Origin of the sequence: Streptomyces sp. NPDC056987 (assembly GCF_042673865.1) — a bacterium.
GTDB lineage: Bacteria > Actinomycetota > Actinomycetes > Streptomycetales > Streptomycetaceae > Streptomyces.
In genome coordinates this window covers 56178-152923 of record NZ_JBHURV010000006.1, presented here as the reverse complement: position 1 = coordinate 152923, position 96746 = coordinate 56178, and the positions used below count along the sequence as shown (strand labels likewise).

At 72.2% G+C, this 96746-nt stretch carries 80 protein-coding genes and 2 pseudogenes (1 of these 82 only partly in view); 37 read left to right on the top strand and 45 right to left on the bottom strand.

The genetic code is table 11. The features are described from left to right. Positions 1-114: 114 nt before the first annotated feature. The 3 genes from ACFTZC_RS09705 to ACFTZC_RS09695 all read right to left on the bottom strand — a co-directional run bounded on the left by ACFTZC_RS09705 (position 115) and on the right by ACFTZC_RS09695 (position 2571). Positions 115-1227: an acyltransferase family protein gene (locus ACFTZC_RS09705; RefSeq protein ID WP_382888233.1), complete on the bottom strand. Its 1113-nt coding sequence runs from the start codon at positions 1225-1227 to the stop codon at positions 115-117. Between the two features lie 151 nt (positions 1228-1378). After that, complete coding sequence (locus ACFTZC_RS09700; protein WP_382888232.1) at positions 1379-2257, bottom strand: SRPBCC family protein; 879 nt, start codon at positions 2255-2257, stop codon at positions 1379-1381. After that, the gene (locus ACFTZC_RS09695; RefSeq protein WP_365820583.1) at positions 2254-2571 is read right to left on the bottom strand and encodes a metalloregulator ArsR/SmtB family transcription factor; all 318 of its coding nucleotides are present in this window, start codon (positions 2569-2571) and stop codon (positions 2254-2256) included. Before ACFTZC_RS09695 ends, ACFTZC_RS09700 begins: the two co-directional genes overlap by 4 nt. Positions 2572-2935: 364 nt before the next feature. On the opposite strand from ACFTZC_RS09695, the pseudogene ACFTZC_RS09690 reads away from it, so the two are divergent. Beyond that, a pseudogene (locus ACFTZC_RS09690) lies at positions 2936-3328 on the top strand (hypothetical protein); the annotation flags it as partial. 170 nt (positions 3329-3498) lie between these two features. Here the strand turns inward: ACFTZC_RS09690 and ACFTZC_RS09685 are convergent. Beyond that, positions 3499-4440 (bottom strand): M48 family metalloprotease, encoded by a 942-nt coding sequence (locus ACFTZC_RS09685; RefSeq protein WP_382888231.1) that lies wholly within the window; start codon positions 4438-4440, stop codon positions 3499-3501. Beyond that, the gene (locus ACFTZC_RS09680; RefSeq protein WP_382888230.1) at positions 4437-4808 is read right to left on the bottom strand and encodes a BlaI/MecI/CopY family transcriptional regulator; all 372 of its coding nucleotides are present in this window, start codon (positions 4806-4808) and stop codon (positions 4437-4439) included. The genes ACFTZC_RS09685 and ACFTZC_RS09680 overlap by 4 nt, the downstream gene beginning before the upstream one ends. Before the next feature lie 131 nt (positions 4809-4939). Here ACFTZC_RS09680 and ACFTZC_RS09675 point away from each other — a divergent pair, with 131 nt between their 5' ends. From ACFTZC_RS09675 to ACFTZC_RS09660, 4 genes are all read left to right on the top strand, one after another. After that, entirely contained in the window at positions 4940-5632 is a 693-nt protein-coding gene (locus ACFTZC_RS09675; RefSeq protein ID WP_382888229.1) for a DedA family protein, read from the top strand. After that, positions 5629-6252, top strand: coding sequence for a phosphatase PAP2 family protein (locus ACFTZC_RS09670; RefSeq protein ID WP_382888228.1), 624 nt, complete (start codon positions 5629-5631; stop codon positions 6250-6252). The genes ACFTZC_RS09675 and ACFTZC_RS09670 overlap by 4 nt, the downstream gene beginning before the upstream one ends. Next, positions 6249-6965, top strand: a complete 717-nt coding sequence (locus ACFTZC_RS09665; RefSeq protein WP_382888227.1) for a phosphatase PAP2 family protein — start codon at positions 6249-6251, stop codon at positions 6963-6965. Before ACFTZC_RS09670 ends, ACFTZC_RS09665 begins: the two co-directional genes overlap by 4 nt. 101 nt (positions 6966-7066) lie before the next feature. Further along, positions 7067-7438, top strand: a complete 372-nt coding sequence (locus ACFTZC_RS09660; RefSeq protein ID WP_382888226.1) for a VOC family protein — start codon at positions 7067-7069, stop codon at positions 7436-7438. A gap of 64 nt (positions 7439-7502) precedes the next feature. Here ACFTZC_RS09660 and ACFTZC_RS09655 read toward each other — a convergent pair whose 3' ends face one another. Then, complete coding sequence (locus ACFTZC_RS09655; protein ID WP_382888225.1) at positions 7503-7991, bottom strand: GNAT family N-acetyltransferase; 489 nt, start codon at positions 7989-7991, stop codon at positions 7503-7505. Between the two features lie 185 nt (positions 7992-8176). Between ACFTZC_RS09655 and ACFTZC_RS09650 the strand changes: the two genes are divergently transcribed. Beyond that, positions 8177-8533, top strand: coding sequence for a PRC-barrel domain-containing protein (locus ACFTZC_RS09650; protein ID WP_382888224.1), 357 nt, complete (start codon positions 8177-8179; stop codon positions 8531-8533). Between the two features lie 130 nt (positions 8534-8663). Next, on the top strand, positions 8664-9491 hold the full coding sequence (locus ACFTZC_RS09645) for a YhjD/YihY/BrkB family envelope integrity protein (RefSeq protein ID WP_382888371.1): 828 nt from the start codon (positions 8664-8666) through the stop codon (positions 9489-9491). Positions 9492-9575: 84 nt separating this feature from the next. Here the strand turns inward: ACFTZC_RS09645 and ACFTZC_RS09640 are convergent, their stop codons facing one another. The 3 genes from ACFTZC_RS09640 to ACFTZC_RS09630 form a co-directional block, all read right to left on the bottom strand. Continuing rightward, the gene (locus tag ACFTZC_RS09640; RefSeq protein WP_382888223.1) at positions 9576-10031 is read right to left on the bottom strand and encodes a tellurite resistance TerB family protein; all 456 of its coding nucleotides are present in this window, start codon (positions 10029-10031) and stop codon (positions 9576-9578) included. Positions 10032-10135: 104 nt separating this feature from the next. Further along, positions 10136-10714, bottom strand: a complete 579-nt coding sequence (locus ACFTZC_RS09635; protein ID WP_365817565.1) for a TerD family protein — start codon at positions 10712-10714, stop codon at positions 10136-10138. Between the two features lie 115 nt (positions 10715-10829). Further along, positions 10830-11405, bottom strand: coding sequence for a TerD family protein (locus ACFTZC_RS09630; protein ID WP_382888222.1), 576 nt, complete (start codon positions 11403-11405; stop codon positions 10830-10832). Between the two features lie 338 nt (positions 11406-11743). Here ACFTZC_RS09630 and ACFTZC_RS09625 point away from each other — a divergent pair, with 338 nt between their 5' ends. From ACFTZC_RS09625 to ACFTZC_RS09595, 7 genes are all read left to right on the top strand, one after another. Continuing rightward, positions 11744-12133, top strand: coding sequence for a BlaI/MecI/CopY family transcriptional regulator (locus tag ACFTZC_RS09625; RefSeq protein WP_382888370.1), 390 nt, complete (start codon positions 11744-11746; stop codon positions 12131-12133). A 3-nt stretch (positions 12134-12136) separates the two neighbouring features. Then, on the top strand, positions 12137-13099 hold the full coding sequence (locus ACFTZC_RS09620; protein WP_382888221.1) for a M56 family metallopeptidase: 963 nt from the start codon (positions 12137-12139) through the stop codon (positions 13097-13099). 208 nt (positions 13100-13307) lie between these two features. Further along, positions 13308-14633, top strand: a complete 1326-nt coding sequence (locus tag ACFTZC_RS09615) for an LCP family protein (protein ID WP_382888369.1) — start codon at positions 13308-13310, stop codon at positions 14631-14633. Between the two features lie 270 nt (positions 14634-14903). Next, positions 14904-16238, top strand: a complete 1335-nt coding sequence (locus ACFTZC_RS09610; protein WP_382888220.1) for a hemolysin family protein — start codon at positions 14904-14906, stop codon at positions 16236-16238. Next, positions 16235-17266, top strand: coding sequence for a hemolysin family protein (locus tag ACFTZC_RS09605; protein WP_382888219.1), 1032 nt, complete (start codon positions 16235-16237; stop codon positions 17264-17266). Before ACFTZC_RS09610 ends, ACFTZC_RS09605 begins: the two co-directional genes overlap by 4 nt. 181 nt (positions 17267-17447) lie before the next feature. After that, complete coding sequence (locus ACFTZC_RS09600; protein WP_382888218.1) at positions 17448-18377, top strand: ion transporter; 930 nt, start codon at positions 17448-17450, stop codon at positions 18375-18377. A gap of 45 nt (positions 18378-18422) precedes the next feature. Beyond that, the gene (locus tag ACFTZC_RS09595; RefSeq protein ID WP_382888217.1) at positions 18423-19718 is read left to right on the top strand and encodes an MFS transporter; all 1296 of its coding nucleotides are present in this window, start codon (positions 18423-18425) and stop codon (positions 19716-19718) included. A gap of 19 nt (positions 19719-19737) precedes the next feature. On the opposite strand, the gene ACFTZC_RS09590 is transcribed toward ACFTZC_RS09595, so the two are convergent. From ACFTZC_RS09590 to ACFTZC_RS09575, 4 genes are all read right to left on the bottom strand, one after another. Then, positions 19738-20763, bottom strand: coding sequence for a glutathione S-transferase family protein (locus tag ACFTZC_RS09590; protein ID WP_382888216.1), 1026 nt, complete (start codon positions 20761-20763; stop codon positions 19738-19740). Positions 20764-20932: 169 nt separating this feature from the next. Further along, positions 20933-22423 (bottom strand): MFS transporter, encoded by a 1491-nt coding sequence (locus tag ACFTZC_RS09585; RefSeq protein ID WP_382888215.1) that lies wholly within the window; start codon positions 22421-22423, stop codon positions 20933-20935. Between the two features lie 108 nt (positions 22424-22531). Then, on the bottom strand, positions 22532-24088 hold the full coding sequence (locus ACFTZC_RS09580) for a M4 family metallopeptidase (RefSeq protein WP_382888368.1): 1557 nt from the start codon (positions 24086-24088) through the stop codon (positions 22532-22534). A 456-nt stretch (positions 24089-24544) separates the two neighbouring features. Next, positions 24545-27502 carry a glycoside hydrolase family 48 protein gene (locus ACFTZC_RS09575; RefSeq protein ID WP_382888367.1) on the bottom strand — a complete coding sequence of 986 codons (2958 nt, stop codon included), beginning with the start codon at positions 27500-27502 and terminating at the stop codon, positions 24545-24547. 270 nt (positions 27503-27772) lie between these two features. On the opposite strand from ACFTZC_RS09575, the gene ACFTZC_RS09570 reads away from it, so the two are divergent. The 4 genes from ACFTZC_RS09570 (at position 27773) to ACFTZC_RS09555 (ending at position 32781) form a co-directional block, all read left to right on the top strand. Further along, on the top strand, positions 27773-29272 hold the full coding sequence (locus ACFTZC_RS09570) for a cellulose binding domain-containing protein (protein WP_382888214.1): 1500 nt from the start codon (positions 27773-27775) through the stop codon (positions 29270-29272). Beyond that, positions 29269-31038 carry a glycoside hydrolase family 6 protein gene (locus tag ACFTZC_RS09565; RefSeq protein WP_382888213.1) on the top strand — a complete coding sequence of 590 codons (1770 nt, stop codon included), beginning with the start codon at positions 29269-29271 and terminating at the stop codon, positions 31036-31038. Before ACFTZC_RS09570 ends, ACFTZC_RS09565 begins: the two co-directional genes overlap by 4 nt. 176 nt (positions 31039-31214) lie before the next feature. Further along, complete coding sequence (gene htpX / locus ACFTZC_RS09560) at positions 31215-32120, top strand: zinc metalloprotease HtpX (protein WP_382888212.1); 906 nt, start codon at positions 31215-31217, stop codon at positions 32118-32120. Positions 32121-32190: 70 nt separating this feature from the next. Beyond that, a complete protein-coding gene (locus ACFTZC_RS09555; protein WP_382888211.1) occupies positions 32191-32781 on the top strand; it encodes a hypothetical protein in 591 nt (196 codons plus the stop codon). A 62-nt stretch (positions 32782-32843) separates the two neighbouring features. Here the strand turns inward: ACFTZC_RS09555 and ACFTZC_RS09550 are convergent, their stop codons facing one another. Both ACFTZC_RS09550 and ACFTZC_RS09545 read right to left on the bottom strand, forming a co-directional pair. Beyond that, positions 32844-33701: an SMP-30/gluconolactonase/LRE family protein gene (locus ACFTZC_RS09550; protein WP_382888210.1), complete on the bottom strand. Its 858-nt coding sequence runs from the start codon at positions 33699-33701 to the stop codon at positions 32844-32846. An 81-nt stretch (positions 33702-33782) separates the two neighbouring features. After that, on the bottom strand, positions 33783-34607 hold the full coding sequence (locus tag ACFTZC_RS09545; protein WP_382888209.1) for a helix-turn-helix transcriptional regulator: 825 nt from the start codon (positions 34605-34607) through the stop codon (positions 33783-33785). A 236-nt stretch (positions 34608-34843) separates the two neighbouring features. On the opposite strand from ACFTZC_RS09545, the gene ACFTZC_RS09540 reads away from it, so the two are divergent. Then, positions 34844-35698 carry a hypothetical protein gene (locus tag ACFTZC_RS09540; protein WP_382888208.1) on the top strand — a complete coding sequence of 285 codons (855 nt, stop codon included), beginning with the start codon at positions 34844-34846 and terminating at the stop codon, positions 35696-35698. A 95-nt stretch (positions 35699-35793) separates the two neighbouring features. On the opposite strand, the gene ACFTZC_RS09535 is transcribed toward ACFTZC_RS09540, so the two are convergent. After that, positions 35794-36789, bottom strand: a complete 996-nt coding sequence (locus tag ACFTZC_RS09535; RefSeq protein WP_382888366.1) for a LacI family DNA-binding transcriptional regulator — start codon at positions 36787-36789, stop codon at positions 35794-35796. A 319-nt stretch (positions 36790-37108) separates the two neighbouring features. Between ACFTZC_RS09535 and ACFTZC_RS09530 the strand changes: the two genes are divergently transcribed. The 5 genes from ACFTZC_RS09530 (at position 37109) to ACFTZC_RS09510 (ending at position 44746) form a co-directional block, all read left to right on the top strand. Beyond that, entirely contained in the window at positions 37109-38032 is a 924-nt protein-coding gene (locus tag ACFTZC_RS09530; RefSeq protein WP_382888207.1) for a carbohydrate ABC transporter permease, read from the top strand. A 2-nt stretch (positions 38033-38034) separates the two neighbouring features. After that, positions 38035-38982 carry a carbohydrate ABC transporter permease gene (locus tag ACFTZC_RS09525; protein ID WP_382888206.1) on the top strand — a complete coding sequence of 316 codons (948 nt, stop codon included), beginning with the start codon at positions 38035-38037 and terminating at the stop codon, positions 38980-38982. A 68-nt stretch (positions 38983-39050) separates the two neighbouring features. After that, positions 39051-40394 (top strand): ABC transporter substrate-binding protein, encoded by a 1344-nt coding sequence (locus ACFTZC_RS09520; protein WP_382888205.1) that lies wholly within the window; start codon positions 39051-39053, stop codon positions 40392-40394. A gap of 106 nt (positions 40395-40500) precedes the next feature. Further along, positions 40501-42552 carry a beta-galactosidase gene (locus ACFTZC_RS09515; protein ID WP_382888204.1) on the top strand — a complete coding sequence of 684 codons (2052 nt, stop codon included), beginning with the start codon at positions 40501-40503 and terminating at the stop codon, positions 42550-42552. Positions 42553-42706: 154 nt separating this feature from the next. Next, positions 42707-44746 (top strand): RICIN domain-containing protein, encoded by a 2040-nt coding sequence (locus ACFTZC_RS09510; RefSeq protein ID WP_382888203.1) that lies wholly within the window; start codon positions 42707-42709, stop codon positions 44744-44746. A gap of 114 nt (positions 44747-44860) precedes the next feature. Here ACFTZC_RS09510 and ACFTZC_RS09505 read toward each other — a convergent pair whose 3' ends face one another. The 5 genes from ACFTZC_RS09505 to ACFTZC_RS09485 form a co-directional block, all read right to left on the bottom strand. Further along, positions 44861-47227: a CBM35 domain-containing protein gene (locus ACFTZC_RS09505; RefSeq protein ID WP_382888365.1), complete on the bottom strand. Its 2367-nt coding sequence runs from the start codon at positions 47225-47227 to the stop codon at positions 44861-44863. A gap of 216 nt (positions 47228-47443) precedes the next feature. Continuing rightward, entirely contained in the window at positions 47444-48322 is an 879-nt protein-coding gene (locus ACFTZC_RS09500) for a carbohydrate ABC transporter permease (protein WP_382888202.1), read from the bottom strand. Beyond that, positions 48319-49245 carry a carbohydrate ABC transporter permease gene (locus tag ACFTZC_RS09495; RefSeq protein ID WP_382888201.1) on the bottom strand — a complete coding sequence of 309 codons (927 nt, stop codon included), beginning with the start codon at positions 49243-49245 and terminating at the stop codon, positions 48319-48321. Before ACFTZC_RS09495 ends, ACFTZC_RS09500 begins: the two co-directional genes overlap by 4 nt. Before the next feature lie 105 nt (positions 49246-49350). After that, complete coding sequence (locus ACFTZC_RS09490; protein WP_382888200.1) at positions 49351-50673, bottom strand: ABC transporter substrate-binding protein; 1323 nt, start codon at positions 50671-50673, stop codon at positions 49351-49353. Between the two features lie 75 nt (positions 50674-50748). Next, positions 50749-51819 carry a LacI family DNA-binding transcriptional regulator gene (locus ACFTZC_RS09485; protein WP_382888199.1) on the bottom strand — a complete coding sequence of 357 codons (1071 nt, stop codon included), beginning with the start codon at positions 51817-51819 and terminating at the stop codon, positions 50749-50751. 103 nt (positions 51820-51922) lie between these two features. Between ACFTZC_RS09485 and ACFTZC_RS09480 the strand changes: the two genes are divergently transcribed. Both ACFTZC_RS09480 and ACFTZC_RS09475 read left to right on the top strand, forming a co-directional pair. After that, positions 51923-54112, top strand: a complete 2190-nt coding sequence (locus tag ACFTZC_RS09480) for an alpha-galactosidase (protein ID WP_382888198.1) — start codon at positions 51923-51925, stop codon at positions 54110-54112. 233 nt (positions 54113-54345) lie between these two features. After that, positions 54346-55590, top strand: a pseudogene (locus ACFTZC_RS09475) (immunoglobulin-like domain-containing protein); the annotation flags it as partial. A 111-nt stretch (positions 55591-55701) separates the two neighbouring features. Here ACFTZC_RS09475 and ACFTZC_RS09470 read toward each other — a convergent pair. From ACFTZC_RS09470 to ACFTZC_RS09455, 4 genes are all read right to left on the bottom strand, one after another. Next, positions 55702-56595, bottom strand: a complete 894-nt coding sequence (locus ACFTZC_RS09470; protein ID WP_382888197.1) for a serine protease — start codon at positions 56593-56595, stop codon at positions 55702-55704. Positions 56596-56774: 179 nt separating this feature from the next. Further along, the gene (locus ACFTZC_RS09465) at positions 56775-57032 is read right to left on the bottom strand and encodes a hypothetical protein (RefSeq protein WP_365817509.1); all 258 of its coding nucleotides are present in this window, start codon (positions 57030-57032) and stop codon (positions 56775-56777) included. A 73-nt stretch (positions 57033-57105) separates the two neighbouring features. After that, positions 57106-57762 (bottom strand): histidine phosphatase family protein, encoded by a 657-nt coding sequence (locus tag ACFTZC_RS09460; RefSeq protein WP_382888196.1) that lies wholly within the window; start codon positions 57760-57762, stop codon positions 57106-57108. Beyond that, positions 57759-59288 carry an FGGY-family carbohydrate kinase gene (locus tag ACFTZC_RS09455; protein ID WP_382888195.1) on the bottom strand — a complete coding sequence of 510 codons (1530 nt, stop codon included), beginning with the start codon at positions 59286-59288 and terminating at the stop codon, positions 57759-57761. The genes ACFTZC_RS09460 and ACFTZC_RS09455 overlap by 4 nt, the downstream gene beginning before the upstream one ends. Before the next feature lie 288 nt (positions 59289-59576). On the opposite strand from ACFTZC_RS09455, the gene ACFTZC_RS09450 reads away from it, so the two are divergent. From ACFTZC_RS09450 to ACFTZC_RS09440, 3 genes are read left to right on the top strand one after another with little or no spacing between them, the layout of a single operon-like run. After that, a complete protein-coding gene (locus tag ACFTZC_RS09450) occupies positions 59577-60371 on the top strand; it encodes a DeoR/GlpR family DNA-binding transcription regulator (protein ID WP_382888194.1) in 795 nt (264 codons plus the stop codon). 39 nt (positions 60372-60410) lie between these two features. Continuing rightward, positions 60411-61427: a 2-hydroxyacid dehydrogenase gene (locus tag ACFTZC_RS09445; RefSeq protein WP_382888193.1), complete on the top strand. Its 1017-nt coding sequence runs from the start codon at positions 60411-60413 to the stop codon at positions 61425-61427. A gap of 56 nt (positions 61428-61483) precedes the next feature. Further along, positions 61484-62938 (top strand): FGGY family carbohydrate kinase, encoded by a 1455-nt coding sequence (locus ACFTZC_RS09440; RefSeq protein ID WP_382888192.1) that lies wholly within the window; start codon positions 61484-61486, stop codon positions 62936-62938. 99 nt (positions 62939-63037) lie between these two features. Here the strand turns inward: ACFTZC_RS09440 and ACFTZC_RS09435 are convergent, their stop codons facing one another. Genes ACFTZC_RS09435 through ACFTZC_RS09420 form a run of 4 tightly spaced genes read right to left on the bottom strand, consistent with a single transcriptional unit; the run spans position 63038 to position 69133 of the window. Continuing rightward, on the bottom strand, positions 63038-63925 hold the full coding sequence (locus tag ACFTZC_RS09435) for a carbohydrate ABC transporter permease (RefSeq protein WP_382888191.1): 888 nt from the start codon (positions 63923-63925) through the stop codon (positions 63038-63040). Next, positions 63922-64908 carry a carbohydrate ABC transporter permease gene (locus ACFTZC_RS09430; protein WP_382888190.1) on the bottom strand — a complete coding sequence of 329 codons (987 nt, stop codon included), beginning with the start codon at positions 64906-64908 and terminating at the stop codon, positions 63922-63924. The genes ACFTZC_RS09435 and ACFTZC_RS09430 overlap by 4 nt, the downstream gene beginning before the upstream one ends. Continuing rightward, a complete protein-coding gene (locus ACFTZC_RS09425; protein ID WP_382888189.1) occupies positions 64905-66215 on the bottom strand; it encodes an extracellular solute-binding protein in 1311 nt (436 codons plus the stop codon). Before ACFTZC_RS09425 ends, ACFTZC_RS09430 begins: the two co-directional genes overlap by 4 nt. Then, positions 66212-69133, bottom strand: a complete 2922-nt coding sequence (locus tag ACFTZC_RS09420) for a family 78 glycoside hydrolase catalytic domain (protein WP_382888188.1) — start codon at positions 69131-69133, stop codon at positions 66212-66214. Before ACFTZC_RS09420 ends, ACFTZC_RS09425 begins: the two co-directional genes overlap by 4 nt. 392 nt (positions 69134-69525) lie before the next feature. On the opposite strand from ACFTZC_RS09420, the gene ACFTZC_RS09415 reads away from it, so the two are divergent. Beyond that, the gene (locus ACFTZC_RS09415) at positions 69526-71139 is read left to right on the top strand and encodes an alkaline phosphatase D family protein (RefSeq protein ID WP_382888187.1); all 1614 of its coding nucleotides are present in this window, start codon (positions 69526-69528) and stop codon (positions 71137-71139) included. Positions 71140-71232: 93 nt separating this feature from the next. On the opposite strand, the gene aspA is transcribed toward ACFTZC_RS09415, so the two are convergent. The 7 genes from aspA to ACFTZC_RS09380 form a co-directional block, all read right to left on the bottom strand. Continuing rightward, positions 71233-72651, bottom strand: a complete 1419-nt coding sequence (gene aspA / locus ACFTZC_RS09410; protein WP_382888186.1) for an aspartate ammonia-lyase — start codon at positions 72649-72651, stop codon at positions 71233-71235. Between the two features lie 107 nt (positions 72652-72758). Further along, positions 72759-73814 (bottom strand): asparaginase, encoded by a 1056-nt coding sequence (locus tag ACFTZC_RS09405; protein ID WP_382888185.1) that lies wholly within the window; start codon positions 73812-73814, stop codon positions 72759-72761. A gap of 2 nt (positions 73815-73816) precedes the next feature. Further along, positions 73817-75325, bottom strand: coding sequence for an amino acid permease (locus ACFTZC_RS09400; protein WP_382888184.1), 1509 nt, complete (start codon positions 75323-75325; stop codon positions 73817-73819). After that, a complete protein-coding gene (locus ACFTZC_RS09395) occupies positions 75322-76059 on the bottom strand; it encodes a FadR/GntR family transcriptional regulator (RefSeq protein ID WP_382888183.1) in 738 nt (245 codons plus the stop codon). Before ACFTZC_RS09395 ends, ACFTZC_RS09400 begins: the two co-directional genes overlap by 4 nt. 159 nt (positions 76060-76218) lie before the next feature. Then, on the bottom strand, positions 76219-77175 hold the full coding sequence (locus tag ACFTZC_RS09390) for a TauD/TfdA dioxygenase family protein (protein ID WP_382888182.1): 957 nt from the start codon (positions 77173-77175) through the stop codon (positions 76219-76221). Positions 77176-77521: 346 nt separating this feature from the next. Beyond that, on the bottom strand, positions 77522-78145 hold the full coding sequence (locus ACFTZC_RS09385; protein WP_382888181.1) for a peptide deformylase: 624 nt from the start codon (positions 78143-78145) through the stop codon (positions 77522-77524). 127 nt (positions 78146-78272) lie between these two features. After that, positions 78273-78713 carry an SPW repeat protein gene (locus ACFTZC_RS09380; RefSeq protein ID WP_382888180.1) on the bottom strand — a complete coding sequence of 147 codons (441 nt, stop codon included), beginning with the start codon at positions 78711-78713 and terminating at the stop codon, positions 78273-78275. 225 nt (positions 78714-78938) lie between these two features. Between ACFTZC_RS09380 and ACFTZC_RS09375 the strand changes: the two genes are divergently transcribed. The 5 genes from ACFTZC_RS09375 (at position 78939) to ACFTZC_RS09355 (ending at position 84093) form a co-directional block, all read left to right on the top strand. After that, complete coding sequence (locus ACFTZC_RS09375) at positions 78939-79628, top strand: GntR family transcriptional regulator (protein WP_382888179.1); 690 nt, start codon at positions 78939-78941, stop codon at positions 79626-79628. Positions 79629-79727: 99 nt separating this feature from the next. Further along, positions 79728-80735 (top strand): 1-aminocyclopropane-1-carboxylate deaminase, encoded by a 1008-nt coding sequence (locus ACFTZC_RS09370; protein WP_382888178.1) that lies wholly within the window; start codon positions 79728-79730, stop codon positions 80733-80735. 195 nt (positions 80736-80930) lie between these two features. Next, entirely contained in the window at positions 80931-81794 is an 864-nt protein-coding gene (locus tag ACFTZC_RS09365; RefSeq protein ID WP_382888177.1) for a hypothetical protein, read from the top strand. A gap of 116 nt (positions 81795-81910) precedes the next feature. Continuing rightward, positions 81911-82621, top strand: a complete 711-nt coding sequence (locus ACFTZC_RS09360; RefSeq protein WP_382888364.1) for a response regulator transcription factor — start codon at positions 81911-81913, stop codon at positions 82619-82621. Continuing rightward, positions 82618-84093 (top strand): ATP-binding protein, encoded by a 1476-nt coding sequence (locus tag ACFTZC_RS09355; RefSeq protein ID WP_382888176.1) that lies wholly within the window; start codon positions 82618-82620, stop codon positions 84091-84093. The genes ACFTZC_RS09360 and ACFTZC_RS09355 overlap by 4 nt, the downstream gene beginning before the upstream one ends. On the opposite strand, the gene ACFTZC_RS09350 is transcribed toward ACFTZC_RS09355, so the two are convergent. Further along, positions 84068-84922 (bottom strand): hypothetical protein, encoded by an 855-nt coding sequence (locus ACFTZC_RS09350; RefSeq protein ID WP_382888175.1) that lies wholly within the window; start codon positions 84920-84922, stop codon positions 84068-84070. The genes ACFTZC_RS09355 and ACFTZC_RS09350 overlap by 26 nt on opposite strands. Positions 84923-85064: 142 nt before the next feature. Here ACFTZC_RS09350 and ACFTZC_RS09345 point away from each other — a divergent pair, with 142 nt between their 5' ends. Continuing rightward, positions 85065-86102: a bile acid:sodium symporter family protein gene (locus ACFTZC_RS09345; protein ID WP_382888174.1), complete on the top strand. Its 1038-nt coding sequence runs from the start codon at positions 85065-85067 to the stop codon at positions 86100-86102. A 9-nt stretch (positions 86103-86111) separates the two neighbouring features. Here ACFTZC_RS09345 and ACFTZC_RS09340 read toward each other — a convergent pair whose 3' ends face one another. The 7 genes from ACFTZC_RS09340 to ACFTZC_RS09310 all read right to left on the bottom strand — a co-directional run bounded on the left by ACFTZC_RS09340 (position 86112) and on the right by ACFTZC_RS09310 (position 95497). Continuing rightward, positions 86112-86744 (bottom strand): TetR/AcrR family transcriptional regulator, encoded by a 633-nt coding sequence (locus ACFTZC_RS09340; RefSeq protein WP_382888173.1) that lies wholly within the window; start codon positions 86742-86744, stop codon positions 86112-86114. Continuing rightward, positions 86741-88762, bottom strand: a complete 2022-nt coding sequence (locus ACFTZC_RS09335) for a CocE/NonD family hydrolase (protein ID WP_382888172.1) — start codon at positions 88760-88762, stop codon at positions 86741-86743. The genes ACFTZC_RS09340 and ACFTZC_RS09335 overlap by 4 nt, the downstream gene beginning before the upstream one ends. Positions 88763-88962: 200 nt before the next feature. After that, complete coding sequence (locus tag ACFTZC_RS09330; protein WP_382888171.1) at positions 88963-90777, bottom strand: dipeptide ABC transporter ATP-binding protein; 1815 nt, start codon at positions 90775-90777, stop codon at positions 88963-88965. Next, positions 90777-91697, bottom strand: coding sequence for an ABC transporter permease (locus ACFTZC_RS09325; protein WP_382888170.1), 921 nt, complete (start codon positions 91695-91697; stop codon positions 90777-90779). The genes ACFTZC_RS09330 and ACFTZC_RS09325 overlap by 1 nt, the downstream gene beginning before the upstream one ends. After that, on the bottom strand, positions 91697-92653 hold the full coding sequence (locus ACFTZC_RS09320; protein ID WP_382888169.1) for an ABC transporter permease: 957 nt from the start codon (positions 92651-92653) through the stop codon (positions 91697-91699). The genes ACFTZC_RS09325 and ACFTZC_RS09320 overlap by 1 nt, the downstream gene beginning before the upstream one ends. Positions 92654-92660: 7 nt before the next feature. Next, the gene (locus tag ACFTZC_RS09315; protein WP_382888168.1) at positions 92661-94310 is read right to left on the bottom strand and encodes an ABC transporter substrate-binding protein; all 1650 of its coding nucleotides are present in this window, start codon (positions 94308-94310) and stop codon (positions 92661-92663) included. A 170-nt stretch (positions 94311-94480) separates the two neighbouring features. Then, the gene (locus ACFTZC_RS09310) at positions 94481-95497 is read right to left on the bottom strand and encodes a helix-turn-helix transcriptional regulator (RefSeq protein WP_382888166.1); all 1017 of its coding nucleotides are present in this window, start codon (positions 95495-95497) and stop codon (positions 94481-94483) included. Positions 95498-95591: 94 nt separating this feature from the next. Here ACFTZC_RS09310 and ACFTZC_RS09305 point away from each other — a divergent pair, with 94 nt between their 5' ends. After that, positions 95592-96536: a D-2-hydroxyacid dehydrogenase family protein gene (locus ACFTZC_RS09305; protein ID WP_382888165.1), complete on the top strand. Its 945-nt coding sequence runs from the start codon at positions 95592-95594 to the stop codon at positions 96534-96536. 58 nt (positions 96537-96594) lie between these two features. Here the strand turns inward: ACFTZC_RS09305 and ACFTZC_RS09300 are convergent, their stop codons facing one another. Then, positions 96595-96746, bottom strand: the 3' portion of a protein-coding gene (locus ACFTZC_RS09300; RefSeq protein ID WP_382888164.1) for a hypothetical protein. The gene runs 514 nt beyond the window's last position; 152 of the gene's 666 nt are visible here — the last part of the coding sequence; its start codon lies beyond the right edge, outside the window; its stop codon occupies positions 96595-96597.

Genomic DNA, 96746 nt, shown 5'->3' with positions numbered 1-96746 from the left:
CTCGGCGGGGGCCCGGCCGCCCCCCGAGTTCGACCTCTGTGTTCGACCTCGGAGCCCGGCCGCGGGGCGGTGGCCGGCCGGCCCCCGCCCCGCGCCTGCTCGGAGTGGCTGGTGCTACTTTCCGTGCCGCTCCACGGGATCCTTCTGGAACGCCCACTCCATCCGGGGCTCCAGGGCGAAGCGGAAGAGCCGCTGGACGGGTCGTGTACAGAGCAGGGTGACGACGGCTCCGGCGAACACCGTCACGAAGACCGCGCCCTGCGGGGTGTGCAGCCAGGCCGGGTCGTACCAGCCCCAGGTGCCCGCGCCCTGGGTGAGGAACCCGTGGAGCAGATAGCCGCAGAGCGTGCCCGCGCCCAGTGCCGTGAACCACATGCGGCGGCCCGGTACCCAGGCGAGGAAGCAGGCGGTCATCACCAGCGAGCAGCCGAACAGGGCGAACGTCATCAGGACGCCGCTCCACCACGGGGCACCCAGTTCCTCGGCACTGTCGCGGTGGTAGAACCAGGCCATGTTCATCCGGGTGACGGCCCAGTACGCGAAGACCACGGTCAGCGCGGCGACCGGGATGGCCAGCAGCCGCGCCTCGCGTCGCCGTACGAGCTGGAAGTGCTCGGGCTTGAGCCGCAGGCCGAGCACGAAGAACGGCAGGAACTGAAGGACCCGCTGGAGGTCGAGGTCGTCACCGATGTCGGGTGACGTGGTCGCCAGCGCCGCGATGCAGAGCGCGACGGGAACGGGCCAGCGGACGACCCGCCAGATCGGGGCCGTGATCCGCCAGACGAACAGGGCGATCAGGAACCAGGTCAGATACCACGGGTCGAGCAGGCTGACCGGCATGGAGGGGTCGTCCGCGGTGTACCGGTGGAAGAGGCTGTAGGCGACCTCGAACACGATGTACGGCACGGCGATGCCGGTGATCAGACGGCGCACCCGGTCGGGGCGGTAGTCGAAACTGCGGGAGAAATAGCCGGAGATGAGGATGAACGCCGGCATGTGGAAGCTGTAGACGACGATGTAGAGGGCCGAGACCGCGCGGCTGCCGTCCCGCAGCGGCTCCCACGCGTGCCCGACGGCGACCAGCAGGATCGCCAGGTACTTCGCGTTGTCGAAGAAAGCGTCCCGTTTCTTGGCGGGGGCCGGAGGCGGCGCCGGCGCCGCCTCGGCGTCCGGACGGGACCGTACGGCCCCTGTCCGGTCGGCGAGTTGTCCGGTGGTCTGGGTCACCTTGCCTCCCGGAGGGAACCCGGGGCGGCGCGGACGCCTCTTGGCAAGTTCGTGGGGGGAAACTGCGAAGCAAACATTGAAGGCACCATAACGAGGCGCCCGACCCGTCTTCCCACCGGGTGGTGATCGGCCGGAGAACGGCCGGTACACGTCAGGAGTTCACGAGTGCGACCGCGAGCTGTTCGATACGGGTCCGCCATGCGGCGAGCGCGGCATCCGTGTCCCATCTCGCGGGGCCGGTCTGGGTGAGGACGAGGCGGGCGCCGTGCCCCGTGCCCTCGCGCAGCTCCCACGTCACCGCGGAGTGCGGCGCCACGGTGTACGTCAGCGACCGGGGCGCCCGTACCTCCGTGACCGGGCCCTCCGGGGCCGTCCCGGCGGTGAAGCCCACGGGGACGGGGAGCCCGGCCACCGGTTCGATCCCGGCGGAGAGCACCGCCCAGACGGTCTCGGCGGGCCGGACGAGCTGCCGCTCGAAGCGGACCAGCCGGTCCGCACCGCCGGGCTCGGCCGGCTCGGCGGACTCGACCGTCCCCCGGTCCAGCCCGAACCGGCCGAGGTACGACTCGTGGAGCGCGCCGCGCTCCCGGGCGGGGGCGGCGGGGACGCCGCCGAGGAGCCGGGCGAGCGCGTCGACGCAGAGGTGCCAGCCGGAGGCGAAGCTCGCGGCGCCCGGCCGGTCGCCGAAGGTGTGGACAAGTGTGAGGAGCGAGCCCTCGCCGTCCGGGGTGACGGTCCAGCTCAGATGGTCCGTGCCCCAGGTGAAGGCGAAGAGGCGGGGCTCCTCGACATCCGTGACCGTGCCGGTCAGACCGGGGTCGTCGGCCCCCGCGCCGGGGAACCGGAAGGTCATCGCGCCGCCGGGGACGAGCTCCACCGTGACCTCGGCGGGGAACCACGCACGGAGGGCGGCGGGGTCGGTGAGCGCGGCCCAGACCTTCTCCGGCGGGTGCGGGAGCCGGCGCTCCATCCGCAGGGCGCTGCGGCCGTCGGCCGTGGTCAGCGTGGCGTCGTGCGGTGTCGTGTTCATGTGGGGTCGTCCTCCATGGCGTCGAGATGCCGTTCGAGCGCGTCGAACGCGCCGGACCACAGGTGGCGGTAGTGGGCGAGCCAGGCGTCGAGCTCCGCGAGGGGCTCGGGCCGCAGCTCGTACCAGCGGCGCTGGGCCTCCTGCCGGACCCGGACGAGTCCGGCCTCGCGGAGCACCCGCAGATGCTTCGAGGTGCCCGGCTGGCTCAGCCCGAGGGATTCGGTGAGCTGGCCCACCGTGTACGGGCGCTCCAGGAGGAGGTCGAGGATCTTCCGCCGGTTGGGCTCCGCGAGAACGTCGAACGGTATGGGCATGACTTCAATATACCCCACCGGACATATAGCCGGTCGGGCATACAGGGGCAGGGTGCGAGCGCCGGCGTTCCGTACCGGCGGCGCACCCGCGCGGCCCCGCGTTCCGTACGGCCCGAATTCTGTCCGGAATCTCATGGTGACAGCGCGTCAGCGCACCACTCATAGTTGGAAGTTCGGGCAATCGAGCCGCAGAAGGGGCATCTCCCTCAGCACGGGAGAACGGCTTCGCGGGTCCGCCCGGCGCTCCACCGCGCACGTCCCCCCACCGCACCGCCCCGGCACCATCCCCGGCACCGCCCGAGCACCTCCCCAGCACTGCGGCCCAGGCCACCCGGCCTCACAGAACGGCGCAAGGAGAGCGGCCGTGCATGACGAATTCCTGTGCCATGTCACCGCGTACGGAATCTGCGGCGGACAGCGCATCGGCGTCCCCCTGGGCACCTATCGCGCCCCCACTCTGGCACTTGCACTGTGGTGGTTGCGGGATCGCGCGACCTGGATCGCGGAGCGACTCGATCCCAGCCCCGACAGCCATCACTTTCCGGCCGAGGCGCTCGCGCCGGTGGCCCGGGGGGTGCCGGACGTGCCGACGACGCTCCGCGCCTGGCGCGACGACGTCGCGCACCAGGACATGATCGCGGAGCATCTCGCCGCGGGCCGGCTGATCCGCGTGGCCACCCGTGACGACACGACGGAGTACGAACTGCTCGCCGAGTCGGTCGACGCGCTGCGGATGGACCGGGCGCTGCCGTCGCTCGGCGCGCACGAGCCGGTGCCGGAGAGACCGGCGCGTCTGGAGCCGGCGCTCTGGTCCCCGCACCCGGCGGCGCTGCACGAGTACCGCGCGCCCGGCGGCTCCCCGGGCGACACCCTGCAACTGGGCCGGCTGTTCGGCTGAGCCGGGGCGGGTGGGATCCGCCACACCGGTCAGCGCGCGGGGATCTCGCCCTGGGCGATCTCGATGTGCGTGTGCAGGTCGTCCGCCGCTCCCAGTGCCGTGGCGCCGGACACCGCGAGGCAGAGCAGCAGCGCGCCCGCGACGAGGCGGCCCGCCGTCGGCCGGACCGGCGCGCCGCCCCCTCCGACGCCCAGCAGCGCGGCGACACGCCGGGGTACCGGGCCCGCGGCGGCGGCCAGGACGGCGCGCGGCCTGGCCGGGGCCGGCGCGCCGCGGGTGGCGAGGGCGGCGCGGCCGATGGCGCGGGCCGCGAGACGCCGGTCGCCGACGGCCGCCGCGGCGGCCTCGTCCGCGGTGCGCTCCAGCGCGTAACCGAGGGGCTCGCACAGGGACCGCAGGGCCGGATGGCAGAGCGCGGCCAGCTGCGCGGCCTGGAGGAGGAGGTGGTGGCGGCCGCGCAGGTGCGCGCGTTCATGGGCGAACAGCGCCTCACGCTCGGCCGGTTCGAGGGCGCGCAGCATGCCGGTGGTCACGACGATCCGGCCGGGGCGGCCGGGCAGCGCGTACGCGTCGGGCCGCGCGTCCCGCAGGACCGCCAGCTCGGCGCTCCCGCCACCGGCCGCCGCCCTGGCCCGGCGCAGCTCGGCACGGTTGTGGCGGACCGCGGTGACCAGGACGCCCGTACGCCACAGCAGCAGGCAGCCGGCGGCCGAGGCGAGCGCGACGGTCACCGCGGGCGGCCCCGCCGCCAGCGGCCGGACCAGTTCGCCGAGCAGGGCCACGACGGGGACGTACGACGCGCCCGGGACGACGAGCAGCGCCAGCGCTGCCGTGCTGCTCACGGCCAGGACGAGCGCGGTGGCGGTGAGCAGCCACGCGGCGTGCCGGGGGGCGAGGGGCGCGGCGGCCCGGCGCGCCGCGGGCACGGCCAGGAAGGGCATCAGCAGGGGCACCCAGACGACGGAGGTCACGCGGTACCGCCGTCCAGGAGGGAGCGGAGCAGCTGTTCGTCCTCGTCGTTGAGCTGGGAGACGAACCGGGCCAGGACCGCGCCGCGGTCCTCGTCCTTGGCCAGCTCGGAGTGCATCCGGCGGGCGGTGAGTCCGGGGGCGTCCTCGGTCGGGGTGTACGCGTAGCCGCGCCCGGCCCTGACGCGGGTGACGCTGCCCTTCTCGTACAGCCGCGACAGGATCGTGGTGACGGTGGTGCGGGCGAGCGACCCGCCGAGCTCCTCCTGGACCCTGCCCGGCGTGAGCGGCCCGTCCGCGGCCCACAGCGCCGCCAGCACACCGGCTTCCAGCTCGCCCGCCGGACGCCGTTCCGGGCTCTCCTCGCCCATGGGAACGCTCCTCCCACTTCTTTCGTCTACAGTGAAGTAGACCGTCTACAGATCTGTAGTCAATCGGATCCGCAGTCCATCAGATCGTCATGCAGGACATCCCTGTCCACCATTATGGGAGCAGCTCTTCTATGGCCGTATCCGCGTTCGCGACGATGCCGCAGGCCGTGAACCTCCTCGACGCGGGGTCCCTGCTCGCCGCGTTCGGTGCCCTCGGCATCGCCGTCGTCCTCTTCGCCGAGACCGGGCTCCTGGTCGGCTTCTTCCTCCCCGGCGACTCGCTCCTGTTCACCGCCGGTCTGCTCAGTGTCCCCGGCGGCCACGGCTCCGCGCCGCTCGCGCTGGGGCAGGTGCTCGTCGCCTCGGTCGCCGGGGCGCTGATCGGCGCCCAGACCGGCTACTGGATCGGCCGGCGCGGCGGCCGGGCCCTGCTCGCCCGCAGCCGGGCCCGCAAGCTGCACGAGGCGGCGGCCCGCGCCGAGGAGCTGCTCGACCGGTACGGCCACGCGAAGGCGATCGTGCTGGCCCGTTTCGTGCCGCTCGTACGGACCGTGCTCAACCCGCTCGCCGGCGCGCTGAACGTGCCCGCCCGGGTCTTCACGCTCTGGCAGGTCGCGGGCGGCGTGCTCTGGACCGTCGGTCTCGTCCTCGCCGGGTACGCGCTCGGCTCCTCCGTGCCCGATGTGGAGCGCTATCTGCTGCCCCTCGTGGCGCTCGTGGTGCTCGTCTCCCTGGTCCCGGTGGCCCTGGAGGTACGGCGCTCCCGCCGGACGGCCGGGGACGGCGCGCCCGTCGCCCCCTCGGCGGAAGAGGGGTCGCGGTGACGGCGTCCGTTGCCGCCGCGCTCCCCCACGGCGACCGGTGGTTCGACGACGGGCTGTACACCTCCGTCACCGACGTGGCCCACCGCTCCCCCGGCTGGCTGGACACCGCGGTCTCCGTCTGGTCGACGTACGGCCTCTTCCTCTTCGGCGCCCTGCTGCTGGCCGCGTGGTGGCGGGCCCGTCCGAGCGGCTCGGCCCGGGCGGCGCTGGCGCTGGCCGCGCCCCTGGCCGTCCTGGCGGGTTTCGTCGTCAGTACGGGGCTCAAGGCGCTGCTGCGGGAACAGCGGCCCTGCCAGACCCTGCACACGGTCACGGTCGAGGTCTGTCCCGCCCTGGGCGACTGGTCGCTGCCCAGCAACCACGCCGTGCTCGCGGCGGCGGTCGCCGCCACCCTGCTCTTCACGGACCGCGGGCTCGCCGCGCTCGCCGTCCCGGCCGCGGTGGCGATGGGGGCCTCGCGGGTCTGGGTCGGGGCGCACTATCCGCATGACGTGGTGCTCGGGCTGGCCGTGGGGGCGGGCGTGGCCTGGGCCCTGATGGCGGGGGCGCGCCGGGCCACCGCTCCGGTGGCCGAGCGGCTGGGCACCACCCGGTTCGCGCCGTTGGTGGCCAAACGGTGAGCGCGCGGGGGATCCTCCCCCGGCCGGTCCGGCTGCCGCCGCCGGCGGCCGTCGCCGTCGCGCTCTGCGCCCTGGCCTTCGCCGCGCTGGCCGTGGCCGTGGCCGGCCGGCACGGCGCCCCGTTCCCGGTGGACCGGAGCGCGCTCGACTGGTCGGTGGCCCACCGCCCGCCGGTCGCCACGGCGCTGGCCAGGGCGGTGACCGCCACCGGCACCGGGGTTTTCCCCTATCTGGGTGCCGTGGTGGCCGGGGTGCTCGCCGGGAGCGGCGTCCGGCGACGGCTGTACGGGGCGGTCGCGGCGCTGCTGTTCCTGCTCACGGGACAGGCCGTGCGGTACGGCCTCGTAGAGACGATCGCCCGGCCGCGGCCCCCGGTGGACGACTGGGCCACGCACGCGTCCGGCTACGCCTTCCCGTCCGGGCACACCACGACCTCGGCCCTGGTGGCGGGGGCGCTGATCTGGGGCGTGGCCCGGGCGAGCCGGCGCCGGGCCCGCGCCCGCCCCCGGTCCGCCGGGTGGCCGTTCGCCGCGTATCCGCTCATGGTGGTTCTGGGCTGCTGGGCCGTGGCCGTGGGGCTGAGCAGGATCTTTCTCGGGGTGCACTGGGCGACCGATGTGCTCGGGGGATGGCTGTTCGCCGGCTTCTGGCTCGGCCTGGGGGCGGCCCTGGTCACGAGGGGGCGTCTCGGGGCGGTACCGGACGGCCGATGAGTCCGGGGTGCCGGAGGCGTCTACCCCTACGCCCCCTACGACCACTACGCCCCCTACAACCCATACGACGCGAACGAAACACGCGAGGGAAGGACAGAGCCATGTTCGGCAGGAGCGAGGCGTTCAGCGGATTCGCCGTCGACGACATCGACAAGGCCCGGCGGTTCTACGGCGAGACGCTCGGACTGGAGGTCACCGAGGAGTACGGCCTGCTCCGCCTGCGGCTGGCCGGCGGCACCACGGTGCTCATCTACCCCAAGCCCGACCACACCCCGGCGACGTTCACGATCCTCAACTTCCCGGTGACCGACATCGACGCGGCGGTCGAGGAACTCACCGCCCGGGGCGTGCGCCTCCAGCGCTATCCGGGGATGGACGCGGACGAGAAGGGCGTCTTCCGGGACGGCGGCCCGTACATCGCGTGGTTCACGGACCCGGCGGGGAACATCCTCTCCGTCCTTCAGGAGCGCTGACCTCCCGGCGCCCCGGCCTCCGGAAACGCTCCCCGCGCCGCCGGACCGGGGGCCCGGGGCCGGATCAGAGCTTGAGGTGCATGATGTGCAGGCCGACATAGCCCTCCGTGGGATGCCGGAATCCCTCGGGGAGCGTGCCGAGGATCTCGAATCCGAGCGACCGGTACAGCTTCACGGCATAGGTGTTGGTCTCGACGACGGCGTTGAACTGCATCGCGCGGAAGCCTGCGGCGCGGGCCCAGTCGACGGAGTACGTACAGAGCGCCCGGCCCACGCCGCGCCCGGCGTGCGCCGGGTCGACCATGTAGCTGGCACCGGCGATGTGCGAACCGTTGCCCATGTGGTTGACGTTCATCTTCGCCGTGCCCAGGACCGTACCGGCACCGTCCACGGCCACGACGGATCGGTTCGGGGCCGTCAGCAGCCACCAGTCACGGCCGTCGGTCTCACTGAGCCCGGTCGGATAGGTGAAGGTCTCGCCGGCCGCGACGATCTTGTGGAAGAAAGGCCAGACGGCGGGCCAGTCCTCGGGGGTGGCTTCCCTGATCAACATGGGGACATGATGCCGGTCGGCCCCCGCGCGACGACAGCGGTTTTCGCGCGGCCACCGGCTTTCGGCACGGGCTTCGGCGGTTCGCGACGGCGATCCGGCGCCGCCCTGGAAATCTGGGGTACACGTGAGCGGAGCGGCCGATGCCGCACCACCCGGCGGCCGGCGGACGAGAAAGCGGGACGGACATGTTCGAAGCGGATGACATCCGGGAGTGGCGGGGCCACGACGTGGTCGACGCCGAGAAGCGGAAGATCGGCTCGCTGGAAGCCGTCTATGTCGACACGGCGACGGACGCCCCGTCGTTCGCCACGGTCACGGTCGGGCTGCCGACCAAGCGGCGGCTGGTCTTCGTACCGCTGGCCGAGGCCACGGTCGGTCCCGGGTACCTGAAGGTCCCGTGGGACAGGAGGCTGGCCAAGGAAGCCCCCTCGATCGACACGGACGGCGAACTGCTCGCGGAGATGGAGCCCGGGATCTTCGCCCACTACGGGCTTCCGTACAGCACCGGCGCGGGCGGCGAGCGCAGGCTCGGCCGGCGCTGAGGAGCCATCCGGGGGCCGTCGGCGCAGCGCGGCGCGGGAGCGCCCGGTACCGGGGTAGGGACGGGACATGACCCGGCAACGTTTCGGTGGGCGGCGGGAGAGGCACCGGTTCACCGCCCTGCCCCGCAGGATGGCGTCGCTCGCCGTGCTCACCTGGAACCGCGGGCGCGAGACGGAGCTGATGCACCGGGCCATGAGCTTCGCCGCGCTGGGTTTTCTGACCCTGGTGCCGCTGCTGATCCTGGTCGCCGCGGCGGACCCGGCGAGTGGGCAGGGCTTCGCCCGCTGGCTGGGGCAGGGGCTCGGGGTCTCCGCCTCGTCGCAGCAGGAGATCCAGCAGTTGTTCGGCCGGCCGGGGCAGGCGCTGCAGCGGACGACGGCCTTCGGGCTCGCCGCGCTCGCCGTGTTCGGACTGACCTTCGGCGGCGCCGTGCAGACGGGGTACGAGCGGATCTGGGAGCTGTCGACGGCCCGCTGGCACACGATGTGGCGCCATGTGGTGTGGCTGGCGGCGCTCGTCGCCTTCCTGGTGGTGTTCGTCAACACACCGGTGACGTCCAGTTCCGTCGTCGTGCTGACGCTCGGCACGGCCGGTGATCTGGTCCTGACGTTTCTCTTCTTCTGGTGGTCCCAGCGGGTGCTGCTCGCGGGCCGGGTGCGCTGGCGGGCGCTGATACCGGGCGCCGTCGCGACCGCCCTGGGCCTGCTCGGGCTCCGGATCTTCTCCCGGGTCGTCTTCTCACCGCTGATCGCCTCGAACGCCGTCACGTACGGCCCGTTCGGTACGGTGCTGGTGCTCCAGTCCTGGCTCGTCGGCGTCGGGTTCGTCGTGTACGGCGGCTCGCTGGTGGGCCGTCTCTTCCACGAGAACCGCACCCATCAGCGGCTGCGCCGCGCGCTCGCCGCGGCGGGACCGGCCCCCGGCGCGGACCCGACGCGGGAGACGAACGACGGCTGACGGCCGCTGACCGCCGACGCGAAGGGGCGTGCCGTTGCATCGCGCGGCACGCCCCCGCTCATCGGGCTTCGGGGAGAACGGCCGTCAGAGGTCGAACTCGCTCGGCGCGATGCCCACGGCGAAGCACGCCTCGCGGACCACGGCCTGCTCCGTCTTGTCGAAGTCGCCGTCGGCGCCGCCGATGACGATGCCGATCTGGATGACCGCGCGGGCCTCGGTGGGCTTCTTGGCGACCTTGCCGATGGTCTGGAGGATGCCGACCTTGCCGAAGTCGAAGTCGGTGGTGAGCTTCTGGCAGTAGTCGTTGAACCGTGCCTGGAGGTCTTCCGCGGGGAAGTTCTGGAGCACGTCGTTGCTCATGATCAGCGCGGCGACGCGCTGGCGCTCCGAGGCGTCGATGGAGCCGTCCGCGGCGGCGACCAGGGCGCACATGGCCATGCTGGCGTCCCGGAAGGCGCCGCTCTTGAGGTCGTTCTTCTTCGCGTTGAGCTGCGTCTGCATCGATGACGCGGAATCCTTGATGCGGTCCCACAGGGCCACGTGACTACTCCTGGTCGGGTAGGTCGGTCGGATGGATCGGACAGGTGGATCGGACAGGTGTTCTGCCTGCGGTCCGGCCGGTCGGCCGGCCGGACCGGCCAGGGTCAGAGGTGCGGCGCGACGGCGGGCATCAGGTCCTGGAAGGTGCGCCCCTCGGCGGGGCTGCCGATGGCGGACATCTCCCAGCCGCCGCCGGAGCGGAACACCTTGGCCATGATCTGGGCGGTGTGGCCGCCGCCGCCGGTGAGCGTGTAGCGGGCCAGCTCCTGGCCGTTGGTCTCGTCGACGAGCCGGCAGAAGGCGTTCTCGACCTCTTCGAAGGTCTGGCCGGTGAAGGAGTTCACCGTGAAAACGATCTGGTCGACGTGGACGGGGACCCGCTGGAGGTCCACGACGATCGACTCGTCGTCGCCTCCCTGGCCGGCGCCGCCGACCCGGTTGTCACCGGTGTGCCGCACGGAGCCGTCGTCACTGGTCAGGTGCTGGAAGAAGACGACGTCGACGGCTTCCTTGCCGGCGAAGAGCAGCGCCGAGGCGTCGAGGTCGATCTCGCTGGCGGTCAGCCGGGCGAAGAAGCCCTTCTTGGCGGCCTGCCAGCCGAGTCCCATGCGGACGGTCGTGAGTTCACCGCCACCGGACTTGGTCAGGCTGATCTGCTGGCCCTTGGAGAGGTTGACGCTCATCGTTCACTCCTGGTGGTTGGTGCCGGCGCGGCCCCGGCTCGGGTCCTGACGCGGTCGTCGGGGACCGGGGCCGGGTGCGGGTGCGGGGTCGCGGGATCGGGCCCGGACGCGCGGGTCAGACGTTGACGCCGTAGTCGGCGGCGATCCCGGCGAGGCCGGACGCGTATCCCTGGCCGATCGCGCGGAACTTCCACTCCGCCCCGTTGCGGTACAGCTCGCCGAAGACCATCGCGGTCTCGGTGGAGGCGTCCTCGCTCAGGTCGTAGCGGGCCAGCTCGGCGCCGCCCGCCTGGTTGACGACCCGGATGTACGCGTTGCGCACCTGACCGAAGCTCTGGCCGCGGGACTCGGCGTCGTGGATCGACACCGGGAAGACGATCTTCGACACGCCGGCGGGCACGGCGGAGAGGTCGACCTTGACGGTCTCGTCGTCGCCGTCGCCCTCGCCGGTCAGGTTGTCACCGGTGTGCTCGACGGAGCCGTCCGGGCTCTTGAGGTTGTTGTAGAAGACGAAGTGCTGGTCGGAGACGACCTTGCCGGAACCGTCACACAGCAGGGCGCTGGCGTCCAGATCGTGGTCGGCCCCGGTGGTGGTCCGTACGTCCCAGCCGAGAGCGACCAGAACGGCGGTCAGACCGGGAGCCTCCTTGCTCAGTGAGACGTTGCCGCCCTTGGCGAGGCTCACACCCATGTTGCTTCCTTTCGTCCGTGCGGAACCGGCAGATGTCCGGAACCGGGCACACAGGACGTACGGGACGTACCGGCGGCCACGGCGCCGTGTGACACCATCGTAAATCTACAGCACTGTAGAAATGAGCTGGTGGTTAGGATGCCCCGGCGCCAGGGCGGCTGGGGCGGCAGCGTGGAGAGGAGGCCACTTCCGTGGTCGGAAACGCCGGGAACACCAGAAACACCGGGCCCGTCGGGCAGACCGGGCACGCCGGGTACGCCGGCGAGCACCACGGCCTCGGCGAGCGCCGGGACCTCGACGACCGGGGCTCCCGTACGCGCAGGCGCGGCCAGGGGCAGCTGGAGGCGCAGGTGCTGGCCGTCCTGGGCTCGGCGACCACCCCGGTGGCGGCGACCTGGGTGCAGGAGCGGCTCGACGGCGAGCTGGCCTACACCACCGTGATCACGATCCTCACGCGCCTCCTCGGCAAGCAGGCCGTCACCCGCACCCGCTCCGGCCGCTCGTTCCTGTGGACACCGGTGGCGGACGAGGCGGGGCTCACGGCGCTGCGCATGCGCCGGCTGCTCGACGAGCGGGACGACCGCGACGCGGTGCTCTCCAGCTTCGTGTCGGCCCTCTCGCCGCACGACGAGCGGGTGCTCCGCTCGCTGCTCAGCGCGGCCGACGCCACCGACCGCACCACCGCCCCCGGGACGGACCGGTCGGCCGCGGACGAAGCGGAGAGTTGACCGATGGGTGTCTTCGTCTTCCTCCCCCTGGTCCTGCCGCTGACCGCGCTGCCGATCGCCCGCCTGGCCGAGCAGCATCTGCACCCGCGCAGCGCCGCGTGGCTGCTGACCTCCGTCGGGGTGGTCCTCGCCGCGTGCAGCACGTTCTGTCTCGGGCTGCTCGTGGTCGTCGGGACCGCGCAGCTGCCCGGGAACCCGCTGCCGGACAGCTGGTCGGATCCGGAGGTGCGCGAGGCCGTGCCGTACGACGAGGTGGCCGGCAAGACCGCGATCGTGGCGCTGCTCCTGGTCGTGGTGGCGTGCGCGCAGACCGTACGGCGCCATCTGCGGTTCCGCGCGCGGGCCCACCGCGCACTGGCCGGGCTGCGGGAGCTGCCCGGGTACGCGTCGGCGTACGCCGCGGCGCCCGGGCTCGCCGTCCTGGACGACGAGCTGCCGTACGCGTACGCCCTGCCCGGCTCCCCCGGCCGGATCGTCGTCTCCACGGGACTGCTGTCCTGCCTGGACCAGGGGGAACGGGCCGCTTTACTCGCCCATGAGCACGCTCATCTCGCCGGGCGCCACCACCGGCTGCTGCTGGCCGTACGGCTGGCGGGGTGCGCCAACCCGTTCCTGCGGCCGCTGGCGGAGGCGGTGACGTACAGCACCGAGCGCTGGGCGGACGAGGAGGCGGCGTACACGACGGGCGACCGGCGCACGACGGCGCGCGCGGTGGGCAAGGCCGCGCTCGTCTCCCGCCAGATGTCACCCCCCGGGCTCGCGGCGTTCGCCTCGGCGGGTCCGGTGCCGCGCCGGGTGGCGGCGCTGCTCGGCCCCGTGCCGCCGCGCAGGAGCTGGCCGCCCGCGCTCACCCGGGCGGGGATGGCCGCGTATGTCGCCGCCGCGGGAACGGCGGCGTCGACCGTCTCCGCGCTGAACGCGGCGTCGGCGCTCTTCCTGGTCCTCGAAGCCGCGACACCCCTGTGACGACCTGGCGTCTTCTACACCCCTGTAGAAGCAGTAGAGTGCACGCGTCGCACAGGGCGGCGAACCGGCCCGTCCGAAGCTGGACGGAGCGGGGTACGGGGCACGGAGGACCAGCGTGGGCAGTCAATCCAGGGGGCGGCGCGGCCGCCCGGCGGGCAACGGGCGGCGTGCCGCCCGGGGACCGGACCGCGCGGCGGGCCGCTCCAGACTGACCCGGCGGGGGCGAATAGCCGTCTGGACCGGCGGGGTGCTCGCCGTGGCGCTGATCGGCGTGGCCGGCGCCGGGACCTGGATCTACCAGAACCTCGACGGGAACATCCACTCCGCGGACATCGACGGGAAGATCGGCGGCGACCGCCCGGTCAACTCCAGCCCGGGCTCGAAGAACATCCTGGTCGTGGGCTCCGACTCGCGCGACGGGGACAACGGCAAGTACGGCAAGGGCCTGACCACCATGCAGTCGGACACCCTGATGGTGATGCACCTCGCCGCCAACCGGGAGTGGGCCACGGTGGTCTCCCTCCCGCGCGACTCCTGGGTGAACATCCCGTCCTGCGACAAGGGCGACGGGACCACCTCGGAGCCTCACCACTTCAAGATCAACGAATCGTTCGCCATCGGGGGATCGAGCGGCGAGGTCGCCGACGCCGCCGCCTGCACCATCAAGACCGTGGAGCAGAACACCGGGCTGCGCATCGACCACTTCATGTCGGTGGACTTCCAGGGCTTCAAGGGCATGGTCAACGCGCTGGACGGCATCGAGGTCTGCCCGGAGACGGCGATCAACGACAAGAAGGCCCATCTGGAGATGGAGGCGGGCTGCCAGACGGTCAGGGACGAGAAGGCCCTGGGGTACGTCCGTACCCGCTACAGCGTCGGCGACGGCTCCGACCTCGGGCGCATCGGGCGGCAGCAGGAGTTCATGGAGGCCGTGGCGGCCAAGGCGCAGGAGAAGCTGACCAGCCCGAACGCGCTCTACGGTTTCCTCGACTCCGCGACCAAGTCGCTCACCACGGACGAGGCGCTGGCGGGCATCAAGCCGCTCACCGCCCTCGCCAACGAGATCAAGGCCGTCCCGAGCGACCGGCTGACGTTCCTGACCGTGCCGAACTATCCCCGCGAGGCCGATGTCCCCTCGGACAAGGCCAATGTCGTCTGGCAGTATCCGCACGCCGGGAATCTGTTCACCGCCATGGCGCAGGACAAGGAGACCGACAAGGAGAAGCTGGAGGCGTCGACCGAGAACCCGGTCTACGCGACCACGGTGCGGGTGCAGGTGCTCAACGGCACCGGCACCCAGGGACGGGCCGCCGAGGTCGCCGACACGCTCCGTACGGCCGGCTTCACGGTCTCGTCGGTCGGGAACGCGCCGGAGTCCGCGAAGAAGACCACGGTCGGCTACCCGCAGGACCAGAAGGCGGGGGCCGAGATGCTGGCCTCCCGGCTGCCGGGCAGCGCCGTACGGCAGGACACGGAGGCCACGCCGGGCGTGGTGACCCTGACCGTGGGCCAGGACTTCAAGGCCCTCAGATGAGCGCGGCGGCCCGGCGGACGAGCCTCCGGCCATGACGGACGCCGTGACGGGTGGAGTGACGGGGACCGTGACGGGTGGCGTACGCCACATTGCGTCGCTTTGCTATTCCTTTACCATTGAGCGACGGGCCACTTCCCCGTCGTCTCACCGCAAGAACATACGAGTCGAACCAACTGATCCGAGAAGGAGCTGCGGTCCCGCAATGGGTGAGCCTCCCAGTACGAACCGTGCCATTCCCGTCCCGCCGAGCCAGGGGACGGAGGTGGCACGGTGACCGAAGTGCTCCTGCTGCTGCTCGCCCTCGCGCTCACCCTCGCCTGTGCGGTGTTCGTGGCGGCCGAGTTCTCCCTGACCACGATCGAGCGGAGCGAGCTGGAGCGCGCCGCCGCCGCCGGTGAGCGCGGGGCCGCGAGCGCCCTGGAGGCGGCCAAGCGGCTCACCTTCCAGCTCTCCGGGGCCCAGCTCGGCATCACGGTGACCTCCCTGGTCATCGGCATGCTCGCCGAGCCGTCCTTCGCCGCCCTGCTGCGCGGTCCGCTGGAGGCCGTCGGTCTGCCCGGCGGCGCGGTGTCCACGGTCGCCACCCTGCTCGGTGTCTCGCTCTCCACCGTCGTGCTGATGGTCGTCGGTGAGCTCGTCCCGAAGAACTGGGCGATCTCCAGCCCGCTCACGGTCGCCAAGGTCGTGGCGAGTCCGCAGCGCGGCTTCACCGCCGCGTTCGCCCCGCTGATCCGGCACCTGAACAACACCGCGAACAAGCTGGTACGGCGCTTCGGCCTGGAGCCCGCCGAGGAGCTGGCGTCCGCCCGTACCCCCGAGGAACTGGTCGCGCTGGCCCGGCACTCCGCGCGGGAGGGCGCCATAGAGGCGGACTCCGCGGAGCTGTTCGTACGGACCCTGCACCTCGCCGATCTGACCGCGGAGAACGTGATGACCCCGCGGGTGGACGTCCGGGCCCTGGAGGCACACGCCACCGCCACGGACGCCGCCCATCTCACCCTGGCCACCGGCCTGTCGCGCTTCCCCGTCTACCGGGACAGCCTCGACGAGGTCATCGGCACGATCCACATCCGCGACGTGCTGGCCCTGGACGAGGACCGGCGGGACCACACCCCCGTCACCGAACTGGCGACCAGCCCGATGCTGGTGCCCGATTCCCTCCCGGTGGACCGGCTGCTGCGGCGGCTGCGCGAGTCGCGGACCATGGCCGTCGTCATCGACGAGTACGGCGGGACCGCGGGGGTCGCCACGGTGGAGGACATCGTGGAGGAGGTCGTCGGCGAGGTACGCGACGAACACGACCCGGACGAGACCCCGGACCTGCTCCCCGGCAAGCCGGACGCCGAGGGCCGCGACGTGTGGGAGGCCGACGGCTCCGTCCGGCTCGACCAGCTCGAAACGATCGGCTTCACCGCGCCGGAGGGCCCGTACGAGACGCTCGCCGGGCTGCTCGCGACCCGCCTGGAACGGCTGCCCGTGCCCGACGACACCCTGGAGATCGACGGCTGGCAGTTCACCGTGCAGCGCGTCGAGCACCACCGCGCGGACCGGGTCGGCGTCACCGCCCCCGCCCGGGCCGCACAGATCACGGAGGACGCCCGATGACCGGCCTGCAGCTCGCCATCGGCGTGCTCACCCTGTTCACCAACGCGTTCTTCGTCGGGGCCGAGTTCGCGCTCATCTCCGTACGGCGCAGCCAGATCGAGCCGCTGGCCGTCAAGGGCAGCAGGCGCGCCAAGAACACCCTGTGGGGTCTGGAGCACCTCTCGGCGGCCATGGCCACCGCGCAGCTCGGGATCACCATCTCCTCGCTGGTGCTGGGCGCCGTCGCGGAGCCGGCCATAGCGCACCTGCTGGAGCCGCCGTTCGAGGCGATCGGGGTGCCCGAGGCGCTGATCCACCCGATCGCGTTCGTGATCGCGCTGACCCTGGCGACGTATCTGCACATGCTCGTCGGCGAGATGGTGCCGAAGAACATCGCGCTGGCCGCCCCGGCGCCCACCGCGCTCGCGCTCGGGCCCGCGCTGGTCTGGCTGACCCGCGCGCTGCGCCCGGTGATCTTCGGGATCAACGCGTTCGCCAACTCCATCCTGCGGCTGCTGAAGGTCGAGCCGAAGGACGAGGTCGCCTCCGTCTTCACCGACGACGAACTCGCCCGGCTGGTCACCGACTCCAGCGAGGCGGGGCTGCTCGACCCGGCGGACGGGGAGCGGCTGCGTGACGCGCTGGAGCTGGGCACCCGGCCGGTGGGCGAGGTGATGGTCCCGCTGAGCCGTACGGTCACCGTCGACCACCGGATCACCCCGCGGGAACTGGAGCGCGCCGCCGCGTCCTCCGGCTTCTCCCGGCTGCCGGTGACCGGGCCCGACGCCACGATCCTCGGCTATCTGCACATCAAGGACGCCCTCGGCGTCGACGAGCGCACCGAGCCGTTCCCGCGGAGCGCGCTGCACACGGTGGTCCGGGTCGAGATCGACACCCCGCTCGACGACACGATGACGGCCATGCGCACCGCCGGCACGCACCTTGCCGCCGTCACCGGGGACAAGGGGACCGTCATCGGCTTCGTCACCATGGAGGACGTCCTGGAGGAACTGGTCGGCCCCGCCACCGGCCCGCCGACCGCCGCGTAACCGCCGCGCGGACCATCCGTCCGGCCACCCCGCCCGCGCCGTCCCCTTCCGAACGGCAGGACGGCGCGACAAGCGGCCGGTGCCCCGCCCCGGGCACCGGCCGCTCCCTCCTATCCTTGTCATCTGATCTTTCAACCTGCCCTTTTGGCCTGCGCACGCGCAAGAAAACGAGTGTCCTCTGATGTACGACGGGACGAGTCGATTAGAGCCGGTGGCTCTCGCCGCGCGCAGCCGGCGCCTCGTGGAATCCACCGCCTTCAGCAGCGCGGTGTTCTGCCTGATCGTCGGTAACGCGTGCCTGCTCGGCATCGAGACGTACAGCGGCGCCGTACACCAGTGGCGCGCCGAACTGAAGCTCGCCGAGCATCTTTTCCTCGCCGCTTTCACCGCGGAGATCCTGCTGCGCGCCGCCTCCTACGCGGACCGCCCCAAGGAGTTCTTCCGCGATCCGTGGAACGTCTTCGACCTGGCGGTCGTCTCGCTGGCCCTCACCCCGTTCGCCCGGGAGAACACGACGCTCCTGCGGCTGCTCCGGCTCGCCCGGGTGCTGCGCGCGGCGCGCTTCCTGCCGCAGCTGCGCATCGTGATCGTCGCCGTGGGCAAGAGCCTGCCGGGGACCGCGAGCTTCGTGCTGGTGGGCGCGCTGCTGCTGTACGTGTACGCCATGCTCGGCTGGGTCTTCTTCGCGCGCTCCGACCCCGAGCACTACGGCTCGCTCGGCCGCGCGGCGCTCACGCTCTTCCTGCTGATCACCCTCGACGGGCTGGGCGACGCGGTACGCGGCGGTCTGGAGGTCTCCCGCTGGGCCATCGTCTACTTCGCGTCGTTCGTTCTGCTGGGGTCGTTCCTCCTGGTCAACCTGTTGATCGGCGTGGTCATCAACTCCCTGGAGGAGGCGCGCGAACTGGAGGAGGAGCACGAGCAGGCGCACGAGACCGCCGTCCCGGCGGGCGGCCCCGAGCAGGCGCAGGCCGTGCTGCTCGCCCGGATCGCCGCCGCGCGCCGCGCCCTGGACGAGGTCGAGGCCCAGCTCGCGACCGCGGGCGCGCACGATCGCCCCCTCCTACGGCCGTCCCCGCCTGGCGCGTCCGTCCCGCGTGGCCCTTCATAGGGGGAAGGGGAAAGCGTCCGACCGGGCGTTCGGGCGGAGGGTCGTATGGCGGTTCGCGGACACCGGCGCCTCGGATTTCCGGTGGCGGCCGGGGTGTTCGCCGTCGGGATGGCGGGCACCACGCTGCCCACGCCGCTGTACGGGCTCTACCGGGAGCAACTCGGCTTCTCCGAGCTGATGGTGACGGTGGTGTTCGCCGTCTACGCCCTCGGGGTGATCGCCGTACTGCTGCTGGCCGGGGACCTCTCCGACCAGGTGGGGCGGCGGCCCGTACTCCTCCTCGCGCTGGGGCTCTCGGCGGCCAGTGCCCTGTGTTTCCTCTTCGAGGGCGGGCTGCCGCTGCTCTTCACGGGACGGCTGCTCTCCGGCTTCGCCGCCGGCCTGCTGAGCGGTACGGCCACCGCCTGTGTGCTGGAGCTGGCGCCGCCCGGGCGGGAGGCGCGGGCCGGGCTGGCCGCCACGGCGGCGAACATGGGCGGCCTCGGCTGCGGTCCACTGCTGTCCGGGATCCTCGCTCAGTACGCGCCGTGGCCGCTCGCCCTGCCGTTCGTGACCCATCTGGCGCTGGTGGCGGTCGCGTCCGTACTGACCTGGTTCCTCCCGGAGACGGTCGCCTCCCCGCACCGGCCGCGGCTCCGCCCGCGGGGGCTCTCGCTGCCGCCGGGGATCCGCGGGGTGTTCGTGCCCTCGGCGCTCGCCGCGTTCGCCGGGTTCGCGCTGCTGGGGCTGTTCACGGCGGTCGCGCCGAGCTTCGTGGCCCAGACCCTGTCGGTGCACAACCTGGCGGTGACGGGCGCGGTCGTCTTCTCCGTCTTCCTCGCCTCGACGGCTGGACAGGCGCTGATGGGGCGGCTGGGGGTGCGCGCGGCACTGCCCGGGGGCTGTCTGGTCCTGGTGGCCGGGCTGCTGCTGGTGGCCGGCTCGCTGGCGGCGCGGTCGCTGCCGCTGCTGGTCGCGGGCGCGCTCTGCGGCGGACTCGGCCAGGGGCTGGCGTTCCGCGCCGGGATGAGCGCGGTCAGCGCCGTGGCGCCGCCCGAGCACCGGGGCGCCACGCTCTCCTCCTTCTTCGTCGTCGCCTACACGGGGATCTCCCTGCCCGTCGTCGGGGTGGGCGCGCTGACCCTGTGGCTCGGGCTCACGGGGGCGGGGCTGACGTTCTCGGCGTGCGTGATGGTGCTCGCGGCCTGCGTCGGCCTGTACGTGCTGCGCCATCCGCCCGGGGTTGCCGGCGTCTCGGGCGTTCCCGGCGCCTCGGACGCCTCGGACGTGCCCGACGTGCGCGATGTCGGCGACGTCCCCGGCGTCTCCGGCGGCGAGGGAACGGGGGACGCCGGGAGGTGATGCCGGGGCCGGGCGCGCGTCAGGGGCGTCCCGCCGGCGGGACCTCCTCGCCCGGCGCCACCGGGCCCGGCGGGGTGCCGTCGCCGAACGGCCGACCGCCCAGCTCCGCGCGGTGGTGCGGTGTGAGCCAGCCGGAGAGATCGGGGCCGAGGGGCACGATCCCGGTCGGGTTGATACCGGTGTGCACCTGGTAGTAGTGGCGCTTGATGTGGTCGAAGTCGACGGTGTCGCCGAACCCGGGGGTCTGGTAGAGGTCCCTGACGTACGCCCACAGCACCGGGTCCTCGGCCAGCTTCGAGCGGTTGCACTTGAAGTGCCCGTGGTAGACGGCGTCGAAGCGCACGAGCGTGGTGAAGAGCCGGATGTCCGCCTCGGTGAGGGTGTCCCCCACCAGGTAGCGGCGGTCGGCGAGCCGTTCGGAGAGCAGCCCTAGCCGGTGGAACACGGCGCGGTAGGCGTCCTCGTACTCGCTCTGCCCGGACGCGAACCCGGCGCGGTACACGCCGTTGTTGACGTCGCGGTAGACGCCCTCCATGACCTCGTCGATCTCGTCGCGCAGCGGCTCGGGGTAGAGGTCGGGCGCGCCGCTCCGGTGCAGCGCCGTCCACTCGGTGGCCAGGTCCAGGGTGATCCGCTGGAAGTCGTTGGTGACGAGCCGGCCGCTGGGCACGTCCACGACCGCGGGGACGCTGACCCCGCCCGGATAGCCGCGCTCGCGGGCGTCGTACGCCTCGGCGAGGTAGCGGATGCCCAGTACGGGGTCCCGGCCGTCCGGGTCGAGGGTGAAGCGCCAGCTCCGGTCGTCCTGGATGGGGTCGGCGACGGCGAGGGAGAGGGCGTCCTCCAGCCCGAGGAGGCGGCGCGAGACGAGGGCGCGGCTCGCCCACGGGCAGGCGCGGCTGACGACCAGGCGGTAGCGGCCGGCCTCGACGGGCCAGCCGTCGGCGCCGTCGGCGGTGATCCGGTCCGCGAAGTGGCTCCTGGACCGCTTGAAGGGCTTCTTCCCGTACGCGGCGTTGCCCTCGGCCTCCGCGGGTGCGTTCATCGCTGGTTCCTTCCTGCTCGGTGGCGGTCTGCCAGCTCTGTGGCGGACTTCTGCCCGGTGGCGGGTCTTCCTGCTCGGTGACGGGTTCTCCTGCCCGGTGGCGGTTTTCGTACGCGGTGGCGGTCCTCGTACCCGGCGGCTCGTCGCCCGCCCGTGGTGTGGCGGACCGTCAGCGCGCCGGGGCGTCGCGCTGTCTCTCCGTGCGCCGGGCCACGGCGATGTCGGCGAGGGCGACCAGCAGCGCCGCCACCACGAACCCGACCGAGACGACCAGTCCGTGGTCGAACGCCGTGGCCCAGCCGTCGGGCGTCACCTCGGCGAAGAAGACGGAACCCACGGCGGCGATCCCGACCGCCGATCCCACCCGCTGGGCCGTCTGCAGGGTGCCCCCGGCGCTGCCCGCCATGGGCACCGGCACCTCGGCGAGGGTGAGGGTCTGGTTGGGCGAGATGACCAGTCCGCTGCCCACCCCGGCCAGGAGCAGCGGCGCCGCCATCGCCCACCCGACGTTGTGCCCCGGCACCAGGTGTACGGCGAGGGCGGTGGCCGCGAGGCCGGCGGTCACCATGATCAGCCCGACGGCGACGAGCGGCCGGCCGAACCGGCCGACGAGCCGCCCGCCGAGAGCTGCCGCCGCCCCCGAGCCCAGTGCGAAGGGGGTGATGGCCAGACCCGCCTGGAGCGCGGTGTAGTGCAGTCCGCTCTGGAGGTAGAGCGTGCTGATGAAGAAGACGGTGGTGAACCCCGCGAAGTACAGCAGGATCAGCAGGCAGCCCAGCCGGAAGGAGCGGACGCGGAAGAGGGAGAGGTCCAGGACCGGCTGGGTGGCGCGTGTGCCGCACCGGGACTCCCACTTCACGAAGCCGGCCAGCAGCGCGGCGGCCACCAGCAGCAGAAGCCACTTCCCGTCGCCGTGCCACTGCTGCGACTGGACGAGCGGCAGCAGCAGCGCCAGGATCCCGCCGCCGAGGAGGAGCACGCCGACGGGGTCGAGCTGACGCGGGGTGACCCGGCCGGCCGACGGGGTGTCCGGCAGCAGCCGGTGGGCCAGCACCAGACAGACGGCGCCGAGCGGCAGGTTGACGTAGAAGACCCACCTCCAGCCCTCCTCCGCGCCGGCCGCCTGGATGATGAGGCCGCCCAGCAGCGGGCCGACGGCGGTCGAGATGCCCACCACCGTGCCGAACATGCCGAAGGCCCGGCCCCGTTCCCGGCCGGCGAAGAGCTGCTGGATCAGGGCGGAGATCTGCGGGGAGACCAGGCCGCCCGCGAGTCCCTGCACCAGCCGGGCGAGCACCAGCCAGAGGCTGGACTGGGCGGCTCCGCAGGCGGCGGAGGCGAGGACGAAGAGGGTCAGCCCCCACATGAAGACCGGCCGCCGCCCCCGGGCGTCCCCGAGCCGGCCCGCGGGGATCAGGAAGAGGCCGAAGGCGAGGGCGTATCCGGAGACCACCCACTGGAGGTCGGACACCGGGGTGCTGAGCCCCTCACGGATGGAGGGCAGGGCGACGTTGACGATGGAGACGTCCAGCAACGTCATGAACCCCGCCACCAGGCAGACCGCCAGCGCCTTCCACCGTCGCGGGTCCGGCGCGGCGGGGCGGGGCGGCCCCGGGGGGTGGGCGGGAGGTTCCGTGTCCTGCCCTTTATGTCCGGCCATGGACCGCACCCTACGGCGAAGGGGCACGGTCCGCGCGCAAGGAACGCGCGGGCCGTGCCCCGTGGTGGCGCGCCCCGGGTGGCGCCGGAGCGCCGAGGGGGCGGACCGTCAGGCGACGTTGATGGCGGTCCAGGCGGCGCCGACCGCCTTGTACTCGGCGCTGGTCGTGCCGTAGAGGGCGCCCGCCGCGCTCAGGGTCGCGGTGCGCGCCCGTGCGTAGTTGGTGGTGGACGTCATGTACGTGGTGAGCGCCTTGTACCAGATCTGGATGGCCTTGTCGCGGCCGATGCCGGTGACGGCGGCGCCGTTGTACGTGGGACTGTTGTAGCTCACGCCGTTGATCGTCTTCGCGCCGCTGCCCTCGGACAGCAGGTAGAAGAAGTGGTTGGCCGGGCCCGACGAGTAGTGGACGTCGAGGTTGCCCAGGGTGGACGACCAGTAGTCCTTGGAGGCGCCGTCCTTGCTGGGCTTGTCCTGGTAGCGCAGCGGGGTGCCGTCGCCGTTGATGTTGATCTTCTCGCCGATGAGGTAGTCACCCGGGTCGGTCGCGGTGTTGGAGTAGAACTCGACCGCGGTGGCGAAGATGTCGGAGGTGGCCTCGTTGAGACCGCCGGACTCGCCGCTGTAGTTCAGGTTGGCTGTCGCGGCGGTGACGCCGTGGGTCATCTCGTGGGCGGCCACGTCGAGCGAGGTGAGCGCGTTGGCGTTGCCCGAGCCGTCCCCGTACGTCATGCAGAAGCAGGAGTCGCTCCAGAACGCGTTGACGTAGTTGTTGCCGTAGTGGACGCGCGAGTAGGAGCCGACGCCGTTGTTCTTGATGCCGTTGCGGCCGACGACGTTCTTGTAGAAGTCCCAGGTCTCCGCGGCGCCGTAGTGCGCGTCGACGCCCGCGGTCTGCCGGCCGCCGGCCCAGACGTCGTCGGCGTCGGTGAAGAGGGTGCCGGTGCCCGAGGTGCCCTGGTTCAGGTCGTACGTCTTGTGGCTGCCGCGCCCGCCGTCGGTGAGGTTGTACGTGGTGCCGCTCTTGGTGGTGCCGAGCGTGACGCTGCCGTTGTACTTGCCGGTTCCCGTGCCGGTCCGGATGGCCTCGTTCCTGAACAGCTCGGCGCCGGTGGCCGCGTCGGTGACGACGTGCAGTTCGCTCGGCGTGCCGTCGGACTGGACGCCCTTGACGACGGTCTCCCAGGCCAGCACGGGTGTGCCGGAGGCCGCCCAGATCACCTTGCGGGGCGCGTTCTCGGCCGCCGCGTCCGTGGTCTTCTCCGCCGACGCGGCCTTCAGGGCCTTCGACTTCGCGGTGGAGGCGGCCACCGCGGCGTCGGTGGAGGCCACGGCTATGCGGGCCGTGGTCGCCTTGGTGACGCTCCGCCCGTCGGCCGGGCTCTCGTGGACGACGAGGTCACCGCCGAGCACGGGCAGGCCCTGGTAGGTCCGCTCGTAGCGGGTGTGGACCGTGCCGTCGGCGTCCTTGACGACGTCCCTGACCACCAGCTTCTCGGCGGCGCCGAGGCCCAGGGTCCTCGCCTCGCCGGCGGTGTCCGCCTGCGCGGACCTGATGGCCTCGACGCGCTGCGCGGGGGTCAGCTCCAGGGCGGTGGCGCCGCTCTCCCTGGTGGGGTCGGGCTGGGCGCTGGCCGTGCCCGACTGGACCGCGACCACGACCATGGCGGCGGAGGCGACGAGCGCCGCCAGCCGCACGGCCTTGCGGGGGGTGGTGGCGCGGGGGGTGGAAGCTTCGAGTCTCACTCAGTCTCCAAGAGTGTCGGACCGCCGGTGAGCGGTCCCCTGTGGGGAAGCGACGGCCTGGGGTGAGTCCGTCGCCCGAAGGTGCTGAGAGGTGTGCGAGTGCTGCGGAGCCGGCCCGCCGCGATGATCTACGCGCGGTGAGCCGTCCAGAGAGTGCCATCCACGGGACGCGTTGCGACAGATCAGAAACCAGGATTTGACCTCGTGTTGTCAATTCTGTACGCCAAAAATACATCAACCGGTCGTAAAGGAACGGGAGTTGAGGGCCTCCCCTGGTGAGCACGCCACCGCGCATGGCGCGGAGAGCCCCGGCGGGCGACAGCCGGGACCCTCCGCCGTCATGCGGTGGCGCTGTTCCTCGCACCCTCCGTGGCGCTATTCGAAGAGGTCGGAGTACGAACCGAGGGCGAGCGCGATGTCCGCCTGCGCCCAGAAGCGGTGGTAGGTGAAGGTGGGCGCCGCACCGCCCTTCAGGTACGCCTCGACCTTCGACCAGGCCGGGTCGCTCTCGTAGAAGGAGCGGATCGACAGGAAGGTGGAGTTCGCGTCGATCCGGTCGCCGTTCGGCATGGTGCCGGTCCAGCCGCTCGGGATGTGGACCGGGTCGTCGAACCGGCTGTAGTCCGCGCGGGTCTCGGGGACCGCGATGCCCAGCGCGTCCCGGTGGTGGTCCCACATGCCGTCCAGCAGCGCCTTGGCGGTGGTCTTCGCCGCCGCGTGGCCGGACTTCGCCGCGTAGTACGAGAGGGTCTTGGCGTACGCGGCGGCCACGCCCACGTCGTTGGTGTAGTCCGCGACGGTGACATGCAGCCCGGTGTTGGCGCCGGGGCTGGCGGCGTTCCAGGTGTCGGGCTTGCCGGACCACTGGAGGGTCGAGGGGATCAGGTACGTACCGTCCGGGTTGACGGTGGTCTTGGACAGGGCCCAGGTGACCCACTTGTCCAGCACCGCCTTGGCCGCGGCATCACCCGTACGGTTGTAGTACTCGGCCACGCGCTCCATGGACCACGCCTGGAAGCCGAACCACTGGTTGGACGGCGGGTCGTGGTAGACCGGGGCCTCGTCGTAGTACATGCCGTAGAACGTCGGGGTCCCGGCCGGGGGTGTCGCGTACCGGCCCTGCCAGCTGTTGGTGGCGCCGCCCGCGATCCCGCCCTCGGAGGACTGGAGCCAGCGGTAGAACTCCACCTGGCGCTTGAGGCTGGTGGACCAGTCCTGCTGGCCGGTGGCCGACTTCGGCTTGAGATCGGCGTACGAGCTGAGCGCCCAGGCCGCCATCGGGTTCTGGTAGCCGCTGTGGCTGAAACTGGAGCCGATGCGCCAGGCCCAGCCGGCCGAGGCGTCGGTGGCCCCGCCCCAGGCGTAGTACCAGGAGAGCAGGTAGTGCGAGCTGTTCTTGCCGCTGCCCGCGGGGCAGGCGCTCTCGCCCACGCAGTCGCCGACCTTCTTGAAGTACTTGTCGTACATGGCGTAGCGGAGGTAGTCGCCCATCTTCGCGGCCTTGGCGACATTGGCCGAGACGGCGCTTCCCTTGCCCTGCTCCTTGGCCCATTCCGAGGCCCAGTAGGCGGCCTGGACGACGCGGGCGTCGGCGTCGGGGGCGTTGGTGAACTTCCACTGCTTGGCGTACGAGGCGTCCTTGGTGAAGAGGTCCAGATAGCCGTTGGTGCCGCCGTACTTGAACGCGTCGCAGGTGGGCTGGGTGACGGTCTCCCAGACCGACTCCTGCGGCCCGCGCTGGAAGGTGTTGATGTAGGAGGGGCCCTGATCGGCGGGGCCCGCCTCGCACTTGCCGGGGGCGTTGCCGTATCCGTAGACGTTGTCGACGTCCTGGATCCAGTGCATGCCGTAGATGTCGTCGGTGCCGTACGCGCTCTTCAGCTCGGCCGCGATGGGGTCGTTGCCCACCGGGATGTTGCTGTTGAGCTGTGAGGGGTACTGCGAGGGCAGATCCTGCTCGGGCGCGTAGGTGGCGGGCTTCGAGGCGTTGTAGAAGCTGTTGGTCGGCTGGTCGGCGTGGGTGGGGATCATGTACTTCTCCATGATGTCCCACGCGCCGTTGAACCGGGCCCAGTCGCCGGTGACCTTGCCGTACATCGCCTGGAGCCAGATCAGGTAGCTGTACGCCTCCGAGGTCGTCTCATGGCCCTGGTCGGGTGCCTCGACGATCAGTGTCTCGACGGAGTGGTACGGGATCCCCTCGGGCGAGAAGTAGCCGGCGGCCGGGTCGGTGATCTTGCCGTACAGCTCCAGGAACCGGGCGTCGTACGTGGTCGACGCGGCTAGCTGGGTGACGGTCACCTCCGCCTTGGCCTGTCCGGTGGCGCTCGCGGTGAAGGTGGCCGCGCCGGTGCCGGTGGCCGCGGCGGTGACGGTCACCTGCTGGGCGGTGCTCCAGTTGGCGGGAGTGAAGGTGAGGGCGGAGCCCGAGGTGACCGTCAGCCCGGTGTTGCCCGCGGTGCGGGCCACGGTGACGTTGACGTTCGCGCTCGGCTGGGTGGAGAGCCTGACGGCGAAGGTGCCCGTCTTCCCCTGCTGCACGCCGAGCTGGCCGGGCGTCGCGACGATCGAGGGGCCCGCGGTGACCCGTACCCCGACGGGGGTGGACTCGGCGGCGGCGCCCTGCCCGTCGTACGCCTTGGCGTAGAGGGAGAGGTCGCCCGCCGGGACATTGGTGTAGTCGAAGGTGTACGGCGAGGTGGTGTCGGTGCCGAGCAGTGTGGTGTCGCTGTAGAACTCGACCTTGGTGACGCCCGCGCCGTCGGCCGCCGCGGCGGTGGCGGCCATCGGGATGGTGCCGCCCGCGGTGAACAGCGCGCCGGGGGCCGGGCTGGTCAGTACGGCGATGGGCGGCTGGTGCGCACCGGTGCAGGTCACGCCGTTGACGGCGAAGACGGTGGGCGCGGCGTTGGCGCCGCTGTACGTGAAGTTGGCGCCGGCGGAGGCCGAGGCGCCGGGCGCGATGGTGCCGTTGTGCGCGGCGTTCCTGACGGTGACGTTCTTGCCGGACTGCGACCAGGTGCCGTTCCAGCCGCTGGTGAGCGTCTGGTTGCCGGCGTACCCGTAGGTGAGGGTCCAGCCGGAGACGGCCTCCGTGCCCCGGTTGGTGATCGTCAGATCGGCGGTGAAACCGGAACCCCAGTCTTTCGTCTTGTAGTCGACTCCGCACTGGACCGCGGCGGCCTGTGCGGGCGTGCCGGTGACCGCGGTCAGACCGAGCGGCAGGGAGAGGGCGGCCGCGAGGGCGATGAGCACCCGACGGGGTCCGCGCGGCCCGCGGACCCTTCCGGGCGGGGTTGACGCGCCTGGTGGCGAGCCTCGTGAGCCGAGCATGCCGAGCATGGAGGGGTCCTCCTCGCGGTCCGGTGCGGGTGGGGGGAAGGGGACTCGAACCAGTGGGAGCGCTCCCAAGCGTCGAGCGGGACCGTGCACCTGTCAAGTCTTTGAACAAGACGCACGTCCGGGCGAGTTGACAGATAAAAGAATTCAACTGGGCTGTTGACTCACGCCACTTCGGCGCTAACGTCGAAGCCAACCAGTGGGAGCGCTTCCATCAGTCGTACGCCGTGTCAGGCGGCGTGCGGGCCATCGAGGAGTCGCTCCATGCGAGCACCACCGCGCCTCTGTGCACTGCTGGCCGCGACGGCCCTGGCCGTCGCGGGAACAGTCGCCACGCAGGCGGCCGCGTCGGGAACCGCGGCCGGCTGCACCGTCGAGTACCGCACCACCGGTCAGTGGGACGCCGGCTTCCAGGGCGACGTCACACTGACCAACCACGGGTCCCCGGTCGAGAGCTGGTCCCTCACCTTCGACTTCCCGGGTACGCAGAAGGTGACCCAGGGCTGGAACGGGAAGTGGTCGCAGTCGGGCAGGACCGTGACCGCGGTCAACGAGAGCTGGAACGGCAGGATCCCCACCGGCGGCTCGGTGAGCGCGGGGTTCACCGCGTCCTGGTCGGGGTCCAACCCCGCGCCCACCGCCTTCAAGGTCAACGGCGTGGCGTGCGGGGGCGACACGGGTCCCGGCGACCCGACCGATCCGACGGAACCGCCCACCGAGCCACCGACCGACCCGCCCGCCCCGGGCGGCGCACCGCCCCAGCTCCGGGTCTCGGGGAACAAGCTGGTCGACCAGAACGGCGCGACCCGCCGCATGCTCGGCGTCAACCGCTCCGGCGGTGAGTTCATGTGCGTCCAGGGCTACGGCTTCTTCGACGGACCGGTGGACGACGCGTCGGTCCGGGCCATCGCGGACTGGAAGGTGAACACCGTACGCGTCCCGCTCAACGAGGAGTGCTGGCTCGGGCTCCCGAACGTGAACCCGGCCTACTCCGGGGCGAACTACATCGCGGCGGTCAAGGCGTACGTGGCCAGGCTGGAGGCGCACGGCATCACACCGGTGGTCGAACTCCACTGGTCCCACGGGAAGTACACCGGCGGTGACAGCCACTGTCCGGACACCGAGTACGCGACCTGCCAGAAGCCGATGCCGAACGCGCAGTACACACCGGCGTTCTGGTCCTCGGTCGCCCAGACCTTCAAGGACGACCGGGCGGTGGTCTTCGACCTCTTCAACGAGCCCTTCCCGGACCGCGCCACCAGCAGCCTGGACGCCGCGTGGACCTGCTGGCGCGACGGCGGGAGCTGCCCCGGCATCGACTTCCGGGTCGCCGGGATGCAGTCCCTGCTCGACGCGGTGCGGGCGACCGGAGCCCGGAACCTGGTGCTGATCCCCGGCATCGCCTACTCGAACGACATGCGTCAGTGGCTGAAGTACCGGCCGGCCGATCCGGCGGGCAACACGGCCGCCGCCTGGCACACGTACAACTTCAACACCTGCTCGAACGAGAGCTGCTGGAACGAACAGCTCGCTCCAGTACTCGCCCAAGTGCCCCTCGTGGCAGGCGAGATCGGCGAGAACACCTGCTCGCACGGGTACATCGACCGGGTCATGGCCTGGCTGGACGGCCGGGGCGCGTCCTACCTCGGCTGGACCTGGAACACCTGGGACTGTTCCTCGGGCCCCGCTCTGATCAGCGACTACAACGGCACGCCGACCTCCTTCGGCGCCGGACTCCGTGACCATCTGAAGGGACTCTCATGAGCCGCACCATCACCCCTCCGCGCCGAGCACGGACGGCGGTGCTCGCCGCGCTGGCGCTGGTCGCCGCCGCGACCGGCACGGCGACCGTGCTGGAAGGGCCGGCCGCCGCGGCGGCGGCCGGCTGCACGGTCGACTACAAGGTCCAGAGCTCCTGGAACGGCGGCTTCTCCGGCGCCGTCGCCGTCACCAACACCGGTGACGCGGTCAGCTCCTGGAAGCTGGAGTGGAGCTTCGCGGGCAACCAGAAGGTGACCCAGGGCTGGAGCTCCACCATCACCCAGAGCGGGACGGCGGTCTCCGCCACCAACGCCTCCTGGAACGGCACACTCTCCACCGGCGCCTCGGCCTCCTTCGGCTTCAACGCCGATGTCACCGGCACGAACGCGGTCCCCACCACGTTCAAGCTCAACGGCGTCACCTGCAACGTGCCGGGCGGCGGCACCCCCTCCGACCCGCCGACGACCCCGCCGACCACTCCGCCGACCGGGCCGACCACTCCGCCGACCGGGCCGAGCGCCAGGGTCGACAACCCGTACGCGGGCGCCGGGGTGTACGTGAACCCGGAGTGGTCGCGCAAGGCGGCCGCCGAGCCGGGCGGCAGCAGGGTCTCCAACCAGCCGACCGGGGTCTGGCTGGACCGGATCGCGGCCATCAACGGCGTGAACGGCGGGATGGGGCTGCGCGCCCACCTCGACGCGGCCCTGACCCAGGCGGCCGGCAGGGCGTTCGTCGTGCAGCTCGTGATCTACAACCTGCCGGGCCGTGACTGCGCCGCGCTCGCCTCCAACGGCGAGCTGGGCCCGACGGAGATCACCCGGTACCAGCGGGAGTACATCGACCCGATCGCCGCGATCCTCGCCGACACCAAGTACGCGAACCTGCGGATCGTGACCACCGTCGAGATCGACTCCCTGCCCAACCTCGTCACCAACGTCTCGCCGCGGCCCACCGTCACCCCCCAGTGCGACGTGATGAAGGCGAACGGCAACTACATCAAGGGCGTCGGCTACGCCCTGAACAAGCTGGGCGCCGTCGGCAACGTCTACAACTACGTGGACGCCGGACACCACGGCTGGATCGGCTGGGACGACAACTTCAACGCCTCGGCGCAGATCTTCAAGCAGGCCGCGACCGCCGAGGGCAGCACGGTCGACAAGGTCGCCGGGTTCATCGTCAACACCGCCAACTACGGTGCGACGAAGGAGAACAACTTCACCATCAACGACAGCGTGGCCGGCAAGTCGGTCCGTGAGTCGAAGTGGGTGGACTGGAACCGCTACGTCGACGAGCAGTCGTTCGCCCAGGCGTTCCGCCAGGAGCTGGTGGGTGTCGGCTTCCAGTCCGGCATCGGCATGCTGATCGACACCTCGCGCAACGGCTGGGGCGGCACCGCCCGGCCCGCCGGACCCGGCGCGCAGAGCACCGTGGACACGTATGTGGACGGCGGGCGCTACGACCGCAGGATCCACCTGGGCAACTGGTGCAACCAGTCCGGAGCCGGGCTCGGCGAACGGCCGAAGGCCGCTCCCGCCGCCGGGATCGACGCGTACGTCTGGATGAAGCCCCCGGGCGAGTCCGACGGCGCGAGCAAGGTCATCCCGAACGACCAGGGCAAGGGCTTCGACCGGATGTGCGACCCGACGTACGAGGGCAACCCGCGCAACAACAACCACATGTCGGGCGCCCTGCCCAACGCGCCGCTCTCGGGTGACTGGTTCTCCGCGCAGTTCCAGGAGCTGCTGAAGAACGCCTACCCGGCGCTGTAACACCCCCCGCGCGACAACCGCTCGATTCCCCCCACACGGACTCGATTCCCCCACGCGAAAGAGGACCGGCGGGCCCCAGCCAGGGGCTCGCCGGTTCCGTCATCCATATGTGGCTCTTATTCCGTTTGCCTGGGAAAGGAGGAAAATAGCAGGAGAGAGAGTGAGTGGAGGCGACGATGACACGGAACCGCTACACCCCGGACCGCGGTCTGACCACACGCATGGTGACCACCATGTTCCTGATCGGCCTGCTGTACGTGGTCCTGGTCGGTGTGCTGCTGGCGGTGCTGAACCACGCCTGGCCGATCATCCTGATCTTCGCCGGCGGTCTGTTCGTCGCGCAGTTCTGGTTCAGCGACAGGATCGCGGCGTTCAGCATGGGCGCCCGCGAGGTGACGCCCGAGGAGGCACCCGCCCTGCACGGCGCCGTCGACCGGATCTGCGCGCTGGCCGACATGCCCAAGCCGCGCGTCGCCATCGCGCAGAGTGACATGCCCAACGCCTTCGCCACCGGGCGCAACGAACGCAGCGCGCTGATCTGCGCCACGACCGGGCTGCTGCGCCGGCTGGAGCCGGAGGAGCTGGAAGGCGTCCTCGCCCATGAGATGTCGCACGTGGCACACCGCGATGTCGCCGTGATGACCATCGCCTCGTTCCTCGGTGTGCTCGCGGGCCTGATCACCCGGATCACCCTGTGGGGCGGACTGGCCAGGAACGCCCGCAACGCGGGCCCCGCCGGGATCGCGATCATGCTGATTCCGCTGGTCAGCGCGGTGGTGTACGCGGTCGGCTTTCTGCTGACCCGGCTGCTCTCCCGTTACCGTGAGCTGTCGGCGGACCGGACCGCCGCGCTGCTCACCGGCCGGCCCTCCGCGCTGGCGTCCGCGCTGACCAAGGTCAGCGGCCAGATGGCGCGGATCCCTACGGAGGACCTGCGGAAGGCGGAGCCGTACAACGCGTTCTACTTCGTCCCGGCGTTCTCCTCCAAGGAGAGCCTCGGCCGGCTGCTCTCCTCGCACCCGACGCTCGAACAGCGGCTGGAGCAGCTCGCCCGCATCTCCGCCGAACTCGCCCGCCCGTGACCGGTCCCGGTCTCGGTCCCGGTCCCGTCCTGGTCCGCACGGGCCGCCCACCCGCGAAGGAGCTGGTCCCGTGGGCCTTCTCGACACCATTCTCGGCCGCAGCAAGCCCGTCCGCCCCCAGCTCGACCAGCTCTTCTCCCTCCCTTCCGCCGCGCTCACCCTGGAGGCGGGAGCGGGCTACGTGCCCACCGGGCTCGGCTCGGTGTGCTTCGCGGGCGTCGAGGGCGGCGGATTCGCGCGGATCCGGCAGGACGTACAGGAGTTGCTGGACGCGGACACCGCGCGGGAGCGGGCCGGGGCGCCGGTCACCTTCAGCCAGGACCCGTACGGCTACACCTGGCTGCTCTCACAGCGGCCCCCCGATGACACGGCCGCCCTGGTCAACGATCTGCACGCGGTGAACACACTGCTCCAGGACGGCGGCTTCGGGCCGCAGCTGCTCTGCTCCCTGATCGGCTTCCGGGACGCGGAGCGGCGGGCACTGGCGCTGGTCTATCTCTACAAGCGCGGCACGTTCTATCCGTTCGCCCCGCTGCCCGGCGGCGCCGAGAAGCGGGACAATCAGCGGGAACTGCAGGTCAGAGCGGTGCTCGGGGACGATCTGCGGATCGAGCCCGACCTCGCGCGCTGGTTCCCCGTCTGGGGCGCGCCGGGGCTGTGAGCCGCGTTCTCCGGGCTTCTCGCGGCTCCGCCCGGCTCCTCCCGTCCGCTTATCTCGTCCGCTTATCCGGCGTACGGCAGCGGCGCGCGCCCGGCGATCCCCGGTTCGACCACGAACACGGCGCCCGCCGCCGGGTCCTCGTCGTCCGGCACGTTCTCGCGCGAGGTGGTGATGAAGAGCCGCCGGTAGTCGTCACCACCGAAGGCGCAGGCGCTGACCTGGCGGGCGTTCACCTCCACCACGGTGTCGAGCACACCCTCGGGGGTGTAGCGGCGGACCGCGGAACCGCCCCAGAGCGCGACCCACACGCCGCCCTCGGCGTCCACCGTGATCCCGTCGGGCGCGCCGTCGGCCGGGTCGACGCTCACCCAGGGCTCGGGGGTGGCGAACAGGCCGGTCGCGGGGTCGACCGTCACCCGGGCGACGCTCTGGGTGGGGGTGTCGACGTAGTAGGCGAAGTCGCCCGCCGGGGACCAGGCCAGACCGTTGGAGATGGTCACGCCGGTGTGAACGACGGAGGTCTCGCCGCCGGGCGTGAGCCGGAAGACCCGGCCGGCGCCGGGGCGGGTGTCGTACGCCATCGACCCGCAGTAGAAGTTGCCGGCCGGGTCGCAGCCGCCCTCGTTCATCCGGATGGTGGGATCGCTCCACAGCTCCTCGCCGCGGGTCACCGTGCCGTCCGCCGCGATCAGCGCGAAGCCGCGCTCGACGGCCGCGACAACGCCGCCGGAGCTGCGGGGCCGCCAGGCCGCGGCGACCTCGCCGAGGTGGTGGCGTTCGGGGGCCTCGCCGCCGTCGGCGCCGAAGGTCAGCAGGTCCCCGGCGAGCATGTCGACCACCCTCAGCCGGGCGGTCCCGGGGTCCCATCCGGGCCCTTCCCCGTGGTAGGTGACGACTCCGGTCCACTGCTCCGCGCGCATGCCCGCCCCTCTCGCCAGGTCACCGTGGTGATCACCGCATGCTAACGGGTCGTGGCGCGGCCCTCCGTGGGATCCGGCCCCTCAGCGCGCGGCCAGTTTCCGCAGGACGCGCTCCTCGCGCGTGCCGGGGGCCGCGGTGTAGACGAGCAGGCTCAGTTCCGTGTCCTGCGGGAAGTGGGTGATCTCGTACGAGAGGGTCAGCGGGCCGGCCTCCGGGTGGTCGATGCGCTTGAGCCCGAACGCCTTGGTCCGTACGGTGTGCCGCGCCCAGTGGTGCCGGAACTCCGGGCTCCTGGCCTTGAGTTCGTCGACGAGTTCCCACAGTTCGGGGTCGTCGGGGAAGACCCCCGCCGCGATCCGGAGATGGCCGACGGCCTCGCGGGCGATCATGTCACGGTCGGGATAGCGGCCGCCGATCTCCGCGTCCAGGAGATGCAGCCGGCACAGATTGCGCTCGCGCGGCGGCAGTCGGCCGAAGTCGGTGATGAGGCCGCACACCGGGCGGTTCCAGGCGAGGACGTCCATCCGGCGGCCGAGGACCAGAGCGGGTGCGCTGATCCAGTCGAGCAGCCGCCGCGTCTCCGGGCGCACCCCGCCGTCCCCGGACGGTTCCCCGGTGGCCGCCTTCCGGGGGCGGGCGAGCCGGAAGAGGTGGTCGCGCTCGTCCCGGTCCATCCGCAGCGCGTCCGCGACGGCCCCGAGGACCGCGTCGGAGACACTGCGGTTGCGGCCCTGCTCCAGCCGTACGTAGTAGTCGACGCTCACGCCCGCCAGATGCGCCAGCTCCTCCCTGCGCAGCCCGGGCACCCGGCGGAGTCCGGACCCGGAGGCGAATCCGACGTCCTCCGGCCGGATCCGGGCCCGGCGCGAGCGCAGGAACTCTCCCAACTCTCCTTGTTTCCCCATGGTGTTCATTGTCCTTCCTGGTTCCACCGGTACCTGGGTACGCCCATACCCAGGTACGGCAGGGCACCGGGAGCGACCGCCTCGCCGGGCGAGCATGAGGGGGCAGGGAACCGGTCCACGGACGGAGGCCAGTGGTGCGCGCACGGGACGGCAGGGGCAGTGGGGGCGGGAGCGGTGCCGGCGGGTGCGTCGGGGGCGGCGCCGACCGGGGTGGCGGGGCCCGGTACAGCGGGGGCGTGCGGCGGGGCGTGTGCGTGGCCGGGGCGCTCGCGGCGCTGCTGGCCGGGGCGGTGGCACCCGCCACCGGGGCAGCGCTGCCCGCCGGCGGGGCCGTGGCACCCGCCACCGGGGCCGCGGCGGGCAGTGTCCCGCCGCCCGACCCGGCGCCGGGCGGCCCGCAGCGCCCGTACGAGCCCGATGTCCCGGGCCCCGAGAACCTCGACTCCCTGACCGCGCGGGTCTCTTCGGACGGTGCGACCCCGCGCGGCGTACGGGTCGCCTTCGACCGGGTCAGCCGTACGGAGTCCGGTGGGCCGCCCGCCGCCGCGCGCCGTTTCGTCTTCCTCTTCGACGCGTCGCTCGGCTTCCGGCCCGACGCGTTCCCGCGCTGCGCGCGCCCGGTGATCGAGGAACGGGGCCCGGCGGCCTGCCCCGAGGGCTCGCTGGTGGGGCGGGGCACCTCGCACGCCTACCCGGCGGGCACCGCGGAGGTCCTCGCCTTCAACACCCGGCACCCCGGCGGGGCGCGCGGCGCCCTGGTCGTGATCCCCGCGACCGGCGCGATCCTGGAACTCACCTGGGAGCGGGTCACCGGCCCCTACCGGCAGCAGGGCTACGGGTGGGCCCTCGACGAGATCCTGCCGCCGACCGCGGTCCCGCCGGGCGAGCGGGTCGGGACCAGCCGCTTCGAGCTGGAGTGGGGCGCCGTCCGGCGGACCGGCGGCCGTACGGTCAGTTTCGCCGAGACCTCGGCGCGCCCCGGCGGGACGCTGCGGATCGGGCTGTGGAGCTCGTTCGTCACCGGGCAGGTGGCGCTGCCGTGGACCACCGCGAGGTGGCAGGCCGCATCGGGGGAGCGGCCTGCCGCCTGACACGGGGGCGGGCGGCACGGGTGAGCGGGGGAACCGGCCCGCCCCGTGCCGCCCGCCGCCGTCACCGCCGTACCGCCCGCCCCCGTACCGCCGGCTCAGGCCCCGGGCCGGGGCGGCGGCGCGGTGGACCGGCGGACCACCATCCGGGTGGGGACGAGGGTGGTGCCGCGCTCCTCCTCGTGGGTGTTGATCTGGCGCAGCGCGCCCTCCACGCAGCGCCGTCCCACCTCGGCGAAGTCCTGGTGGACGGTGGTGAGCGGCGGTATGTACGAACCGGCGTCCGGGATGTCGTCGAAGCCGACCACGCTCACCTCCTCGGGCACCGCGCGGCCGGACTCGTGCAGCGCGCGCAGCAGGCCGAGCGCCATCTGGTCGTTGGCCGCGAAGACCGCCGTGCACTCCGGCTCCGCGGCCAGCCGCAGCCCCGCCCGGTACCCCGACTCCGCCGACCAGTCGCCGCGCAGCGGCGGGGGCACCGGGCGTCCCGCCTCGCCCAGCGTGGCCCGCCAGGCGTCGGCCCGCCGCTGCGCGGCGAAGGACTCCTCGGGCCCGGCGAGGTGCCAGACGGTCGCATGGCCCAGCCCGAGCAGATGGCGCACCGCCTCGCGGGCGCCGCCCGCCTGATCTGTGTCGACGACGCTGTAGCGGTCCCCGGCGTTCGAGTCGGCGACCACCACACCGACGTTGGGGGGCAGCGTGACCGTGGCGGCGTCCAGCAGATGGACCTCCATGATCACGATGATGGCGTCCACGGCGAGCTCGCCCAGCCGCGTGAAGGCGCCCCGTACCTGGTCCTGGGTGGGCACGGCGACCGGGAGCAGCGTCGTGGCGTACCCCTGCTGCGCCGCCGAGGTGGCGATGGCGTCGAGGGTGCGGACATTGCCGGTGGTGGAGAGCGTGAACAGGATGATGCCGATGGTGCGGAACTCACCGCTCTTCAGGGCGCGGGCCGCGCTGTTGGGGCGGTAGCCCAGCTCCTTCATCGCGGCGAGCACCTCCTGGCGCGTCGCGTCGACCACGCCCGGGTGGCCGTTGGAGACCCGGGAGACGGTCTGCGAGGAGACGCCGGCCCGCCGGGCCACGTCCGCCATGGACACCCGGCGCCGCCGGCCCCGCGGCCCCGGGCCCGCCGCGTCCTGCGGCGGCCGTCCGTCCGCTTCCACCGGCCGCCGGGCGCCGTCCACCGTCTCCTCCACTCCCACTCCCGCGCTTCCCGTCGCCGTTACCGCCGCGACCTGCTTGATTCAACTGAGACCAGCCGAAATCTTGACGCCCCACCGGGGCCGATGCAAGCATCCCACCCATCGATGTTTACGTAAACATCAGCGCCGGCGCCCGCTTCGGGCCACGGCTCGATACGGACGTTTCCACCCGGCGGCGGGTGCCGAGGACGACCAGCGAGGAACAGCCATGACGACGTTGTCACCGCCCTCCACAGCGGGGCGCCCCGCCCTCCCACGGGGCCCGCGACGCAGGCGGGCCCTGATCGGCTGGGGCTTCATCGGCCCGTTCATGGCGGTCTTCGCCCTCGTCTTCATCGCGCCGATCTGCTACTCGATCTATCTGAGCGTCTTCCGGACCCAACTCGTCGGCGGGACCTCGTTCGTCGGCTTCGACAACTACCAACGCGCCCTGGAGGACCCGAACTTCTGGTCCGCACTGGGCCGGGTGACCCTCTTCCTCGCCGTCCAGGTGCCGGTGATGCTCGGGATCGCCCTGCTGGTCGCGCTGGCCATCGACAGCGGCAGGCTCTACGGGAAGAACTTCTTCCGGATCGCGATCTTCCTGCCGTACGCCGTGCCCGCCGTGGTGGCCGCGCTGATGTGGGGCTTCATGTACGGCACCCGCTTCGGCCTGGTCGGCAACATCAACGACGCCTTCGGGGTCTCGCTGCCCAACCCGCTCTCCTCCGGCCTGGTGCTCGCCTCCATCGGCAACATCGTGACCTGGGAGTTCGTCGGCTACAACATGCTGATCTTCTACTCGGCGCTGCGGGTGATCCCGCACTCGCTGTACGAGGCGGCGGAGATCGACGGCGCGGGGCAGCTCCGGATCATCGGCGCGATCAAGCTGCCCGCGATCCGGGGCGCGCTGGTCATCGCCACGATCTTCTCGATCATCGGCAGCTTCCAGCTCTTCAACGAGCCGAACATCCTGCGGAATCTGGCGCCCAACACGATCACGACGGACTTCACGCCGAACTTCTACACCTACTCGCTGGCCTTCTCGGGCCAGCAGCACAACTACGCGGCCACGGTGGCGATCATCATGGGCATCTTCACCATGATCATCGCGTATGCCGTACAGCTCCGCGGCATGCGAAAGGAAGCGTGACGATGGGAGCCACCGTCCCCGCCACCGTTGCCCCCGACGAGAGGCGCGCGCCCCGTCCCGTCACCGGGCTGCGCACCCCGCGCCCCGGACAGCGGCACAGCGTCAACCGTCCGCGCCGCAGTGTGCTGCTCACCGTGCTGACCGGTCTGGTCCTGGTCTACGCGCTGGTGCCGCTCGTCTGGCTGGTCATCAACTCGACGAAGACCCAGACCGGCCTGCTCAGCTCCTCCGGACTCTGGTTCGACAGCGACTTCGCGTTCTTCCGGAACATCGCCGACACCCTCACCTACAACGACGGTGTGTTCGTCCGCTGGCTGCTGAACACACTGCTCTACGTCGTGGTGGGGGCCGGCGGCGCGACCTTCCTCGCAGTGCTCGGCGGCTACGCCCTCGCCAAGTTCGAGTTCCCCGGCAAGCGCGGTGTCTTCGCCGTGGTGATCGGCGCCGTCGCCGTCCCCGGTACGGCGCTGGCGGTCCCGACCTTCCTGATGTTCAGCAAGATGGGGCTGACCGACACCCCGTGGGCGGTGATCATCCCCTCGCTGATCTCGCCGTTCGGGCTCTACCTGATGTGGGTGTTCGCCGCCGAGGCGATCCCCACCGAGCTGCTGGAGGCCGCCCGGATCGACGGCGCGAGTGAGATCCGTACGTTCTTCACGGTCAGCCTGCCGCTGCTCGCCCCCGGCATCGTGACGGTGCTGCTGTTCACCGTGGTCGCGACGTGGAACAACTACTTCCTGCCGCTGATCATGCTCAAGGACCCGGACTGGTACCCGCTCACGCTCGGGCTCAACTCCTGGAACGAACAGGCGGAGACCAACGGGGGCGAGGCCATCTTCAACCTGGTGATCACCGGTTCCCTGCTCACCATCGTGCCCCTGATCACCGCGTTCTTGCTGCTCCAGCGGTACTGGCAGTCGGGGCTCGCCGCCGGAAGCGTCAAGGAGTGACCCCGCTTACAGCTTTCCAGATTCCCCAGCTTTCGGCAGTTCTCTGACAACGAAGTGAGATGACTCTGATGTTCAACACAGCGCGCCGGACCGTGCGCGGCGCAGGTCTGGCCTCCGTACTCGCCCTCTCCCTCACCCTGACGGCCTGCGGCGGCTCCTCCGACGACGGCGGCGGCGCCGACTCGGGGAACGCCGACGACGTGAAGGCGGCCCTCGAAAAGGGCGGCGACCTCACGGTCTGGACCTGGGACAGCACCATGCCCAAGGTGGCGAAGGAGTTCGAGGCCGCGCACCCCAAGGTGAAGGTGAAGGTCGTCAACGCGGGCACCTCGAAGGACGAGTACACCGCCCTCCAGAACGCGATCGCGGCGGGCAAGGGCGTCCCCGACGTGGCGCAGATCGAGTACTTCGCGCTGAGCCAGTTCTCCCTCGCCAAGTCCGTCGCCGACCTCGCCCCGTACGGTGCGGACAAGCTCGACAGCGCCTACTCCCCCGGCCCGTGGAACGCGGTCACGTCCGGCGACAGCGTCTTCGGACTGCCGGTGGACTCCGGCCCGATGGCGCTGTACTACAACAAGAAGGTCTTCGACAAGCACAAGATCGCCGTTCCGACCACGTGGGACGAGTACGTGACGGCGGCCGAGAAGCTGCAGAAGGCCGACCCGAAGGTCTTCATCACCGCCGACACCGGCGAGTCGGGCTTCGCCACCAGCCTCATCTGGCAGGCCGGCGGCAAGCCGTACAAGGTGGACGGCACCGATGTCACCATCGACTTCACCGACGCGGGCAGCGCCACGTACGCGAAGACCTGGCAGAAGCTCATCGACGGCAAGCTGCTGGCGCCCGTCACCTCGTGGACCGACGAGTGGTTCAAGGGGCTGGGCGACGGCACCATCGCCACGCTGGCCACCGGGGCCTGGATGCCCACCAACCTCAAGACGGGCGCGCCCGGCGCGTCCGGTGACTGGCGGGTGGCCCCGCTGCCGCAGTGGAAGGCGGGCGCGAAGGCCAGCGCGGAGAGCGGCGGCAGCTCCCTGGCCGTCCCCTCGGTGGGCAAGAACAAGGCGCTCGCCTACGCGTTCACCGAGTACGCCGCCGCCGGCGCGGGGGTGAAGTCCCGTATCAAGGACGGCGCGTTCCCCGCCACCACCGCCGATCTGACGTCCAAGGAGTTCCTGGACACGAAGTTCGACTACTTCGGCGGCCAGGAGATCAACAAGGTCTTCTCCCAGTCGGCCACCGAGGTCGTGCCCGGCTGGACGTACCTGCCCTTCCAGGTCTACGCGAACTCGATCTTCAACGACACCGTCGGCAAGGCGTACGTCTCCGGCACACCGCTGTCCGACGGCCTCGCCGCCTGGCAGAAGCAGTCCCGTGCCTACGGCACTGAGCAGGGCTTCACCGTCAAGTAACGCCGGACATCCAGGTGGTGGCGGGGCAGCGGCGACTTCGCCGTCCCGCCACCACCCGGTGCCCGCCGGTCCACCCGGACCCGGCACGATCTTCCCGAGGAGCAAGATGACCCGCGCCCCGTCGCCCCGCTGGCTGCGCCGGCCGCACGACGCCACCGCACCGGGGTTCGCCTACGGCGCCGACTACAACCCGGAGCAGTGGCCGCGCGAGGTGTGGCCCGAAGACATCCGGCTGATGCGCGAGGCCGGTGTGAACATCGTGTCCCTCGCCATCTTCTCCTGGGCCCGTATCCAACCCGGCCCCGACGTCTGGGACTTCGGCTGGCTGGACGAGATCATGGATCTCCTGCACGCCGGCGGGATCTCCGTCGACCTGGCCACGGCGACCGCGTCCCCGCCCCCGTGGCTCACCACACTGCACCCCGAGATCCTCCCCGTGGGGCCGAACGGTGAGACGGTGTGGCCGGGCGCCCGCCAGCACTGGCGGCCCACCTCCCCGGTGTTCCGTACGTACGCGCTGAAGCTCGCCACCGCCATGGCCGAGCGGTACGGCGACCACCCGGCGCTCGTCGCCTGGCACATCTCCAACGAGCTGGGCTGCCACAATGTCTACGACTTCTCCGACGACGCGGCCCGCGCGTTCCGGAGCTGGCTGGCCGCCCGCTACGGCACGGTCGAGGCGCTCAACCACGCCTGGGGCACGGACTTCTGGTCCCAGCGCTACACGGAGTGGGAGCAGATCCTGCCGCCCCGGCTGGCCGCCTCGCACCCCAACCCGAGCCAGCAGCTCGACTTCAAGCGGTTCTCCTCGGACGCCCTCAAGGAGCATCTGCGCGCCGAGCGCGAGGTGCTGTACCGGCTGACCCCCGAGGTACCGGTCACCACCAACTTCATGGTGATGGGCGAGACCAAGGGCATGCACTACGCCGACTGGGCGCACGAGGTGGACTTCGTCTCCAACGACCACTACGTCCACCCGGGGCCCCAGGCCCTCGACGAGCTGTCGTTCTCCGCGAACCTCACCGGCTCGCTCGCGGGCGGGCATCCGTGGTTCCTGATGGAGCACTCCACCAGCGCGGTCAACTGGCAGCCGGTCAACCTGGCCAAGCGTGCCGGGGAGCTGGCCCGCGACTCGCTGCTCCATGTCGCGCACGGCGCCGACGCCGTCTGCTACTTCCAGTGGCGGCAGTCCGCGGCGGGCGCCGAGAAGTACCACTCGGCGATGGTGCCGCACGCCGGTGCCGACAGCGAGGTGTTCCGCTCGGTGACCCGGCTCGGCGCGCTGCTGGGCGACCTGTCCGAGGTCGCCGGGTCCGCCCGGCGCCCCGCGCGGGCGGCGATCCTCTTCGACTGGGAGTCGTGGTGGGCCAGCGAACAGGACTCCCACCCGTCCTCCCTGCTCCGTTACCGGCAGGAGGCGCTCGACTGGTACTCGGCGTTCCTGGCCCTCGGGGTACGGGCCGACGTCGTCCACCGCGGGGCCGCACTGGACGGCTACGACCTGGTGGTGGCGCCGATCCTGCATGTGGTGCCGCGCGCCCTCGCCAAGGAGCTGAACAGCTTCGTGGAGAACGGCGGCCACCTCGTCACCACCTACTTCTCCGGTGTGGTGGACGAGAACGACCACGCGTGGCTGGGCGGTTACCCGGGTGCGCTGCGCGATCTGCTGGGCATCAGGATCGAGGAGTTCGCGCCGCTGCCCGAGGGCCGGAGCGTCACCCTGGACGACGGTTCCACCGGCACGCTGTGGACGGATCCGATCACGCTCACCGACGACGCGGTGGAGGTGCTCGCCTCGTACACCTCCGGTGACCAGGCGGGCCGCCCCGCGATCACCCGGCGCCCGGTGGGCCGGGGGTCCGCCGCGTACGTCTCCACCCGGCTCGGCGCCGACGGGGTACGGGGCGTGCTCGCCCGGCTGCTCGACGGCGCCGGGGTGAGCGGCGAGCTGCCCGCGGCGGCCCGTGGCCGGGTCGAGCTGGTGGTGCGCGGCCACGGCGACACCGCCTACTGGTTCCTCGTCAACCGCACCGACGAGTCCGTCGAACTCCCTGGTGTGGACGGGACCCTGCTCGCGCTGACCGCCGGGGCGGACGAGCGCTCCGGCGGACAGCCCCTCGTCCTCGGCCCGCGCGGCGTCGCGGTGGTGCGCCGCTGAGGCCGCCGCGCCGCTGAGAGCCTTCCCCCGCAGATCCGCAAATCCGCAGAGCCGCCTATCCGCAGAGAAGGGACGTACGCCCCACCCATCCCTCCGCAAGGCACGTGCGCAGTTCTCCCCCGATGACGCGACGAGGACAAGGGAAGACCCCACGATGAAGCGACCCCGTACCATCCGGTATCTGCCGGCGGCCCTGGCCGTCGTCCTGGCCACCGGCGGTGTACTGGCCGGCGGACCGCTGCCGGACGCCGCCGCGGCCGAGCCGGGCTCCGCCGTCACCGTACGGCCGGACCCCTCGTACCAGGGACAGGAGTTCGAGGGCTGGGGCACCAGCCTGGTCTGGTTCGCCAACGCCACCGGCGGCTATCCCCCGGCGATCCGCGAGAAGCTCGCCCAGCTGGTCTTCGGCGACGACGGGCTCGCGCTGAACATCGCCCGCTACAACATCGGCGGCGGCAACGCCCCCGACGTACGGGACTACCTGCGCGCGGGCGGCGCGGTGCAGGGCTGGTGGAAGGCGCCGGAGGGCACCACGCGCGAGGACACCACCTGGTGGTCGGCGGACGACCCGGCCGACTGGAACCCGAACGCCGACGCCACACAGCGCTGGTGGGTGAACCGGATCGCCAAGGACATCACCCACTGGGAGGCGTTCTCCAACTCGCCGCCGTGGTTCATGACCGAGAGCGGGTACGTCTCCGGCAACTTCCAGGCCGGTCAGGACCAGCTCAAGCCCGGCTCGGTGGACGACTTCGCGGCGTATCTGACGGGCGCCGTGGAGCGGCTGGAGAAGTCGAGCCGGATCAAGGTCGACACCATCGACCCGTTCAACGAGCCCAACACCTCCTACTGGGGCACCACCCTGGGCCCGGACGGCGAGCCGGTCGGCGGCCGGCAGGAGGGCGCCCACGTCGGCCCCGAGCGTCAGCAGCAGGTCATCAGGGCGCTCGCGGCGAAGCTGGGCACGTCGAAGACCGACGCGGTGATCTCGGCGATGGACGAGACCAACCCCACCACGTTCGCCCGCAACTGGGAGTCCTACCCGCAGGACGTACGGGACCTGGTCGCGCAGCTCAACGTCCACACCTACGGCACCGGGGGCAGGACCACCGCGCGGGACATCGCCAAGGCGGCCGACAAGCCGCTGTGGATGAGCGAGGTCGACGGCGACTGGGGCGACGGCCAGGACTTCACCAGCATGCGTCCGGGGCTCGGGCTCGCGCAGCACATGGTGGACGATCTGCGCGATCTGGAGCCCACCGCCTGGCTGTTCTGGCAGCCGGTGGAGGACTACGACAACATGAAGCCGGGCGGCGAGTCCGCGAAGGGCGGCAACTGGGGCTCCATCCAGGTGCCGTTCAGCTGCACCGCGCGGGACACCCTGGAGACCTGCCCGATCCGGACCAACACCAAGTTCAACACGGCCCGGAACTTCACCCGCTTCATCAAGCCCGGCGACCGGCTGGTGAAGACGGACGACACCACGAGCGTGGCGGCCGTCTCCGCGTCGGGGCGGGACGCCACCGTCGTCCATGTCAACGACACCACGGCGGCGCGCGCCGTGACCGTGGACCTCTCCGGATTCGGCCGGATCGCCCGGGACGCGACGGTCACCCCCGTGGTCACCGACGCGGGCGGCGCCCTCGTCAAGGGGGCTCCGGTGGCCGTGAAGAACGGCGGCGCGACCGTCATCGTACCCGCCCAGTCGGTGACCAGTCTGCTGGTCAAAGGGGTCTCGGGGGTCGCGAAAGACGCCGCGGAGCTCCAGCGGGGGCACAGCTACATGCTGACCGGCGTGGGCAGCGGCAAGTCGCTCGACGTGTCCGACGACGCCACCGGCACCGTCATCCGCACCCCCGACACGGCCGACACGGGCCAGCGGTGGCGGATCGAGAAGGTGTCGAACGGCACCGGCAACCGGGACCGCTACGTCGTACGCAACGCGGAGCGGAAGCTGCGGCTGGCGGTGCGGGACGGGGCCGCCGTGCTGGAGCCGGACCGGGGCAGGGCCGATGGGGCCGCCCAGTGGATCCTGTCCACCACCGGTGACTCCACCTACACCCTGGTCGGCGCGGAGAGCGGCACACTGCTCGAAGTCCCGGGCCAGGCGACGGCGGACGGCTCACGGGTCTCCGTGTGGACGCCCAACTCCGGTACCAACCAGCGCTGGAGGATCACCGACGTGACGTCGTAGCCGGCATCGCGTGACGCAGCCGAGGACCGGCCCGGGAGGGCCGGTCCTCGGTCGTTGTGCGGGGGTGATGCGCCGGTACCGGCCGCCGGTGTACGCGGCTGCCCGACCGGTGGGTCAGCCCCGGACCGGGGCGAGCTCGATCCTGTCGATGTTCGGCGCCCAGGCGGACGCGTTCCCGATCGTGAGGGTGTTGGCACCCGGCTTCAGGGTGACCGGGACACCGAGGGTCCAGAAGTCGTCCCAGCTCCAGGTGTTCTTGAAGGTCACCCGCCGGGTGTCGCCGCCGACGGTGATGTCGGCGGTACGGGACATGATGTCGGTGTTGTAGGCATGTCCGTTGTCACGGCGGTCGTTGTGGCTGTACGAGAGCACCAGGACGTACTGTCCCGCGCGGGGCGCGTCGACCGTGAAGGTGGCGGTGCTCGCCGCGCCGTTGCCCAGCCAGCCGATGTAGGTACCGGCCGAGGCGCCGGCGCTCGCCACGAGCCGGGCGCCGCCCGCCAGCGCGGCCCGCTCGCCCTCGTAGGCCACGGAGCCGGCCGAGGTGCCCGTGCCCGCCACGTCGAGGGAGCGCAGCGCCGCCCGGCCCGAGGCGGTGATCCGGTTGTTGCCCGCCACGAGGTACAGCTTGAGTGCCTGGTCCGGGGCGGCGGTGACGGTCTCGCCGTGCAGCGAGAGCCGTACGGCGGCGGAGGCGCGTGAGGTCACCGTGTAGTACCCGTCACGCGGGGCGTACACATCGAGCACCGCCGTGCCGCCGGAGCCCAGGACGAGCGCGCCCGTGCCGGTGCCGGTCGCGTCCCGGTAGTCGTAGGACACACTGCCGGAGATGTCGGCGAACGTGGCCTCGTACGCGGTCGCCGGTGTGGTGCGGGCCGTCAGGTCGATCCGGTCGAGGGTGACCTCGCCGGTGCCCTTGGCCAGGGTGAGGGTGTGACGGCCCGCGGTGAGCTCGACCGCCACATCCTGCTTCGCCCGGTAGAGCCAGTTCTGGGTGGACGGGTAGCCGACCGTGCGCGCCGTGCCGCCGTCGACCGAGAGCCGCTGGGTGGCCGGGGCGCCGGACTGGTTGCCGTACAGGACCGACAGGTCGTACGGGCCGGTGGCCGGCACGTCGACGGTGAAGTCGACCTTGCTGGCCTCGGTGTTGAGCGAGCCGACGTCCTTGGTGCCGGAGGCCGCGTACCCGTTGGCGTCGGAGACGGTGCCCTGGGTGTAGACCTGACCGCCGGTGATCCGCGCGTCCTCCGCCTCGTACGACGCGGACCACGGCACGGCGGGTGTGGCGGGCGCCCCGGAGCCCGCCGGGGTGAGCAGGATCCGGTAGGCGGACATCTTGTCCAGGCCCGTGAGCGGTACGGTCACGGTGCCGTCCGCGGCGACACGCAGTTTCGTACGGGACAGCACCCGCGGGGCGGCGTGCTGTCCCTCGTAACCGGACCAGGCGGCCTCGGCGACGGTCGCGGTGACCGAGGTCCCGAAGACCGCCGGGTCGACCCGGCGCACGGAGACCTCCGCGTCGCCGGACGAGCCGCCCAGCAGGACCTGCGCCTGCCGGCGCGCGGGGTCGGACGAGGCCAGCCCCTGGAGCGTGTCGACGGTGTCGGCGGACGGCGGGGTGACCTTCACGGTCTGTCCGGTCAGGCCCGCGTACCAGCGGAAGAACCACCAGCCGCCGTTGGGGATATTGGTGTGGACGACATTGCCGCTGAGGTTGCCGGCGGCGTCCCAGTACGCCTGGTTCGCGGAGACCTTGTTCCGCTCGAACATCGAGACCCACTGGACGAGTTGGCCCGGGACCGACAGGTCACGGCGGTTGGCGTACTCGTCGATGTTGACGGGCAGCGGGCCGATGCCGAGGCTCTTCTCGATGGCACGGTAGTTGTCGTGGTGGGCCTGGAAGTCCCGCAGCGAGGAGGGGCCGAGTTCGTGCCAGGTGGTGACGTCCGGCAGGACGTTCTCCTTCTTGGCGAAGGTGAGGAAGTCCGTCAGCAGCCGTGTGTGGTAGCCGGATTCGTTGGGCCCCGCGATCCGGGCGTCCGGGTCGATCGCGCGGATCCGCTGGAAGACCGTCTTCCAGTCCTTGAGGAAGCGGTCCCGGTTGACCTCGTACGTCCCCTGGTCGGCGACGCCCAGGTTGTACCAGATCTGGTCGGGCTCGTTGAACGGCACATAGACGAAGTGCTCGCTGTCCGGAGCGGCGGCGATGTCCGCGGTGATCCGGTCCACCTTGGTGAGGTAGTCGTCGATACCGAGGTTCTCGTACGGCCACTTGGCGTACATGTCCTGCATCAGCACGAGGATGTCGCCGCCGCCGTTGCGGAGGAACGACTTCGAGACCGATATCGCGTCCCCGTTGGGGTGTTGCGCCCCGCCCTCCGGTTTCTGCGAGACGCTGGTGAGCTTCAGCGGCGCCAGGGCGGCGTCGCTCGGCACGCCGTCGTCGCCCAGCCCGTAGAGCGCGCCGTTCGCGCCGAGCATGACCTTGCCCTCGGGGGCGGCGAGGTCGACGGTGAGGCGCTGGGCCGCGGCCGGGGCGGGCTCCCCGGCCTGGGCGGCGGGCAGGAATCCTGTGGTCAACACTGCTCCCAGCAAGGTCGCGCCGATGGCGGTGGACGCTCGGTGCCTGGTCCTGCCCGGTGTGCGCGGGGTACGGGACGTGCGGGTCGTACTCACTGAACCTCCGGTTGCTCGACGTTACTTGACGGCTCCGCTGGTGATTCCGGACACGATCCTGCGCTGGGCCACCAGGAAGACGGCGACCATCGGCAGGCTCATCACCACCACGTACGCGAAGATGAGATGCCAGTTGTTGAGGTAGAGCTGTGCTCCGGCGACCTGGTACAGGTTGATGGGCAGGGTCGCCGCGTCCGAGCCGCCGAGAACGAAGAAGGCGTAGAAGATGTCGCTCCAGGCGTAGAGCATCACCATGATCGTCGCGGTGGCGATCACCGGCCGCAGCAGTGGCAGGATGACGCGCAGGAAGATCCGCACCGGCCCCGCGCCGTCGATCCGCGCCGCTTCCTCCAGTTCGGTGGGGATGGTGCGGATGAACCCGGTCATGAAGAAGACCGAGGTGGACAGATACATGCCGGTGTAGACGGCGATCATGCCGGGGCGGGTGCCGGCGAGTCCGAGCTGGCGCAGCTCCATCACGATGGTGATCACGGCGGGCGGCAGCAGGAGGCCGCTGATGGTCAGCGCGTACGCCGCCGAGACCAGCCGGGACGAGCGGCGCGCGAAGACCCAGGCCGCGCCCGCGCCGAGGATCAGCACCAGCGCCACCGAAGGCACCACCACCAGCAGGGAGTTGGCGAAGCCCCGGAGCATCTCGCCCTGGCCGACGGCGTCCGCGTAGTTGTCGGCGGGCTGCCACTGCCGGGGCGGAGCGAGGTTGGGTCGGACCGCCTCGCCCTGCGGCTTGGCCGAGGTGACGAGGACCAGCCACAGGGGTACGCCGACGGCGACGGCCGCGAGCAGCATCACCAGGACGGGGCGCCCGTGGCGCCAGGCGCGCGACTCCCGGCCGGAGACCGGTGTGCGGCGGGCCGCCGCCGGGGCGTGAGCGGTGGTCACAGCATCTGCTCCCTTCGGCGCAGCCCGATGACGAGGGGGATCGCGATGGCGACCACGATCAGGAAGAGGACGAGGCTCATCGCGGAGGCCTGGGCGTACAGGCCCTGTCCGAAGACCCGGAACATGTAGATGTTGAAGACCTCGGTGGAGGCGGCGGGGCCGCCGCCCGTGGTGGCCTGGACGATGTCGAAGGTGTTCATCGAGCCGACGAGGGCGGTGGTCACGTTGAAGGTGAGGGCGGGCGCGAGCATCGGCCAGCGCACCGAGCGGAAGGTGCGCCAGGGCCCGGCCCCGTCGACCTTCGCGGCCTCCAGCATGTCGCCGGGGATGCCCTTGAGCCCGGCGAGGTAGATCAGCATGGACAGGCCCATCCACTTCCAGCCGTGGATGACGGAGACCAGGACGAGGGTCCAGGTGGTGGAGCCGAGCCAGGGGATGTCCGTGCCGAGCGCGGAGTTGACCGCGCCGTCCTGGTCGAGCAGGGCCTGGAAGACGTAGCCGACGGCGAGTGCGGAGATCAGCACGGGCAGGAAGAACACAGCGCGGAAGAAGCGGTTGAAGCGGGAGTCCTGTTCCAGGAGCAGGGCCAGGCCGAGCCCGAAGCCGTTCTGGAAGAGGGCCGCCAGGGCCGCGTAGACAAGGGTGGTCCTGATGGCCCGGACCAGGGAGCCGTCCTCGGCGATGGTGGCGAAGTTGTCGAGCCCGGTGAAGGCGATGTCGGGGTGGTACGAGGACCAGTTGGTGAACGGGTAGTAGAAGTTGAGCAGGTTCGGCACCAGGAAGAAGGCGGCGAAGAGCACGACCGCCGGCAGCGCGAACCACCAGGGGTGGTGGACGGCCGCGCGGGGCAGCCGTCCCACCGGTTTGCTCTTCCCACGGGCGGGCGGCGCCGCCTTGCGTGGGCGTATGGCTGTCTCCGCCACGGCTGACATCCCTCGTTCCGAAGTGTTCCGTTACCGAGTGTTCAGTGATGGGGCAGTGATGGGGCACCGGCCGGGGACCGGTTGGGCAAGGTCCATGACGGTCCGTCAGAATCCCGGTGCGCCCTGCGCCTTGGCCACCTGGGCGAACTGGTCCTGGATGGCCTGGGCCACCTGCGCCGGGGTCTTCTTGCCGTAGATCATGTCGGCGAGGTAGAGATGGGTGTCCGGGGCGACGACGGCCTTGGCCTGGAACACACCGTTGGCGGTGGGCAGCGCCTTGAGCTGGGCCAGCGAGGTCCCGGGAAGCCCCTCGGGGCTGGGTACGCCGGGCTGGACGGACGGGATCTTCATCGCCTTGATGTACTGCGCGTAGTCCGTGCCGAGCCAGAAGGCCAGGAACTGGCGGGCGGCGTTCTGCCGCTTCTCGTCGCCGGTCCTGAAGGCGACGACCCCGTTCGTCTGGTCGGGCGAGTACATGCCGGTGGCGTCCGAGCGGGAGACCGGGAACCAGCCGATCTTCCGGTCGATCTCCGCGGTGCTGTGCTTCGCCTGCAACTGTGTCTGGAAGGACGTGACGTTGAGGACCATGCCCGCCTCGCCGTTCCACAGCGCGTCGGCGGAGCCGGTGAAGGTGCCGGTGCGGTAGTTCTTCTGCGCGAGTCCGGCACCGAGGAGTTGGTCCTTGTAGGTCGTGATGGCGTTGACGACGACCGGGTCGGTCCACTTCTCCTTGTTGGTGTTGAGCCCGTCCCACCACTGCTGGTCGAGGTCGGTGAGCTGTACCTGCATCTGCCACTGCAGGGGCCACTTGTCGCCGCCGGACTCGTAGAACGCGGCGGCGTCGGTCCGGTCCTTGACCGTGTGGCCGAGCTTCAGCAGCTCCGCGTAGTTCCGGGGGAACCGGTCCTCGGTGATGCCCGCCTTCCGGAAGACATCCTTGTTGTAGTAGACGCCGAGCATGGCGGGGCTGGTGACGATCGCGGCGTACCGCTTGCCCTCGACGACGCCGAGGGACCGCTCCGTGTCGCCGAGCCTGCCGACCCAGGGTTCGCCGTCGAGGGTGAGGAGGTTCTGCCGGGGCTGGACGAAGGGCAGTGTGGAGACGGACGGCTGCCAGAACATCAGGTCCGGCTTGTCGCCCGAGGCGAGCTTGGTCGGTACGTTCTGCTCGTACAGGTCGGGGATGGCCTGGGTGTCGACGGTGGCGCCGGTGGCCCGCTCGAAGGCTTCGATGACCTGCCGGGGCGCGTTGACGGTGTTCTGTGCCGTCCACATCGTCAGTTTCACACCGTCGAGCCGGGCCGTGGGGTCGACCGGGGCTCCGGAGTCCGCGCCGCTCCCGCCGTCCCCCGCCGTGGGGTCGCTGCACGCGGTGGCGGTGAGGGCGGTCACGCATATCAGGACGAGGGCTGGGAGAACTCTCTTCATCGGGGGCTCTGCCTCACTGCGTAGAGGGACATGGGGAGGGCGCTCTGGCGGTGGGTCCTGGCGTGGTGTGCGGTGTCACGGCTCCCGGGTGGCGGCGGGCGGCGGTCCTGAGCTCTCCCGCACCACCAGCTCCGGTACGGACAGGGGGCGCGGCGCCACCGGCGCCGACTCCTCCACGACGCCGTGCAGCAGCCCGAAGGCGGCCCGCCCCAGGCCGGTGAAGTCCAGTCGTACGGAGGTGAGCGACGGGGTGAGATAGGCGGAGCCGGGCGCGTCGTCGAAGCCGGCCACGCTCACCTCGCCGGGGACCGCCCGGCCCGCCTCGTGCAGTGCCCGGATCACGCCGAGGGCGAGATCGTCGTTGCCGCAGAGGATCGCGGTGACATCCGGGTCGGCGGCCAGCTTCCGCCCTGCGGCGTACCCGTCGGCAGGTCCCCAGCCGCCCTGGATGCGGCGCGGCTCGGGCGCCCCCGCCTCGCGCAGCGCGGCCCGCCACCCCGCCGTCCGGGGCGCGGTGCGGCGGGTGCTGGAGGGGATCGCGACGTAGTGCACGGTCCGGTGGCCGAGCGCCAGCAGATGGCGGGTGGCCTCGTGGGCCGCCCGCCGGTCGTCGGTCCAGACCCAGGGCAGTTCGTCGCCGGGCGGGCTCGCGGGGGTCTCGACCACCCCGACGACCGGGAGCCCGGCGGGGACGGCGTTCAGCGCCGCGACCCCGGCCGGATCGTACGCGATCACGATCAGACCGCCGCCGGTGTCGGCGGCGCGCTGGACGTCGGCCCGTACGGCGCTCTCCTCGGCCGATTCCAGCACGCCGATCCCCATGGCGTAGGAGGCGCCGCGGGCCGCCTCCTCGATGCCCTGGAGGATCGCCGCGTAGCCGTGGTGCGTGGTGTTCGCGGTGAGCACGGTGACGGACCGGGAGCGGCCGCTGGCCAGCGCGAGCGCGGTGGCGCTGCGCCGGAACCCGAGTTCGTCGATGGTGGCGAGGACCCGTTCGCGGGTGGACCGCTTGACGCTCGGGTGGCCGTTGATCACACGGGAGACGGTCTGGTACGAGACGTCGGCCGCGGCGGCGACGTCCCGGATGCTCGGGCCTGCCTTCGCGCCCGGCTTGGCCGTCTTCCTTGTGTGACCGGTCACATTCATGCCAGGATTGTGACCGGTCACACAGGACTCGTCAAGAGACCGTAACGAAGGATTCACGCACCGGACGCACACCGCCGGCACCGGCGGTTCGGGAGGGGACACGTTGACCGGTCAGTCGGCGAACAGCACGCGGGAGACGTTCACTTGGGGGCATGCGGCGCTCCGGGCGGAGTTCGCCACCGCCCCCGACGGCACGCTGAGGATGACCGGACTCTCCCGCCCGGACGGGACCGGCGGCGCCGTCACGGGCGACCGCCGGGCCCCCTCCGCGACGGCTCCCGCGGGCGGGCTGCGCGTCACCTCGGCGCCGCTGCCGCTCGTCGAGGTGACGGCGCTGGGCCACGGGAGCGGTTGGTCGGGGCAGCGCTTCCTCGACGGGGCGCTCGGCTCCCGGCTGCGGCACCGCGCGCACCGATCCGTACGCGAGGGCGGGTGGCACCGGCTCACGGTCGAACTGCACGATCCGCTCAGCGGGTTGACCGCCGAGGTGCGGTACTCGTCGCCCGACGGGGTGGCCGTGCTGCGGAGCGAGGTCCGGCTCGTCAACGAGGGGGTGGAGCCGCTCGTCGTGCAGTCGGTCAGCAGCCTGCTCGTGGGCGGGCTGCCCTCCCCCGACGTCCTCGACGTGCACCGCGCGCGCAACGACTGGCTCGCGGAGTGCCGTTGGTACCGCGCCCCGCTGCGCGAGACGGTCGCCGGGCTCAACCACGAGGCCCACGAGCACGACAGCCGTGCCGCGCTCACCCTCGCGGGACGCGGAAGCTGGCCCAGCGACGGCCACCTCCCGATGGGCGGGCTGACCGACCGCGCCACGGGACGCGGGCTGCTCTGGCAGATCGAGTCGGCCGCGGGGTGGCGATGGGACACCGGCGAGCGGGCGGGCGCCGCCTATCTCGCGCTGAACGGGCCCACCGACGCCGAGCACCAGTGGCGTGAACGGCTGGCGCCCGGCGGGGAGTTCACCACGGTCGCCGCCGCGGTCGCGGTGGGCGCGGACTTCGAGGACGCGCTCGGCCACCTCACCGCGTACCGCCGGGCCGTCCGCCGCCCGCACCCGGACCACACCACCCTGCCGGTGGTCTTCAACGACTACATGAACACCCTGATGGGCGATCCGACGACCGAGCGTCTGCTGCCGCTCGTCGACGCCGCCGCGGCGGCGGGCGCGGAGTACTTCTGCATCGACTCCGGCTGGTACGACGACCAGGCGAAGGGCTGGTGGGACAGTGTCGGCGAGTGGCTGCCCTCGGAGCGGCGCTTCCCGGACGGCGGTATCCAGGCGGTGCTGGACCACATCCGCTCGCGCGGGATGGTCCCGGGGCTGTGGCTGGAGCCGGAGGTGGTGGGGGTCCGCAGCCCGGTCGCCAAGAGCCTGCCGCCCGAGGCGTTCTTCCGGCGCGACGGTGTCCGGATCACCGAACACGGCCGTCACCAGCTCGATCTGCGCCATCCGGCGGCCCGTGCCCATCTCGACGCGACGATCGACCGGATCGTCGGCGACTGGGGTGTCGGCTATCTCAAGCTGGACTACAACATCAGTGTGGCGCCCGGCACCCAGGGCGAGGGGGACACCTCGCCGGGCGGCGGGCTGCTCGGCCACACCCGCGCCTACCTGGAGTGGCTCGGCGCGGCGCTGGACCGCCATCCGGGCCTGGTCGTCGAGAACTGCGCGTCCGGCGGAATGCGCATGGACGGCGCCTCGCTGGCCGTCACCCAGCTCCAGTCCACCAGCGACCAGCAGGACCCCCTGTACTACCCGCCGATCGCGGCTTCGGCGCCCACGGCCGTGCCGCCGGAGCAGGGCGCGGTCTGGGCCTATCCGCAGCCGGGGTTCACCCCGGAGGAGATCTCGTTCACCCTCGGGAGCGCGCTGCTGGGCCGGATCCATCTCTCCGGGCATCTGGACCATATGACGGAGCCCCAACTCGCCCTGGTGCGCGAGGCCGTGGCCACGTACAAGTCGCTGCGGGGCGAGCTGGCCACCGCGGTGCCCTTCTGGCCGCTGGGGCTGCCGGGGTGGACCGATGCCTGGGTCGCGCTGGGGCTGCGTCCCGGCGGGGCGCCGGCCGCGTCCCCGGGGACGACCTATCTGTCGCTCTGGCGCCGGGACGAGGAGGCCACGCGCACCCTGTCCGTACCGCATCTCGCGGGTGTCGAGGCGCGTGTGGAGATCCTGCACCCCCTGGCCTCCTCCGGCCGGGCGCGCTGGCGGGCGGAGCGCGCGGAGCTGACCGTCGAACTCCCGGCCGCCCCGGCCTGCCTGCTCGTCGCCCTCACCCCGGCGCCCCACTGACACCGGCGAGAGTTTCGGTGCGACCCATCCGTGCACGACCATTGACGCTGTGTCGCACACGTGACAACACTTCGGGACGGCCGTTCCAACAGGAACGCGCAATACCTCACAGATCATTCTGTCCGGGGAGGACCTCCATGCGCCCCCGCACCGCACGCAGAGGCTTCGTTCCGCTCTTCGCCCTGCTGCTCGGACTGCTCGCCGTCCCCGGAGGACCCGCGCAAGCGGAGTCCCCGGACGACGGCGACAGGGCCGCCACCCGACTCGCCGCCGCGCAGCTCACCGTGGCCGGTCTGGACGACGTACGCGGCCATCTCACCCTGCCGGACACCGGCACCGGAGCCACCTCCGTGAGCTGGAGGTCCGACAGGCCGGCGGTGATCGACGCGACCGGTCTGGTCCACCGCCCCCGGCACGGCTCCGGCGCGCGGTCCGTACGGCTCACCGCGACCGTCACCCGCGGCAAGGCCCGCGCCACCCGGGCGTTCCCCGCCACCATCCGCGAACTGCCCGCGAAGCAGAAGTACACGGGGTACGCGTTCAGTTACTTCACCGGCGAGGGCACCGCGGACGGCGAGCAGATCCGCACGGCGCTCAGCCGGGGCAACGACCCGCTCCACTGGCGGGAGTTGAACGGCGGCAGGCCGGTGCTCTCCTCCGAGCTGGGCACGAAGGGGCTGCGCGACCCGTTCGTCATCCGCTCCCCCGAGGGCGACACCTTCTACCAGATCGCCACCGACCTCAGGATGTACGGCAACGGGAACTGGGACCAGGTCCAGCGCACCGGCAGCAGGTCCATCATGGTGTGGGAATCCACCGACCTGGTGAACTGGACCGACCAGCGGCTGGTGGAGGTCGCCCCGGACACCGCGGGCAACACCTGGGCGCCCGAGGCGTACTACGACGACACACTCCACGCGTACGTCGTCTTCTGGGCCTCGAAGATCTACGCGGACGACGACCCGCAGCACACCGGCTCGACGTACAACAAGATGATGTACGCGACCACCCGTGACTTCCGTACCTTCAGCGAGGCGAAGGTGTGGAACGACCCCGGCTACTCGGTCATCGACTCGACCGTGATCCGCCACGACGGCAGCTACTACCGCTTCACGAAGGACGAGCGGGACGGCTCCTCGTCCACCCCGTGCGCCAAGTTCATCACCGCCGAGAAGTCCGACGACCTGCGCTCCACCTCCTACGACTTCGTCGCCGACTGCATCGGCCGGGGTTCCGTCTCCCGGGGCGAGGGGCCGACGGTCTTCAAGTCCAACACCGAGGAGAAGTGGTACCTGTTCATCGACGAGTTCGGGGACCGCGGCTACATCCCCTTCGAGACCACCGACCTCGACTCCGGCACCTGGACCATGTCGGAGAACTACGGACTCCCGGCCAGCCCGCGCCACGGCACCGTCCTGCCGGTGACCCAGGAGGAGTACGACCGGCTGCTCGGCGCATACACCCCCGAGGCATCGGTCGCCGACGCGACGGCGGAGGTCACCCGGCCGTAGCCCCGGCGCCCGGAAGGGGGCGGCTGCCGTCCGGAGTTCCGGACGGCAGCCGTCGTACGTCGCGGGTGCCGGACCGGTCTACGGCTTGGGCAGGGTGCACCCGGGGGCGCTCAGGTCGATCTTGCTGCCGGTCGTGACGCAGGGCACGATCCCGTACGTCTCCTGTGCGTAGTTGATGCCCTGGCGAACGGTGACGGTGCCGTTCGCGTCGACCTCGCACGGGTTGTTGAGCGTGCAGCGCGCGCCGTCCTCGTTGCCGGTGTTGTTGACGGCGACGACCTTTCCGGTGGCGTCGTCGATCACGGGCGAGCCCGAGGTGCCGCCGATGGTGTTGCAGGCGGAGGTGTAGCGGACCGAGTCCTTCCAGGTCCAGCTCCCCTCCTTGAGGAGATAGGCGAAGCCGTCGATGGAGCAGCTGTAGATGCGCTTCCAGTAGCCGGAAACCACCTTGATCGCGGTGCCCTGGACGGGGCGGGCGGCGTTGAGTTCCAGCGCCGTGATGCCGTACGCGCTCTGGATCTGGGCGTAGGTGCTGGTGAGCTGGTACAGCGAGATGTCGGTGTCGGTCATCGTCCCGTACGCGATCTTGTTGGCCCGCAGGGTGGCCACACCGGTGCCGGCCGAGTTGAGCAGGGTGAACGTGCGGGTGGACGCCCGGTCGACGATGACCTGTCCGGCGGCAGGGAAGCCGGTCTCCAGGCAGTGCCCGTTGGAGAGGACGAGTGCGGGGTCGGTCGGCTGCGACTGGGGCGTGCGGACGACGGATCCGGAACAGTTGCTGAGCGCGACCGTTCCGGCGAAGTCGACCGCCGCGAGCCGGGCCTGGGGTGCCGGGTCGGCGACATCCGTCGCCGCGCCGGTCCGTACCGCCTTCGTGGGCGCGCCCGCGTCATGGCTTGTGGCCATCGCGGGTGCCGTGCCGGCTCCGAGGAGCAGGACGGCGAGCAGCGCGCCGAGGAGAGGCTTTCTCATGTGGGATCCCCTCTGTGACCGAAGTTCCTTCGGTGTTTTTTGACATGGGCATTGTTGACGCAAGAGGGCCAACAGGCAACCACGCCTGGGGAGTTCGGGATCCCTGGAGCCGGACACACAGCGCGGGGCGGGACCGTGCCTGCCGGCACCGCCCCGCCCCGCGCACTCGCTGGTCGGAATCAGTTGATCAGTTCATTGCCCGCCTGGACGGCGTCCGTTCCGGCCTGGACGGCCTTCTTCACGGCGCCGACCTTCTTGCCCAGCTTGTTTCCGGTGACACCCTCGACGACCGGCTTGGCCTCCTGGCCGACGGCGACGGCGGTCTTCGCCGTACTGGTCAGCGTGGATCCCAGGTCGAGGGCCTGGGCGGAGGGGGCGACGGCCGCGAGAAGCGCGGAACCGGCGGCGGCTGCGGTGAGAATCCGTTGCACGTTCATGATCGATACAACGAGCGCGGGCTCCGGAGGGCACGTACCCGGACCCGATGGGATGACAAGCCGCGACCCGCCGTCACCCTGCCTTGCCTGTGGGCACGTTGTACGACATGAGCGCGGGCGCGCCCGCGCTCACCCGTACTTCGGTGATCGCGCAGTTGCGCAGCCCCGGCAGGACCCTGCGGTACTCGCTCTCCGGGATCCCGAGCAACCGGCACAGCACCAGCCGGAAGAGCGTGTTGTGCGCGACGACCAGCACCCGCCCGCCGGGCCGCGCGTCCGCGAGGCGCAGCAGCGCGGCGGCGCCCCGGCCCGCGGCGGCCTTCGGGTCCTCGCCGCCCGGCAGCGGATGGGCGGCCGGATCACCGAGGAAGGCGGCGGTCTCGCGCGGGTGGGAGGCGTGGAGTTCGGCGATCGTGCGCCCCTCGGCGACCCCGAAGTCGATCTCGGTCAGCTCCGGTTCGACGACGGGCGTCAGACCGGTCGCCCGGGCGGCCGGCTCCGCGGTGCGCCGGGCGCGGGTGAGGGGGGAGGTGACGATCGCGTCGAGCCGGGCGCCGCCCGCCCACGCGCCGAGTTCCCCGGCCTGCTCGACACCGCGCGGGGTCAGTTCGATGTCGCTGACCCCGGTGTAGCGGTTCTCCGCGTGCCAGACGGTCTCGCCGTGGCGCGCGAGGAAGAGGGTCGTGGGAGTAGGAGTAGGAGTAGGAGTAGGAGGGGCCGCGGGGTTCATCCGTGCTCCCGTGCGTAGGCGGCGGTCGGTGCGGGCAGCCAGCCGCGCTGTTCCAGCGCGTCGACGAGGGCGGTGAAGGGCTCCTGGAAGCGGGCGCCTACCCGGGGGCGCGGTTCCAGCACCGTACGGACGCGGACCATCCCGCGCAGGTCGGAGAGGGGGGCGTCGGGGCCCGCCCGGCCGGAGTCGGTGGCGGCGCGCCGTACGCCGTGGGCGGCGAGAACGGCCATGCCGAGGGCCGAGTCGGTGTGGGCGGGGACGGTGGCCCTGCGGCCGAGGACATCCGCGCGGAGCTGGTTCCAGTAGGCGCTGCGGGTGGCGCCGCCCGTGAAGGTGACCGCCCGGTCGACGGGGGCGCCGAGCAGGCCGAGGTAGGCCAGGCAGAGCCGTTCGGTGAGGGCGACGCCCTGGAGCAGCGCGGCGTAGTGGTCGGCGTCGTCGCGGGGTGTGCCGAGCACGAAGGGCTCGGCGTCGGCGGCCAGGAAGGGGAAGCGCTCGCCGCGCGAGACCAGGGGGTACGCGACGGCGCCCGCCGGTTCGCGGTGCGCGGCGAGGCGGTCGAGGTGGGCGAGGTCGGCACCGGGGAACGCCCGGGTCAGGGCGCCCGCGCCGACGCTGGAGGCGCCGCCGGGGAGCCAGTGGCCGTCCGGGGAGAGGTGGCTGTAGAGCACCCCCGCGGGGTCGTGGAGCGGGGCCGCGGTGACGCCCTTGAGGACGAGGGTCGTGCCGAGGACGGTGTTCCACTGCCCGATGTCCCAGGCGCCGGAGCCGAGTTGGGCGGCGCACCCGTCGGTCATGCCGGCGACGACCGGGGTGGAGACGGCGAGCCCCGTCGCGTCCGCCGCCTCGGCGCACACCGTGCCGAGCGGGGTGCCGGGGAGCACCACGGGCGGGAAGTCCAGCTCCGCGAGGCCGAGTCGGTCGTGGACGGCGACGGGCCAGGACCGGGTGGTCAGGTCGTAGCCGGTCTTCAGCGCGTGGCTGGTGTCGGTCGGTACGGGGTGTCCGACGAGCCGGGCGGTGACGAAGTCGGTCTGGTGGCAGACGCGGGCGCCCCGGAGCGCGCCCGCGTCCGCGGCCCCCTCGGCCCCCGGGCCGGTGAGCCAGAGGAGTTTGGCGAGGGCCCAGCTCGGCTGGATGCGGTGCCCCATGGAGCGCCAGACGTCGGCGCCGGCCTCCTGGGCGCGGGCGGCCTCGGCCCCGGCGCGCCCGTCGTCGTACATGAGCGCGGGGGTGAGCGGCGCCCCGTCGGGGCCGGTCAGCAGGACCGTACCGGATGTGCCGCAGACGGAGAGGCCCCGCACCCGCGAGGCGGCGACGGTACGGAGTGTGCCGCGCAGCGCGGTGCGGACGCCCGACCACCAGTCGGCCGGGAGCTGTTCGTGTCGGTTCCCGTCGCGGTGGCCGGTGAGGGGCGCGGAGCCGCGGCCGAGCACCTGGCCGTCGTCGGTGACGGCGAGGGCGCGCACGCTCTGGGTGCCGAGGTCGACTCCGATCCACACGTCCTGGTGGCGTGGGTCCGTCACAAGCTCCCGCCTTCCCGTCGTTCCCGGTTCCTGCCGTCGTACCGTCCGGCGACGCGTGACCCCACGACGCTTTTCACACCCGTCGTCCCCGGCCGCGGTCCCTCGTCCCGGCGGCCGCGAACGGGCCGGGTCCGTCGCGTCCTGCCTGGTGAGGAACGCGTCGCGCCGTCGGTCGACGGGTTGACCGGGTCGCTGTCCGTGGTGAACACTGCCGACGGTACATCAACAAACAATGTTATATCCTCAGAGCTTGATGTTACTGAGGTGTCGCTGGAACAGGACCGAGGAATGTCACAGGACAAGAGCCGGCGGGGCCCCCTCCAGCGCCGCCGCGAGATTTCCGACCATGTGCTGACCGAGGGTTCGGTGTCGGCGTCGGATCTGGCGGAGCGGTTCGGCGTGAGCGTGATGACGATCTACCGCGACATCGACGAGCTGGAACGCGAGGGCGTGCTGCGCAAGTTCCGCGGTGGGGTCACCGTCCAGCCCTCCGGGGTGTTCGAGAGCAATGTGGCGTTCCGCAAGAAGACCATGCGGCTGGAGAAGGAGGCGATCGCGGCCCGGGCCGCGACCCTGATCGAGCCCGGCATGTCGGTGCTGCTGGACGACTCGACGACCGCGCTGGAGCTGGCCCGGCTGCTCCCCCGCATCGAGCCGCTGACCGTCGTGACCAACTTCCTGGAGGTCCTGAACCTCCTCGCCGACGAGCGCGGCCTCCATCTCATGGCGCTGGGCGGCGATTACGACCCGCTGCACGACTCGTTCCTCGGAGTCCCCTGTGTGGAGGCCGTGGAGGCGCTCCGCGTCGACCTGTGTTTCGTCTCCACCTCGTCGGTCTACGGCGACTACGCCTTCCACCAGGAACAGCGCATCGTCGCCGTCAAGCGCGCGATGCTCAAGGCCGCCGGGCGCAGCGTCCTGATGATCGACCACTCGAAACTCGACCGGACCGCACTGCACCGGCTGACCCCGCTCAGCACCTTCGATCTGATACTGATCGACGACCGCACCCCGCCCGAGGTGCTGCGCTCGCTCGACGAGCGCGGTGTCCCCTACGAGATCGCCGAGACCGCCGCCGCCTGACCTGCCGTCAGCCGAGTCCACGCCAAGGAGACCGCGCCGATGAGAATCCTCGCCGCGGGCGACCACTTCGTCGCCCCCGACCTCTTCACCCGGGAACTGGAAGCCGAGATCGGTCGCGGTCATACGATCGGGGAACTGCTGCTGGAGTGGCCGCTGACGCCGTTCGGCCCGGTCGGTGAGGTCGAGGAGGCGTCGGGGGACGAGGAGACCGTTCTCGCCGCGCTGGAGGGGGCGCGGGTCTGCGTGACGCAGATGGCCCCGGTGACGCGCAAGGTCCTCGAAGGCTCCCCCGAACTGCGGCTGGTGGTGGTCGGCCGGGGCGGTCCCGTCAACGTCAATCTGGAGGCGGCGAAGGAGCGGGGCGTCCAGGTCTGCAACACCCCGGGGCGCAACGCCGCCGCCACCGCCGAGTACACGGTGGGGCTGCTCCTTGCCGCGATGCGCCGGATCCCGGAGACGTCCACCGCGCTCGCCCGGGGCCGCTGGGCGGGCGAGTTCTACACGTACGGCAACTGCGGCCCCGGTCTGGACGGCGCGACGGTCGGGCTGATCGGCTGCGGCGCCGTCGGCAGCCGGGTGGCGCGGGCGCTGACCGCGTTCGGCGCGCGGGTCCTGCTGTACGACCCGTACGCGGACCAGGACGCGCTGCGCGCGGCGGGCACGCCGGTCGCGGACCTGGACGAGCTGCTGCGCCGCTCCGACGTGGTGTCGCTGCACGCGCGGCTGACGCCGGAGACCCGCGGTCTGCTCGGCGCCCGGGAACTCGCGCTGCTCCCGGAGGGCGCGGTCGTGGTCAACTGCGCGCGCGGCGCGCTGCTGGACGAGGCGGCGCTGTGCGACGCGCTGGAGTCGGGGCGGCTCGGGGCGGCGGGCCTCGACGTGTTCGCCGTGGAGCCGCCCCCCGCGGACTCGCGGCTGCGGACCGCTCCCCGGCTCGTCATGACGCCTCATCTGGCGGGCGCGAACACCGCCGTCGCGCACAACGCGGCGCGTATCGCGGCGGCCGAGGTGGGCCGGTTCCTGCGGGGTGAGCCGCTCGCCCACCGCGTCGCCTGACGATCCACGGGTTCCGCAACACAGCACATCGAATCGAATCGACAAGAGGAGACACGGTGTTCGTCGGAGTGGACATGGGTACCTCGGTCGCCAAGGCCGTCGCCTTCGCGGACGACGGCGCGGCCCTGGGAGTGGAGTCGGTCCCGATCTCGCTGGGCGGGCGGGGCGACAAGGTGGAACAGGACGTCGAGGAAGTGGTGTGCGCCGCCACCGAGGTCGTCGGCGCGGTGACGGCGGGCCGTACGCCGCCCGCCCTCGTCGCCCTCACCGGCCAGGGCGACGGCCTGTGGCTGGCCGACCACCGGGGCCGCGCGGTGCGCCCCGCGCTCTCGTGGATGGACGGCCGCGCGGGCTCCCTCGTCAAGGAGTGGATGGACGACGGTACGGCGGGGCGAATGTACCGGCGGACGGGGAACGTCCTGTTCCCGGGCTCCCCCGGGCCGCTGCTGGCCTGGCTGGACCGGCACGAGCCGCACTCCCTGGACTCCGCGACGACCGCCGCGAGCTGCAAGGACATCATCCATCTGCGGCTGACGGGCGAGCGTTCCACCGATCTCTCCGACGCTTCCGTCCCCTTCCTCGACCCGCGCACCCGCGCCTACTCCCCCGAGGCGCTCGCGGCCCTCGGCGTCGGCCACCGCGCGGGGCTGCTGCCGCCCATCGCGGCGACCCTGCCGTACGGGGAGGCCCGCGGCGGCGTCCCGGGGCTGCCGGACGGGACGCCGGTCACCTCGGGACCGTACGACCTACCCGCGTGCGCGATCGGCGCGGGTGTGACCGAGCCGGGCGACGGGCTGCTCATCGTGGGGACGACGCTGGCGTGCCAGGTCGTCGTCGAGCGGGTCGCGTTCGACGAGGAGCCGGTGGGCTTCCATCTGGCGCTGGCCAGACCCGACCGCCATATGCGGGCGCTGCCGGCGATGACCGGCACAGTCGCGCTCGACTGGGTGCTGGGGGTCACCGGCACGGCGCACGAACAGGTCTCCGGTCTGCTGGACTCGACCCCGCGTGGCGCCCGGGGGGTGACCGCGCTGCCGTACCTCTCCCCCTCGGGCGAGCGCGCGCCGTTCGTGGACCACACCGCCCGCGCGGAGTTCACCGGCCTCGATCTGCGGGCCTCGCGCGCCGACCTGGTGCGGGGCATGTGCGAGGCGATCGCCTTCGCGGCGCGGCACTGCCTGGAGGCGGCCGGCCTCACCGGCGAACTGGCCGTGTGCGGCGGCGGTACGCGCAGCCAGGCCTGGCTGCGGCTGTTCGCCGATGTCATCGGACGGCCGCTGCGGGTGGCGCGCGGCCCGGAGCCGGGCGCGCGCGGCGCCGTGCTGGCCGCCGTCGCCGCCCGGGGCGAGCAGCTGGGCCGGGAGCTGGACGTCGCCGCCTGGACGGCCCCGGAGACGGTGGTGGACCCGGATCCGGCGGGTGTGGCGTTCTACGAGGAGGCGTACGCGGACTACCTGTTCCGGGTGGAGAGCGCGCGGGCGCGCTGGCGGGGCCCCGACGGCACCCGCTGAGCCGGTGGCCGGCGGATGCTCCTGCCTCGGCCCGCGAGGCCGGAGCATCCGCGGCGGCCGGGCCTTCGAGCCGGGCCTTGCCCTGGCCGAGGAGCAGCCTCAGCCCTTGAGGCCGCTCGCGAACCCCTTGATGACATAGCGCTGGAGCAGCAGGAACACGATCAGGATCGGCAGCGCGGCCAGTACCAGTCCGGCGAAGACCAGGCCGTAGTCGGAGACGTACTGGCCGACGAAGGAGAACACCCCCACGGGCACGGTCTCCTTGCCGGAGCCGCCGAGGTAGAGCAGCGGGGTGAAGAAGTCGTTCCAGATGAACACCGCGTTCAGGATGATCACGGTGCCGGTGATGGGCCGCAGCAGGGGGAAGACGATCCGGGTGAAGGCCTGCCGGTTGTCGCAGCCGTCGATCAGCGCCGCCTGCGCGTAGTCCGCGGGCAGGGCGCGGATGAAGCCGGTGTAGAGGAAGACGGTGAACGGGAGCTGGATGCCGGTGTAGAAGAGGACCATGCCCTGGTAGGTGCCGAGCCAGCCGAGGCTGTCGACCAGTTTGTAGAGCGGGATCATGCCGAGCTGGAACGGCAGCACGATCCCGAGCAGGAAGAGGACGTAGAGCCCGTACCCGAGGCCGCGTGCCCGGCGGGCCAGGTAGTAGGCGCCGGTGGAGCCGAGGACGATCAGCAGGAGCAGGCTGACGGTGGTGATGAGCGCGCTGCTGACCAGGGCGGGGCCGAGCGAGGCGGAGGACCAGGCGTCCCCGAAGTTGGCGAAGGTGGGCGGCGCGGGCGGCGACAGCGGCGACTCGGCGATCTGCCGGGGGTCCTTCATCGCCAGGGTGACCAGCGCGTACACCGGGAAGAGGAAGACCACCGCGACGGCGATCATCACCAGTTCCAGGGCGTAGCCCCCGAACCGCGAGCGGGTCCGGCGGCGTTGACGCGCGGTCCGGGCCGCGGTGGCGTCCTGCGGGGCGGTGGCGGTGGTGCTCACGCGGTGACCTCCCGGGCACGCAGATAGCGGAGCTGGACCAGGGAGACGGCGGCGACGAACAGCGCGAGGACGAGGGCGACCGCGGTGCTGTAGCCGAACTTGCCGTAGACGAAGGCCTCTTTGTAGAGCACCGTGGACAGGGTCTCGCTGGAGGTGCCGGGGCCGCCGTTGGTGGCGGCGTACACCTGGTCGAAGAGTTTCAGCCCGCCGATGGTCGACAGCATCAGGTTGATGGTGAGCGCCGGGGCGAGCAGCGGCCAGGTCACGAAGCGGAAGCGCTGCCAGGCACCCGCGCCGTCGATCCGCGCCGCCTCGTGGAGTTCGGCGGGCACGCCCTGGAGCCCGGCGAGGAAGATGACCATCGAGTACCCCGCGTACTGCCAGACCACCATCGCGGCGACCGACCACAGGGCGAGCGCGGGGTCGCCGAGCCAGTCCTGGCGCAGTCCGCCGAGCCCGACGGCGCCGAGGATCCCGTTGAGCCCGGCGCCGTCGTCGGGGTTGTACACGTACTTCCAGAGGAAGGCGACCATGACGGGGCTGACGACGGCGGGCGCGAAGAAGATCACGCGGAGCAGGGCGCGCGATCTGATGTTGGCGTGCACGCCGAGCGCGAGCAGCAGGCCGATGCCGTTCTGGACGACGACCACGGCGAGGGTGAGCAGCAGGGTGTTGCCGACGGACTCCAGGGCGCGCCGGTCGTCCAGCAGCGTACGGAAGTTGTCCACGCCGACGAAGGAGAAGCCGCCGACGCCGGACCAGTCCGTGAAGGCGTAGACGACGCCCGCGAGGCTCGGGTAGAGGACGACGACGGCGTACACCAGGAGCGCGGGGACGACGAAGCCCCACGGGGGGAGGGTGCCGTCGCGCCGCCATCGGGCGGTGCGCGCCGCCCCGCTCCCGTCCGTCTTCCGGGCGGTCCCGGGGGCGGCGGGGGACGGCGGCCCGGGTCGCGGTGTGGTCCGCTCGGGCAGGGGGTTCACGATGTCTTGCCGTAGGCCGCGTCCAGCTGTCCCAGCGCGCCCTTGACGTCGGTCTTGCCCGCGAGGAGATCCTGTACGGCGGCGAAGTGGGCGGGCTGCACCTCCGCGTTGGGCCATGCCTGGTCCATGAAGGGGACGGCGCGGTCGGCGTCGATGATCGGCAGGAAGTCGGCCAGCACGGGGTCGATCCTGGTCGTGGCGTCCCGCTGGAAGGGGATCGCGGAGACGGCGGTCGCCCAGGCGTTGATGTTCTCCTGCCGGCCGAGGAAGTCGACGAACGCCTTGGCCTTGTCCGGGTTCTTGGCGTGGGCGGCGACGCCCAGTCCGACCACGATCCCCGCCGGTATCCACAGTTGGGCGGCGTCGTCACCGCCGGGGAAGGGGAACATGCCCAGGTCGTCGGGGGTCCGGGTGGCGTCGCGGAAGGTGGAGAGCACCGCGGAGACCTGCACGGCCATGGCCGCCTTGCCGCTCGCGACGAGGGAGGTCTGCTGCTCGAAGGTGGTGCCGTTGGGGTTGTCGTTGAAGAAGCCCTTGGTCTGGAGCTCCTTGTACCTGCCGAGGGCGTCGGCCCAGCCGGAGTCGGCGAACGTGGTGCGTCCGGCGGCCATGTCGGCGTCGAAGCCGGGGGTCGTGGCGTAGACCGCGTTGGGGACGAGGGCGTATGTGATGAGCTGGGTGACCCAGGGCGTCTGCGCGCCGAGGGCGATCGGCACGATGCCCTTCGCCTTCAGCGTGGCGCAGACGTCGAGGAGTTCAGCCCAGGTCGTGGGCGGCTGCACACCGGCCTTGGCGAAGGTCTTCTTGTTGTATATGGCGCCGATGACGCTGCTGCCGGCCGAGTAGAGGTAGGTCTTGCCCTCGTAGCGGTAGGCGGCGTCGAAGTTCTTGGGTATGCCCTGGGTCCACTTCTGCGCCGAGAGGTCGGTGAGCAGCCCCGCCTTGGCCAGCTCGACCATGGACATGGCGCTTCCGCTGCCGGGGAACAGGACGTGCACGTCGGGGGCGTTGCCGCCGGCGAGCTGGGTGCGTACGACGGTCTGGACCTGGTCGGTGGGGGCGAAGGAGGTGGCGAAGGTGTCGTCGGGGTGGCTCTTGCGGTAGGCGGCCAGCAGTTCCTCGACGGGCTTCTGCTGGTCGGCGACGCCGACGATACGGACCTTGCCGCCGCCGGAACCGCCGGAGCCGGAACACGCGGTGAGGGCCGGGGGCAGCGCGGCGAGGGCCGCGGCCCCGCCGCCCATGCGGAGCAGCCCTCGTCGGCTGAGCGTGCCGGGGAGGGGCGGGACGCGGGAACCCGTGGTCATGTCATGTCCTCCTCGTGGGGGCCGGCGTGCGTCGGCGCCGCCGGACCTGGTGTGCGCGGGAGCGCGGCGGCGCGGTGCGGCCCTCCGCGCTCCGGTGTGCCCGCCGGTACGTAGGCGGCGGTGAAGCGGTAGACGCCGGAGGCCACGCGGTAGACGGCGCGGCCGGGGCCGGTCCCGGCGACGGTGAGGTGGGCGCCGTCCACGGGTACCTCGCCGGACTCACGGACCGACCGGGGGTCGGTGGTGGGGACATGGATCTCGGCGGTGGCGCCCGGGGGCACCCGCACGCGCAGGGAGAGGGTGTCGCCGCGCCGTTCCCAGCGCACGGTGACGGTGCCGCGGACCGATTCGTACCGGGCGCTCGCGTGGGTGAGGTCGCCGGGGGCGGGGCGTACGGTCAGGTGCCGGTAGCCGGTGGAGTCGGCGCTCTGGTCGAGTCCGGCGACGCCCCGGTAGAGCCATTCGCCGATCGAGCCGAGCGCGTAGTGGTTGAAGGAGTTCATCGCCGGGGCCCGGAAGCCGGCCTCGGGGGTCCAGCCGTCCCAGCGTTCCCAGATCGTGGTGGCGCCGTGGTGCAGCGGGAAGAGCCAGGAGGGTGCCTCGGTACGGCGCAGCAGGGCGTGGGCGAGGTCGGCGCGGCCGTGCGCGTCCAGGACGGGCGCGGCGAGGGCGACCCCGAGGAAGCCGGTGACGAGTCCGGGGCCCGCGGCCTCGACCAGTTCGGCGAGGCGCCGGGCGGCCGCGGGCTCCTGTTCCTCGGGGAGCAGGTGGAAGGCGAGGGCGAGGAGGTAGCCGGTCTGGGTGTCGCCCTCGATCCGTACGGAGCCGCCGTCCGGCCCGTCCGCCTCGTCCGGGCCCGGTGTGCGGGTGACGAAGCGGTCGTTGAAGGCGGCCCGTACAGCGGCGGCCAGCCGGTGGTGTTCGCGGGCGAGGTCGTGGTGGCCGAGCACCTCGGCGGCGCGTGCGGTGAGGTGGGCGCTGTGCGCGAAGTAGGCGGTGGCGACGACCTCGCGCGGAGTCGGGGTGCCGGGGGCCAGCCAGTCGGAGAAGTGCGGGCCGACGCGGTGGCGCCAGACGAGGTCGGGGTTGTGACGGCGGATCAGCTCCACCCAGGCGCACATGCCGGGCAGCGCGCGGGCGAGGAAGCGCGGGTCGTCGTAGGTGCGGTAGAGGTGCCACGGGATGATGACGCCCGCGTCGGCCCAGCCGGGGGCGCCTTCGTCGGCGACCCCCACGAGGCGCGGGGCGACGTTGGTGAAGCCGCCGTCGGGGGTGCGGGCGTCGTCCACGTCGCGCAGCCACTTGGTGAAGAACGCGGCGACATCGGCGTTGAGGGCGGCCGTGGGCAGGAAGACCTGCGCGTCCGCGAGCCAGCCGAGGCGTTCGTCGCGCTGCGGGCAGTCGGTGGGCACGCTGACGAAGTTGGAGCGCTGGCCCCAGGTGACGCAGTCGTGGAGCCGCCGGATGTCGGGGTCGGAGCAGTCGAACGAGCCGGCCCACGGGGTGTCGCTGTGCAGCGCGACGGCGACGATGTCCGGCGCGGCCAGCTCGGCGAGGCCGGTGACCTCGGCGTAGCGGAAGCCGTGGTAGGTGAAGCGCGGCTCGAAGACGGTGTGCGCCCGCCCGTCGCCGATGAGCAGGTCGGTCGCGGCGGCGGTGCGCAGGTTGGCGGTGTAGAGCTCGCCGTCCTCGTCCAGGACCTCGGCGTGGCGCAGCGTCACCCGGGCGCCGTGGGCGAGGCCGTCGACGCGGAGCCGTACCCTTCCGGCGAGGTTCTGGCCGAAGTCGACGACATGGACGCCGTCGCGCAGCCGGGTGACCGTACGGGGGGTCAGTTCGGCGGTGGCCCGCACGGGTTCGTCGGGCGCGGCGACGAGCAGCCGGTGGTCGGCGTCCGTGACCCGCGCGGGCGACCAGTCGGCGTCGTCGAAGCCGGGCAGGTCCCAGCCGTCGGCGGAGCGGCGCAGATCGTGGCACTCGCCCATGAGCAGGTCGGCATGGCGAATCGTGCCCGTACCGGTGCGCCAGGTGTGGTCGGTGACGACTCTCGTGGTACGGCCGTCGGCGTCGACCAGGTGGAGTTCGGCCAGCAGCTGGGGCGTCGAGCCGTAGTGGGCGCCCGCCCTGCGGGGTTCGAAGCCGACGAAGCCGCTCCACCAGCCGTCGGCGACCGTCGCGGCGAGGACGTTCTCACCGCCGCCGTCCCGGATCAGTTCCGTCACGTCGTACGTCTGGTACTGGATCCGGTGGTGGTAGTCGGTCCAGCCGGGGGCGAGTTCGGCGTCGCCGACCCGGGTGCCGTTGAGCCGGATCTCGTAGAGCCCGCGCGCGCTCACGTACAGCCGTGCGCGGTCGACCGGGCCGGGGGTGCCGGGGAAGGCGCGCCGCAGGACGGGGCAGGGGGTGAGCCCGTGGTGGTCGAGGGCCGCCTCGCCCTCGGTCGGCGCGTCCATCACCTCGATCGGGTCGGGGTCGTGGGTGATCCAGCTCGCGCGCCAGCCGTCGTCGTCGGGCCGTTCGCCGACCGGGTCGCCGGAGGGGTCGCCGGTCGGCGCCATGACGAGGCCGGTCTCGAACCAGGAGCCGGCCGCCGCGGGAGCCCCCGGGCCGGCCGGGTCGACGGTGACCTGCCAGTGGTAGCGGGTACGGGGCTCCAGCGCGGGCCCGGTGTAGCGGACGCAGACCGCCCGCGGGTCCGTCAGCGGACCGCTGTCCCACAGGGGTTCACCGCCTGCGGCGAGGTCCTCGGGCCGCCGCCCGACCCGTACCCGGTGACCGGCCGGGGCGTCGCCCCGGCGGTCGGAGGCGAGCCGCCACGAGAGCAGCGGTCCGGGCTCGTCGATGCCCAGGGGGGTGACGCGGTGGTCGCAGCGCAGACCGTAGGGGCGCAGGCGCCCCGCTGCGGAGGGACCGGACACGGACACGTCCTTCCTGCGCGCCGGCCTAACGGCGCATCACCATCGTTCCTACGCCGTCGTTCACCACCCACCCGGCGTGAAGACGACACGTCTCCATGTGAAATCTAACGTGAATTCTGTGGCGTGGACACTATGAGCCGCCCGCGAGAAGTGTCAAGGGTGTTACACAGGGCTGGTCGGACACCTCATGGCGCGATCGGTCAGCACCGCGATGCCGCCGTACAGTCGCCTGCGACAGGCGTTGTCGACCTGGCGGCGGGTGGTCTTGTGACGGGTGAATACGTGTGATATTCACCGTGTGATTACAACATGAACGGACGTTAAATCACGCGTCATTTCCGCCTCGGGTCACGCGGGAATCGCGCACGACGAACGGACGAGGATTCATGCGGATGAACAGTGGGATCAGCACCAGCGGAACCACCTCGGCCACCGGGTTCGGGAGAAGGGCGATGCTCGGCGCCACCGGAACGGTCGCACTGGCGGTCGCGGCAGGCAATCTGTCGGCGGGCCGGGCGGGCGCCGCCGAACGCCGCCTCCGCGAGGACCCGTTCACCCTCGGGGTCGCGTCCGGCGATCCCTGGCCGGACGGCTTCGTCCTCTGGACCCGGCTCGCGCCGCACCCGCTCGCCCCCGACGGAACCGGCGGCATGGACCCGCGCGCGGTCACCGTCTACTGGGAGGTGGCGGAGGACGAGCGCTTCCGGCGCGTCGTCCGCCGGGGCTGGACCCGGGCGGTCGCCGAACTCGCCCACTCCGTCCACGTCGAGGTCAGCGGACTCAGACCCGGCCGCCAGTACTACTACCGCTTCCGCGCCGGCGGCATGCTCTCCCCCGTCGGCCGCTCGCGCACCGCGCCCGCGCCGCACAGCGACCCCCGCTCCCTGAACTTCGCGTTCGTCTCCTGCCAGGCGTGGTTCGAGGGGTTCTACACCGCCTACCGGCATCTCGCCGAGGAAGACGTCGATCTGGTCCTCCATCTCGGCGACTACATCTACGAGAACCCCATCGACGCCATGGGCGGCGTACGCAAGACCCCCGTCGCCGCCGAGCTGCGCCCCGAGCCGATGGACCTGACCCAGTACCGCAACCGGCACGCGCTGCACCGCTTCGACAACGACCTCATCGCCGCCCACCAGGCCCATCCCTTCGCCGTCGTGTGGGACGACCACGAGGTCGAGGACAACTGGGCCGGCGACATCTCCAAACACCCGGACGTGGACCCGGCGGCCTTCCGGGTGCGCGCCGCGGCGGCCTTCCAGGCGTACTACGAACACCTGCCCCTGCGGCTGCCGAACAAGCCGCGCGGCTTCGACGCCCGGATGTACCGGAGTCTGCGGTACGGGCGGATGGCGACGTTCCACATCCTCGACACCCGGCTGTACCGCGACGACCAGCCGTGCGGCGACGGCACCAAGACCGGCTGCGAGGAGCGGCTCGACCCCGACCGCACCATCCTCGGCGCGGAGCAGGAACGATGGCTCTACAACAGCCTGGGCCGCTCCGACGCGAAGTGGAACCTGATCCCCCAGCAGATCGCCATGAACCAGGTGGACACCGACCCCGGTCCCGGCCAGTCCTTCGTGATGGACTTCTGGGACGGCTATGTGGCCTCCCGCGAACGGCTCTTCAAGGAGATCTCCGACCGGAACGTGGCCAACCCCGTCGTGCTCACCGGTGACATGCACCGCCATCTCGCGGCGGACCTCAAGCGGAACTTCGACGACCCGGACTCCCCCGCCATCGGGGTCGAGTTCGTCGGCACCTCCATCTCGACCAAGATGGACGGCATGGACCTGGACCCGTCCGGGGCGAACCTGCTGGCCGCCAACCGGCACATCAAGTTCACCAACTACCAGCGCGGTTACGTCCGCTGCTCCCTCACCCCGCGCAGCTGCCGCGCCGACTTCCGGGTCCTGCCGTACGTCACCACCCCCGGCGCGCCGGTGTCCACCCGGATGTCCTTCGTCACCGAGGCGGGCCGGCCGGGCGTGCAGCCCGTCTGACCGGACGCGCGCGTACGCACGGGCGCGCCGGTCCCGTACCCGCGGAGGTACGTACGGACCGGCGCGCTCGCCGAGGGGGCCGCGGGTGCGGTGTTACGGGGCGACGGGGCGCGGCCCCGTACCGGCGATCACCTCGGGGCGCAGCAGCGCCGCGAGCCGGTCGGCCGGGAGGAGCCCGCGCTCCAGCACGAGTTCGGCGACGCCGCGGCCGGTGGCCAGCGCCTCCTTGGCGATCTCGGTCGCGGCGGTGTAGCCGATGTGCGGATTGAGCGCGGTGACGAGTCCGATGGAGTTCTCGACGGTCGCGCGCAGCGTCTCGGTGTTGGCGGTGATGCCGGAGACACAGCGCTCGGCGAGGGTGACGCAGGCGGCCCGCAGATGGGTGATGCTCTCCGAGAGGGAGTGCAGGATGATCGGCTCGAAGGCGTTGAGCTGGAGCTGTCCCGCCTCGGCGGCCATGGTGATGGTGACGTCGTTGCCGATCACCTCGAAGGCGACCTGGTTGACGACCTCGGGGATCACCGGGTTGACCTTGCCGGGCATGATGCTCGACCCGGCCTGGACCGGCGGCAGGTTGATCTCCGCGAAGCCCGCGCGCGGCCCGGAGGAGAGCAGCCGCAGATCGTTGCAGCTCTTGGAGAGCTTGACCGCGATGCGCTTGAGCACCCCGGAGAGATGGACGAAGGCGCCGCAGTCCTGGGTGGCCTCCACGAGGTTGGCCGCGGTGACCAGGGGCAGCCCGGTGAGGTCCGAGAGATGGCGGCGGGCGGCCTCCGCGTAGCCGGCGGGGGCGTTGAGGCCGGTGCCGATGGCGGTCGCGCCGAGGTTGATCTCGTGGATGAGGAGGACGGCCTCGGCCAGCCGGCTCTGGTCCTCCTCCAGCATCACCGCGTACGCCGAGAACTCCTGGCCGAGCGTCATGGGCACGGCGTCCTGGAGCTGGGTGCGCCCCATCTTGAGGATGTCGTGGAACTCCGCCGCCTTGGCGGCGAACGCCTCGCGCAGGACGGTCATCGCGTCGAGCAGTTCGCGCACGGCGATGATCGTGGCCACGTTGACGGCGGTCGGGTAGACGTCGTTCGTGGACTGGCTGAGGTTGACGTCCTCGTTGGGGTGCAGGTGCGCGTAGTCGCCCTTGGTGTGCCCGAGGAGCTCCAGCGCCCGGTTGGCGATCACCTCGTTGGCGTTCATGTTGGTCGAGGTGCCGGCGCCGCCCTGGATGACGTCCACGACGAACTGGTCGTGGAACCTGCCCTCCTCCCGTATCTCCCGGCAGGCGGCGGCGATGGCCGCGGCCTTCTCCCCGGCGAGCAGCCCGAGGTCCTCGTTGGCACGGGCCGCGGCCTCCTTCACGGCGGCGAGCGCGTTGATCAGATGCGGGTACGCGGAGATGGCCGTACCGGTGATGGGGAAGTTCTCCGAGGCGCGCAGCGTGTGCACGCCCCAGTACGCGTCGGCGGGTATGTCGCGGTCGCCGAGCAGATCGTGTTCGGAGCGGTGGCCGGCAGTCATGGCGCAGGGGTTCCTTCGTGAGGGTGGGAGGAGATCGGCCGGACAGGGCCCGCGCGGCCGGGCCACGCGGGCCGGGTGAGCGGACCGCACGGCCCGGGTGCGGCGGGCTACGCGGACCGGGCCGCCGAGGAGGCGGGCTCCGGAGTCGATACGGGAGCCAGCGCGCCCGCCGCCCGCAGGCTCCCCACCTCCTGGCCGCCGCCGAGGACGGGGGTACGGGCGAACGGGGCGAGGATGCCGGGGTCGACGCCGCACCGGGCGAGGGCCGCGGCGGTCACCGGCATCCTGGCGCGGTCCGCGCCGTCGGCGATCTTCACGCCGACGGCCCGACCGTCCGGGAGCGCCGCGACCTGGACGCCCTCGAAGCCGTCCTTGGCGAGCAGCCCGGGCACGGCCCGCATCAGACCGGCCACGTCCCGGCCGGCGCCGGCGACCAGCTCCGGGTGGGCCCGCATGGCGGCCGCGACACGGCCCTCGTCGGTGTCGGGGGCCGCGGTCACCAGCCGGGCGAAGGCGCGGGTGAGTCCGTGCAGGGAGACGGAGAACAGCGGGGCGCCGCAGCCGTCGACGGTGACGCGGGCGATGCGCTGTCCCGTCAGCTCCTCCACGGCCTGGGCGATCGCCTTCTGGAGCGGGTGGCCGGGGTCGAGATAGCCGGTCAGGGGCCACTGCCGGGTCAGGGCGGTCCTGAGCATGGAGGCGTGCTTGCCCGAGCAGTTCTGGGCGAGCCGGCTGGGCCCGAGGCCGCGGCGCAGCCACGCCTCGCGCTCCGCGGGGCCGTACGGCAGATCGGGGGTGTTGGCCAGATCGTCCTCGGTGAGCCCGGCGGAGTCGAGGATGCGCCGGGCCACGGCGAGGTGGATCTCCGCGCCGGAGTGGCTCGCCGCGGTGAGGGCCAGCGCCTCGTCGTCGGGCACGGGGAGCCCGGCGCGGAGCAGGGCGACCGCCTGGAGGGGTTTGAGCGCGGAGCGCGGATAGAACGCGGCCTCGATGTCCCCGGCCAGGAACTCCACGCTGCCGTCGGCCGCGAGGACGACGACCGAGCCGTGGTGGACCCCCTCGATGACGCCTCCCCGTACGACATGGGCGAGGGGCACATGGCCCGGCGCGCGGACGGCGGGAGGCTCGCCCGGGGTGCGGCGCGGCGTGGTGGGGTGGCTCATGGTCAGCTCTCGGTGTTCTGGTCGCGGCCGGTGGTGCCGGCGCGTTCGAGGGCCGCCGCGTCCCTGAGGACCCCGACCCGGCCCCGTACCAGGTACCAGCCGCCGACCAGCGCCGCGGCGATCAGCGGCAGGGCCAGCACCGTCGTGCGGCCCGCGCCGCCGTCCGCGTACATCAGGACCAGGACGGATCCGAGGAAGACCAGGGTGATGATCTCGGTGTACGGCGAGCCGGGGAGCTGGTAGGAGGGGCGGGAGAGCAGCCCCGCCTGCGTCTTCCGCCAGAAGAGCAGGTGGCAGATCATGATCATGGACCAGGTGGCGAGGATGCCGAGCGCCGCGAAGTTCAGGACGATCTCGAACGCCTTGCTGGGCACGACGTAGTTGAGGCCCACGCCGAGCACACAGATGCCGGAGGTGAGCAGGATGCCGCCGTACGGCACCTGGCTGCGGCTCATCACCCCGGTGAACCTCGGCGCGGATCCCGACTTCGCCATGGAGCGCAGGATGCGTCCGGTGGAGTAGAGGCCGGAGTTGAGGCTGGACATCGCGGCGGTGAGGACGACGAGGTTCATCACGTCGCCCGCCGCGGGGATGCCGATGTTGGAGAGCACGGTGACGAAGGGGCTCTCACCGGCGGAGTACTTGTCCCAGGGCAGCAGCATCGTCAGCAGCACGACCGAGCCGACGTAGAAGAGGGCCACGCGCCACATGATGGAGTTGATCGCCTTGGGCATGATCTTCTCCGGCTCCTTGGTCTCACCGGCCGTGACACCGACCAGCTCGACCGAGGCGTACGCGAAGACGACGCCCTGGATGACCAGCAGCATCGGAAGCATCCCGGCCGGGAAGAGGCCGCCGTTGCCGGTGATCAGGGACGGCCCGGGGGTGTGGCCGTCGACCGGGTGCTGGGTGGCCAGCAGGAAGATGCCGATGAGCATGAACAGGACGAGCGCGCCGACCTTGATGATCGCGAACCAGAACTCCAGTTCGCCGAAGATCTTCACGGATATGAGGTTCACGGTCAGCACGACCGCGAGGGCGATCAGGGCGAGCACCCACTGCGGTATGTCGGAGAACATGCCCCAGTAGTGGGTGTACGTCGCCACCGCCGTGATGTCGGCGATCCCGGTGGTCGCCCAGTTCAGGAAGTACATCCAGCCGGCGACGAAGGCACCCTTCTCGCCCATGAACTCGCGGGCGTAGCTGACGAACGCCCCGGAGGACGGCCGGTGCAGGACCAGCTCACCGAGGGCGCGTACCACGAGGAAGGCGAAGAGACCGCAGACCGCGTAGGCGACGGCGAGGGAGGGGCCCGCGCTGGCGAGCCGGCCGCCGGCGCCGAGGAAGAGCCCGGTGCCGATGGCCCCGCCGATGGCGATCATGTTGATGTGCCGGGACTTCAGGGTCTTGCTGTATCCGGCGTCACCGGCGTCGACATGGACGCCCGCGGAAACCGGCGGTTTCTCCGGCGGACACGCCTGCTGCTCGGTCTGAAGGGATTGCTCGCTCACGCCTGGTCTTCGCCTTCTTCGGGGGGTGCCGCGCGGTGGGGGGACCGCACGATGGTGGTCAGGGTCGACTCGACCCGTGCGAGGTGGTGGGTCATGGCGTCGACGGCGTCGTCCTCGGACTGCTCGACGAGGGCTTCGACGATCGCCCGGTGCTCCAGGTTGGACTGCTCACGCCGCCCGCCGAGTTCGTTGAGGAACGCCGACTGGCGGGCCAGCGCGTCGCGGATCTCCTCTATGACCCGGCGGAAGACCGGGTTCTGGGCCGCCTGGGCGACCGAGAGGTGGAAGAGGGTGTCCATCGCCACCCACGCGGTGGTGTCGGTCTCGTGTTCCATCCGCTCCAGCAGATGGGTGAGGTGGTCGAGGTCCTCGGCGGTGCGGCGGGTCGCCGCGTACCCGGCGACCGGGATCTCCACATGGCGGCGCACCTCCAGGAGGTCGCTCGCCGAGTAGTCGCCGAAGGTGGGATCCTCCACCGGGCCGTTGGAGACGACGAAGGTGCCTTTTCCGGTGCGTGAGACGGTCAGTCCCATGACCTGGAGTGCCCGCAGGGCCTCGCGGAGCACGGGCCGGCTCACTTCGAGACGGCGGCAGAGCTCCGCCTCGGAGGGCAGCTTCTCCCCCACCGCGTACTCGCTCCGCTCGATGGCGCTCCGGAGATGGTTCAGCACGGCTTCCATCGCGCTGATCCTTCTGGGCACGGCCCCGGCTGTCTGGCTGTCTGACAGGTTCACCCGGGCATCGTGATGTGCGTGAACCGGAACTGTCAAGAGTCTGAACAGGGATCTTCCGGGTCCCGGAGGCTCGGCGGAGCCTCCGGGACCGTCCGGCGCCCGTCCGGCGGAACGGGCCGGTCGGACGGGCTGGCCGGAAGAGCCGGCCGGGAGGGCTGGTCAGAAGGGCCGGTCGCCCGCGATGGCGACGCGTTCGGCGACACGGCGGTGCGGGGCGTAGTCGCTGACGGCGTAGTGCTGGGTGGCCCGGTTGTCCCAGAAAGCGATGTCGCCCGCCTCCCAGCGGAACCGCACCTGGAACTCGGGGACATGGGCCTGCTGGAACAGCAGCCGCAGCAGCCGGTCGCTCTCCGCCCGCTCCAGCCCCACGATCCGGGTGGTGAAGGACGCGTTGACGAAGAGCATCCGCCGTCCCGTGTCGGGGTGGCGGCGCACCACCGGGTGCTCGACCGGCGGGAACTCGTCCTGGAAGGCGGCCAGCCGCTCGGCCGAGTAGAAGCGGGAGAAGCCCGGGATGTAGTCGTGGACGGCGCGGGCGCCGTCGATACGGTCCTTCACCTCCCGGGGGAGGTTGTCGTACGCGGCGGCCATGTCGGCCCACATCGTGTCGCCGCCGGACGGCGGCACCTCGCGCAGTTGCAGTACGGCGCCGAGCGCGGGCCGCTCCCGGAAGGTGACGTCGGTGTGCCAGACGTTCTCGAAGGTGGGGACCGCGGTGCGGTCGAAGCGGACGACGTCCGGCGCGCCGGCCGTGGCGAGCAGCGGGTTGGTCTCCAACTCTCCCCAGTTCAGGGCGAATTCGCGCTGCTCCCCGGAGGTGAGGTGCTGACCGCGGAAGAAGAGCACCTTCCACTCCAGCAGGGCGCGGTCGAGTTCGGCGCGTACGGCGGGCTCCAGGGGACGGGACAGGTCGAGGCCCCGGATCTCGGCGCCGATGGTGCGCGCCTGCGGCACGAGGCCGAAGAGTTCGTACGGCCGCTCCTGCCACCCCTCCGGGAGGCGGCGCAGTTCCCGGTGGCCTTCGTAGAGGCCGTCGGCGGGGATGCGGTGGTCGCGCAGCAGGGGCGGTACGGCGGCGGGCGTGGAGGCGGAGGCGGGTACGGCTGTGGTGGTCACAGGGCTCCTCAGTTCGGCACGGCGGAGTGGGTGCGACGGGCAACGCGAGGGTGGTGCCTGGCGATACCGGACCGGGGCCGGGGCGGGGTCAGCGGCCGGCTACGGAGCTACCGGGCCCTCGGCGCGGATCAGCGGCAGGGACAGCAGAGCGCCGGGGGAGAACCCACCCGGCCTCGGCGGCGCAGAAAACTGACACCGCGGGGCGCGCACACGCCGTGGGGGTCGCCGAAGCGCGACTCCACCGCACGGAGAGGAGAATGCATGCCCATGGCACGCACCGTACCTCAGGAACAGCCGGTCCGTCCCCTCCTCGGGCGACCCGGGTGACTCAATCGACTCGGCAGACTCAATCGAGAGGAAAGCCCAGTTCTCGGGCGGCGAGGGCGGGGGTGGGCTGGGACCAGCGCTCGGTGAGGTGGTGGGTGGCGGAGAGCGAGCGGGTCTCGGCCAGGTCGATGTAGAGCGTTCCGTCGAGATGGTCCGTCTCGTGCTGGACGATCCGGGCCGGCCATCCCGAGAACTCCTCGTCCATCTCGCGTCCCCGTTCGTCCTGGCCACGGAGTCGGACCGTGCGGTGCCTGGCCACCACGGCCGCCCAGCCGGGGACGCTGAGGCACCCCTCGAAGAAGGCGGGGCGGTCCTCGCCGACGGGTTCGTACGACGGGTTGACCAGCACCCGGAAGGGCTGCGGGACGCGGCCCCGGGCCGCGAGGACCTCCTCGGGCGCCTGTGCGGCGTCCTCGATGACCGCGATCCGCAGCGGGATCCCGATCTGGGGCGCCGCCAGCCCCACGCCGGGGGCGGCGTGCATCGTCTCGCGCAGGAGCCGGACCAGGCGCGCCAGCCGCTCCTCCCCCAACTGCCCTTCGTACGGGGCGGCCGGGCGCCGCAGGACCGGATCACCGGCGGCGACGACGGGCGGCGTTCCGGGAGTTTCGAGCAGGGCGTCCACATGGTCGATGAGCGTCATCGCGCCATGGTCCCACTGCCCCGGGATCGCCGGGATCACCAGGATCAGCGGGAACCGGTTCCGTACGGAGCGCGGCCGGCCCGCTCGGGGGACGGGCCGGCCGCGCCCGGTGCACGGACCGTGTCGCTCACACCTTCCGGGCGGCTCTCATCGCCGTACCGGCACAGGCCAGTCCGAACAGGAACGTGAGTGCGCCGATGACGACGTTGGTCCAGATGACGCCCGCGTCAGGAGCGCTGCCGACGATCCATGGAGCGATGATCAGCCAGACACCCATGGCGCACAGGGCCCAGCTCAGCCCGGCCATCCGCACCGGGGCGAGGGTGAGGCCGAGCGCCATGACGACGATCGCGATCCCCATGATCAGGTTGTGTGCCGCGAGGGCCGGCTGGTTCAGGGTGAAGTGGATGATCCAGGGCGACAGGGCACAGAACAGGCCGACGAGGAACACCGGCCCGTCCAGGAGCGCCGCACCGCGCCCGCCGAGCATGCGGGCGTACCTCGCGCGCATCTCGGGAACATCGGGGTGACTGGACAGGTCGCCCCTCGAATGTGAGACGTCGGCCATACGACTCGCCTCCTTCGTTCGCGCAAGTCTGACCGCTATGTACGGCATCGAGCCGCAACACCCCCAGTTTGCGCGCTTTCCCGACTTTTGTGTAGCAGTCACCGCATACGGAAATTTTATTTACCGATACGACAAGTGAGGGCATCTGTCCCGCTTTCCCCAGGGGTACGGCGGCGCACGGGCCGCTCTTGACAGCGCTCCCCGTCGGCGCATGCAATATATTGCATGCCGATTCCCGATACCTCGCTCGCCGGCCGGGTCCTGCTGCGGGACCGCGCCTTCACCGCCCTGCGGGACGCCATCGTCGACGGCACGCTGCGGCCCGGGGAGCAGCTCCGGGAGAGCGAGCTGGAGCGCTGGATCGGGGTGAGCCGTACACCGATCCGCGAGGCCCTGATGCGGCTGGAGCGCAGCGGTCTGGTGGTCAGCAAGCCAGGCCGGTCGACCCGGGTGAGCGCGCTCGACGACCGGGCGGTGCGGGACGCCCAGCCGGTGGTGGCGGCCCTGCACGAGCTGGCCGTACGGCTCGCCACCCCGGCGCTCACCCCGGCGGACATCGAGGCGATGCGGGCCGGGAACGCGGCGTTCGCGGCGGCACTGGAGCGCGGCGACGTGACGGCCGCGCTGGCGGCCGACGACGCCCTGCACCAGATCTGTGTGACGGCCGCGTCCAACACCGTCGTCACCGAGGTGCTCGACCAGTACGCCCCGCTGCTGCGCCGCGTCGAGCGGGTCCGTTTCTCCTCCGCGGCCGGCCTCGGCTCGGTCGCGCTGCACGACCGGATGATCGACGCCTGCGCGGCCGGTGACGCGGCCACCGCGGCGGCGTTCGCGCACATGACCTGGATGACCCTCGCCGGCACGGGCCCCGCGCCGGAGGTCTCCGGCGGTCACGGTCTGGTCCGCGCCCGCTGAGCGTGCGCCGCGCCGCCCGCCCCCGTACGAAGCCTCGCGCTCCCCGCACCCGCCCCCACGCGCCCCGCACCACCACCGACCGAGTGAGAGGAACCCCCCGTGGCGATCGAGGACTTCGCACGCTATCCGCTGCTCTTCGGCCCGAGCCCGATCCACCGGCTGGAGCGGCTGAGCGGCCATCTGGGCGGCGCGGCCGTCTGGGCCAAGCGCGAGGACTGCAACTCCGGGCTCGCGTACGGCGGCAACAAGACCCGCAAGCTGGAGTACATCGTCCCCGACATCCTGGAGCAGGGCGCCGACACCCTGGTCTCGATCGGCGGGTACCAGTCGAACCACACCCGCCAGGTGGCCGCCGTCGCCGCCCGGCTCGGCCTGAAGGCCCGGCTCGTGCAGGAGAAGTGGGTCGACTGGCCCGACCCCGTGAACGACAAGGTGGGCAACATCCTGCTCTCCCGGATCATGGGCGCGGACGTCCGCCTCGACCCGGCGGGCTTCGGCATCGGGATCAAGGACTCCTGGCAGCAGGCGCTGGACGAGGTGCGCGCCGAGGGCGGCACGCCGTACGCGATCCCGGCGGGCGCCTCGGAGCACCGGCTCGGCGGCCTCGGGTTCGCCAACTGGGCGTACGAGGTGGAGCGCCAGGAGGCCGAGCACGGCGTCTTCTTCGACACGATCGTCGTCTGCAGTGTCACGGGCTCCACGCAGGCCGGGATGATCGCCGGGTTCGCCGGGCAGGCCCGGCCCCGGCGGGTCATCGGCATCGACGCGTCCGCCAGGGTCGAGGAGACCCGGGACCAGGTGGAGCGGATCGCCCGCCACACGGCGGAGCTGATCGGCCTCGGACGCGACCTGCGCGACAACGAGATCAGCCTCCTCGAAGGCTGGGCGGGCGACCGTTACGGTGTTCCCGTCGAGTCGACGCTGGAGGCCATCCGGCTCACGGGCCGTCTGGAGGGGATGATCATCGATCCGGTGTACGAGGGAAAGTCGATGGCCGGGCTCATGGATCTGGTCCGTACCGGCGAGATCGGCAGGGACTCGACCGTGCTCTACGCCCACCTCGGCGGCCAGCCCGCCCTGAACGCGTACAGCGGCGCCTTCGCCTGACCTGCACGGACCTGCACGGACCGGGGCGGCACCGGGACAGCGCCGGGTGGTCCGGGGGTCCGGAAGGAGGTGGTCCGGGGCCGCCTTTTCGGCTCCGGACCGGCTCCGGATAAGCAGTTGAAGGAAATAGCACTCGATGTAGTGATCTATAACGGCAAATCGACCCATAAGATCTCAATGACCGTTGATCACGGCATGGAACCCAGAGAGTTGTGGGAGCGTCACTCCGTGCTGGCGGCCGCATTCTGCGGCAGTGACGACCAGGTCCGGGAAGCCCAGGGGATTCTCGACGAGGCGCAGGCGGGCCGGACCCGGATGCTCGCCGCCTTCGCCGTGACCGTCGGCAGCGACGGCGCCGTCGCCAACCTTCTCGGACTCAACGAGCGCGAGGTGCGGCTCGCCCGGCGCACCGTCGGCAAGGACGACGCCCGTACGGTCGCCAAGCACCTCCTCGCCGTCGACCCCGACGACCTCCGGACGCCGGTGGCGGCACCGGTCGAGTCCCCGGCCGGGCCCTCGGCCACCGGGTTCGGCTCGGGACCGCACGCGGTGGACTTCCCGGGCACCGAGCAGCCGCCGCCGGTCCAGACACCGCTCGCGGCGCACGCCCCGGGTCAGCCCGTACCGGTCGCGGACACCGCCTGGTCGGCGGCGCTGGACGCGGTTCTGGTGGGCGGCTGGCACACCGGGCTCGATCTGACCGCGCTGGCCACGGAGTTCGGCCTGGAACTGGCCCATCTGGTCGCCCGGGTCCAGCGGCTCTCCGCGGAGGGCCGCCTCAACCAGCCGTCGGTCCACGAGGACCGGGCCGGCCGGCACCGGCGGCTCGACGCCGTCCCCCAGACGGAGCTGGGCGGCCACTCCCCCGGCGGGGCCCCGGGCCACGCGGTGCCGTTCCCGCGGAGCAACGACGACATCAACTGGCAGCAGATTCCGCCCCACACCTCCCCGTGGGACAACACCACCGCGACGCAGACCGACTGGAACGGCATCGTCAGCCACTGGCACCACACCGCTCCCGTGACCCAGACCTGGGAGCCCTCGAACCAGTACACCTGAGCCCGGCCCCGGCCGGGTGGCCGCCCGGCAGGTCGGCAGGTCGGCAGGTCGCGGGAACGAAGGATCCGCGGCCCGGCGGTCCGGTACCCGTACGCGACATACTGGGCGGCGTGACCATGCACCGCGTCCTGATCGTCGAGGACGACCACGGCCTGCGGGACGTCCTCGCCCGGGGCCTGCGCGACGAGGACTTCGACGTCGTGACCGCCGCCGACGGCGCCGGGGCGCTGCGGGCCGCCGACGCCCGGGTGGACGCGGTGGTCCTGGACATCGGGCTGCCGGACTCCGACGGCCGCGACGTCTGCCAGGCCATGCGGGCCGCGGGGATCACCGCCCCGGTGGTCTTCCTGACCGCGCACGACACCCTCACCGACCGGCTCTCCGGCTTCTCCTCCGGCGGTGACGACTATCTCGCCAAACCCTTCCACCTCGCGGAACTCGCGGCGCGCGTCCGGGCCGCCCTCCGGCGCGCGGGGCGCGACCCGGCGATCGACCTGCGGGGGCTGCGGCTCGATCCCGTACGGCACGAGCTGACGGCGCGGGACACGGCCGTGCCGCTGACCCCGACCGAGTTCCGGCTGCTGGCCTGTCTGATGGCCGCGCCGGGGACCGCCGTACGCCGCCGGGCACTGCTGCGGGCGGGCTGGCCGGAGGGAGCGCAGGTGAGCGACAACACGCTGGACCAGTATCTGACCCGGCTGCGCCGCAAGCTGCGGGCGGCGGGCGCCGCGCACGGGATCAGCACCGTACGGGGCGTCGGCTACCGCTTCGACCACGGCGCGGGCGGACCTGCCGCCGAGGCGGCCGAGCGGACGGGACCGGTGTGACGCGCGAGCCCCGGGAGCGGCCGGAGCCGCCGGGCGGACCAGGCCGACCGAGCCGGCTGGGGCGGCTCGGGTGGCTCGCGCGGCTGGGGCGGCGGCTCGCGCGGCGGCTGTCGGCACGCACGCTGCGTGGCCGGCTGGCGCTGGTCGCGCTGGTCACCAGCGCGCTCTGGGTCGCCGTCCTGACCACCGCGTTCAACCTGGCGCTGGACAGCAGGCTGCGCGCGCAGGCCGACGACGTCCTGCGGACGAAGGCGGAGGCCGTCGCCACCACCGTCGAGGTACGGCCGGACGGCCGGCTCGTGGTCCACGAGCCGGCCCAGGACCAGGCGCTGGACACCGGGGTGTGGATCTACCAGAGCCGGCGCGCGGTCGAGTCCCCGCCCGGCGCCCCGCCCGCGCTGCGGCGGAGCGCGGACGCGCTGGCGGGCCGGGCAGGGGCGTTCGCCGAGGTCTCCGAGCCCTCCGCCACCCGGCTCTACGCGCTGCCGGTCCGGGGGCCCGACGGGAGCCGGGCGGGCACGGTGGTCGCCTCGGTCGGGCTCGACCCGTACCGCTCCACCGCCGACACGGCCCTGGTGGCCTCGGTCGTGCTGGGCGCGCTGCTGCTGTGCGCCGTCTATCCGCTGACCCGGCTCGTCGTACGGCGGGCCCTGCGGCCGGTCGGTGCGATGAGCGCGCAGGCCGCGCAGTGGAGCGAGGAGGGCGCCGCCCGGCGCTTCGGCACCGCGGGCCGGCCGGCCGAACTGACCGCCCTCGCCGCCAGTCTCGACGAACTGCTCGACCGGCTCGCCGCGGTCCTGCGCCATGAACAGCAGCAGGCGGCGGAGCTCTCCCACGAACTGCGCACCCCGCTGGCCCGGATCACCGCGGAGGCCGACTGGCTGACGGCGCGCCCGCGCGGGGCCGCGGAGCGGCGGGCCGCCCACGAGGCGATCGCGGGCGCGGCGGCCACCATGCGGCAGATCTGCGACAGCCTCCTCTCGGAGGCACGGACCCGCGAGGCGCCGGTGCCCGGCCGCTGCCGGCTGCCGGAGCTGACCGGGGCGCTGGCCGCGCGGGTGACGGCCGACCATCCGCAGGCGCCGCCGGTGCTGGCCCGCGCCGCCGCCGGGACTCCTGCCGGGGCCGTGATCACGGCCGGTGTCTCGGCGGCGGTCGCGGAGCGCATCCTGATGCCGCTCCTGGACAACGCCCGGCGTTACGCCGTGCGCTCCGTCGTGATCGAGTACGCGGCGGTGCCGGGGGCCGTCGAGGTGAGCGTCGTGGACGACGGCCCGGGCGTCCCGGCGGAGTTCGTCCCCTCGCTCTTCGAGCCCGGCCGCCGGGCCACCCCCGGCGACGGGCACGACGGGGCGGGGCTGGGGCTGGCGCTGGCGCGCCGGCTGGCCAGGGCGGCCGGTGGCGACATCGCCCTGGAGCGCGCGGGCGGCGGCGACGGGGCGCGGTTCACCGTACGTCTTCCGGCAGGATGACCCGGTTCCCCGGGTGGCCGGGGACCGGCGCGGGCGCCCCGCCCTCCGCCGCCACGTCCCGCTTCGTACGGGCCAGATGGACGACGAGGGCGACGATCACGGCGAGGAAGAGCAGGCTGGTGCCCACGGTGCCGAGCCCGAGTCCGCCGTCCCCGGCCGGCTGGGACAGGTAGTCGCCGAGCGAGGCACCCAGCGGGCGGGTGAGGACGTACGCGGTCCAGAACGCCAGGACGGCGTCGAGGTCGAGAGCCCGGTACGCGAGCGCCACGGCGGCGATCAGCGCCGCGAAGACGACGGCCGAGACCCAGTAGCCGAGACCCAGGCGCTCGGCCGTGAGGTCTCCGGCCGAGGTGCCCAGCGCGAAGGTGAACAGGATCGCGAGCCAGTAGAAGCACTCCCTGCGGCGGGTCCGCACGGTGTGGATCGACAGCGTGCGCTCACTCGCGTACCAGAGGGCGAAGGTCACGGCCAGAGCGAGCGCGAACACCCAGGTGGTCGTGGTCAGCGGCACGCCGAGACGGTCGGTGAGGTTGTCGCTGACCAGCGTCCCGACCACGCTGATCAGGACGACGGCCAGCCAGTAGCGGCCCGGTACGTAGGCGCGCGCCCGGAACTGGAAGACGAGTGCGACGAGCAGGAGCGCCCCCATCACGTACGAGGTGTTGGCCAGCCCCAGGCCCAGGTTGGCGTCAAGCAGGTCGGCCGCGGTCTCCCCCACGGTGGTGCACAGGACTTTGATGACCCAGAAGTAGACCGTGACCTCGGGAACCTTGTTCAGCATCTCGCGTCCGCGCGGCCGGGCCGCCGCGGCGTGCTTGTTGGTCGTCATGCACCGGAGGCTGGCAGGCCGTACCTGAAGACTTCCTGACCGCCGGCGGCCCGTACCGCCGGAGCCGTCCCGATCCGTGGTCATTCCGTCCATATCGTGAGACACTGTTGCGCTGAGCGGCGCCGAGGCGTTGCATCGCGCCGTGCGATCCGAACAAGACTCCCCCGCCGACCCCACCGACCCCGCCGACTCCGAAGGCGCCGCAGAGCCCGCCACCGACGCCTCCGGGCGCGCGGCGCGGCGCGCGGTCACCGTCTTCCCCGTCCTCGTGCTCGCCGCGGGCGCCCTGGGTCTGCTGACCCCGGGGACGTTCGCGGGATGGTCGGTATCGGTGCCGTACCTGCTGGGCGTCGTCATGTTCGCCATGGGGCTGACCATGACGCCGAAGGACTTCGAAGGGGTGGCGAAGCGGCCGTGGGCGGTCGGGCTCGGCCTCGTCGCGCACTACGTGATCATGCCGGGGCTCGGCTGGCTGATCGCCAACGCCCTCGATCTGCCGCCCCAGTTGGCAGCCGGGGTGATCCTGGTCGGCTGCGCGCCGAGCGGCACCGCCTCCAACGTGGTGACGTATCTCGCCCGGGGCGATGTGGCGCTGTCGGTCTCGGTCGCCACCGTCTCGACCGTCCTGGCGCCGCTGGTGACCCCGCCGCTGACGCTGCTGCTGGCGGGCGAGTTCCTGCCGGTCGACGCGGGCTCGATGGTCACGGACATCCTGAAGACCGTGCTGCTGCCGGTGCTCGCCGGGCTGGCGGTCCGGCTGCTGGCGGGGCGGTACGTCGACCGGGTGCTGGGGGCGCTGCCCTGGCTGTCGGCGGTGACGATCGCCGTGATCGTCGCGGTGGTGGTGGCGGGCAGCGCCGCCGCGATCAAGTCCGCGGCCCTGCTGGTGTTCGTCGCCGTCGTGCTGCACAACGGGCTCGGGCTGGCGCTCGGTTACGGCGCGGGCAAGGCGGCCGGGCTGGGCCGCCCCGCGAGCCGGGCCATGGCCTTCGAGGTCGGCATGCAGAACTCCGGGCTGGCCGCCTCGCTCGCGACCGCGCACTTCAGCCCGCTGGCCGCGCTGCCCGCCGCCGTGTTCTCGGTGTGGCACAACGTGTCGGGCGCGCTGGTGGCCGCGTGGATGGCCCGCCGGGCGCGGAAGTCCGAGGCGCCGGCCGGGGCGGCGGAACCGGCCGTGTGACGCCCGCCGTCAGTTCCGTCCCTCCAGCTCCACCTCGATCAGCCGGCACAGATGGCGGCGCGCGTCCCGGGTGGTGAGCGGCGGGGACTGGCGCAGCCGCTGGAGCGCGAGGCCGTCCGCCAGGGCGGCGAAGCGCACGGCGAAGTCGGCCGGGTCCTCGCAGGTGAAGTCGCCCTCTTCCCGGCCCCGTTCGACGAGCGCGCGGATCTCGCCGTGCCAGCTCTCGTACCGCGCCGCCTGACCGCGCGCGAACGCCTGGTCCCGGTCGCCCGCGTTCCAGTAGTCGAACCACATCCGCCAGTGCCGGTCGGTGTCGTCGGTGAACAGCGCGTCGATCAGCAGCCGCAGCCCCTCCGCGGCCCGGGTGGCCCGGTCGGCGGAGGCGCTGAGCGCGGCGTAGTAGCGCTCGATGTGCAGCACCATCGCCTCGGAGAGCACTTCCTGGACGCTCTCGAAGTGGTACGTCACCGTGCCGACCGACACCCCGGCCGCCGCCGCGACGTCCCGTACGCCGACGGCCGCCGAGCCGCGCTCCGCGATGAGCGGCACCGCCGCCTCCGCGATGAGCCGGCGGCGCACCTCGGTGGGCTGGCGGGTCCGGCTGGCGGCGGCGACGGCCCGCCGGGGCGTCCTCGCCGTCATCCGGATGTCCTGGGGATGGTGCTGTGCCAAGACCGCTCGGCCACTGTCTCTCCGTCCGCCCGTGCCAGGAGGGTGCTGTCCATGATGAACTCCGTCGCCGTGGCGCGCAGTTCCGTACTGGTCGTGAGGTGCGCGTCCCAGCCGTCCGGGCGCCGCAGCCGGATCGTCCAGGAGGAGGACGCCACCGCCGACAGCGGATCGTCCCCGCGGATACGGTAGACCTCGCGGGCGCTCTCCTCGTACCGCAGGCCGTCCGGATAGGTCCGGGAGCCGCCGTAGTTCGGGTCGACCTCCAGGGTCCACTCGCCGGTGGCCACGTCGTGCCGTACCACCCGCTCGGGGCGCGGCGGGGCGGCCGGGTCCGGGGCGTCCACGGTCACCGCGAGCGGCACGGCCTGCTCCGGCTCCTCGAAGCGGATCGGGGCGCGCCCCGTGTCGTACGCCGGATCCCGTACGGGCAGCAGTACGGCGCTGTCACCGGGGAGCACGGTCAGCGCCCCGCGCTCGCCGTGCGGCCAGACCCACGGCCAGTACGCGTCGGAGACGGCGACGCGGACGCGGTGCCCCGGCGGGAAGGCGTAGCCCGTGGCGTTCAGTTCGAACTCGACGTCCTCGAAGGTGCCGGGCACCCACGGGTCCGCCCGCTCCCTGCCGTGGCGCGAGAGCAGGTTGAGCACGCCCCGGGTGACGAGGGTGGACGAGCCGTCGGGCGCGACGTCGCAGACGCGGGCGACGACATGGGCGCGCGGGGTGGCGCTGTCGAGCCGCAGCCGGACCCGGGGCCGGCCGAGGACCTCGGTCCGTCCGGTCAGCGGCGGGGAGTCGAAGCAGACGGAGCGGCCGTCCTCCGCCCGCTGGTCGGGCGGGAGGTCGGTGGCGTTGCCGAAGGGGAAGAACCGGCCCGCGTCGAGCCCGGTGTGGTGCGGCGAGCGTACGGTCACGGGGGCCGCCCCCGCGTCGCCGAGCGACCGTTCGTCCCAGGTGACGGCGGGCGACGGCCAGGAGTCGGCGCCGACCCACCGGCCCGGCATCGTCACGTACGAAGTGGCGGGCGGCACCGGGTCGTTGATCCAGGCACGCAGGGCCGGCTCGGCCATGACGCCGGTGTCGGTCCCCTTGAGGTGCTGGTCCCACCAGCGCAGCGTCTCCTGGAGGAAGCCGATCGCCGGCCCCGGCGGCAGCCCCCGGTCGGGGTACTGGTGCGACCAGGGGCCGATCAGCCCGCGTACCGGCGCGTCCAGCCGCTCGACCAGCCGCAGCACCGTGTCCCGGTACGGGTCGGCCCAGCCGCCGACGGCGAGGACGGCGGCGTCGACGGCCGAGTAGTCCTCGCAGACGCTGCCGTGCCGCCAGTAGTCGTCCCGCTCCTGGTGGGCGAGCCAGGTGTGCAGGTACGGGGTGATCGCGTCGAGCCGTTCGCGCCACATCGGCAGCCAGCGGTCCGCGCCGACGTGCGCGGGGTCCGGCGGCCGGGCGGTGAACGCGAGCATCGTGCCGGCCCAGGCGAGCATGTCGATCCCGAGGACCGCGCCGCCCATGTAGTGGACGTCGTTGTCGTACCGGTCGTCGGTGGAGCAGACGGTGACGATCGCCTTGAGCGGCTCGGGGCGCAGGGCGGCGATCTGAAGGGCGTTGAAACCGCCCCAGGAGATCCCGAACATGCCGACCTTGCCCGTGCACCACTCCTGCGCGGCCAGCCAGTTGACGACATCGACCCCGTCGGCGAGCTCGGTCTCGGTGTACTCGTCGAACATGACGCCCTCGGAGTCCCCGCTGCCGCGCAGATCGACGCGTACGGACGCGTAACCGTGCCCGGCGTACCAGGGGTGGCGCTGGGCGTCCCGGGGCGCGGTCCAGTCGCTCTTGCGGTACGGCAGATACTCCAGCAGGGCGGGGACCGGGTCGGCCGCCGCGTCGACGGGCCGCCAGATCCGCGCGTGCAGCCGGGTGCCGTCCCGGGTGGGGATCCAGACGTCCTCGGTGTGGATCCGACGGTCGTACGTCTCGCGGTACTTCACAACTTCCCTCCTTTGCGCCTAAGCCGGCGCCGCTTTCGCAGGTCAGGCCTGGTGGGTCAGGTTGCCGGGAGCCAGCGGCGGATGCGGTGGCGGCTCGTGATCGCGATTTTTGCGCCTAAACCGGCGCCGCTTTCGCGGACTGGGTTGCTCTTCGTAGGGGTTGCTCAATTGATGGTCACGGTCAGAGCGGGCCTGGTGGGTCAGGTGGTTGCCGGGAGCCAGCGGCGGATGCGGTGGCGGCTCGTGATCTCGGTCCAGATGTCGTCGCCGGATGCCGCGTCCTGCCATTCCTCCTCCGGCACCGCCGCCCGTCCCGTCCCGGGGTCGGGCTCCAGCGCGGCAGCCATGAGGCGGCGGGTGTACGGGTGGGCCGGGGCGAGGAAGACCGCGTCCGTGGGGCCCTCCTCGACCACCACGCCGTGCCGCAGCACCAGGACGCGGTCGGCGATCCCGCGGACCACCGCCAGGTCGTGGCTGATGAAGAGGCAGGCCAGCCGGCGCTCCCGGCGCAGGTCGTCCAGCAGTCGCAGGACCTCGGCCTGGACGGAGACGTCGAGCGCGGTGGTGATCTCGTCGGCGATGAGCACGTCGGGCTCGCCCGCCAGGGCCCGCGCGATGCCGATCCGCTGCCGCTGGCCGCCGGAGAGCTGGGCCGGCAGCCGGTCGGCGAACTCCGGGGGGAGGCGTACGTCCGCGATGAGGCGGCGGGCCCGTACCGCCGCGTCCGCGCGGGTGGCCGCCGTACCGAAGACGCGCAGCGGGCGGCGTACCGCGTCGCCCACGGAGCGGCGGGGGTTGAGGGAGGTGTCGGCGTTCTGGAAGACGAGCTGGACCTTGCGGCGCAGGGCGCGGGGGCGCTTGCGGGACGGCGCGGTGAGGTCCCCGCCGCCCGGACCGCCGTCGCTCGGACCGCCGGCGCCCTGGCTGTCCGTCGCCGTCATCGTGCCGCCGGACGGGGCGCGCAGCCCGGCCAGCGACCAGGCGAGCGTGGACTTGCCGCTGCCGGACTCCCCGACGAGCGCGAGGATCTCGCCGCGCCGGACCTGGAACGAGACACCGTGGACGGCGCGGGTGGCCCCGTAGTCGATGGTCACATCGCGCACGGCGACGGCCTCGGGGGCGTCGGCGGGCAGCACCGGCCGGGGGCGGATCTCGCGGGTGCCGTCCTCGCCGACCAGCGCGAGCCCCTCGTCCGCGAGGCGCGGCACACTGGCGAGCAGCCGGCGCGTGTACGGCTCGGCGGGCGCGCCGAAGAGCCGGTGCGTGGGCGCGCTCTCCACGACGCGGCCCGCGCGCAGCACGGCGACGTGGTCGGCCATGTGGGCGACCACCCCGAGGTCATGGCTGACCAGGACCGCGGCGAGGCCGAGTTCGTCGCGCAGCGCCCCGATCAGGTCGAGGACGCCGCGCTGGGTGACGACGTCCAGCCCCGTCGTCGGCTCGTCGAGGACCAGGACCCGGGGCCGGGCGGCGATGGCCATGGCGATGGCGACGCGCTGCTGCTGGCCGCCGGAGAGCTCGTGCGGATAGCGCCGGGCCAGGTCGGCGGGGCGGGGCAGCCGGACCTGTTCGAGGAGGTCCGTCACGGAGTGGCGCGCGGCGTCCTCGCCGCGCAGCGCCTCGGCGATCTGCCGGCCGACGCGCATGGACGGGGTGAGCGCGTGTCCCGCGTTCTGGGCGACCATCGCGACCGTACCGCCGCGCAGCCGCCGCAGCTCCCGGGCCGGGAGGGCGAAGACGTCCTGTCCGTCGACGCGTACGGTGCCGGCGGTGATCCGGGATCCGTGCCGCAGGTGGCCCAGGAGCGTGGCGGCGACAGTGGACTTGCCGCTGCCCGACTCGCCGACCAGGGCGAGGGTCCGGCCGGGCAGCACGTCGAGGGAGACGTCGTGGACGACGGGTACGTCCACGCCACCGGAGCGGTAGGCGACATGGAGGCCGGCCACCGAGACCAGCGCGGCGTCCTGGGCGGTCGTACGGGCGGCGGCAGCGTCGCCGGTGGCGTGCGTGGTCATCAGGATCCCTCCCGTATCCGGTCGACGCCCCACGCCTTGGACAGGCCGTCGGCGGCGAGGTTGAGTCCGACCACCAGGGTGGCCAGGGCGATGATCGGCGCGAGGCTGGCCATCGGTACGACGGTGATGGCGGTGCGGTTCTCCGCGACCATCAGTCCCCAGTCGGGGGTGGGCGGGTTGGCGCCGAAGCCGAGGAAGGACAGGGAACTGATCAGCAGCACCACCCAGGAGGCGCGCATCGCGAACTCGACGCACACCACGTCGGTGATGTTGGGCAGCACCTCGCGGCGCAGGATCGACCAGGTCGACTCGCCGCGGGCGCGCGCCGCCGTGACGTAGTCCGCGGGGACGACGGCGAGGGCCGCGCCGCGCACCACCCGTACCACCTGGGGTACGTAGACGACGGCGATGGCCAGCACGATGACGGCCGGGCCGGAGCCGAGCGCGGTGACGATGACGAGCAGGGCGAGGATCGAGGGCACGGAGAGCACCGCGTCCAGCACCCGCATCAGCGCGTCGTCCAGCCGGCCGCCGCGCAGTGCGGTGGCGCAGCCGAGGACGGTGCCCAGGGCGACGGTCAGCAGGGTCGCGGCGGCGGAGACACCGAGCGCGTACCGCCCGCCGTACAGCACCCGGGTGAGGACATCACGCCCGTACTGGTCGGTCCCGGCCCAGTGGTCCGCGCCCGGTCCCAGCAGGGCGCGCGCGGAGTCGCCCACGGTGGGCGCGTACGAGGTGAGGAGCGGGGCGAGCAGAGCGACGACCACATGGACGGCGACCACCGCGAGGCCGACGGTGGCCGTACGGGAGGAACGTACGGTCCGCCAGGCACGGACGGCGGGACCGGGGCGTACGGGCGGCGCGGCCGGCGCCGCGGAAGGTTCCGGGACACTCACGGAACTCTTCAGGTCCTCACTCATCAAGTCCTCCCGCCGCGGATACGGAGCTTGGGGTTCAGGGCCATCGCGCCGAGGTCGGCGGCGAGGTTGCACAGGACGTACACGACCGCGCTGATGAGGGCGATCGCCTGGATGACCGGCAGGTCGCGGTTCTGCACGGAGGAGAGCATCAGCTTGCCGATGCCCGGGTAGTTGAAGACGTTCTCGACGACGGCGACACCGCCGATGAGCCAGGCCACGTTGAGCGCGATCACGTGGAGCGTGGGGAGCAGGGCGCCGGGCAGCGCGTGCCGGGTCACCACGTGCCAGGAGGAGAGGCCCTTGAGCCGGGCGGTGGTGACGTACTCGCTCGCCATCACGTCGATCACGGAGGTACGGGCCATGCGCACGATGTACGCGGCCATCACGACGGCGAGCGAGGAGGCGGGCAGCCAGACGGCGGGCAGCAGTTGTCCGGCGGTGGCGGCGGGCCCGTAGAGCACGACGGCGGGGAAGAGCGGGAGCGCGACCGAGAAGGCGAGGACGAGGACGGTCGCCACGACGAACTCGGGGACGCTCATCCCGACCAGGCTGACCGTGGAGATGAGGTGGTCGGGCCAGCGGTCGCGGTAGTACCCGGCGACGACGCCGAGGACGAGGGAGCCGGTGACGGCGAACAGGACGGTGACGCCGGCGATCAGCAGGGAGTTGCCGAGGTGCTGCGCGACCTCGCCGCCCACGGCCTTGCCGGAGACGAGCGCGCTGCCGAAGTCCCCCTGGACGGCGCCCTTGACCCACTGGACGTAGCGCTCCCAGGCGGGCTGGTCGAGATGGAGCTTGTCGCGGAGCGCGGCGACGGCGGAGGGTGTGGCGTCCTTGCCGAGGACCTGGGTGGCGACGTCACCGGGCAGCGCCTGGACGGCGAGGAAGACGAGGACGGAGGAGAGCAGGAGGGTGCCGAGCGCGGTGACGACGCGGCGGACCAGGAAGGTGAACACGGTGGTCTCAGGCTCCCTTCAGGCCGATGCCGAGATAGTCGAACTCGAATCCGTGCTCGGCGTAGCCGCGCACCTTCCGGGAGATGCCGACGAGCCGGTCCGCGAACATCGGGGTCATCGCCCCGCCCTTCTCGATCACGAAGGTCTGGGCCTCGCCGTACAGTTCGCGCCGGCGCGTGTCGTCGGTCTCGCGCCGGGCCCGGTCGAGCAGCGCGTCGAACGCCTGGTCGGACCAGGCGGTCTCGTTGTAGCCGGAGCCGCTGCGGAAGACCTGGTTGAGGAGCTGGTCGACGGGGCGGCCGGTGAACCAGTAGGTGGCCATGAGCGGCTTCTTCATCCAGATCTGGGTGTAGTACGAGTCCGCCGAGGCGGTCTTGACCCTGACCCGGATGCCGGCGCGCCCGGCCGACTCCTGGTAGGCGAGGGCCATGGGCGTGAAGATCGGGTCGTAGGACGAGGTGTGGAGGTCGACGGCCAGCCGCTCCTGGCCCGCCCGCTTGAGGAGATACCGGGCCTTCTCGGGGTCGTGCACGGGGTGGGCGGCGAGGTGGTTGGGGTCACTGGGCGGTACGGGGTTGTCCCAGCCGAGGGTGCCCGCACCCTGGAGGGCGACCTTGAGGACGTGTTCGGGGTCGTAGGCGAGCTTCATCGCCTGCCGTACCCGGACGTCGGTGAAGGGCTTCTCGGTGGTGAGCATCGGCAGGACGTACCACTGTGCGTCCTTGACGCGGGTGATGGTGGCGCGGTCGGAGGCGGCGACGACCCGGGCGGTGGCGAAGTCCAGATTGGTCTGGGAGAGCAGATCGACCTGCCCGGCGAGCAGGGCGCCCGAGCGGGCCTGCATGTCGGCGACGGAGTAGAAGTCGATGGCGTCGAGGACGGGGCGGCCGGCCCAGTGCTCCTCGTACGCGGTGACCCGGCCGGGGCCCGCGGCGGCGAAGGACGTCAGCCGGAAGGGTCCGGTGCCGATGCCGGTGCGGCCGATGGAGCGGGCGCTGCCGTCGGGGATGACATAGCAGTTGTAGTGCGTCAGCAGGCTGGGGAACTCGGCGTTCGGGGTCTTCAGCGGGACGACGAGGGTGTGGGCGTCCGGGGTGCGCAGGGTCTTCGGGTCGACGAGCGGGGCGAGGACGGCGGCCTGCGGTGAGGCGGTCGCGGCGTCGAGGATGTGGCGGAGGGTGTACGCGGCGTCGGCGGAGGTGAAGGCGCGGCCGTCGTGGAAGGTGAGACCGCGGCGGAGCCGGAAGGTCCAGGTACGGGCCTGGTCGTCCGGTTCCCAGGACTCGGCGAGGTCGGGGGCGAGCAGACCGTCGGGGCCGACCCGGACGAGCCGGTTGTAGAGGGCGCCGAGGTATTCGTACGCGGAGAGCGCGCTCGCCGGGTCCAGGGTCTCCGCCTCGGAGGCGGGCGGCCTGGCGATCCGCAGGGTGCCGCCGCGGTCGGGCCGGCCGGCGGGCGCCGCGGCGGGCAGGACGCCCGCCGCCGGTCCGGTCCGGGCGCCGCCGCCGGAGCACCCGGTGAGCAGCCAGGAGGCGCCGAGCGCCGCGCCGCCGGCCGCCGCGGCGGTGAGCAGCGCGCGGCGGGGCATCGCGGACGCCGCGGCCGTCCCGGCCGGGCCGGTCGCGCCGGGGTCCGTTCGTCGGTCAGTGTCGGACATGTACCGGACACCCTTCGCATTGATTCGTTCCGCTGAACGATTGGGTGAAGTGCGTGAACGATAGCCAGGCGTCACTCCCCCGCCAACCCCTTGTGCGCGGAAATTAACGCGGGAAATCGACTCGTTACCTGGGGCGAGGTGCTTGCGTCAGCCGGCGCGGGGTGCTTCCGTCAGCCTGCGCGGGGGGCCGTCGGCGGGCCGTAGAGCGCGGCCAGTTCGGCCCCGAGGCGCGCCAGGTGCGCCCGGGCCGCCGGGGGCGCGAGGACCTCGATCCGGGCGCCCAGCCCGGCCAGTTGGGCCGCCAGGACCTCTGGCGAGGGCCCGTCGACCTCGAACTCCATCCAGCCCCGGGGCAGCGGTCCGCCGAGCCGCAGCCGTCCGGTGAACAGCCCGCGCAGCAGGGCCTCGGCGCCGCGCTCGGCGCGTGCCCGTACGGTCACCGCGCGCATCCGGTCCTCCATCGTCGCGGCGAGGGAGCGCCAGGCCGCGGCGAGGTCGAACCCCTCGGGGCGGACGACGGGCTCGCCGGTCGGCTCGACGGAGGTGATCCGGCTGAGCCGGAAGATCCGCAGCCCGCCCGCGCCGGTGCCGGTGCCGGTGCCCGCGACGAGATAGCGGACGCCGTTCTTGGTCGCGAGGCCCAGCGGATGGACGATCCGCCCTTCGGCCGGCCTGCCGGGCCGCTCGTACCCGAGACGGATCTGCGTCCCGTCGACCACGGCGCGCTCCAGCGCCCTGAGGTGCGGGGAGCCGCTCTCGTACGGCGTGGGCGACGGGCCGGCCCCGCCCGGGGCACCGGTCCGCGGCGCGGTCTCGACGTCGGGACCGGTGCCACGGCCGGCGCCACTGCCGGTGTCGGCGGGCGGTGTCTGCGGCACGGCGCGGACGAGCCCGCGCGGCGCCGTCCGGGGCTCGGGGGCGGCCGGCGAGACCCCCGCGACCAGGAACAGCTCGCGGATCTCGCCGACGGTCAGCCCGGTGAGCTCGGTCCGCGCCCCGCCCACCAGCGCCCAGCCGCCGCCCCGGCCACGCTGCGGGTAGACGGGTATACCGGCGGTCGCCAGCGCCTCCAGGTCGCGGCGCGCCGTGCGCTCCGACACGGCCAGCTCGGCCGCCACCTCGGCCGCGGTCACCCGTCCACGGGACTGGAGGAACAGCAGCGTCGCCACCAGACGATCCGCCCTCATACGACCATTCTCCTCCTGAAACCGGTCAGAAGATGGCCTGTTTGGACTGATCCATGTGACCGTAGATCCGTCTGCCAGCCTGAAGGAGCCATCCATGCGTATCGCCGTCCTCGACGACTACCAGCGGGCCGCCCGCCGTTTCACCGACTGGGACGCGCTCGACGGCGACGTGGTCTTCTTCCACGAGCCGCTGTCCGGCGTGGCCGCGGTGAGCACGGCGCTGGCCGGTTTCGACGTGGTGGTCGCCATGCGGGAACGCACCCCGTTCACCGCCGAACTCTTCGAGCGGCTGCCCGCGCTCCGGCTGCTGGTGACCACCGGGATGGCGAACGCGTCGGTGGATCTGGCGGCGGCCCGGCGGCAGGGGGTGACGGTCTGCGGGACGGAGTCGGTGCCGCACGCCACGGCGGAGCTGACGTGGGGTCTGATCCTGTCGCTGGCCCGGCACATCCCCGCCGAGGCGGCGGGGATGCGGGAGGGCGGCTGGCAGCGGACGATCGGCCGCGATCTGCACGGCCGGACGCTCGGGGTCGTCGGTCTGGGGCGGCTCGGCTCCCGGGTCGCCTCGATCGGCGCCGCGTTCGGGATGCGGGTCGTCGCCTGGAGCAGCAATCTGGACGCGGACCGGGCCAGGGCGGCGGGGGTGGAGCCGGTGGACCGGCGGACGCTCTTCTCCCAGGCCGATGTCGTCACCGTGCACTACAAGCTGAGCGAGCGCAGTACCGGGCTGATCGGCGCCCAGGAGCTGTCCTGGATGAAGCCGACGGCCCTGCTCGTCAACACCTCACGGGGCCCGCTGATCGACACCGCCGCGCTGGTCGAGGCCCTGCGCGCCGAGCGGATCGCGGGGGCGGGCCTCGACGTGTACGACCTGGAGCCGCTGCCCGCCGACGACGTGCTGCGCACCCTCCCCCGCACCGTCCTGACCCCGCACCTCGGCTATGTCACCGAGGCCACGTACGAGGTGTTCTACGGTCAGGCGGCCGAGGACATCGCGGCGTTCCACGCGGGCACGCCCCTGCGCGTCCTCAACGGCTGACGTGTCCCGTGGGGACGGCCGCCCGCCGTGGGGGCAGGCGGCCGTCGGGGCTCCTCGGTCAGGACTCCTCGAAGTAGGCGTCCAGGACCTCGTCCAGCTCCGCCTCCCACTGCTTGAGGAGGTTCTTGGCCGGTGCCTCCACCTCGGCGTCGAACCAGCGGCGCGACGAGATGTGGACCGTGACCGTGAACCGGCGCCCGAACCGGGGGG

Coding starts and splice junctions, on each gene's coding strand:
- ACFTZC_RS09550 (WP_382888210.1), bottom strand. CDS start 33,701: ATGCGCGCGGAGCAGTGGACCGGAGTCGTCACCTACCACGGGGAAGGG.
- ACFTZC_RS09460 (WP_382888196.1), bottom strand. CDS start 57,762: ATGAACCCCGCGGCCCCTCCTACTCCTACTCCTACTCCTACTCCCACG.
- ACFTZC_RS09445 (WP_382888193.1), top strand. CDS start 60,411: ATGAGAATCCTCGCCGCGGGCGACCACTTCGTCGCCCCCGACCTCTTC.
- ACFTZC_RS09385 (WP_382888181.1), bottom strand. CDS start 78,145: ATGACGCTCATCGACCATGTGGACGCCCTGCTCGAAACTCCCGGAACG.
- ACFTZC_RS09635 (WP_365817565.1), bottom strand. CDS start 10,714: ATGAGCGTCAACCTCTCCAAGGGCCAGCAGATCAGCCTGACCAAGTCC.
- ACFTZC_RS09470 (WP_382888197.1), bottom strand. CDS start 56,595: ATGAGAAAGCCTCTCCTCGGCGCGCTGCTCGCCGTCCTGCTCCTCGGA.
- ACFTZC_RS09530 (WP_382888207.1), top strand. CDS start 37,109: ATGACGACGTTGTCACCGCCCTCCACAGCGGGGCGCCCCGCCCTCCCA.
- ACFTZC_RS09675 (WP_382888229.1), top strand. CDS start 4,940: ATGGCCGTATCCGCGTTCGCGACGATGCCGCAGGCCGTGAACCTCCTC.
- ACFTZC_RS09375 (WP_382888179.1), top strand. CDS start 78,939: ATGCCGATTCCCGATACCTCGCTCGCCGGCCGGGTCCTGCTGCGGGAC.
- ACFTZC_RS09360 (WP_382888364.1), top strand. CDS start 81,911: ATGCACCGCGTCCTGATCGTCGAGGACGACCACGGCCTGCGGGACGTC.
- ACFTZC_RS09515 (WP_382888204.1), top strand. CDS start 40,501: ATGACCCGCGCCCCGTCGCCCCGCTGGCTGCGCCGGCCGCACGACGCC.
- ACFTZC_RS09660 (WP_382888226.1), top strand. CDS start 7,067: ATGTTCGGCAGGAGCGAGGCGTTCAGCGGATTCGCCGTCGACGACATC.
- ACFTZC_RS09510 (WP_382888203.1), top strand. CDS start 42,707: ATGAAGCGACCCCGTACCATCCGGTATCTGCCGGCGGCCCTGGCCGTC.
- ACFTZC_RS09485 (WP_382888199.1), bottom strand. CDS start 51,819: ATGAATGTGACCGGTCACACAAGGAAGACGGCCAAGCCGGGCGCGAAG.
- ACFTZC_RS09595 (WP_382888217.1), top strand. CDS start 18,423: ATGGCGGTTCGCGGACACCGGCGCCTCGGATTTCCGGTGGCGGCCGGG.
- ACFTZC_RS09545 (WP_382888209.1), bottom strand. CDS start 34,607: ATGGGGAAACAAGGAGAGTTGGGAGAGTTCCTGCGCTCGCGCCGGGCC.
- ACFTZC_RS09350 (WP_382888175.1), bottom strand. CDS start 84,922: ATGACGACCAACAAGCACGCCGCGGCGGCCCGGCCGCGCGGACGCGAG.
- ACFTZC_RS09450 (WP_382888194.1), top strand. CDS start 59,577: ATGTCACAGGACAAGAGCCGGCGGGGCCCCCTCCAGCGCCGCCGCGAG.
- ACFTZC_RS09465 (WP_365817509.1), bottom strand. CDS start 57,032: ATGAACGTGCAACGGATTCTCACCGCAGCCGCCGCCGGTTCCGCGCTT.
- ACFTZC_RS09585 (WP_382888215.1), bottom strand. CDS start 22,423: ATGGCCGGACATAAAGGGCAGGACACGGAACCTCCCGCCCACCCCCCG.
- ACFTZC_RS09630 (WP_382888222.1), bottom strand. CDS start 11,405: ATGGGTGTGAGCCTCGCCAAGGGCGGCAACGTCTCACTGAGCAAGGAG.
- ACFTZC_RS09575 (WP_382888367.1), bottom strand. CDS start 27,502: ATGCTCGGCTCACGAGGCTCGCCACCAGGCGCGTCAACCCCGCCCGGA.
- ACFTZC_RS09680 (WP_382888230.1), bottom strand. CDS start 4,808: ATGGGCGAGGAGAGCCCGGAACGGCGTCCGGCGGGCGAGCTGGAAGCC.
- ACFTZC_RS09655 (WP_382888225.1), bottom strand. CDS start 7,991: ATGTTGATCAGGGAAGCCACCCCCGAGGACTGGCCCGCCGTCTGGCCT.
- ACFTZC_RS09580 (WP_382888368.1), bottom strand. CDS start 24,088: ATGGTCGTGGTCGCGGTCCAGTCGGGCACGGCCAGCGCCCAGCCCGAC.
- ACFTZC_RS09415 (WP_382888187.1), top strand. CDS start 69,526: ATGAACAGTGGGATCAGCACCAGCGGAACCACCTCGGCCACCGGGTTC.
- ACFTZC_RS09590 (WP_382888216.1), bottom strand. CDS start 20,763: ATGAACGCACCCGCGGAGGCCGAGGGCAACGCCGCGTACGGGAAGAAG.
- ACFTZC_RS09570 (WP_382888214.1), top strand. CDS start 27,773: ATGCGAGCACCACCGCGCCTCTGTGCACTGCTGGCCGCGACGGCCCTG.
- ACFTZC_RS09565 (WP_382888213.1), top strand. CDS start 29,269: ATGAGCCGCACCATCACCCCTCCGCGCCGAGCACGGACGGCGGTGCTC.
- htpX (WP_382888212.1), top strand. CDS start 31,215: ATGACACGGAACCGCTACACCCCGGACCGCGGTCTGACCACACGCATG.
- ACFTZC_RS09310 (WP_382888166.1), bottom strand. CDS start 95,497: ATGAGGGCGGATCGTCTGGTGGCGACGCTGCTGTTCCTCCAGTCCCGT.
- ACFTZC_RS09330 (WP_382888171.1), bottom strand. CDS start 90,777: ATGACCACGCACGCCACCGGCGACGCTGCCGCCGCCCGTACGACCGCC.
- ACFTZC_RS09645 (WP_382888371.1), top strand. CDS start 8,664: ATGGCGTCGCTCGCCGTGCTCACCTGGAACCGCGGGCGCGAGACGGAG.
- ACFTZC_RS09505 (WP_382888365.1), bottom strand. CDS start 47,227: ATGCTCGGCGCGAACGGCGCGCTCTACGGGCTGGGCGACGACGGCGTG.
- ACFTZC_RS09535 (WP_382888366.1), bottom strand. CDS start 36,789: ATGGCGGACGTGGCCCGGCGGGCCGGCGTCTCCTCGCAGACCGTCTCC.
- ACFTZC_RS09525 (WP_382888206.1), top strand. CDS start 38,035: ATGGGAGCCACCGTCCCCGCCACCGTTGCCCCCGACGAGAGGCGCGCG.
- ACFTZC_RS09315 (WP_382888168.1), bottom strand. CDS start 94,310: ATGTCCGACACTGACCGACGAACGGACCCCGGCGCGACCGGCCCGGCC.
- ACFTZC_RS09325 (WP_382888170.1), bottom strand. CDS start 91,697: ATGAGTGAGGACCTGAAGAGTTCCGTGAGTGTCCCGGAACCTTCCGCG.
- ACFTZC_RS09490 (WP_382888200.1), bottom strand. CDS start 50,673: ATGAAGAGAGTTCTCCCAGCCCTCGTCCTGATATGCGTGACCGCCCTC.
- ACFTZC_RS09425 (WP_382888189.1), bottom strand. CDS start 66,215: ATGACCACGGGTTCCCGCGTCCCGCCCCTCCCCGGCACGCTCAGCCGA.
- ACFTZC_RS09380 (WP_382888180.1), bottom strand. CDS start 78,713: ATGGCCGACGTCTCACATTCGAGGGGCGACCTGTCCAGTCACCCCGAT.
- ACFTZC_RS09605 (WP_382888219.1), top strand. CDS start 16,235: ATGACCGGCCTGCAGCTCGCCATCGGCGTGCTCACCCTGTTCACCAAC.
- ACFTZC_RS09305 (WP_382888165.1), top strand. CDS start 95,592: ATGCGTATCGCCGTCCTCGACGACTACCAGCGGGCCGCCCGCCGTTTC.
- ACFTZC_RS09340 (WP_382888173.1), bottom strand. CDS start 86,744: ATGACGGCGAGGACGCCCCGGCGGGCCGTCGCCGCCGCCAGCCGGACC.
- ACFTZC_RS09620 (WP_382888221.1), top strand. CDS start 12,137: ATGGGTGTCTTCGTCTTCCTCCCCCTGGTCCTGCCGCTGACCGCGCTG.
- ACFTZC_RS09365 (WP_382888177.1), top strand. CDS start 80,931: ATGGAACCCAGAGAGTTGTGGGAGCGTCACTCCGTGCTGGCGGCCGCA.
- ACFTZC_RS09695 (WP_365820583.1), bottom strand. CDS start 2,571: ATGCCCATACCGTTCGACGTTCTCGCGGAGCCCAACCGGCGGAAGATC.
- ACFTZC_RS09650 (WP_382888224.1), top strand. CDS start 8,177: ATGTTCGAAGCGGATGACATCCGGGAGTGGCGGGGCCACGACGTGGTC.
- ACFTZC_RS09405 (WP_382888185.1), bottom strand. CDS start 73,814: ATGAGCCACCCCACCACGCCGCGCCGCACCCCGGGCGAGCCTCCCGCC.
- ACFTZC_RS09520 (WP_382888205.1), top strand. CDS start 39,051: ATGTTCAACACAGCGCGCCGGACCGTGCGCGGCGCAGGTCTGGCCTCC.
- ACFTZC_RS09700 (WP_382888232.1), bottom strand. CDS start 2,257: ATGAACACGACACCGCACGACGCCACGCTGACCACGGCCGACGGCCGC.
- ACFTZC_RS09600 (WP_382888218.1), top strand. CDS start 17,448: ATGTACGACGGGACGAGTCGATTAGAGCCGGTGGCTCTCGCCGCGCGC.
- aspA (WP_382888186.1), bottom strand. CDS start 72,651: ATGACTGCCGGCCACCGCTCCGAACACGATCTGCTCGGCGACCGCGAC.